Raw genomic sequence first — 111,179 nt, 5'->3', positions numbered from 1 at the left:
TGCCTGTGGCCGATCCTGATCGGGCTTGAGACCTTGCTGCTGCTCGTGGAGAACGAGGCATGGCTCGACCCGGGCAAGGTCTCGAAGATCGATCGCAAGAAGGTCTACCGCATCCTCGGCGGCAGCGCCGTGCTGGTCATGTCGGATGGCTTGCTGCGGCGCTGGGTGGAAGGCGAGATGGCGCGCATCGAGGCAGTGCTGTCGCGATAAGTGCAGCGGATTGCCTTACCGCCGCTGTTCAACTGAATTGGCGCTCACCGCACGGCATCACCGCCGCGCCGGACCGACTCGCGCCGGCCAGCTTCCGTCGGCAATCTGCGCGCTGACGATCTCCCCTAGCAACTCATGCACCGCCGACGCCGCCACTGACAGCGGCATGGTGGCCGAGCGGCACAGGAAGACAGGCCTAGACATGGCGGGCTTGGCGATGCGCGCGGCGGACAGCAGCCCCTTGCGCAGTTCCGCGCAAACCGAAGCATACGAGAGCACTGTGCAGCCGACGCCGGCCGCAGCCAGTGCGATCAGTTCAGGAATGGCATTCACCTCCGCCTGTACGTGCAGGTCGATGTCGTGCGCGCGCAGATGGCTGTCGATCAGCGCACGCAGGCCATGCTCGCCGGCGGGCAAGATCATCGGGTAGCGACTCAGGTCGCGCAGGCGGATGGCGCTTGCGGGCAGAGCGTCGCGCGGCTTCGCGCCACCAAACTTGCCGGGCTCGGCCACGAGCACGAGATCTTCGTCGACCAGATGCTCGAACAGGAGCCCAGGGTCGGCGTTCGCCTGGAAGGTGAGGCCGATATCGATATGGCCGGTCAGCAGATGGTTCGGGATGTATCCCGTGCTCAGCTCGATCACCTGCAGCCGCACCCTGGGCCAGCGCCGGATGGTCTCTCGCACCAGCGGCACGGTCAGGATCTTGGCCATGGACTGCGGCAGGCCAATGGCGACGCGCCCCTCCGGGTCCGTGACGAGGTCTCGCACGTCTTCGCAGGCGAGATCGAGCCGCTTCAGGATGTCCCTGGCGTGCTGTTCCAGGCGTTGTCCCGCGGCGGTGATCGACACGCCCTTGTGGCTGCGCGTGAACAGGGTCACGCCCAGCGTCTCTTCGAGTTGCCGGATCTGCAGACTCAGGGCCGGCTGGGCGATATGTAGCGTTTCAGCCGCGCGCGAGATCGACCCCGCCGCAGCCACGGCAAGAAAGCTGCGCAACCCGCGCACGTCCACAGGTAATCCCATTGCTGCCTCCCCGCCCCAAGTGCCTGGCTCCAATCAGCCATATCGATTCATGATACCTGGCATCGAAAAGATATCTTGGACATATATCCAGACGGCGTTGATAGTGACATCTGCCCCGCGCAATGCACGCGGAATCCGGCATAGACCTTCACTGGAGACAACATGGGAATCGGTCGCCGCAACTTTCTTGCAGGCGCAGGCGCCGCGCTGTTCGCGCGGCCACTGCTGGCAAATCCATGGCCCACGCGGCCGCTCAGGCTGGTCGTACCGTTCGCCGCCGGAGGCCCCGGCGATTTCGTCGCACGGCAGATCGCCGTGCCGTTGTCGCAGAAGCTCGGCCAAACCGTCGTCGTGGAAAACAAGCCCGGCGCCGGCGGCAATCTGGGCACGCAGAGCGTGCTCGATGCCAGCCCCGATGGCTACACCATCCTGCTGAACACAGTCGGCATGCACGCCGTCAACCCGCTGATGTTCCCGGACCTGCGCTTCCAGCCGCAGCGCGACCTGCTGGCGCTGGGCGTGGTAGCGACCGTGCCGAACGTGCTGGTGGTACACCCGACCAAGCTCGGTGTCGGCAGCCTGGCGGACCTGGTCCGGCTTGGCAGGCAGAAGCCCGACAACCTCAGCTACGCCACCTACGGCGCAGGTAGTTCACCGCACATCTATGGCGCGCTGCTGCTCAAGGCCGCGAAGTTTACGGCAGTCACTGTGCCGTACAAGGGTAGCGCGCCCGCCAGCAGCGATGTGATGGCGGGCAACGTCGATTTCCTGTTCGACAGCATGACGACCTGTCTTGGCCAGATTCAGGGTGGCAAGCTCAAGGCGCTGGCCATCACCTCGTCGGCGCGTTCGCCGCTGCTGCCCGACGTGCCGACACTGGCCGAAGCGGGATATCCGGCGGTGAGCCTCAAGTTCTGGCTCTCGCTGCAGGTCTCGGCCCGCACGCCGCCAGCGATTGTCGGATTGCTGCGCGAAGCGGTGGCCGAATCCACTCGCAATGCGACATACGGCAATGCACTGGTCGCGCGCGGGGCGGAGCCCTTCCATCTCGCGCCGGGTGAGGTGCAGGATTTCGTCAACCGCGACGCGGCCCGCTGGACCGCCCTGGCGCGGTCGATCGATATCAGGTCGGAATAGCGCGAGCGGAGGACCGGGCGAGCGGACGAACAAGGCCGCGTGCCGGGTCCGCATATGGATCTCCAACGGACAAATACATGATTGCATTGCAGGGAATTCGGGTGCTAGACCTGAGCAAGGTGCTGGCTGGCCCGCTATGCGGCCAGTATCTGGGCGAGCTTGGCGCCGAGGTCATCAAGGTCGAGCCCGTCGGGCGCGGCGACGACACGCGCGCGTGGTTGCCGCAGGATCGCGGCCAGTCCGCGACCTTCCTGGCGGTCAACCACAACAAGCGAAGTCTCGCTGTCGACCTGAAGACGGCGGAGGGTCGGAAGATCGTGCAGGCGCTGGCGGCCAGGTCCGACATCGTGCTGCAGGGATTTGGCAGCGGCGCCGCAGCACGGCTTGGCGTGGACTACGAAACACTGTCGGCCCTGAATCCGGCGCTGATCTACTGCGAGATCTCCGGCTACGGACGGACCGGCCCGCTCGGACAGGAGCCCGGCTATGACGTCATGCTGCAGGCCTTCAGCGGCATGATCAGCACGATGGGAGAACCCGGCGGCAAGCTGGCCCGCGCAAGCTTCTCCCCTGTGGATCTCGGTACCGGCATGCACGCGTTCAGCGGCATTCTGGCCGCGCTGATCGAACGGCAGAAGACCGGTCGCGGCATGCAGCTGGAAGTCTCGCTGCTGGACACGGCGATGGGTTTCATGGGCTACCTAGCGCAGAACTACTGGTGCAGCGGCAAGTTGCCGCGTCCGATGGGGACCGCGCATCCCGCCATGGCACCGTACCAGGTGTTCGAGGCTGCGGACGGCCCGGTCATGATCGGCATCGGCAATGATTCGCAGTGGCAGCGCTTCTGCCCCGTTGCCGGCCTGCAGGCCTATGTCGATGATCCGCGATTCGCGACCAATGCCGATCGCGTCGCCCACTTCGACGAGACCGTCGCGCTCGTTCAGGCACGCATTGCCGGCCAGCCGGTAGCGTTCTGGCTGGAGGCGCTGCGCAACGCCGGTGTCGCCTGCGCCCCCATTCATACGCTCGATCAGGCACTGGCACATCCGCAGCTGGCGGCGCGCGGGCTGGTCGTCGAGTCGGAGCACCCGCGGCTGGGAAAGGTCCGCAACATGGGCCTGCCCATCCGCTTCCAGGGCGAAAACCGTACCGCGCACCGCGCGCCGCCGCTGCTGGGTGAGCACACCGAGGAAGTGCTGCGCCAGGTCGGCTACGACGCCGATGCCATCGCCGCACTCAAGGCGCGCGGCGTGGTGGCAACTGCCAGCTGCGCGGATTCCCACCCACCGTCGACGCACCACCGCGTCGCGGCATGACACCAGGAACCTACATGTCCGCCGTTACCTATGAAGTCCGCGACCGCGTCGCCGAGATCCTGTTGAAACTCCCCCCGGTCAATGCCCTGAACGAAGACATGATCGACGCGCTGCTGGACGCTCTGCGACGCGCAGCGAACGATGATGGCGTACGTGCCGTCATTCTCGGCAGCGCCGTGCCACGGCGCTTCTGCGCGGGGCTTCAGCTCGATGCGCTGCACGGTGCGACGCCGTCACGCGCGTACCAGCTTGTCGACAAGCTCTACAACGGTCTGTCCGAAGCACAGTTCCAGCTTGGCAAGCCGTCCATTGCCGCCGTAGGCGGAACCGCGCGCGGCGGCGGCATGACGCTGGCCATTCACTGCGACATGATCGTCGCCGCCGACTCCGCGACCTTCGGCTATCCGGAGATCGACGTCGGCGTCACGCCAGCCATCCACTTCACGCACCTGCCGCGCATCATCGGCCGCCACCGAGCCTTCGACCTGTTGTTCACGGGCCGCTCGTTCGGCGCCGCCGAAGCGATGTCGCTCGGACTGGTCAGTCGTGTCGTTCCCGAGGAAGACGTCATGCGCGAAGCGCGTGCCCTGGCGCAAACGCTGTGCGAGAAATCGCCAGTAGTGATGCGGATGGGACGCACGGCGTTCCTGCGCGCGAATGACGGCGACTACCGGCGCGACATCGCCACGGCCGTGGAATCGTTTGGTAATGTCTTTGCAACCGAGGATGCCAGGGAGGGCATTGCCGCGTTCGTGGAGAAGCGCAAGCCGTACTGGCAAGGCTGAGGACGGGTTCAAACAAAACGGGCCACGCTTCGCGCGTGGCCCGTTGCATTCTGGTGCCGGCTGCAGGACTCGAACCCGCCACCTGATGATTACAAATCAACTGCTCTACCTGATGAGCTAAGCCGGCATGTCTGGTGCAGACCGCGATTCTACTGCATCGCGGTCTGCTTTGGTAAGTTACCGGTGACTTACTTCACCACCTTCAGCGACGGCTTCTTGCCGCCAATGCGCGGCACGGGCGGCGGGGTTTCGTCGTCGTCCGGAGCACCCTGTTCGGCGCTCGTGGAAGTCTCGGATTCCACCGGAGCCAGCTTGGGCGGCGGGTTGTTTTCGCGCTCGGTTGCTGCCTGGGTTTCCGGCACGCTGCGCTCGACCGGGAATGCCATGCCCTGGCCGTTTTCCCGCGCGTAGATCGCGAGCACATTTTCCACGGGCACGTCGATCTTGCGCGAGATGCCGCCAAAGCGGGCGCTGAACGTGATCCACTCGTTGCCCATGTCCAGGCCGCTGGTGGCGTCGAAGCTCACGTTGAGCACGATCTCGTTGTTCTTGACGAACTCGCGCGGCACGTTGGTATTCGTGTCGACAAAAACGGCAATGTACGGCGTGAAGCCGTTGTCCGTGCACCATTCGTAGATGGCGCGGATCAGATAGGGCTTGGTGGAGGTTTCAGGCATGGTGCTTCTTCATGGCGCCAGCAATTGACCCGATGCAAGCATCGGGCCTGCCAGGCTTAGCGGCGCATCACCTTTTCCGACGGGGTGAGCGCTTCGATATAGGCCGGACGGCTGAAGATGCGCTCCGCGTACTTGAGCAGCGGCGCGGCGTTCTTCGACAGCTCGATGCCATAGTGGTCCAGGCGCCACAGCAGCGGGGCGATGGCCACGTCGAGCATGGAGAACTCTTCGCCAAGCATGTACTTGTTCTTGACGAAGATCGGCGCGAGCTGGGTCAGGCGATCGCGGATCGCGGCACGGGCGCGCTCGTGGTTCTTTTCCGCAGCCTTGCCCTTCTCGTTCTCCAGCACGTAGACGTGGGTGAACAGTTCCTTTTCGAAGTTGAACAGGAACAGGCGGGCACGGGCACGCTGCACCGGGTCGGCCGGCATCAGCTGCGGGTGCGGGAAGCGCTCGTCGATGTACTCGTTGATGATGTTCGACTCGTACAGGATCAGGTCGCGCTCGACCAGGATAGGCACCTGGCCGTAGGGGTTCATTACCGAAATGTCTTCGGGCTTGTTGAACAGGTCAACGTCGCGGATCTCGAAGTCCATGCCCTTTTCGAACAGGACAAGGCGGCAACGTTGGGAAAACGGGCAAGTCGTACCCGAATACAACACCATCATGGTTGGATTCCTTGGGCTTAGCCGATACTGGGTCGGACGGTAAGGTCAGACATTCTGCCAAAACCGGGCATCGAAAAGCAAATAAGTTAAAAACAAGGCACTTCTATGGTGCCGATCGCGATGATTCCAATAGGAAAGGGGCCAGAGCGGTGCTGCGACGGCAACTTCCGCTCTGGCCCCCTCCTTCATGCCGGGCCGGCCTGGTGCGTTACTTCACGTCCTTCCAGTAGGCGGCGTTCAGGCGCCAGGCAAAGACGGTGAACATGCCCAGGAACAGCAGCACCCACACGCCAAGGCGCTTGCGGTGGTTCTGCGCGGGCTCGGCCATCCAGTCCAGGAAGCCAACGAGGTCGGCAGTGGCCTGGTCGTACTCGACCTTGCTCATCTTGCCCGGGCTAAGTTGCTCGAAGCCGGCGAACTTGTGGACCTTCTCGCCGTGCTCCTCCACCTCGGAGAACTTGGCGGCGCGCTGGCCCTGCAGTTCCCACAGCACGTGCGGCATGCCGACGCTCGGGAATACCAGGTTGTTCCAGCCGGTGGCGCGGCTGTCGTCGCGGTAGAAGGTGCGCAGGTAGGTATAGAGCCAGTCGTCGCCACGGGCGCGGGCAATGACGGACAGGTCGGGCGGCTGCGCGCCGAAGAAGGCCTTGGCCTCCTTCGGTTGCATGGCGATGGTCATCGTCTCGCCGACCTTGTCCGCGGTGAACAGCAGGTTGCCGCGGATCTGGTCGTCGGTCAGACCGATGTCCTTGAGCCGGTTGTAGCGCATCATCGACGCGCCGTGGCAGTTCAGGCAGTAGTTGACGAACAGCTTGGCGCCACGCTGCAGCGACGACAGGTCGGCGGTGTTCACTGGTGCCGGCTCCAGGGGATAGCCCCCTTCGCTGGCCATGACGGGCGCGGCGGCAAAGCAGGCGCCTGCCAGCGCAATGATGGAAAGCAGCTTTTTCATCGTGTGTCCTTGTCCTCTTGTCGGGGTTCGCGCGTTCACTCAGTGCGGATGGAACGTGACGCGCTCCGGTACCGGCTTGAACTCGCCGGCACGGCTCCACAGCGGCATGGTCAGGAAGAAGGCGAAGTACAGCAGCGTGCCGAGTTGCGACACCTTCTCGCCCACCGGCGACGGCGGTTGCACGCCGAGGTAGCCGAGGACCAGGAACACCACCACGAAGACGATCAGGATCATCTTGTGGAAAGCGGGACGATAGCGGATGGACTTGACCGGCGAGCAGTCCAGCCACGGCATGAAGAACAGTACGATCACCGAGCCGCCCATCACCAGCACGCCCCAGAACTTGGCGTCGATGAAGTAGAAGCCGACCGCCAGGATCACGGCGATGGCGACCGATGCGGCCTTGATGCGCGCGTCCTTGCTGCGCACGAACAGCATGCCCAGCACCAGCGCGAAGAACACCCAAAGGATCGGCAGGAAGTTCGACGTGGTCGCACGCAGCATCGAATAGAACGGCGTGAAGTACCAGACCGGCGCGATATGCGGCGGGGTCTTGAGCGGGTCAGCGGGGAAGAAGTTGTTGGCCTCCAGGAAATAGCCGCCCACCTCCGGGAAGAAGAAGATCACGGCGGAGAAGATCACGAGGAAGCCGGCAACGCCCAGCGTGTCGTGCACCGAGTAGTACGGGTGGAACGGGATACCGTCGAGCGGCACGCCGTTTGCGTCCTTCTTGGCCTTGATCTCGACGCCGTCCGGGTTGTTGGACCCCACTTCGTGCAGCGCGATGATGTGCGCGACCACCAGTGCCAGCAGCACCAGCGGCACCGCGATGACGTGGAACGAGAAGAAGCGGTTCAGCGTGGCATCGCTCACCACGTAGTCGCCGCGGATGAACAGCGACAGGTCCTGGCCGATCACGGGGATGGCCGAGAACAGGTTCACGATCACCTGGGCGCCCCAGTACGACATCTGGCCCCACGGCAGCAGGTAGCCCATGAAGGCTTCGGCCATCAGGCACAGGAAAATCAGGCAGCCGAAGATCCAGACCAGCTCACGCGGCTTGCGGTACGAGCCGTACAGCAGCCCGCGGAACATGTGCAGGTACACCACCACGAAGAACGCCGAAGCGCCGGTCGAGTGCATGTAGCGGATCAGCCAGCCCCAGGGCACTTCGCGCATGATGTATTCCACGCTGGCGAAGGCCACGGGAATGCCGGCGGCGTTGAGCGTGCCGTCCGGCTTGTAGTTCATCACCAGGAAGATGCCAGTGACGATCTGGATCACCAGCACCAGCAGCGCGAGCGAACCGAAGAAGTACCAGAAGTTGAAGTTCTTCGGCGCGTAGTACTTGGAGAGATGGTCCTCCCACAATTGCGTGGCGGGGAAGCGGGCGTCGATCCAGCCCAGCAGACCGGTTGTCTTGACTTGCTTTTCGGCCGCCATGATCAAGCTTCTCCTTTTTCATCCTTGCCGATCACGATCTTGGTGTCGGTCAGGAACTGGTATGGGGGGACATCGAGATTCTGCGGAGCCGGTTTGTTCTTGAAGACGCGGCCGGCCAGGTCGAAGGTGGAGCCATGGCAGGGGCAGAGAAAACCGGGATCGGTGCCGAGCTGGGGATTGGCACCGGCGGGGAAGGGGCCCGAAGGCGAGCAACCAAGGTGGGAACAGATGCCCACGACGACCAGGAGGTCCTTGTGATCCGCGCGGGAGCGGGTTTCGTTCTTGCAGTACTCGGGCGTCTGCATCGTGAACGGAACGTCGGAATTGGGATCGGCGACTTCGCTGTCGGTCTTCTTGAGCGACGCCAGCATTTCGTCAGTGCGGCGCAGGATCCAGACCGGCTTGCCGCGCCATTCAACCGTCATCATCTCGCCGGGCTTGAGGGCGCCGATATCGGCTTCCACTGGCGCGCCGGCCGCCTTGGCCTTCTCGGATGGTGCAAAGGTACTGACGAAAGGAACCGCTACCGCTACGCCTCCGACGCCGCCAGCGACGGATGTCGCGATCAACCAATTGCGGCGACCTTTATCCACGCTCTTCACGTCTTGCTGGTCACTCATTCCAAACCCCAGGGGAAGTCAATTTAGATTTTGCGTCAACCGTAAATTGTACATGAGGCACCTCCGCGCGAGATAGGCGAAAAACCCAATGCGCATGTACGATTATCGGTCGAACGCACTGATAGTTGCATGCAAGCTTGATTTCCGCTCACTGATGCGGCAGGCTTCTGGGCTTGAAGGCGTTCATTGCTTGTAACAAGAAGGAGAAAGCCCCATGAGCATGATGTCGGAGTTCAAGACCTTCGCAATGCGCGGCAACGTGATCGACCTTGCGGTCGGCGTAATCATTGGCGCGGCATTCGGGAAAATCGTGGATTCGGTCGTCAATGACCTGATCATGCCGGTGATCGGCCGCATCATTGGCAAGCTGGATTTCTCCAATATGTTCGTCACGCTGGCAGAACCGCCTGCGGGCACGGCGATGACGCTCGATGCGTTGAAAAAAGCCGGCGTGCCGGTGTTTGCTTATGGCAATTTCCTGACTATCGTTGTCAACTTTCTGATTCTTGCCTTCATCATTTTCCTGATGGTGCGGGCATTCAATAAGATGCGGGCGGAAGAACCGGCCACTCCGGCGGAACCGCCGCCGACGCCGGAGGACATCGTCCTGCTGCGCGAAATTCGCGACAGCCTGAAAACACGCCAGTCCTGATCTTGGCGAAAGCAGGATTCTGACAAGACAACGGCCCCGATGGGGGCCGTTTTTCTTGATATGTGTCAAACAGGGTTGGGAATATCGATGAAGGTGTGGTGCAAGCCGAAGCGCTGGGCCACGTGCTCGCCGAGCGAGCGGATGCCGTAGCGCTCCGTCGCATGATGCCCGGCTGCGAGATAAGCCACGCCGCTTTCGCGCGCAAGGTGCGTGGTCTGCTCGGAGACTTCGCCGCTCAGGTAGGCATCGACGCCTGCTGCAACGGCGGCATCGAAATAGCCTTGCGCACCGCCGGTGCACCACCCTACCGTGCGTATCATCTGGTCAGGCTCGCCAATGGCCAGCGGGTCGCGCCCGAGCACACCGCCCACGTGCGCGGCAAGCGCCTGCAGCGGCATCGGCGAAGGCAGCGTGCCGGTCCAGCCGAGCTGGTCATCGCTGAAGCGGCCCGTCGGGGTGAAGCCGAGTTGCAATGCGAGCTGGGCGTTGTTGCCGAATTCCGGGTGGTTGTCGAGCGGCAGGTGATAAGCGAACAGGTTGACATCCGCAGCCAGCAGCCGCTTGAGGCGCGCATGCTTCTGGCCGACCACGCGCGCATCTTCGTTTTTCCAGAAGTAGCCGTGATGCACGAGAATGGCCTGCGCGCCGGCTTCGATGGCCGCCTCGACCAGAGCCAGGCTGGCCGTCACCCCGGTCACGATGTGTGTGATCTCGGCGTTGCCTTGCACTTGCAGGCCATTGGGACAATAGTCCTTGTAGCGGGAAACCTCCAACAGGTCGTTCAAGTACAATTCCAGCTCTTTAGTCTTCATTTTTTGCTCAAACTCCAATATGTTGCGGCGCTTTTGGCTGTTCTTTGCCCAGGCTGTCACCGTCGTGCTGGCAGTCTGGTTCGTTGTGGCCACGCTCAAGCCCGAGTGGCTCCAGAGGGGGCGCGTCGCGGTGCAGTCGGGGTCGCCTATCGTGGCGCTGAAGGAAGTTGTGCCCAACGTGGCCGGCGGCGCCGCGGAAGGGTCTTACAGCGAAGCTGCCCGGCAGGCCATGCCCGCCGTGGTGAATATCTTTACGAGCAAGAACGGCTCCCGGCGCTCGCCCCATCCGCAGGCGGAGGATCCGTGGTTCCGCTTCTTCTTCGGCGATCGCCTGCCCGAACGCCAGGAGCCGGTGTCCAGCCTGGGCTCGGGCGTCATTGTCAGTGCCGAGGGTTACATTCTAACCAACCACCACGTGGTGGATGGGGCCGATGAAATCGAGGTCGCGCTGACCGACGGGCGCAAGGCCAACGCCAAGGTGGTGGGCTCGGACCCGGAGACCGACCTGGCAGTGCTGAAGGTCACACTGAAGGACCTGCCGGCTATCACGCTGGGCAGGCTGGAAAATGTGAAGGTTGGCGACGTGGTGCTGGCAATCGGCAACCCGTTCGGTGTCGGCCAGACCGTGACGATGGGCATTGTCTCGGCGCTGGGCCGCAGCCATCTTGGCATCAACACCTTCGAGAACTTCATCCAGACGGACGCGGCCATCAACCCCGGCAATTCCGGCGGGGCGCTGGTCGATGCGCAGGGCAACCTGCTGGGCATCAACACCGCGATCTATTCACGCTCTGGCGGCTCGCTCGGCATCGGCTTCGCGATTCCGGTATCGACGGCCAAGCAGGTGATGGAATCGATCATCTCGACTGGCAGCGTGACGCGCGGCTGGATCGGTGTGGAGCCACAGGACATGACGCCCGAGATTGCCGAATCGTTTGGTCTCGACGCCAAGGAAGGGGCGCTGATCGCGGCTGTAGTGCAAAGTGGTCCGGCCGACAAGGCGGGCATGAAGCCAGGCGACGTGCTGACGTCGGTCGATGGCCAGCCGATCACCGATACCACGGCGCTTCTGAATGCAATCGCCCAGCTCAAACCTGGCGTGGACATCAAGATGAAGGTAATCCGCCGCGGCAAACCGGCCGAGCTGACCGTGACCATCGGCAAGCGGCCTCCGCCGCCTCGCCGCGCGCTGCCGTTTGATGATGAGGAATAAATAGGGCGATCGCCTCGTCCGTGATTGCGTGACCAGAAACCCCGCCCCGGATGGCGGGGTTTTTTGTTGCCGTGCACTGGATAGGTCTGCCCAAGCGAGTGAACGGCGAGTCTGACGCCAGCGCCAGCAGTACCCGCGGGCACTGTGGCAAGGGCAAGTGCCCGCATGATCGGGCCCGCACGACGGATGGTCAAACACGCACCTTTACTGTCCATGCGCTGCGTGGCAACGGGCGCAAGACTCCAGCCTTCAGCCGCCCTCTTGCGAACGCCCTCCTGTCGCCCGCGATCCTCCCATAGGGCGCCCCCCGGCCGCTACGCGCACACGCAACTCCAGCACACCCGATGCAGTCACTCCCTCAGAGCGGCACCATACAAAGCAGAACGCCGACACCCTTTCGGATGCCGGCGTTCTTCAAGCCAATCTACAGCGGGCTCAGGCCCGCGTCAGATTAGAACTTGTGGCGGATACCAACGGTAGCGCCGAACTGGCTGTCGCCCTTGCCGGTCGCGTCAACGTTGGTCTTGCCGAGGCCTTGAACGCCCAGGTTCGAGTTGTCGCGGTTGTAGGCGTAAGCCAGGCTCAGGTAAGCGTCGGTACGCTTCGACAGGGCGTAGTCGGCCGTAGCCACGAACAGCCACGGATCAGCCTTGGCACCACGGAAGTCCTGGTAGTAAGCCGCGCCGGTCAGCGAGAAGGCCGGCGTGACTTGGTAGCCAGCGCCCAGCCAGTACAGGTTCGACGACGCCTTCGCGCCGCTGATTGCCTGGAGGCTGGTGTTGCCCAGGAACGGAATCGTGCCCATGTCAACGCCCTTGGCCCAACGGTAGCCAGCGAACAGCTTGGCCGGACCGAAGGCGTACGTACCAGCCAGCGAAGCGCGGCGCAGGGTTGCGTCCGGATTGACGTTGTTGGCGAAGCCCTGGTTGGTTTCGTCATACACGGCGCCGACCGCGAACGGGCCAGCAGCGTAGGTCAGGCCCACACTGTACTCACGGCCGATCTTCCAAGTACCCGGAACCTCACCGTTGTTGCCGGCAACCGTGACACCGTTAACCACGACCGGTTGGCCGCCGGTGTTCCAGCCGAAGCTGTACAGGGCATTGACGGTCAGGCCGCCGAACGTACCCATGTACTTGAGCGAGTTGTCAGCACGGCTCTGGAAAGCGCCATCTTGAGCGGTGATCGAGTAGTTCGACGCAATGGCCATCGGGTCGAACTGCAGACCGAAGTCATAGAACGGGGTCTGGTGACGACCCAGGGTCAGCTGGCCGTACTGGCTGCCCAGACCGACGAAAGCCTGACGACCGAACAGACGGCTGTCCTGGCCCATCTTGCCATCGTCAACGGAGAAACCGCTTTCCAGCACGAACAGACCCTTGAGGCCGCCGCCCAGGTCTTCCACGCCACGCAGGCCCCAACGGCTGCCTGACTGGCCGCCCGAGATCAGGCGAGTCACGCTATGACCATTGGAGATGCCTTGCGTCGGAACAGCAGGCTGGTTGTTCTGATATTCGATACCAGCGTCAACCACACCGTACAGGGTTACGCTCGACTGGGCATACGCGCCGCCGGCGGCCAGAGCGGCAACGGCAGCAGCAAACAGTTTCATCTTCATATCGACACTTTCCTTGTCAACTGATTGGGAAATCTTGGTTGCCCAAGTGCTTGGGCGACGCATTTAGCTTCACGTCTGCTGCGTATTATGGGCCAGCGCCCCCGGCCGTCAGAAGGCTTTTTCGGCGTAAACTGCGTATACGGATGCCTTTTGTTGTGACTGAACAACAGAAATGGGGAACGAATTCCCCATTTTGGTGCAAAACAACCACTTCCACTGCCCCACAGATTCAATCAGCCTGCGTTTCTCCTGCAGCATCAGTGCTGGTTTCGGGCTTCCCTACAAAGCGCGCCATGAGCAGCCCGAGTTCGTACAGCGCAATCAGCGGCACGGCGAGAAGCAGCTGGGACAGCACGTCCGGCGGCGTGACAACGGCGGCAATAATGAAGGCCCCGACGATTACATAGGGACGGATCTGCTTGAGCTTCTCAAGCTCCACGACGCCAAAGCGCACCAGGACGATCACAACCACCGGCACTTCGAAGGTGATGCCAAATGCCAGGAACGTGGTCATGGCAAAGCTCAGGTACTTGTCGATATCCGTCGACATGTCCGCGCCGAGTGGCGCGTTGTAGTGCGCCATGAAATGGAACACAGTCGGGAAGACCAGGAAGTACGCGAACGCCACCCCGCACAGGAACAGCACGTAGCTGCTGCTCACGAGCGGCAGGATCAGCCGCTTCTCATGCTGGTACAGGCCCGGCGCGACAAACTGCCAGACCTGGTACAGCACCCACGGCAACGCGATCAGGAAAGCAACCAGCAGCGTGACCTTCATCGGCACGAAGAAGGAGCCGGTCACATCGGTCACGATCATCTTTCCGCCCTTTGGCAGCGATTCCATCAGCGGCCGCGCGAACAGGTTGAAGATGACCGGTGCCCAGTACACCAGGCCCACGAAGACCAGGATGATGCCGGCCACTGCCTTGACCAGCCGCTCGCGCAGCTCGATCAGGTGGGAAATGAAGGTTTCCTGCTGCGATTCGTCTTGGGGATCGTTGGACCGGTTGTCGCTCATGGCGTGGACCGCTCAGCCGCGGCGGCTGGCAATTGGATTTCGGTGGCACCGCTTGCGCGGCAGGCATCGCGACGGCGCGGGCGGCAAGCGTGCTGCTGCCCGGCCAGGCTCATTCGAAGAAGGATCGGGCTCGTCCGGCAGCCGGGCGGTGGCGCTTGACGCGTGCGGCGCCGGACTGCGCCCAGACGCGGACATTGTTCTGGCGCTTGAACCAGAGCGGGCGTGCGCCCTGCTTGACCCGCCAGCTCTTGCGGCCGTTGTGCGACTTGTGAGCCGAGTGCCAGCTCGGCACGATGTCCGAGGCCTCCTCGCCAGACTGGGCAGATCCATCAATGCCGCCCAGCGCCTCGTTCAGCGCCTGCGTCTGCTCGCTGACCTCCTTGTGGATCGTGCGCTCGACGTCGCGTGCAGCGTCCTCGAATTCCGTACGCATCTTGCGCAGTTCCTCGAGTTCGACCTCGCGGCTGACTTCAGCCTTGACGTCATTGATATAGCGCTGCGCGCGCCCGACCAGCGCGCCCACCGTCCGCGCCACGCGGGGCAGGCGCTCGGGGCCGATCACGATCAGCGCCACGGCGCCGATCAGCGCCAGCTTCGAAATGCCAAGGTCGATCATGCGGGCGTCAGGCAGAAAACAGCCGGGGCGGGAATCATCGGGCGTGCAACCACTCGGTGCAGGGACTGGGCGGAAAGTAGAAAAGTCGCAGTGCCAGGCTTATTGCTGGCGGCTCTTTTCCTTGGCGTCCACATCGATCGTGGTGGAATCACGCAGTTCCTTGGCCTGCGCCGGCTTGTCGTCGGTGCCTTCCTTCATGCCGTCCTTGAAGCCCTTCACCGCGCCGCCCAGGTCCTGGCCGATATTGCGCAGCTTCTTGGTGCCGAAGACGAGCATGACGATCACCAGAACGATCAGCCAATGCCAAATGCTAAACGAACCCATTTCTTGCTCCTGATGAAGCCGCGGGCAGTACCAGTTGCCGCCCGGACCCGTTGTTCCGTCCGAAATTGGCCGCGCCGGGCGACGGTTGCCGGCGCAGCGTCCGGCCCGCGCAGGCGGTCCGGCTCCTCATGCCAGTCTGCCCGCTCAGGGCAGAGGCACCTTCCATTGGTTGCGCGGCCCACCCAGCACATGCAGGTGCAGATGGTAGACCTCCTGGCCGCCATCCTGTCCGGTATTGATCACCGTCCGGAAGCCATTGCCACAGCCCGCCGCGCGAGCCAGTTCGGGCACCTTCAACATCATTCTAGCAAGCACCTCTCCTTCGGCTGGACCGCACGCCGCCAGCGAGTCGACATGTGACTTGGGGATCAACAGGAAGTGTACCGGCGCCTTCGGGTGGATATCGTGGAAGGCCATCATGTCGTCGTCTTCATAGACTTTCCGCGACGGGATCTGGCCGGCCACAATCTTGCAGAAGATGCAATTATCCTGGGAATTCATGAAGTTTTCGTTGCGATGTCGGGCGCACACCAACCGCCGCGATGTACCGGGCGCTAGAAGCTCTGTTCCGGGTACATCGGCTTGCTGTCGTTGAGGTAAAGCCAGCCCTTGACGATACGATACAGCATCCAGAGAGACAGGACGCTCCACACCGCGATGGCAAGCGGAATCAGCACCACGCTGACGAAAAACACGCCGCCAAGGATTGCCCAGGCCACCGACCACCAGAATGAGCGGATCTGCCACGCAAAGTGCGACGCGTACAGCGTGCCGCGCGCATCGTCGCGCTTGACGTAGTCGACGATGATGGCGATCAGCGCCGTCACGCCGCCCGTCAGCCAGAAGATGGCATACAGCGCATAAAGGATATGCATCAGCTTGCGCAGGCTGCCCAGCCGTTCGCTGTCGTTGATGGTGACCTGCCCGGTGTAGTCGTTCGCCATGCTCGCCCTCCCGTATCCGTCGCAGCCGCCGTGGGATCGCGCCGTCAGCCCTGGTCTGGGCGGCTGGCCTTTTCCTCAAGGCCGGACAGCCCTTCGCGGCGCGCCAGTTCGTTGACGACATCCGCCGGCGTCAGGCCGAAGTTGGCCAGCAGCACCATGGTATGGAACCACAGGTCCGCCACCTCGTAGACAACCTTGTCCGCTTCCGCACCGGTCTTGCCGGCCGCACGCGCATCCTTGGCGGCCATCACGGTCTCGGTGGCTTCCTCGCCGATCTTCTTGAGGATGGCATCGTCGCCCTTGCGGAACAGGCGGGCCACGTACGATTTCTCGGGGTCGCCGCCGTTTTCCGGCTTGCGCGATTCCAGCACCGCGGCCAGGCGCGCCAGCACGTCGGCGCCGGCGGAGTGGGATTCGGTCATGGTTTTGCCGTGTAGATTTGGGAAGGATCCTTGAGCACCGGCTCGACGGTCTGCCAGTCGCCGTTCTCGGCATCGCCCTCGAACTTCTGGAAGAAGCAGGAATGCCGGCCAGTGTGGCACGCAATGTTGTCGACCTGCGTGACCTTGAGCAGCACCACGTCTTCGTCGCAGTCCAGGCGCATCTCGTGCACCTTCTGCACGTGGCCGGACTCCTCGCCCTTGTGCCACAAGCGCTTGCGCGAACGCGACCAGAACACGGCCTCGCCGAGTTCCGCGGTCTTCTGCAGCGCATCGCGGTTCATGAACGCGAACATCAGCACGTCATTGGTGCCGACTTCCTGGACGATCACCGGCACCAGGCCGTTATCGTCCCATTTGACCTTGTTGAGCCACTTCTTTGCCATGATCAGATCCGCACGGGGATGCCCTCGCGGGCCATGAATGCCTTCGCCTCGCCAACCGTATGCTGGCCATAGTGGAAGATGCTGGCGGCGAGTACCGCGTCGGCATGGCCGAGCCTGATGCCGTCAGCCAGGTCCTGCAGGCCGCCGACGCCGCCCGAGGCAATCACCGGCACCGGCACCGCGTCACTGACGGCACGCGTCAGCTCCAGGTCGAAACCGCTCTTGGTGCCGTCGCGGTCCATGCTGGTCAGCAGGATTTCGCCAGCGCCGCGCGCCGCCATTTCCTTGGCCCACGCCACCGCGTCCAGGCCCGTGGCTTTGCGCCCGCCGTGGGTGAACACCTCCCAGCGCGGCGGCTCGCCCGGCGCCGAGCTCCGCTTGGCGTCGATGGCCACCACGATGCACTGCGAGCCGTACTTGCCGGTGGCGTCCGACACCAGTTGCGGATTGGCGATGGCCGACGAATTGACGCTGATCTTGTCCGCACCGGCGTTGAGCAGGCGCCGCACGTCTTCCACGGCGCGCACGCCGCCGCCCACTGTCAGCGGGATGAAGACCTGCGAAGCCACCGCTTCGATGATATGCAGGATCAGGTCGCGTCCGTCACTGGTCGCGGTGATGTCCAGAAAAGTGATTTCATCGGCGCCTTGTTCGTCATAGCGGCGCGCGATTTCGACCGGATCGCCGGCATCGCGCAGCTCGACAAAGTTGACGCCCTTGACCACCCGCCCGTTCGTCACATCGAGGCAGGGGATGATACGTTTGGCTAGCATGAGATTCCTTGTCCGCCGCGAGCCTGGTTGCGGCCCGGCGGCGGCGGCGCCCCGCAGGGCGCGTTGGCTTATTCCCCGGCGGTCAGCTTGTCCGCGCGCGCCTGCGCGTCGGTGAAATTAAGATCGCCGGAGTAGATGGCACGGCCGCAGATGACGCCTTCAACGCCCTCGTTCTCCACGGCGCAAAGGTTGTCGATATCGGCCAGGTTGGACAGCCCGCCGCTGGCGATGACCGGAATCGACATCGATTGCGCCAGCTTCACGGTGGCATCGATATTGATCCCCTGCAGCATGCCGTCGCGGCCGATATCGGTATAGATAATGGCTTCCACGCCATAGTCTTCGTACTTGCGGGCAAGGTCCGCCACTTCGTGGCCGGTCAGCTTGCTCCAGCCATCGGTCGCGACCTTGCCATCCTTGGCATCCAGGCCGACGATGATATGGCCGCCGAAGGCCGAGCACGCGTCCTTCAGGAAGCCCGGATTCTTGACTGCGGCGGTGCCGATGATGACATAGGACAGCCCGTCATCCAGCCATCGCTCGATGGTATTCAGGTCGCGGATGCCACCGCCCAGCTGCACCGGGATCTCGTCGCCGACTTCGGCGATGATGGCCTTGATGGCAGCTTCATTGCGGGGCTTGCCGACAAATGCGCCGTTCAGGTCCACGAGGTGCAGGCGGCGCGCACCCTGATTGACCCAATGGCGTGCCATGGCGGCGGGATCTTCGGAAAAGACGGTGGCCTGGTCCATGTCGCCTTGTTTGAGGCGTACACACTGACCGTCCTTCAGGTCGATGGCCGGAATGAGCAACATAATCGTGACGAGCGTGGTTGAGTGAGAGAGATTGAGCCAGACCGGCCAACGGCCGGTCAGTCCGGGTCAATAGGCAAGCATTCCTGGATGGCGTTGACTGGCTCGGATCGGATCTTCAGGGATTCCAGTGCACGAAGTTCCGGTAAAGCTGCAGCCCCATGGCTGCACTCTTTTCGGGGTGGAACTGCGTGGCGAAAATATTATCGCGTGCTACCGCGCTGGTAAACACGACCCCATACTCCGTTTCGCCGGCGATATGGGCCGGGTCCTGCGCGTGCACGAAGTAGCTGTGCACGAAATAAAACCAGCTTTCGTCCGGGATGCCATCCCACAACGGATGGGGCCGGGTCTGCTTCACACGGTTCCAGCCCATCTGCGGCACCTTGTAGCGGGAACCGTCCGGCTGGGTCATCCCGTCCAGCTCGAAGCGGACGACTTCGCCTGGCATCAGGCCGAGGCAAGGCGTCCTGTCGGTGCCGGCCCTGGCCTCCCTGCTGTACTCGAACAGCATCTGTTCGCCAACGCACACACCGAACATCGGCTTGCTGGCGGCCGCTTCGAGCACCGCCTCCTGCAGCCCCGAAGCGCCCAGCGCCGACATGCAGTCCGGCATGGCGCCCTGCCCCGGCAACACCACGCGGTCGGCGCTGCGAATGCCTTCCGGGGCATCCACCACGCGCACATCCGCCTCGGGCGCCGCGGCACGCAAGGCCTGCGCCACCGAGCGCAGGTTGCCCATGCCGTAATCCACAATTGCTATGGTAGTCATGATTTCAAAACAGGCAATAATGTCTTCAGCCCGTCCACAATGAATTCAACGGCCAGCGCCGACAGGATCAGGCCCATCAGCCGCGTGCCGATATTGATGCCGGTACGCCCCACCACCCGGGCAATCGGATCCGCCGCGCGGAACACCGCGTACACCACCGCGCCCAGCACCACGCCGATTCCAACCAGAATCAGCAGCTGGTACCAGTGCTGCGTCTTGCCTGCATAAACGATCACCGTACTGATCGAACCGGGGCCGGTCAGCAGCGGCAGCGCCAGCGGCACCACCGCGATGCTGGACCTGACTTCGGCCTCGTCCTCTTCCTCCGGCGTGGCCTTGGTCCGGCTGGTCTGGGCGTTCAGCATGTTCATGGCCATCATGATCATGATGAGCCCGCCGCCCACCTGCAGCGACGCCACCGAGATATTGAAGAACTCGATGATCTGCTGGCCCAGCAAGGCCGACATCGCCACCACGATGGCCACCGAGACCGAGGCGATCTTGATGGTGCGCAGCTTTTCCGCCTCCGACTGCTGGCTGGTCAGGCTGATGAAAAACGGAATGGCGCCGATCGGATTGATCAGCGCCAGCAGCGAAATGAACGACTTGAGCGTATCCATCGGTTGCGGGTGGCCGGTGCCCCGGCCCTGTGTCGCGAAGTTCGGTCAGCGGGCGCCGCAACCAGCCGGCACGCCTTCGGTTCAGCAGCCGGTCAGAGCGTGCCCTTGGTCGATGGAATGGTGTTCGCCGCGCGCGGGTCCAGCTCCACCGCCATGCGCAGTGCCCGGCCGAAGGCCTTGAACACGGTCTCGCACTGATGGTGGGCATTGATGCCGCGCAGGTTGTCGATATGCAAGGTCACGCCGGCATGATTGACGAAACCACGGAAGAACTCGATGGTCAGGTCCACGTCGAAGCTGCCCACGCGCGCACGCGTGAACGGCACATGGAACTCCAGCCCGGGGCGGCCGGAAAAGTCGATCACCACGCGCGACAGGCATTCGTCCAGCGGCACGTAGCTGTGGCCGTAGCGGGTAATGCCCTTCTTGTCGCCGATGGCCTTGGCGACAGCCTGGCCAAGGGTGATGCCGACGTCTTCCACGGTGTGGTGGTCGTCGATATGCGTATCGCCGGTGGCCTCGACTTCCAGGTCGAACATGCCGTGGCGGGCAATCTGGTCGAGCATGTGGTCGAGGAACGGCACGCCGGACGCCAGCTTCTGGCGTCCGGTGCCGTCAAGGTTCAGGGAAACGCGGATTTGCGTTTCCGAAGTATTGCGGGTGACCTCTGCAACACGCATGGTGTTAATCCTGCAGCGACGCTGCGAATGCCTCAAGGAACTGCGCGTTTTCTTCGGGAGTGCTGACCGTGACGCGCAAGCAGTTGGCCAGCAATGGGTGCATTTTACTCACGTTCTTGATCAGCACCTTGCGGGCAAGGAGCCGGTCGAACGCCTGTGCCGCATCCGGCACGCGCGCCAGCAGGAAATTTGCCGCACTCGGGAACACGGTCACGCCGGCGCAGGCGGCCATGCCCTGCGCCACGCGCGTGCGCTCGGCACGCAACTGTGCCGCCTGCTCGTCCAGCACCGCGACATGCTCCAGCGCGAACAGTGCGGTCGCCTCGGTCAGCACATTGACGTTGTAGGGCGGACGCACCTTGTCGAGCTGCGCCAGCCATTGCGGGTCGCCGGCCACATAGCCCAGGCGGATACCGGCCAGGCCGAGCTTGGACACCGTGCGCATCACCAGCAGATTGCCGAACTCCGTCAGGCGCGGCATCCAGCTTTCCTGCGCGAACGGCTGGTAGGCTTCGTCCACCACCACCAGGCTGCGGCACGCCGGCCCCTGTGCGGCGCGGACGATGGCCTCCATGTCGACGGCATCGAACAGGTTGCCGGTCGGGTTGTTGGGATAAGCCAGGTAGACGATGGCGGGCTGGTGTTCGGCCATGGCGGCCAGCATCGCTTCGCGGTCCAGCGTGAAGTCCGCGCGCAGCGGCACGCCCACGAACTGCAGGCCGGCGAACTGCGCCGACATCGCATACATCACGAAGCCGGGCACCGGCGCCATCACCTTCGCACCCGGCCGGGCCGCGGCCAGCGCCAGCATGCTGATGATTTCGTCCGAGCCATTGCCGAGCAGCACTTCCATACCGGCCGGCACCTGCATGACTGCCTTCAGCTTCGCGCGCAGCGCCTCGCTGCTTGGCACGGGGTAGCGGTTCAGCGCCACCTCGCCGAGCCTCGCGGCCAGTTCGGCGCGCAGCTCGGGCGGCAGGCGGTACGGGTTCTCCATGGCATCGAGCTTCACCAGACCATGCGAATCCGGCACGTGGTAGGCGCCCATGGCGCGCACGTCGTCACGGATGATTCGCTCGATCAGGGAAGCGTCTACGGCTGACATGAGATTTCCTCTATAGGAGCTTTCGCTCTGGTGGCAAGACACAAACTACTACCGTCATTCCCGCGAAGGCGGGAATCCAGCGTCTTTCACAGCCCGCCTTCGGGAACAGAAAAGTCACTGGGTCCCCGCCTTCGCGGGGACGACGGGCATACGTTCAACTACGCTTGAAACGATATTCGGCGCTGCGCGCGTGGGCCTGCAGGCCTTCGCCATACGCCAGCTCGGCGGCAATCTGGCCCAGCATCTGCGCCCCGCCCTCGCTCACCTCGATCAGGCTCGAACGCTTCTGGAAGTCATATACGCCCAGCGGCGACGAGAAGCGTGCGGTGCGCGAGGTCGGCAGTACGTGGTTGGGGCCGGCGCAATAGTCGCCGAGCGATTCGCTGGTATAGCGGCCCAGGAAGATAGCGCCGGCGTGGCGGATCTTCTCGCTCCACTGGCGCGGGTTCTCGGCGGAAATCTCCAGGTGCTCGGGCGCGATCGCGTTGGCGATCTCGCAGGCCTCCTCCATGTCGCGCACCTTGATCAGCGCGCCACGGCCCGAGATCGATGCCGCGATCACCTCGCGGCGCGGCATGCTGTCAAGCTGGCGCTGGATGCTGGCTTCCACCTGCGCAATGTAGTCCGCGTCCGGGCACAGCAGGATCGATTGCGCGAGTTCGTCGTGCTCGGCCTGCGAGAACAGGTCCATCGCCACCCAGTCCGGATCGGTCGTGCCGTCGCAGATCACCAGGATTTCCGACGGGCCCGCGATCATGTCGATGCCGACCGTGCCAAACACGCGGCGCTTGGCCGCAGCCACGTAGGCATTGCCGGGGCCGACGATCTTGTCGACCTGCGGCAGCGTGGCCGTGCCGTAGGCCAGCGCACCTACCGCCTGCGCGCCGCCGATGGTGAACACACGGTCCACGCCCGCGATCTGCGCGGCAGCCAGCACCAGTTCATTGCGCACACCGCCGGGCGTCGGCACGACCATGATGATTTCCTTGACGCCGGCCACGCGCGCCGGAATCGCGTTCATCAGCACCGACGACGGATACGCGGCCTTGCCGCCGGGCACGTAGATGCCCACGCGGTCCAGCGGCGTGACCTTCTGGCCCAGCATGGTGCCATCGGCTTCGGTGTATTCCCAGCTATGGCTGCCGCATTCGATCTTCTGCTTCTCGTGGTAGGCACGCACGCGCGCGGCGGCGGCTTCCAGCGCGGCACGGCGCTTGGGCTCCAGGTCTTCGAGCGCAGCTTCGAGTTCGCTTTGCGAAAGTTCCAGCGCGCCCATCGACGCGGCTTCAAGCCGGTCAAACCGCTGCGTGTACTCGAGCACCGCGGCATCGCCGCGATCCTTCACGTCGGCCAGGATCTGCGCCGCGGCGCGGTCGATGGCCTCGTCCTCGCCGGCCTCGAAGGCCAGCACTTCGCGCAGCGCCTGGGCAAAGCCCGGCTCGCTCGAATCGAGCCGGCGGATCGACACGTTTTCCATTTCGGTTGCGTTCATGACTCCATTCCTATCTGGGACGCCGGCCTCAGGCCAGCGCCGCCGATGCCTTCTCGAACGCGTCGAGAATCGGCGTCAGCCTTTCGCGCTTGAGCTTTAGCGCCGCCTGGTTCACCACCAGGCGCGACGAAATCTGCACGATCTCTTCCACTTCCACCAGGTTGTTGGCGCGCAGCGTGCCGCCCGTGCTGACCAGGTCGACGATGGCATCGGACAGGCCAACCAGCGGCCCAAGCTCCATCGAGCCGTACAGCTTGATCAGGTCGACGTGCACGCCCTTCTTGGCAAAGTGCTCGCGCGCAGTCTGCACATACTTGGTGGCTACCGCGAGGCGCGCGCCCTGGCGCACCGCATTCGCGTAGTCAAACCCGGCCGGCACCGCGACCGACATGCGGCAGCGGGCGATGTTCAGGTCGATCGGCGCATACAGGCCGATCATGCCGTGCTCCATCAGCACGTCCTTGCCGGCCACGCCGAAATCGGCGGCGCCATATTGCACGTAGGTCGGCACGTCGGAGGCGCGCACGATGATCACGCGCACGGCCGGATCGGAGGTCGGCAGGATCAGTTTGCGCGAAGTCTCCGGATCCTCGGTAACACGGATACCTGCGGCCTCGAGCAGCGGCAGCGTTTCCTTGAAGATGCGGCCCTTGGAAAGCGCCAGGGTGAGCTGGCTGGGCGAAGCGTTGAAAGCGGGGCTCATCGGGTTCCTCAGGCAATGCGGCGGATCTTGGCGCCAACTGCCGACAGCTTGTCTTCCATGCGGTCGTAACCGCGGTCCAGGTGGTAGATGCGGTCGATCACGGTGTCGCCGTCGGCCACCAGGCCGGCAATGACCAGGCTCGCCGAGGCGCGCAGGTCGGTCGCCATCACGCTCGCACCGGACAGGCGCGGCACGCCCGTCACCACCGCGGTATTGCCCTCGGCGGTGATGTTCGCGCCCAGGCGGTTCAGCTCCTGCACGTGCATGAAGCGGTTTTCGAAGATCGTCTCGGTGATGCGCGCGGTGCCATCGGCCACGGCATTGAGCGCCATGAACTGAGCCTGCATGTCGGTCGGGAAGGCCGGATACTCCGAGGTACGGAAGCTCACGGCCTGCGCGCGGTGCGGCATGCTCAGGCGGATCCAGTCGTCGCCGGTTTCCACGTTGGCACCGGCCTCGCGCAGCTTGATCAGCACGGCGTCGAGGATCAGCGGAGGAATATCGCGCAGGACCAGGTCGCCCAGCGTGGCCGCGGCCGCGCACAGGAAGGTGCCGGCCTCGATGCGGTCGGCAACGACCGAGTGCTGCGCGCCATGCAGCTTGTCGACGCCCTGCACGACCAGCCGGTCGGTACCGATGCCGTCGATCTTCGCGCCCATCTTGACGAGCAGGTTGGCGAGGTCGGTCACCTCGGGTTCGCGCGCGGCGTTTTCCAGCACCGTCTCGCCGTCGGCGAGGGTCGCGGCCATCAGCAGGTTTTCCGTGCCGGTCACGGTGATCATGTCCGTCACCACGCGCGCGCCCTTCAGCCGGCTCGCGCGGGCATGGATGAAACCGTGCTCGATATTGATCTCGGCACCCATGGCCTGCAGGCCCTTGATGTGTTGGTCCACCGGGCGCGCGCCGATGCCGCAGCCGCCGGGCAGCGAAACCCGGGCCTCGCCGAAGCGCGCGACCAGCGGCCCGAGCACCAGGATCGACGCACGCATGGTCTTCACCAGCTCGTACGGCGCTTCGGGCGAACTGATGTCCGTGCCCGTGAGCGTGGCCGTCGCGCCATTGAGTTCGGCGTGCATGCCCATCTGCCGCAGCAGCTTGAGCATGGTGCGCGTGTCCTGCAGGTTCGGCACGTTGTCGATGGTGACGGTGTCGGTCGTCAGCAGGCCGGCACAGAGGATCGGCAGCGCGGCGTTCTTCGCGCCGGAAACACGGATCTCGCCTTTGAGCGGGCCATTGCCCTGGATCTGGAATTTGTCCATGTTCTGTCAGTTGCTGCCGGACGGGTCAGGCACGTCCGGCATCGTTATCGCGGGAGCCGCACGCGCCAGGCACGCGGCTCGGATCTGTGAAGCTGCCGGCCCTTACTTGCCGGCGCCCGCCTGCCACTCGGCCGGCGTCAGCGTCTTCATCGACAGCGCATGGATCTCGGCGCGCATGCGCTCGCCGAGCGCGGCGTACACGCGCTGGTGGCGCTGGATCAGCCGCTTGCCGTCGAACTCGGCGCTGACGATGGTGGCAAAGAAGTGCTGGCCGTCACCCTCGACTTCCAGGTGTTCGCAGGGCAATCCTTGGGCAATGTAATCCCTGACTTGTTCCGGAGTAGGCAGCATGTCTATCTTCTCTTCTGTGTGGATGGCCGCGTTTCAGTTTCAGTGACGCAGCTTGTAACCCGACTTCAACAGGCGCAGCGCCAGCGCCGCGAGCAGCACGAAGGCTGCGCCGACCACCGCCAGGCTGAACATCGGCGACACGTCCGAGACGCCGAAGAAGCCATAGCGGAAGCCGTCGATCATGTAGAAGAACGGGTTGGCATGGGACACCGCCTGCCAGAAGGCGGGCAGCGAATGGATGGAATAGAACACGCCCGACAGGAACGTCGCGGGCATGATCAGGAAGTTCTGGAATGCGGCCAGCTGGTCGAATTTTTCCGCCCAGATGCCGGCGATCAGTCCAAGCGTGCCCAGGATGCCAGCGCCCAGCAGCGCAAACATGAGGATCCAGCCCACGTTGGCGAAATGCAGGTTGGCGAACCATGCGGTCACAAGCAGCACGCCCAGCCCGACGGACAGCCCGCGGATCACCGAGGCCACCACGTAGGCACCGAACATCTCCCAGTGCGACAGCGGCGGCAGCAGCACGAACACCAGGTTGCCGGTGATCTTGGACTGGATCAGCGACGAAGAACTGTTGGCGAAGGCGTTCTGCAGCACGCTCATCATCACCAGCCCTGGCACCAGGAAGGCGGTGTAGCTGATCTGGTCATAGACCTTGACGCGGTCTTCCAGCACGTGGCCGAAGATCAGCAGGTACAGCACGGCCGTGAGCACTGGCGCGGCCACGGTCTGGAAACTGACCTTCCAGAAGCGCAGCACTTCCTTGTAGAGCAGCGTGCGGAAGCCTACCAGCCCACCCACCGCCATCGGCGCGAGCCGCGTGCCGTCGAGCACTTCGATATCGCCTGGCTGCTTCATGCCGCGGCCTCCATGGCCTGGTCGGGCAATGCACCGGGCATGTGGCCCTCGCGGCGCATGATCTGGACGAACACATCCTCGAGATCGGCCTTGTTGATTTCCATGTCTTCGATTTCACAGCCCGCCTCGCGGCAGGCGGCCAGGATGGGTTCCACGGCCGGGTAGCCCGACAGGCGCAAGCGCACCGCGCGCTCGCCCGGATTGGCCGGCATGCGCAGTGGCTCCAGCGCCGCGGGCAACGTGCCGCGCGAGAACGTCAGCACCAGTTGCAGGCCGGCGAACTGCGTCAGCAGGTTGCTGGTGCGGTCCAGTGCCACCACTTCGCCGAATTTCAGCATGGCGATGCGGTCGCACAGCGCTTCGGCCTCTTCCAGGTAATGCGTGGTCAGGATGATCGTGTGCCCTTCCCGGTTCAGCCTCGAGATGAACTTCCACAGCGTCTGGCGCAATTCCACATCGACGCCAGCGGTGGGTTCGTCCAGCACGATCACGGGCGGACGGTGCACCAGCGCCTGTGCCACCAGCACGCGCCGCTTCATGCCTCCGGAAAGCTGGCGCATATTGGCGTCGGCCTTGTTGGTGAGATCGAGGTTGGCCATGATCTCGTCGATCCAGTCGTCGTTGCGCGTCAGGCCGAAGTAGCCGGACTGCAGCCGCAGCGTCTCGCGCACGGTGAAGAAGGGGTCGAACACAAGTTCCTGCGGCACCACGCCGAGCATACGCCGCGCCATGCGGTAGTCGGACACGACATCGTGCCCCAGCACACTGACGCGGCCGGAATCGGCACGGTTCAGGCCCGCCAGGATGGAAATCAGCGTGGTCTTGCCGGCACCGTTGGGGCCGAGCAGACCGAAGAATTCGCCGCGCTCGACGGTGAAGCTGACGCCCTTTAGCGCTTGCAGGTTGCTGTAGCGCTTGCGAACGTCGGTGAGTTCGATGGCTTTCATGGCCAAATGTCTGGGGCTGGCCCGCCTGGGACCGGCCGTCTGGAAATGGGGACCAACTGGTGCCCGGGCTACCCTGACCCGGCCCGAAGTGCTGCGGGGGAATGGGCGAACAACCCGGAATTATAGGGGATGCGGGGAGACTCCCGCTTGGGACGCGGCCACCGCTTCAGGCGGCGGCCGGGGCATCCGGATGACCGCTGTTGAGGCGCGCGGTCAGGGATGCCGGTTCAATGTCGGTGCGAGGCCGCCTGCGGCGCCAGACCCAGCAGGTTGTCGACGCCGTACAGCGAAGCCAGCTCGGCCAACTGCGGCGGCACGCTGCTCAGTGCCAGCTTGCCATGGCGGGCGGCAGCGGTACGCTGCCAGGCCAACAGCACGGCCACGGCGGACGAATCCACCTGCTCCAGCGCGGAGCAGTCCACCTGCGTTTCGCCTTGCGCAACGCGCGACAGTCCATCACGCAGCACGGCGGCGGCGTTCTGGTTGGTCAGCGAGGTGCCAAGCGAGAGCATTGGAGAAGTCGGATCGGGAATGCCAGAGGGGGTCCGGAAACACAAGCTCCCGCCGGAAGGCGGGAGCTTGTGTGCGTACGGCTATTGTAAGGCAGTTTGGCGATGCGTGCTGCAATGCAGCGCCAGCCTGCCCCACGGCATCAGCTCTTGGCGTTCGCCAGTTGTCGATTGCGGTCCTGCAGCGTCTTGATCACGCCATCCACGCCCTGCTGGCCGACGATGGTATTGAAGCTGCCCTTGTAGGCCTCGGTCAGCCAGGCGCCCAGCACATTGATGTCATAGACCTTCCAGCCCTGCGCGGTCTTCTCAAGGCGGTAGTCGAGCTGGATCGGCTCGCCCTTGTTGATCACCTGGGTGCGGATCGTGGCATCGGTGTCGTCAGGCGAACCGCGATACGGCTTGTATTGCACGGTCTGGTCGCGGATCTGCGCAATGGCGCCGGCGTAGGTGCGGATCAGCAGCGTCTTGAACTCGTCGGTGATCACCTTCTGCTGCTCGGGCGTGGCCTTGGACCAGTTGCGGCCCATGGCGATCTGCGTGGTCTTCTGGAAGTTCGCGTTCGGCAGGATCTTCTGCTCGACCAGCGCGGTGATCTTGGCGATATTGCCGGCCTGCATGTCCTTGTCGCTCTTGACGCTGGTCATCACTTCGTTGACCAGGGTCTTGACCAGTGCGTCGGGGCTGGCGGCATCCTGCGCCGAAACCTGCGCATGGGCGGCGCCGGCAAAGGCTGCTACAGCGAGGAAGGGGAGCAACAGTCGCTTGATCATGGGTTTTCCTTCTCAGTCAGATTTATTCGCCGCCCCCGGAGGAACCGGCCGTGGCTTCTGGCTGGCCCGGAATCCCGAGGCGTTTCGCACATTGGAACACAGTCCATGGCGGCAAGTTGCGGGCACCAGCGCATCCGGCGCCACTTCAAAACAATTTGTTTCAGTGCTCACAGCGCATTCACAGCGCCGCGCAGCGGTTCAACGGGGTCAATGAATGGGCTCAACGAATACGCAGACCGCCGCCCGGAACGATGCGTTGTATCGGCGACGTCGGCACGGGCAGGTTCTGGCCTTCGGGCTGCGTCGCCCCTTCGGACGGCGCGGCTGGCGGTTGCGACGCCGGCTGTTGTGGCTGCTGTGGCTGTTGCGGCACACCGTCGCTGTCGGATTCCTCGTTCTCCTGACCCGGAGGATTGCCGTCGTAGATCAGGTACTCGCGCCGTTGCAGGTAGGCATCGCGCATGAACGCGTACTTGTCCAGCGCCGCCTGCTCGAGCAGGTTGGTCGCGCCGAGCAGCTGCGCGCGGCCTGCAACGATGCGCACCCCGACCAGCGAATTGCGCAGCGAGACCGGATAGAAATAGGCCGACGGGTCGATCTGCCGGTCCACCAGCATGCCGGCCGTGTCGCGCACGGTGCTCGGCCCGAACAGCGGCAGCACGAGGTACGGCCCCGACGGCACGCCCCACACGCCGAGGGTCTGGCCGAAATCTTCCTTGTACTTGGGCAGGCCGGCCGGCGTGGCAATGTCGATCAGGCCACCGATGCCCAGCACACTGTTGATGGCCACGCGCATGGTGTCCTCGGCGGCACGGCTGGGCTTGCCCTGCAACAGGTTGTTCACCGCCGAGTAGACATCACTGACGTTGGAAAAGAAATTGTCCACCGCGGTCTGGACCGGCGACGGAATGTAGTCGGCATAAAGCTGGGCAACCGGCTTCAGCACGCCCTTGTCGAAGTCCTCGTTGATGCGCGAGACCTCGCGGTTAAACGGTTCGATCGGGTCCTTCGGGTTGGCGTTCGGGCCGGTCGCGCAACCAGCCAGCACCATCAGCGCACTGGCCGCGAACGCCAGGGCCACGCGCCTGAGTGCCAGCTTGCGGGCAGGACCTGTCATTTGGCGGCTCCGCCCAGCGCTGGCGCACTTGCAGCGCCACCACTACTGCCCCCGCCGGCCCCGGCATCAGCCGCCTTGTTGTAGAGGAACTGGCCGATCAGGTTCTCCAGCACCACGGCCGACTGCGTCATGGTGATGCGCGAACCCTGTGCCAGCATGGCGGTATCACCGCCTGCCTCCAGGCCAATGTACTGCTCGCCAAGCAGCCCGGAGGTCAGGATCTTGGCCGAGGTGTCCTTCGGAAACTGGTACTGCTTTTCCAGGTTCATGACGACCGTCGCCTGGTAGGTCTTGTCGTCGAACCGGATCGCGGCCACACGCCCCACCACCACGCCGGCGCTCTTGACCGGGGCGCGCGGCTTGAGCCCGCCGATATTGTCGAAGCGCGCTTCGACCGCGTAGGTTTCCTGGAATGTGAAGGCGCTCATGTTGCCAGCCTTCAGGGCGAGGAACAGCAGGGCAACGAAGCCTGCCACCACGAACAACCCCACCCAGAAATCGAGTGCACTTTTTTTCATTGGGATCTCTTTCTACCCGTTGTCCTGCCAGTTGTCCCCGGTGCCGTTGCCCATCAGCTGAACATCAGCGCGGTCAGCAGGAAATCCAGCCCCAGCACGGCCAGTGACGCAATCACCACCGTGCGGGTCGTGGCGCGCGATACGCCTTCCGGCGTGGGCTTGGCCTCGAACCCCTGGTACAGCGCAATGAACGTCACGGCGATGCCGAAGATAAAACTCTTGACGACGCCATTGAGCACGTCGTCCCGCACATCCACCCCACCCTGCATCTGCGACCAGAAGGCACCGGCATCCACGCCGATGAGCTGCACGCCCACCAGGTAGCCGCCCAGAACGCCGACGGCGCTGAAAATCGCGGCCAGTACCGGCATGGCCACCACGCCGGCCCAGAACCGCGGCGCAATCACGCGCTGCAACGGGTTGACGGCCATCATCTCCATCGCCGCCAGCTGTTCGCCCGCCTTCATCAGGCCGATCTCCGCGGTCAGCGACGTGCCTGCGCGGCCGGCGAACAGCAGCGCGGTTACCACCGGCCCCAGTTCGCGCACCAGCGACAGCGCCACCAGCAGCCCGAGCGCCTGCTCGGAGCCGTAGCGATTCAGCGTGTAATAGCCCTGCAGGCCGAGCACGAAGCCGACGAACAGGCCGGACACGGCAATGATCACGAGCGACAGGTTGCCGACGAAGAAGATCTGGTCGGATACCAGGCGGAAGCGACGCAGCAGGGCCGGCGACAGGCCCAGCACGGTGAAGAACATGCGGGTCGCGCGGCCCAGGCCGGAAACGCCTTGCCGCACCGTGGCGCCGATGGCGGTCAGAAAGCCCGTCACTGCGCACCTCCACCGGCAAAATCCTCGGCCAGAGACGGGCCCGGGTAGTGGAACGGCACCGGGCCATCCGCCTCGGCATGGACGAACTGATGCACGAACGGATCCGTCGAGGCGCGCAGGGCCTCCGGCTCGCCATGCGCGGCGATGCGGCCGTTGGCAATGAAATACACGTAGTCGGCGATCTGGAAGGTTTCGTGCACGTCGTGCGAAACAATGATGGTGGTCGCGCCCAGCGCATCATTGAGGCTGCGGATCAGCCGCGCGGTCAGCCCCAGGGAAATCGGATCGAGCCCGGCAAAGGGCTCGTCGTACATCAGCAGCGCGGGATCGAGTGCAATGGCGCGCGCGAGCGCCACCCGGCGCGCCATACCGCCGGAGATCTGCGATGGCATCAGGTCGCGCGCGCCGCGCAGGCCCACGGCGTTGAGCTTCATCAGCACCAGGTCGCGGATCATCGATTCGGGCAGGTCCGTGTGCTCGCGCAGCGGAAACGCCACATTATCGAACACCGACAGATCGGTAAACAACGCACCGAACTGGAACAGCATGCCCATCTGGCGCCGCACCCCGTACAGCCCTGTCACATCGAGCGCATGGATATCGGCGCCGCGGAACGTGACCGCGCCAGACTGCGGCCGCACCTGCCCGCCAATCAGGCGCAGCACGGTGGTCTTGCCGCAGCCCGATCCGCCCATCACCGCAATCACCTTGCCACGCGGGAAATGCATGGTCAGGCCGGTCAGGATCGGCTTGGCCTCGGGCGAGTAGGAAAAATCTACCGCGTTGAGTTCGACGAGATTCTGGGCAGGATCAGTCACGTTGGCAGCAGTCTGGGCAGTCGGCCATTATAAGGGCTACTACCTAGACCTGCAGGCGCCCGTGTGCCTGCCGCCACACTGGCGCTAGGGCTCCCCTTGCGCGGCATCGCGCAGGATGACCTGCCACTGGATCGATTCCGAGCGGATCGCGGTCGCGAAGGCCTCGGGCGAATCGCGCAATGGCGTCAGGCCGGCGGCCATCAGGCGCGACCGGACTTCATGCTCGGACATCACCTCGTCCAGTTCGCCCGCCAGCCTGGCGATGATGGCGCGCGGCGTCTTGGCCGGTGCCATGACGCCGAACCAGGCTGCGGCGGCATAGCCTTCCAGACCGGACTCCTGCAGTGTTGGCACCAACGGCGCCAGCGTCGAGCGCGACACGCCGGTCACGCCGATCAGGCGCAGTGAGCCGCTTTTCACATGGCTTTGCACGGCCGCATATGAACAGAAGCAGGCACTGACCCGCCCGGCCAGCATCTCCTGCACGACCGCGCCTTCGCCCTTGGCCATCACCAGCGGTACGCCGTTTCGCACGCCGCGCACCGCGTACTCCGCATACAGGTGGGACGGGCTGCCCGGCTGGCCGTAGCCATAGCTGTAGGAACCAGGGTTCGACTTGACGGCGACAGCCCATTGCTCCGGCGTGCGCATGGGCAGCCGGCCGTCGATGACCAGGAAGAGCGGCGTCGTGGCGACGCGCGCCACCGGCGTGAAGTCACGCACTACGTCATACGGCACTGGCTCCAGCCCCGGCTGGATCAACATATTGGCCTGGTGGAACAGCAGCGTGTGGCCATCCGAGCTGGCCTTGGCTACGACATCGCCGGCCGTGGTGCCGGCCGCGCCGGGCCGGTTGTCGACGTCCACCGGCACCCCCAGGCGCGCCGACAGGCGCTCGGCAAGCAGGCGTGCGATCGCGTCGGCTACGCCGCCAGCAGGAAACGGAACGATCAGCCGCATTGGCCGGGCCGGAAACGACATCGTCCGCGCGACGGCGGGCGGCGCCGACGCGGTGGCCGCCGATACGGCTTGCGCGGCAAAAGGCATCCCCACCGCCGACAAGACGGCCAACACCCCAAACCACGTCACTACGGCATCCCGGATGGCAGCAGGAAGCGTCAACTTCGCTTTACCTCGCCAAAGCCGCGACAAGTTGCGTACTTCGGACATCAATTTTCTCCGGCGCGTCCCGCTTGGCAGGACCGCAACTGGGTCGGCTGAAAAAGGATTCGAGGCAGTTTCCGTTTATTGTTTTTTGAAAATTGTACGAACAACCCCATGCAGGGCACAGGCACGTAAACCATAGCGCGGGAGAACCCTGAAACGCTCCGAAGCGGGCGCGAACGGACCTCATCTTTGCGCAACGAGTTGCAATGTCACCTACAATGGCGCGATGTCCGATTTCCTCGTGCGGCGCATGACGGCCGCTGATCTGCCTGGCGTGCTCAGGATCCAGGCGCAGTGCTATCGCAGTGATCTCATGGAAGGCAGCGAGGCCTTCGCAAGCCGGCTGGCGCTATCGCCGGCCACCTGCTGGGTGGCGACGTCAGGCGACGGGCGCGCGCCGCTGGCCGCCTACCTGTTCACCCATTCCTGGCCCCAAAGCAGCCTGCCGCCGCTGGACGGCGTACTGATGCCATCCACGCACGACGACACTGACGCCACCACCTCTCTCACATGGTTCGTCCATGACATGGCCGTGGCACCGGCCGGGCGTGGCGGCGGCCTTGCACAGCGGTTGTACGAGGCGGCCATGTATGCGGCGCTCGAAGCCGGCCTGCGGCACTCAAGGCTGATCGCCGTGCAATCGGCGGCCGATTGGTGGCGCAGGCTTGGGTACGCGCCGATCGCGGCGCACGCCGCCGCTGTACATGCCGCCAAGCTCGCAGGCTACGGGCACGGTGCGCTGATCATGGAGCGCACGCTGACCGCCTGAACACGGTCACGGGCAAACAAAAAGCCCGCCTGGCTTCCACCGGGCGGGCTTTTTGAACAGAGCCTTTCAGCCGATCAGCGCGGCAGTTCCGAATGCCCCATCAGGAACGCGTCGACCGAACGTGCGGCCTGGCGGCCTTCGCGGATCGCCCACACCACCAGCGACTGCCCGCGGCGCACGTCGCCAGCGGCGAACACCTTCGGCACATTGGTCTGGTAGGCACGCTCGCCTTCGGTAGCGGCCTTGGCGTTCTTGCGCGCATCGGTATCCACGCCGAACGCTTCGAGCATGGAACCCACCGGGTTGGTGAAGCCCATGGCCAGCAGCACCAGATCGGCCGGCAGGATGAACTCGCTGCCCGGCACTTCCTGCATCTTGCCGTCCTTCCACTCGACGCGGCAGGCCTTCAGCGCGGTGACCTTGCCGTTCTCGCCGATGAATTCCTTGGTGGCGACGGACCAGTCGCGCTCGCAGCCTTCATCGTGCGACGACGAGGTGCGCAGCTTGATCGGCCAGTACGGCCACACCAGCGGCTTGTTCTCTTCTTCCGGCGGCTGCGGCAGCAGTTCGAACTGGGTCACCGAGGCGGCGCCATGGCGGTTGGAGGTGCCGACGCAGTCGGAACCCGTATCGCCACCGCCGATCACGATCACGTTCTTGCCTTCGGCGCGGATGTCGTTCTCGCCGTCACCGGCCACTTCCTTGTTCTGCGGGATCAGGAATTCCAGCGCGAAGTGGATGCCATTCAGGTCGCGGCCCGGCACCGGCAGATCGCGCGGCACTTCCGAACCGCCGGCCAGCACGACCGCGTCGAACTGGTCCATCAGGTCCTTGGCCGGAATGGTTTCGCGGGCGTAGTTCTTGATGCCGGCCGGCAGCGCGCCGTCGGTCACCATCACGCCCGGGCGGAAGGTCACGCCTTCGGCCTGCATCTGCTCGATGCGGCGGTCGATCAGCGTCTTCTCCATCTTGAAGTCGGGGATGCCGTAGCGCAGCAGGCCGCCGATGCGGTCGTTCTTCTCGAACACGGTCACGTCATGGCCGGCGCGTGCCAGCTGCTGCGCGGCAGCCAGGCCAGCGGGGCCCGAGCCGACCACGGCCACGGTCTTGCCGGTCTTGTGCTTGGGCGGCTGCGGGGCGACCCAGCCTTCTTCCCAGGCCTTGTCGATGATGGCGTGCTCGATCGACTTGATGCCGACCGGCAGTTCATTGATGCCCAGCGTGCAGGCGGCCTCGCACGGTGCGGGGCAGATGCGGCCGGTGAATTCCGGGAAATTGTTGGTCTGGTGCAGCACCTCGATGGCGCTCTTCCAGTCCTGGCGGTACACCAGGTCGTTGAAGTCCGGAATGATGTTGTTGACCGGGCAGCCGTTGTTGCAGAACGGGATGCCGCAGTCCATGCAGCGCGCACCCTGGATCTTCGCTTCGCTGTCGGACAGCGCGAACACGAATTCCTTGTAGTGCTTCACGCGCTTGACTACCGCTTCGTAGCCTTCGTTCTGGCGCGGAAATTCGAGAAAGCCAGTCGCCTTACCCATGTTGCGTCCTTGGTCTTGCTGGGCAAGACCGGCATGGCCGGCCTTGCTGTGAGGTCAGTATCTTGTCGGGACCGCCGCCGGTGTTGTCTTGGCTGCGGTCCCTGTCTCGTGGTGCCGCGGATCAGGCGGCGATGGCTTCGCGGTCGCTGTCGCGGGCAGCCTGTTCCTTCGCGTACATCTCGCCCAGCGCGCGCTTGTACTCGGTCGGGAAGACCTTGACGAATTTGCGGCGCGCCGTGGTCCAGTCCGCCAGCAGCGCCTTGGCGCGCTCGGAACCGGTGTAGCGGAAGTGCTGCTCGATCAGGTTGCGCAGGATGACTTCATCCAGCACACGCTTGCCGCCGACCTTGTGCCACGAAGCCTGCGGCTGGCCCTTCTCCTGGTCGGCCGAGGCCAGCACCGCTTCCAGTGCCACCATCGAGGTGTTGCAGCGCTTGTCGAACAGGCCGTCCTCGTCATAGACGTAGGCCACGCCGCCCGACATGCCGGCCGCGAAGTTGCGGCCGGTGCCGCCCAGCACCACCACGGTACCGCCGGTCATGTACTCGCAACCGTGGTCGCCGGTGCCTTCCACCACGGCCACCGCGCCCGAGTTGCGCACCGCAAAGCGCTCGCCGGCCACGCCGTTGAAGAACGCTTCACCGGCGATCGCACCGTACAGCACGGTATTGCCGACGATGATGTTGCGGGTCGGGTCGCCGCGGAACTCGTGCGGGGCACGCACGATCACGCGGCCGCCCGACAGGCCCTTGCCGACGTAGTCATTGCCGTCACCAACGAGGTCCAGCGTGATGCCGTGCGCCAGGAACGCGCCGAACGACTGGCCGGCGGTGCCCTGCAGCTGGATGTGGATGGTGTCGTCCGGCAGGCCCTCGTGACCGTACTGCTTGGCCACCACGCCCGACAGCATCGCACCAACCGTGCGGTTCACGTTCTTGACCGGCTGGATGAACGAGACACGCTCGCCCTTCTCGATCGCCGGACGCGCCTTGGCGATCAGCACGTGGTCCAGCGCCTTGCCGGCTTCGGCCGACAGGCCATGGTCCTGCACGTCGGTGTGGTACAGCGGCGTGTCCGCCGGCAGCGCCACCTGGTGGAAGATACGGGTGAAGTCCAGACCGCGTGCCTTCCAGTGTTCGATGCCGGCCTTCGTGTCGAGCAGGTCGGCGCGGCCGATCAGCTCGTCGAAGGTACGGATGCCAAGCTGGGCCATGATCTCGCGGGCCTCTTCAGCGACGAAGAAGAAGAAGTTCACCACGTGTTCCGGCTTGCCCTGGAACTTCTTGCGCAACTGCGGATCCTGCGTGGCCACGCCCACCGGGCAGGTGTTCAGGTGGCACTTGCGCATCATGATGCAGCCCTCGGCAACCAGCGGCGCCGTGGCGAAGCCAAACTCGTCGGCACCCAGCAGCGCGCCGATCACGACGTCGCGGCCGGTCTTCATCTGGCCGTCGGCCTGCACGCGGATGCGGTTGCGCAGGCCGTTCAGCAGCAGGGTCTGCTGCGTTTCGGCCAGGCCCAGCTCCCACGGCGTGCCGGCGTGCTTGATCGACGACCACGGCGAAGCGCCGGTGCCGCCGTCATGGCCGGCGATCACCACGTGGTCGGCCTTGGCCTTGGACACACCGGCAGCCACCGTGCCGACGCCTACCTCGGACACCAGCTTGACCGAGATGTCCGACGACGGGTTGACGTTCTTCAGGTCGTGGATCAGCTGCGCCAGATCCTCGATCGAGTAGATGTCGTGGTGCGGGGGCGGCGAGATCAGGCCGACGCCCGGCACCGAGTAACGCAGCTTGCCGATGTAGTCCGACACCTTGTGGCCCGGCAGCTGGCCGCCTTCGCCCGGCTTGGCGCCCTGCGCCATCTTGATCTGGATCTGGTCAGCCGAAGCCAGGTACTCGGCGGTCACGCCGAAACGGCCCGACGCCACCTGCTTGATCTTGGAACGCAGCGAGTCGCCGTCCTTCAGCTCCAGTTCCGTCTCGATCACGCCGTCGCCCAGCACGCTCTTCAGGGTATCGCCCTGCTTGATGGGGATACCGCGCAGCTCGTTGCGGTAGCGCTTCTCGTCCTCGCCGCCTTCGCCGGTGTTGGACTTGCCGCCGATGCGGTTCATCGCCAGCGCCAGCGTGGTGTGCGCTTCGGTCGAGATCGAGCCAAGCGACATCGCGCCGGTCGCGAAGCGCCGCACGATTTCCTTGGCGGGCTCGACTTCTTCCAGCGGAATCGCCTTGGCCGGGTCGACCTTGAACTCGAACAGGCCGCGCAGCGTCATGTGGCGCTTGCTCTGGTCGTTGATGATGTTGGCGTATTCCTTGTACGTCTGGTAGGCACCCTTGCCGTCGTCCGCGCGCACCGAGTGCTGCAGCTTGGCGATCGAGTCCGGGGTCCACATATGCTCTTCGCCGCGGATGCGGAAGGCGTACTCGCCGCCGGCGTCCAGCATGTTCTCCAGCACCGGGCTCGCGCCGAAGGCGTCCTTGTGCAGGCGTAGCGCTTCCTCGGCCACTTCGAAGATGCCGATGCCCTCGACGTTCGACGGCGTGCCGTGGAAGTACTTCTGCACCAGCTCGCGCGACAGGCCGATGGCTTCGAAGATCTGCGCGCCGGTGTACGACATGTAGGTGGAGATGCCCATCTTGGACATCACCTTGAACAGGCCCTTGCCGATCGCCTTGACGAAGTTCTTGACTGCCTTCTCGGGCGACAGGTCGCCCGACAGGCCGGTGGCCATGTCGGCCAGCGTTTCCATCGCCAGGTACGGGTGCACGGCTTCCGCGCCGTAGCCGGCCAGCAGCGCGAAGTGGTGCACTTCACGCGCGGTACCGGTCTCGACCACCAGGCCGGTGGACGTGCGCAGGCCCTTCTCCACCAGGTGGTGGTGAATCGCGGACGTGGCCAGCAGCGCGGGAATCGCGACATGGTCGGCATCCACGCGGCGATCGGTCACGATCAGGATGTTGTAGCCCGAACGCACCGCATCCACGGCTTCGGCGCACAGCGAGGCCAGGCGCGCTTCGATGCCTTCCTTGCCCCAGGCGGTCGGGTAGCAGATGTTCAGTTCGTACGAACGGAACTTGCCGCCAGTGTAGTGCTCGATGTTGCGGATCTTGGCGATGTCCTTGAAGTCCAGCACCGGCTGGGACACTTCGAGGCGCATCGGCGGGTTGATGTTGTTCAGCTCGAGCAGGTTCGGCTTCGGGCCGATGAACGACACCAGCGACATCACCATGTTCTCGCGGATCGGGTCGATCGGCGGGTTGGTCACCTGGGCGAACAGCTGCTTGAAGTAGTGGTACAGCGTCTTGTTCTTCGACGACAGCACAGCCAGCGGCGAGTCGTTGCCCATCGAGCCGGTGGCTTCCTCGCCCGACAGCGCCATCGGCGCCATCAGGAACTTGACGTCTTCCTGCGTGTAGCCGAACGATTGCTGGCGGTCCAGCAGCTTCGCCACGGGCTTCTTCTCGGCGGCGACGTCTTCCGGCTTGGCTTCGATCTCGTCGAGCTTGATGCGGACGGCATCGATCCAGCTCTTGTACGGCTTGGCGTTGGCCAGGTTGTCCTTCAGTTCCTTGTCGTCGATGATGCGGCCCTGCTCCATGTCGATCAGGAACATCTTGCCCGGCTGCAGGCGCCACTTTTCAACAATGCGCGACTCGGGGAACGGCAGCACGCCGGCTTCCGAGGCCAGTACGACGATGTCGTCCTCGGTCACGTAGAAACGGGCCGGACGCAGGCCGTTGCGGTCCAGCGTCGCGCCGATCTGGCGGCCATCGGTGAAGCAGATCGCGGCCGGGCCGTCCCACGGCTCCATCATGGCGGCGTGGTATTCATAGAAGGCGCGGCGGTTGTCGTCCATCAGCGTGTGCTGTTCCCAGGCTTCCGGGATCATCATCATCATCGCGTGGACGAGCGGGTAGCCCGCCATCGTCAGCAGTTCGAGGCAGTTGTCGAACGATGCCGTATCGGACTGGCCCGGATAGATCAGCGGCCACAGCTTGGGCAGGTCGTCGCCGAGCACCGGCGACGAGATCGCGCCGGTACGCGCGTTGATCCAGTTGACGTTGCCCTTGACCGTGTTGATTTCGCCGTTGTGGGCGACCATGCGGTACGGGTGGGCCAGTTCCCAGGCCGGGAAGGTGTTGGTCGAGAAGCGCTGGTGCACCAGGGCCAGCGCCGAGACGGCGCGCGGGTCCTGCAGGTCCAGGTAGTACTCGCCGACTTGGTTGGCCAGCAGCAGGCCCTTGTACACCACGGTACGGGCCGACATCGACGGCACGAAGTATTCCTTGCCGTGCTTGAGCTTGAGTGCCTGGATGGCGTGGCTGGCGGTCTTGCGGATCACGTAGAGCTTACGTTCCAGCGCGTCCGTGGTCATGATGTCGCGGCCGCGGCCGATGAAGATCTGGCGGATCACCGGCTCAGTCTTGCGGACCGTCGGCGACATCGGCATGGCGGCGTCGACGGGCACGTCGCGCCAGCCCAGCACGACCTGGCCTTCCAGGCGGACCGTGCGCTCGAGTTCCTGTTCGCAGGCGAGGCGCGAGGCGTGTTCCTTCGGCAGGAAGATCATGCCCACGCCGTATTCGCCGGCGGGCGGCAGGCTCACGCCCTGCGCGGCCATTTCTTCGCGGTAGAACTGGTCCGGAATCTGGATCAGGATGCCGGCGCCGTCGCCCATCAGCGCGTCCGCGCCGACGGCACCCCGGTGGTCCAGGTTCTCGAGGATCTTCAGGCCCTGGCTGATGATCTCGTGCGTCTTCTTGCCCTTGATATGCGCGACCATGCCGACGCCGCAGGCATCGTGCTCATTGGTCGGGTCATACAGGCCTTGCGACTGCGGACGCAGAGCGATGTCAGTGGAAGTTGCGCTGGTCTGCGCCTGGGCCAGTTCCTGGGCCGGATGGTTTTGCGATTGGTCCACGGGCTGAATTCCGGTGAAGGCTGCGCGGAATGCCGGGCAAACCGAACGGGACCGTACTGCTGCCTGCGCGCCGGACACAAATCTGCACCGGCTGGGCCGGTTTGGACCGGCTCATCATCTGCTGACAGGAAAACTACGGGGAACCGCAGCGGCGTACACGAGCGTGACGCGCCGCACAATGACTGTGGGTGGAGCAACTATATGGGAATCCCACAAAGCCTGCAAAGTTTTTAAATAGGGTCAGAACACATTTAAATTCGCACCGATTTGGAGATGACGTTAAATGGGGACACATTATTTTGCGAGGGCACCGGCGCGCAATCAACATCTGGCCGCCCCGGTGGGCTGACTACGTCACTGATTCGTCGGATTCATGGGTCTCGGCAAGCGGTTCGCGTCGCGGACGGCCCTTTGGCAGCGGCTGCACGCGCCGTGTGCCCTGACGCTCGAGTTGCGCAAGGAAAGCGTCGTCCCCGAGCGGCCAGCCGCTGTGAGCGTGCTTGCGCAAGGTCGCGAGCGTCCGGCCCGACAGGCCCTCGTTGCTGAGGGACCGGTAGTTTGACTGCCGCTCGAACGGCGTATTGCCCAGCTCCCAATATGCGGAGTGATCGCTCACAAGTGTGCTGGCCTCAATGCCGACGTGGTGGCGGTAGCTGCTCCAGCAGTCCGCCTCCGGTGTCATGACCTCGCCTGCCCGCATGGCGTTGCCTTCGGCATACAGCATCGCCGGCAGCATCCATTCGGCAGGATCGAACACCGCGGACCGGAAGCGTCCTTCCCACAGCGTGCCCGTGCGGCCTGCCGTGCGGTTGAAGTAGCGTGCGTAGCGGCGCCCCACGGCCTGCATGGTCAGGCTCAGCGAATCGGGTCCACGCGGCGTGGCCACCAGGTGAATATGGTTGGGCCGCAAGCCGTAGGCATGAATGGCCAGGTCGTGCTCGCGCGCCGCCATGCGCAGGCAGTCCAGGTAGTGCAGGTAGTCGTCCGGGCCCAGGAACACCGGTTGCCGGTTGTTGCCGCGCTGCAACACAAGGGCCGGCAGGCCGGCCGGGGAAAAACGGGGAAGTCGTGCCATCGGGGAAGCGAAAGGATCAGGACCGGGTTGCCCAGAATGATAGCCTGATCCGTCCCCAATTTCTGCGGGGCACCCGAGGGGGCCCGCCCCGGCTCATCGAGCGCTAGTTGCCTTCGCTCACGGCGAAGATGCGCCGGTGCTCGCGGATCGCATAGCGGTCGGTCATGCCGGCGATGTAGTTGGCGATCAGCCGCGGCTGGTCCCCGCCGTGCACGGCCTGGTACTGGGGCGGCAGCAGGCGCGAATCCGACATGAAGGCCCCGAACAAATCGGAGACGATGCGCTGCGCCTTGGACGACATGCGCATCACCAGATAATGTCGGTACAGGTGCCGGAACAGGAAGCGCTTGAGTGCAGCCGCCTCTTCGTGGATCTGCGGGCTGAACCCGACCAGCGGCCCCGCCGCGCGCACAGCGCCGATGGAGCGCGGGCTCGCGGCGGCAATATTGCGGCTGGTGGTCTCGATCAGGTCCACGATCAGCGTGTTGATCATGCGCCGCACCGTTTCGTTGATGGCGCGCCGGCCATTGATGCCTGGGAAGGCCTCAGCCACCTCGGCACGGTGGCGGCCCCACATCGGTACCTCGTCGAGCTGCTCCAGCGTCAGCAGCCCCGAGCGCAGGCCGTCGTCGATATCGTGATTGTTGTACGCGATCTCGTCGGCAAGGTTCGCCAGCTGGGCTTCCAGCGACGGCTGCGAGCCCTCCAGGAAGCGCCGGCCCAGCTCGCCAAGCGCGGCCGCATTGACGCGCGAACAGTGCTTGAGGATGCCCTCGCGCGTTTCGAACGTCAGGTTCAGGCCATTGAAGCCGCCATAGCGCTCTTCCAGCTCGTCCACCACCAGCAGGCTCTGCAGGTTGTGCTCGAAGCCGCCGTGGTTCTTCATGCAGGCATTGAGGGCGTCCTGGCCGGCGTGGCCGAACGGGGTGTGGCCAAGGTCGTGCGCGAGCGAAATCGCTTCGACGAGATCCTCGTTCAGGCGCAGGTTGCGCGCGATCGAGCGGGCGATCTGCGCGACTTCCAGGCTGTGCGTCAGGCGTGTGCGGAACAGGTCGCCCTCATGGTTGACGAAGACCTGGGTCTTGTACTCCAGCCGCCGGAAGGCCGTACTGTGGATGACGCGGTCACGGTCGCGCTGGAATTCGCTGCGCGACGACGACGCGGGCTCGGCATGAACCCGCCCGCGCGTCTGCGCGGAGCGGGCGGCGTAGGGAGCGAGATGGCTTTCAAGGTCGGTCATGCGGCAATCCGTGGGCTAGGTCAGGGTTGCGAGGCATAACCGATCACTTACGCGACCGTTGCCTCGGTCGGAGGTTTCAAGATTGCCTGCGCCAGCGTCGCGCGCAAGTCAGCATCAGGAACCGTGGTGATGAATGCTTCGCCGAGCTTCTTCAGCAGGATGAACTTGATGTTGCCGGCTTCGGCCTTCTTGTCCACCTTCATCAGTTCGATGTAGCGATCCGAGCCCAGTTCCGGCGCGACCACGGGCAGCATCGCCGCCCGGGTCAGTTCGCGGATGCGCGCACGCGTCTCGGCGTCGATGAAGCCAAGGCGGTGCGACAGGTCGGCTGCCATCACCATGCCGCAGCCGACCGCTTCGCCATGCAGCCATTCGCCGTAGCCCATGCCGGCTTCGATGGCGTGACCGAAGGTATGGCCGAAGTTAAGGATGGCACGCAGCCCGCCTTCGCGCTCGTCCTGGGCCACCACGCCCGCCTTGATCTCGCAGGAGCGTTGCACGGCCAGCGTCATCAGGTCCGGGTCGCAGTTGTTCAGCGCGGCGATATTGCGCTCGATCCAGGCGAAGTACTCCGCATCGGCGATCGCGCCATGCTTGATCACTTCGGCCATGCCCGCGGCCAGCTCGCGCGGCGGCAGCGTGCCCAGCGTGTCGATGTCGGCAATGACCGCGTTGGGCTGATGGAACGCGCCGATCATGTTCTTGCCGAGCGGGTGGTTGATGCCGGTCTTGCCGCCCACCGACGAGTCCACCTGCGACAGCAGCGTGGTCGGCACCTGCACGAACGGCACGCCGCGCATGTAGCAGGCTGCAGCAAACCCGGTCATGTCACCCACCACGCCGCCGCCCAATGCGACCAGCGTGGTCTTGCGATCGGCGCCCGCCGACAGCAGCGCGTCGAAGATCAGGTTGAGCGTTTCCCACTGCTTGAAGGCCTCGCCGTCGGGCAGCGTCACCACCCGCACGGTCTTGCCCAACGCCTTCAGGCTGGCTTCGACGCGTGCCGCATAAAGCGGTCCGACGGTTTCATTGGTGACGATGACGGCGTGCTGGCCGCGCACGTGCGGGCGCAGCAGTTCGGCGTCGCCGAGCAGGCCGGTACCGATATGGATGGGATAGCTGCGCTCTCCCAGGTCAACTTGTAGCGTGATCATGAATGCGTATCGTTAGCCGGCTGGTCCGACGCTGCAGCGGCGGGATCGACGCGGAAACCGGCCATTTCCAGCTGCATCAGCACCATATTAGCAAGCTGTGCCACCGACGGCTTGCCGGTCTCGATGATGAAGTCCGCCACCTCGCGATACAGCGGATCGCGCGCGGCGTAGAGCGCTTCCAGCTTGCCTTTGGGATCCTCGGTCTGCAGCAGCGGGCGGTTGCGGTCGTGGCGGGTGCGCAGCCACAGATCGTGCGGACTCGCGCGTAGGTAGACCACCGTACCGCGGGACTTGAGCAGTTCGCGATTCTCGGCGCGCAGCACGGCGCCGCCGCCAGTGGCCAGCACGATGCCGCTGCGTCCGGTCAGCTCCTGGATCATCGCCGCCTCGCGGTCCCGGAAACCTTCCTCGCCTTCGTGCTCGAAGATCACCGGGATGCGCACGCCGCAGTGCGCCTCGAGCTCATGATCGGAATCGAAAAACGGATAGTGCAGGCGCCGCGCGACCGTACGGCCCACGGTGGTCTTGCCGGCGCCCATCAGGCCGACGAAGAAGAGGTTGGGACGGCCGGTCTCCGTGGCCGTCGGCAAGGCTGTCACTGGATTGTCGCTCGGGAGCGCGGATTCCGGTCCGCCCTCCCCCGTTGGAAACTGCATCATCTTCTTATGTTGGGCCGCAGGCAGCAAGTGGCTGATGCGGCATTGCCGTGCGGACGCCCCCTGCGGACAAAAAAAGGCCGCATCGGTCGATGCGGCCTTGCAGTCTACTGCATCCGGCGTCCCGGGCGCCAATTACGCCTCATTCTCGCCGGGATGCGCGTCACTTCAACGTAACGCTCTCATTCAGGACACGCGGCGTCAGGAACACCAGCAGTTCGGTGCGGTTGCGCACCTTGGCGTTGTTCTTGAACAGGTAGCCCAGCACCGGGATGTCACCCAGCAGCGGCACCTTGTCCACGTCGGTGCTTTCGGTCTGCGTGTAGATACCGCCAATCACCACCGTACCGCCGTTGTCCACCAGCACCTGGGTCTGCACGTGCTTGGTGTCGATGGCAAAGCCCGATGTCGTCTGGATGCCCACGCTGTCCTTGTTCACATCCACGTCGAGCAGCACATTGCCTTCCGGCGTGATCTGCGGCGTCACCTCGAGCTTCAGGTTGGCCTTGCGGAACTGGACCGACGTGGCACCGCTGGATGTAGCCGCCTGGTAAGGCAGTTCCGTGCCCTGCTCGATCAGGGCCTTGATGTTGTTGGCCGTCACCACGCGCGGGCTTGAGATGATCTTGCCCTTGCCGTCCGCCTCGAGCGCGGAGAGTTCGAGCGCCAGGAAGCGGGTAGCCGCGCTGTTGAAGATACTGACCGCGACGTTCGCCGGGTTCGTGCCGTTGATGGCGGCGGCCGGCAGGCTCAGGAACGGGCCGTTGTCGGACGTAGCGCCAGGCAGCACGTTGCCGTAGGTGTTCCCGACCTTGGCATTGTTGTACTGGCCGGCAAAGCCGAGCTTGACACCCAGGTTGCGGCTGAACGTATCGGTCGCCTCGACAATGCGCGCTTCGATGATGACCTGGCGCACCGGGATGTCGATCTTGACCAGGAAGTTCTGCACTTCCTCCAGCTTGCTGGCGATGTCCGACACGAACAACTGATTGGTTCGGGCATCAGCGGTCAGCGAACCTCGCTTGGACAGCATGCGCGACGCCATGCCGGCCGCGCCGCCGACGGTGGGCACCGCCGCGCCCGGTGCGCCGCCCGTTGCCACGCCCAGCAGCATCTTGCGCACGTCTTCGGCGCGCTGGTAGTTCAGCTGGAACACCTGGCTGCGGATAGGCTCCAGGTCGTTGATCTGCTGCTGCGACTCCAGCTCGAGCTTCTCCTTGGTAGCCAGCTCCGCCTTGGGCGCCACCCACAGCACATTGCCGTTGCGGCGCGACGCCAGCCCCTTGGCATCCATCACGATCTGCAGCGCCTGGTCCCACGGCACGTCCTTCAGGCGCAGCGTGATGTTGCCCTGCACGGTGTCGCTGGTGATAATGTTCAGGTTCGTGAAATCGGCAAACACCTGCAGCAGCGAGCGGATGTCGATATTCTGGAAGTTGAGCGACAGGCGCTCGCCACGGTAGCCCGGACCGCTGATCAGCTTGGTCGGGTCTTCCTTGACGGGGCGCACTTCCACCACGAACTGGGTGTCGGTCTGGTAGGAGCTGTACTCCCAATTGCCGCGCGGCTCGATGACCAGGCGGGCATTGCCGCTGGTATCCGTCGCGCGCATACCCTGCACCGGCGTGCCGAAATCGCTCACGTCGAAGCGGCGGCGCAGGTTGTCAGGCAGCGTGGTGCCAAGGAAGTCGACCACCACGTTCTGGCCCTGCTGCGCGATATTGATGCCGGAATCGCGCGAGGACAGGTCCACCACCACGCGCCCTGCCCCATCCGCGCCGCGGCGGAAGTCGATGTTGCGCACGGACGCACGCGCCGCGGCAGCCGCAGTCGGTGCGGAAGGTGCCGCAAAGGTGGGCGCGGCCGCCTTGGCCGCGGGCGCGACATTGTCCAGCAGCACCACGAACTGGTTGCCGCGGACCTCGGTGCGGTAGGTCGCCGTGCGGGTCAGGTCCAGCACGACGCGCGTGCGGTCGCCGATCTGCATGACGCTGGCGCCGCGCAGCAGCTTGCCGCCGTAGTCATACTGGGCACGCCCCGCGGCAAACCCGGTATCGAACAAATCGATTGCGATCCGCGCCGGATTCTGCGTCGTGAAGTCCGCCGGCTTCTGCGCGGGCGGCGACTGCAGGTCGATGGTGAACAGGGTCTGCTCGCCCACCACGTTGGCGTCGACCGACTTCACCTGGTTGCCCTGCGCAAGCGCCGCCGGAGCGGCCAGCGCGAGTGCCATCGTCATTGCGCCCGCAAGCGCTCGGTACCAGCGACCCAGGGTCATGCCGACACCTCCAGCTTCAGGCTGGTCATTTTCTCTTTCCACTCGGATACCCCTTCCCGGACCAATTCGCGCAACACGATCTCCTGATCGGTGATGCGGACCACCCGGCCGTAGCTCTGGCCGAGATACTGACCCACCTTGACATGGTGGATCTTGTTATCAACACGTACGATGCCGAAGGTCTCGCCGTGTTTCTTCATCATGCCGAGCATCTTGAAGTTTTCGAGCGGATAGTCCTCCAGCGGTTCGCGGCGTCGCCCGGCTTCGGGCGACTCCGCCAGCATCTTGTTGAGTTCGCCGATCTTGGCCTGCGCGAACGGCTCCGGCGCGCTGCGCCCAGCGTATTCGCGCGGCACATAGGGCTTGGGTTCGGGCAACGGCGCGGGCGGCTGGGCCTTGGCGTTGCGCGTGGCATCCATCCACTGGCGCAGCACCTGTTCGTCGCTGGAACCGCACGCGCTCAGCAGTCCGGCGGCCAGCGCGGCGGCGAGCAGGCCCGCACGGCGCATGGAAAGGCTCACGGGGCGGCTCATTTAGCACCTCCGGCGGGCTTGGCAGCGTTGGCGGCAGCCTTGCGTTGCGCGGCCTGCTCGTCCGGGTCCAGCGTGCGGTAGGCCATCGCGACCGCCTCCATCGTCAGCGCGCCATCCTTGGTATTCGCAAGCTGCAGGTTTTGCATCGACACGATCCGCGACAGGGCGGCGACATCGGCATTGAACTGCGCGACGTCGTGGTAGCGGCCCGTCACCTTCAGGTTCACTGGGATCTCGGCGAAGTAAGGCTTGAGCACGGCGGCCTGCGGCTTGAACAGTTCGAACTGCAGGCCACGCGCCACGCCAGCGTGGTTGACGTCGGCGAGCAGGGCATCCATTTCCGTCTTGTTCGGAAGCTGGCGCTCAAGTTGCGCGACACGCAGCTCGACCTGCTTTTTCTGCTCGCGCAGCGCTTCCAGGTTGGCGACCTGCGCGACCTTGGACTGGTAGGCCTGCTTGAGGGACTCCTGTTCCGCGCGCTGGCGGTCCAGCTCGTCGGTCTTGCCGCTCCAATAGAACTGCCATCCGAGCAGCAGCACCACCGCCGCCGCCATGATGGCGAACACCGCGCGCGGCGCTGCGGGCCACGTCTCCGGCTCGTTCATGTTGAGCCCGCGGAACTGGCCCGTCAGGTCCGCCAGGTTGATTTCGGTATTGAGCCCCATGATCAGGCCTTTCCATTAGCGGCCGGCGCCTGGGCCGGGCGTACCGGACCATTCTTCTTGTCGGCCGGCGTTTCGGGAGCGCGGTAGGCGAAGCGCATGGAGAAATCGAACAGGCGGCGCTGCTCACGCAAGTTGTTGGTCATCGTCACGGCCTTGGACTCGACCAGTTCGGCCTTGTCGAGCCAGGGCACGGCGCCTATGTTGCGCAACAGCTCCGAAATGCGCTCGTTGGACTGCGCCACGCCGGCGATCGTGAACGCCTCTCCCGTCTGCTTGAGGCTGGTCAGGTAGACCCCTTCCGGCACCTGGCGCACCAGTTCCTCCAGCAGCTGCACCGGCCGGTTGCGCTCAGTCTGCAGGCTTTCCACGGCCTGCTGGCGCTGCAGCAGGGCCTCGATGTCCTTCTTGAGTGTGTTGACCTCGCGGATCTGGCTGTCCAGCCGCGCATTCTCGGCGGTCAGCACCTGGTTCAGCCCGACAACCGATTCGATCTGGTGATCGATATAAAGTCCGCCCAGCAGCACCACCAGCGCACCACCTGCCGCCGCGCCGCCAAGGATCCCGTAGACGCGTTTGCGCCGGGCAGCCTTGCGGGCTTCGTGGTAGGGCAGCAGGTTGACCGACGGGAGCGTGTTCGTTGACATTCGGATTCCCCCGGGGTGCGTTATTGCAGGCCGCGCAATGCCAGTCCGGCGCTGACGATGTACGCCGGCAGGTCACGCTGCAGATAGCGCTCGTTGACCTTGCCGTTGGTCACCATGTTGGCGAACGGATTCGCCAGCGTGGTGGTGATCTGGGTCTGCTGCTGGATGGCCGCCTGCACGCCAAGCAGCGACGCATGCCCGCCCGACAGCAGGATCTCGTCGACCCGCCCCAGGCTGGAGCTGGCGATGAAATTGCCCACTGCGGCCTGTACTTCCATGGCCAGCGCTTCGAGCGATGGCTTGAGCAGCTGGGCGCGCCAGGCTTCCGGCAGCGTGTTCTTGCGTTTCTTGATCTCGGCCTTGAGCGCGTCGAGCGTGAACATGCGCGCCGCGCTCTGCGTGAGCTGGTCGCCGTAGCTGTTCAGGGGCTGCTCGTACAGCTCTTTCCAGCCCTGGTAGAAGATGGCCTTGGAACGGCTGCCGCCGAGGTGAATGACGGCCACCACCGGCAACGCACGTGCGTCGGCTTCCGACATATCGCGCGGCACACCGAGCATCTGCACGATGGTCCGCTGCACCGCGTATTCCTCGACGTCCATGACTTGCGGGCGCAGGCCCGCCATCTCGGCAGCGGTGACGCGCTCCTGCACGCGGTCGCTGTTGGCCGCGGTCACGCGCACGCCGATGCCGCCCTCGGTCTCGCTCGGGCCGATCACGGCGAAGTCGAAATTGACCGCCTGCGACGGCGGATAGAGCCGGTGCGCCTCGGATTCGACCTGGGAATAAAGCTCGTCTTCGGACAGGTTGTCCGGCAGGCTGACGGTCTGAGACTCCGTCAGCATCGAGGGCACGCCAAGCACCACATCCTTGGTGCGGATGCCGGCCTTGCCGAGCGCACGCTTCAGCGCGATGCCGACAGCCTCGATATTGATGACGTTGCCATCGGCAACGGCATTGCGATCCAGCAGTTCGCTGGCACATTTTTCCAGCCGGTAGTCATGCTTGCTGCCCCCCACGGACAGCTCGACTACCTTGACACTGGACGACCCGATATCTACGCCGACCGTAGTCCGGCGCAGAAGCCCCGACAAAATGCCCCGTCGCAAGGTGACCCCCTGACATTTGAACTCGCCCCTGGCTTGACTGCTCTAATCGGGCGAGCCCTGTTTCTTGGATGAAACGTTTTGCTCTTTTATGTTGGTGGATTCTCACAAAAACCAGCAGTGCTGGCAATGTGCCGGTTTGACCACGCTTTTATTTTTCCGGAGGCATCGCCAAAGCGTTGCCAAAACCCCACGGTCGTCGGGTTCCCTTCCCCGCCTTTTTTCTGCTCTCACATCCGCGCAATCTGCCGCGATCCGGGACATTACATCTTGTAACAGCGCAGTAGCGTCGCAGGCGCCACTGCGCAGGAAGTTGCCGCCATCTCGGAAGATATAATCCCCCGCACTCCTGACTAGGTATTTCCCTTATGGCCACAGCACAACAGAAGCCGTCCCTCCCTGCTCGCCGCTCGCTCTGGGCGCGGATCACGTTCTGGGTGGTCGGGCTGATCGTCGCCGGCATCGTGGCGGTCGCGCTGCTGCTGGGCTATGCGCTGCTGGTGGCCGCGCCCAACCTGCCGTCGCTGGACACCATCACAGACTATCGCCCGAAGATTCCGCTGCGCATCTTCACTGCGGACAACGTCCTGATCGGCGAGTTCGGCGAAGAGCGCCGCAACTTCGTGCCCATCGCCGAAATCCCCGATGTGATGAAGAAGGCCGTGCTCGCGATCGAGGACGACCGTTTCTACGAGCACGGCGGCGTGGACTTCGTCGGCGTGATGCGCGCCGGCCTGGCGAACCTGCGCGGCGGGCTGTCGCAGGGCGCTTCCACCATCACCATGCAGGTCGCGCGCAACTTCTTCCTGTCCAGCGAGAAGACCTACACGCGCAAGATCTACGAAATGATGCTCGCGTACAAGATCGAGGCGAACCTGACCAAGGACCAGATCCTCGAGCTGTACATGAACCAGATCTACCTGGGCCAGCGCGCCTATGGCTTCGACAGCGCGGCGCGCGTCTACTTCGGCAAGTCGGTGCGCGATGTGACGCCGGCCGAGGCCGCCATGCTCGCCGGCCTGCCCAAGGCGCCGTCGGCCTACAACCCGGTCGTCAACCCCAAGCGCGCGAAGGTACGCCAGGAGTACATCCTGCAGCGCATGCGCGATCTGCGTTACATCACGCCTGAGCAGTACGACGAAGCCTTGCGCGAATCCCCGAAGGTCCGCACCGAAGGCAACGAATTCTCGACGCATGCCGAATACGTGGCCGAGATCGTGCGCCAGCTGATGTACGCGCAATACCGCGAGGAAACCTACACGCGCGGCCTGACGGTCTACACCACGCTGACCAAGCCCGACCAGGATGCCGCCTACGAGGCCGTGCGCTCGGGCATCATGAACTACGAACGCAAGCACGGTTACCGCGGACCGGAAGCCTTCATCGACCTGCCGTCCGATCAGGCAGAACGCGAGCAGGCGATCGACGATGCCCTGGTCGAACACCCCGGCAGCGACGACCTGCGCTCGGCCGTCGTGACCAGCGTGTCGCCGCGCCAGGTGAAGGCGACGTTGCTGTCGGGCGAAGTAGCCACCATCGAGGGCTCCGCGCTGCGCTTCATCGCGCCGTCGCTGTCGGCTAGCGCGCAGCCCAAGACCAGGATCCGCCCGGGCGCCATCATCCGCGTGACGCAGGATGAAAAAGGTCAGTGGTCGGTCACGCAGCTCCCGGAAGTGTCGGCGGCTTTTGTCTCGATCAACCCGCAGGACGGCGAGATCCGCTCGATGGTTGGCGGCTTCGACTTCAACCGCAACAAGTTCAACCATGTGACGCAAGCCTGGCGCCAGCCCGGCTCCAGCTTCAAGCCGTTCATCTACTCGGCCGCGCTGGAGAAGGGTTTCTCGCCTGCGACCGTCATCAATGACGCTCCGCTGACAATCGGTCCGGACACCGGCGGCCAGGTGTGGGAGCCGAAGAACTATGACGGCAAGTTCGAAGGCCCGATGACCATGCGCCGGGCACTGGCCAAGTCGAAGAACCTGGTTTCCGTGCGCATCCTGCGGGCAATCGGCACGCAATATGCCCAGGACTTCATCACCCGCTTCGGCTTCGAAGCCGACAAGCACCCGGCCTACCTGCCGATGGCACTGGGCGCGGGCAGCGTGACGCCGCTGCAGATGGCGGGCGCGTACTCCGTGTTCGCCAACGGCGGCTATCGCATCAATCCGTACCTGATCCAGAAGGTGGTCGATTCGCGCGGCAAGGTCCTCTCCGAAACGCAGCCGCAGCGCGCCGGCACCGACGCCGTGCGCGTGCTCGACGCACGCACCGCGTTCATCGCCGACAGCATGCTGCGCGACGTGGTGCGCATGGGCACGGCCAATGCCGCCAAGCAGCGTCTGGGCCGCAACGACCTCGCCGGCAAGACCGGTACCACCAACGACGCCGTGGACGCCTGGTTTGCCGGCTACACGCCCAACCTGGTGGCCATTGCCTGGATGGGCTACGACCAGCCCAAGAGCCTGGGCGTGCGCGAGACCGGCGGCGGCCTGGCCCTGCCGATCTGGGTCGGCTACATGGGCAAGATGCTCAAGGGTGTACCGGAAGCCCCCGAACGCCCGGCGCCGGAAGGCGTGGTCATGGCTGGCGGCGACTGGACCTTCGAGGAGAACGCCAGCGGCGCCGGCGTGGCTTCGGTGGGCCTGGGCGACCCGTGGCCGGGCAAGCCCGAGGAAAGCACGCGCTCGCCCGCCGATGTCGAGGCGGAGAAGAAGAAGATCCTGGAGATGTTCGGCGGCGCCTGAGCGCAACTGCCTCCAGGCAAGAAGAAGCCGGCCACGCAGGGCCGGCTTTTTTCATTGGATAACGTGTAACGCAGCGCGTCAGCTCAGCTTGAGCGCCACTTCCGCCTGCTGGCTCACGTAGCCGGACAGTGCTGCGTACAACTCGTCGCCGCTGCGCGTATCGACCCAGCGCTCGCCGTCGCGGCGGAAATGGAACCCGCCCGAACGCGCCGCCACCCACAACTCCTGCATTGGCGCCTGGCTGTTGATGATGATCTTGGAGCCATTCTCGAATTCCAGTTCCATCACGTTGCCGGTACGGCTGATTTCGATGTCGGCGTCGGCCGCGTCAGCAGCGGCTTCCACCGCGGCTTCGATACGGTCCAGCTCCTTGCCCGCCAGGGTCAGGAACTCGCTTTCACTCAAGGGGGGCATGCTAAACTCCAAGACCGCCGGCGCCAGCCCTGCCCGCCTTGCTGTTCCGCATGGGATACCGCATGGGGCACTTGCAGCGGCCGGCTTTGTTTGTTGAGGATTCCCGGATTCCGGCCATGCCCTGGAACTCTGGCGGCGGCCGCGGACGACACGCCGGCTGCCGGTCCGACAGCTTTCCCAACCGCTTTCAAGGACGACCCGATGCTCCGTCGTGTTGCGATTGTATCGGCGTTTGCCGCCGGCCTTGCGATGCCCCTGCTGGGCGGATGCGGCATTCGCGGGCCGCTGACCATGCCCAAGCGCCCGCCCGAGCCGACGGCGCCGTCCATGCCCGATCCGGGTCTGAGCCGCCCCGAGGCGGCACCGGCGGCACCAGCGGTGCCGGCAGAACCCACCACGTCTCCGGCCTCCTCCGACGCCCCCACCACCAGGTAACCATGACCGCATTTTTCCATCGCCAGGACGGCGCCCTTGTGGCCGAACAGGTGCCGCTGGCGCAGATTGCCGCCGAATTCGGCACGCCGACCTACGTGTACTCGCGCGCGGCGCTGACGGCCGCCTACCAGGGCTACGCCGCCGCCTGCCAGGGCCGCAAGGCGCAGGTGCAGTACGCCATGAAGGCCAACTCGAACCTGGCGGTGCTGCAGGTGTTCGCCCGGCTGGGCGCGGGCTTCGACATCGTCTCGGGCGGCGAGCTCAAGCGCGTGCTGGCGGCCGGCGGCGATCCGCGCAAGGTGGTGTTCTCGGGCGTGGGCAAGAACGCGGCGGAAATGGAGTTCGCGCTGGCACATGACGTGCGCTGCTTCAACGTCGAATCGATTCCCGAACTGGACCGCCTCAATGCCGTGGCCGGCCAGGTGGGCAAGCGCGCGCGCGTGTCGCTGCGCATCAACCCCGACGTGGACGCCAAGACCCACCCGTACATTTCCACGGGCCTGAAGGGCAACAAGTTCGGCATCGCCTTCGAGGACGTGCTGCCCACGTACCGGGCCGCCGCAGCGTTGCCGCATATCGAGATCACCGGCATCGACTGCCACATCGGATCGCAGATCACCGAAGTGGCGCCGTACCTGGAGGCGCTCGACAAGGTGCTCGACGTGGTCGAAGCCCTGGAACGCGAAGGCATCGTGCTGGAACACATCGACGTCGGCGGCGGCCTGGGCATCACCTACGCCGACGAGACCCCGCCGGACATCACAGGCTTTGCCACCACGCTGCTCGACCGCGTGGCCGCACGCGGCCATGGCCACCGCGAGGTGCTGTTCGAGCCGGGCCGCTCGCTCGTAGGCAATGCCGGCGTGCTGCTGACCCAGGTCGAATTCCTCAAGCCCGGCGCGGCCAAGAACTTCTGCATCGTCGACGCCGCCATGAACGACCTGGCGCGCCCCGCCATGTATGAGGCCTACCACCGCATCGAGCCAGTCCAGGCAAACAGCGCGTCGCCGGTCACTTACGACATCGTCGGCCCCGTGTGCGAATCGGGCGACTGGCTCGGCCGCGACCGCTCGCTGGCCATCCAGCCAGGCGACCTGCTGGCGGTGATGTCGGCGGGTGCCTACGGCTTCGTGATGAGCTCCAACTACAACACCCGTCCGCGCGCCGCCGAAGTCATGGTCGACGGCGACAAGGCCCACCTGGTGCGCGAGCGCGAACTGGTCGAAGACCTGTTCCGCGACGAGCGCCTGCTGCAGGACTGATCCGCCTTCCGGCCCGGCCTGCCCGCCTCAGCTGGCGGCCGGCCGCCAACGCCACCAAAGGCGCAGCCCCAGCAGCACGAACACCACCGCGGCGTAGATCGACACCTCGCTGAAGTCGTTCTTGCCGGCCTTGTGCCACCAGTAGTGCAGGATGGCCAGCACCGCGATCGCATAGACGGACTTGTGCAGCGCCTGCCAGCGCTTGCCACCGAGGCGCCGCACCATGCCGTTGGTAGACGTCAGCGCCAGCGGGATCATCAGCACAAAGGCCGTGAAGCCGACCGTGATGAACGGCCGCTTGGCGACGTCCTTCAGCATGTAGGCAAGATCGAAGCCGCGGTCGACGCCGATCCACAGCAGGAAGTGCTGCAGGCCATAGAAGAACGCGAACAGCCCCAGCATGCGCCGCATCCGCACCAGCCAGTTCCAGCCCGTGAGGCGGCGCAGCGGCGTGACAGCCAGCGTCGCGCACAGCATGACCAGCGTCCACGTGCCGGTGGAGCGCGTGACGAACTCCAGCGGGTTGGCGCCGAACTGGCTGGTGGCACCCAGGTACAGCAGGCGCACGAACGGCAGCATCGCCAGCAGCCAGATGGCCACCTTGAGAATGCGCACCTGCGACTGCGGCAACGCCGCCAGCCCGCTGGCTTTGCCGCCCCGCGCCGCGCCTGCCGCACGTGTGGAGGCCGGTTGCGAGATCGTCATGTCAGCCCTGCCCATCAGAAGAACTTCCTCAGGTCCATGCCCTGGTACAGCGACGCCACCTGCTGGCCGTAGCCGTTGAACGGGAGCGTCTTGCGCTTGGGCGCGAACAGCGCGGCAAAGCCGCCGCCGCCGCTATCCTCGCCGATGCGCCGTTCCGTGGCCTGGCTCCAGCGCGGATGGTCCACGTCCGGGTTCACGTTCGAGTAGAAACCGTACTCCTGCGGCGCCGCCAGGTTCCAGCTCGTCGGCGGCTGCCTGTCGACGAAGCGGATCTTCACGATGGACTTGGCGCTCTTGAAGCCGTACTTCCACGGCAGCACCACGCGCACCGGCGCGCCGTTCTGGTTCGGCAGCACTTCGCCATAGAGGCCGAAGGTCAGCAGCGCCAGCGGATGCATCGCCTCATCCATGCGCAGGCCCTCGCTGTAGGGCCAGTCCAGCACCGAACTGCTGATGCCGGGCATCTGCTTCTTGTCGGCGAGGGTGATGAACTGCACGTACTTCGCGCCCGGCTGCGGCTCCACGCGGCGGATCAACTCGGACAGCGGATAGCCGAGCCACGGAATCACCATCGACCAGCCTTCCACGCAGCGCAGGCGGTACACGCGCTCCTCCATCGGCGCGAGCTTGACCAGTTCATCGAGGTCATAGACCTTGGGCTTCTTCACCAGCCCTTCGACCGCCACCTGCCACGGCCGCGGCCGCAGCGTGCCGGCATTGCGCGCCGGATCGGACTTGTCGGTGCCGAATTCGTAGAAGTTGTTGTAGGTGGTCACGTCCTCGTAGGGCGTGCGCTTTTCCGTCACCACGTAGGCATTGTTGGGCGTAGCCGCCAGCTTTGGCCCGTGCCGGCCCTGCTGGGCGCGGGCTTCACGCGTGAGCCAGGGGCTCAGCGCGGCACCAGCGGTACCGGCAGCGGCAAGCGCGAGCAGGCGACGGCGTGCGGCGAACACGTGGCGCGGCGTGATCTCGGAGGCGGCGATATCGTCACCGCGCAGCCACTTCGGAGAGGGGATCAGCATGGTTGTTCCTTGATGCTTCGAACGGCCCGGGGATTGGACTTTCCCTTGGTCGGATAGTGCTGGCCATTCCTGACAGTCTTTTTCCTTGCTGCCGGATCGTGGCCGGTGCGCCTACCCGCCCTGGCCCTGGTATTGCTGGTACACCGACTGCGCCAGCGTCAGCAGCCGTGCGCGATCCACCTGCCCGGCCAGCGCGAAGCCGAGGCTGCGGTCGATCCAGTAGAACGCCATGGCGCCTGCCCCCCTGCCAGGGGCGGCCTGCGGCATCCGCTCGAGCCGGAAACCGGTATCGGGCGTGCCTTGCGCCATACGGCGCAGTTGCAGCGACAGGCGCGTTCCGTCGTCGGCTTCGTACATGAGGATCGCGGACGGCCCGCCTTCGGCCACGCCCAGGCGGCCGCCGATCAGGTGAAAGCCCTGCGGGCGCAGGTCCGGCACTTGCAGTGGCGCCCCCAGCCGCTTGGACAGCCACGCGATCAGGTGAGCCTCGTCGCTGGCTGGCACCTCCACCGGGTGGCGCACTTCAGGCGCATAGACCACGTGCGAGACCAACGCATCGCGCGCAAAGCGCTCGCCCGGGGCCATGGCAAGGGCGACACCGTCGGCCATGCGGTCGCGAGCAAGCCAGCCAATCGTTCCGCCCACTGCCAGCGAGGCGACCGAAGCACACACCGCAATCCATCCGGTGCGCCAACGGCTGGCCACACCGTCGCGCCGCGGAGTGCCGCCACGCAGCGGCTCTGGCAGGGCCACGAGCGGCACGGGCTCGTTGAGCACGCCATCGAGCGCGCCGTGTAACGCCTCAGCCTGACGGCGCCACGCGGCCACGCGCGCCGCGATGTCGGGCCGCTCGGCGAGGTATGCCTCCACGGCCGCGCGGCGGCGGCCGCTCAACTGGCCGTCGGCGTAGGCATGCAGGTCGGCTTCGTGGATCGGGGACATCATTTCACTCGCTGCAGCGTCGTACCGGCCTCCGCGACCGGGGCCGGCTGACGCGTGCCGTCCAGCAAGGCGCGCATGTGTTCGCGCGCCCGCGCCAGGCGGGACATCACGGTGCCAACCGGAACGTTCAGCACCTGGGCCGCTTCGGCATAGGTGAACTGCTCCAGGCTGACCAGCAGCAGCACCGCGCGCTGGGCCTCGGGCAGTTCCGCGAGCGCCTGCAGCAGGTCGCGCCGAAGCCCAGGGTCGGTGGCCGGGCCACTGACGTCCGGCAGGGTTTCGGTGGTCACCACAAGCTCCTTCCTGCGCACGGCATTCAGCCGGAGGCGGTGCATCAACGTGAGCAGCCACGGCAGCAGGCCATCGGCACCATCGCCCCACCACGCTCCCGGGCGAAGGCGAAAGCGCCAGCGATAACGCAACGCGCGCTCCAGCGTGTCCTGCACGAGGTCGTCGGCCTGCGCCACATCCCTGGTCAGGCCACGCGCGTGGCGCCGCAGGCGCGGCGCCAGCGCCACCAGCTGGCCCTCAAACCCGTCCATGCCTTGCCGGACTCAATCCGTCGCTGGCCGGTCAGGGCTTGGCGACGTGCCAGACATTGTTGATGTTGTCGCCGGCCCGATCGCCCGCCTTGGCATCCTTGGCGAAGCGATACAGCGGCATGCCGCGGTAGGCCCATTGCTTGCTGCCATCGTCACGGGTGACGATGGTGTAGCTGCCCGAGGCGCTGGTGCCCGGTGCTGCCATCAACGGCGGCCAGTTGGCCGCGCATTGGCCATTGCAGGCGCTCTTGCCGCTGTCCTTGGTGTCGCGGTCGAACGTGTACAGCGTCAGCCCTTGCGGGTCGGTCAGCACGCCGTTCGTCACCTTGACGGTGGGCGGCATGCTGCCGGCGCCACCCATGCCGCCCATGCCACCCATGCCCGAACAGGCGGCGAGCAGGACGGAGGCGCAGCCAAGGGCTAGTGCAGCGGGACGAAACAGCGATACAGCGGTAGGACGACGCAGACGTGCCATGATGTTCTTCTCCATGCAAGCCGGTGCCGCCAGCCGGCACCGTTCCTCCAGTAAACACCGGATGTGACGCCTTTATTCCCTGCGGGCGAAAAAAAACCTGCCCATCGGGCAGGTTCTCTTCGCTACGCGAGCAACGCAAGCATCACAATTCGCCGTAGCTGTGCAGGCCGGACAGGAACATATTGACCCCCAGGAAGGCGAACGTCGTGACCAGCAGGCCCATCAGCGCCCACCAGGCCGCAACCGTGCCGCGCAGTCCCTTCATCAGCCGCATGTGCAGCCACGCCGCATAATTCAGCCAGACGATCAGCGCCCAGGTCTCCTTTGGGTCCCAGCTCCAGTAGCCGCCCCAGGCCTCGGCAGCCCACAGCGCACCGAGGATAGTGGCAATGGTGAAGAAGGCAAAGCCGATCGCGATGGCCTTGTACATCACATCATCCAGCACCTCCAGCGACGGCAGCCGTTCGGCCAGAATGCCGCGCTGCTTGAGCAGGTACGCCAACGACACCATCGCGGCCAGCGCGAACGTGCCGTAACCAATGAAATTGGCCGGTACGTGGATCTTCATCCACCAGCTCTGCAGGGCCGGCACCAGCGGCTGGATCTCCTGCGCATTGCGGCTGACCGTGTACCACAGCAAGAAACCCACCGCAGCCGACACCACCAGCATCACGAAGGGCCCGAGCGCACGCGTGGCGTAGCGCCCTTCGTAGTAGAGGTAGAACAGCGACGTGATCAGCGTGAACAGCACGAACACTTCATAAAGGTTCGAGATGGGAATATGCCCGATGTCCGTGCCGACCAGGTACGACTCGTACCAGCGCACCAGGAGGCCCGTGAAGCCGAGCACCACAGCGGCCCAGCACAGCTTGCTGCCGATGCTGTATCCGGTTGCCGAGCGCGTGACCAGGCCCACCCAGTAGAACAGCGTGGACAGGAACACCAGCGCGCTCATCCAGAGGATGGCCGACTGGCTCGACAGGAAATATTTCAGGAAAAAAGCCTGGTCGGCGCGCGCGAGCTGCCCCTGGTAGAGCTGCACGGCGAACAGCGACAGCACGGCCAGCCCGGGCATCAGCGCGCGCACCGGCTTCCAATGCCAGCCGAGCAACGCGAAGGTCGGCACCGCAGCGATCAGCACGGCCTTGTCGTAGCCGTTCATCCACTGGCCATAGCGAGATAGCGCCACGCCCGCGCCTACGGCCAGCAACAGCGCGAAAGCCCAGTCCAGCCACGTAAGCCGGTGCAGGAAGGAAGGCTCAAGATAGGACTCGTCCAATGCGCCGGAATCGGCAGGAGTTACCGGCCGCATGGCCGGCCGGGCGGCCTGGTTCACGTTAGAAGACATAGCGTTACCTGCGATCTGCGCACAGCGCGTGGCCGTGCAACGAAGACCGGGAGGCGACCGGCGAGGATCGCCACTGCCCGGCCCGACGGGTTCAATGCTGCGCCTGCGTCGGGGCGTCCTTGTCGGCCCCGGCCGCGCGCCCGATGTCGTCGCGCAACGCGACGAATTCCTTCTCGAAATCCAGCGTGCGGCGCTGGGTCGACATGGCCATCAGCACATGGCTGCCCGGCGCTGCCGCTTCGGTCGGCACGGCCGATGCGGCGGAGTCCGCATGATGTCCCGGATCCTTGATCCAGACCCAGACGCGGCGCTCGCGGATATAGAACATCGCGAACACGCCCAGCACCAGCAGCAGACAGCCAAGATACACGATGTTCTTGCCCGGCGCACGGGTCATCTGGAACACGCTGGCCTTGATCTCCTTGAAGTCGTCGAGCTGCAGGAAGACCGGCGCGCCATAGAAGAAGCTGTCCGACAGCGCGTTGATCGATTGCTGCAGGAACGCGCTGCTCTGCGCACTGTTCGGCACCACCGGCTGCTTGTCTTGCGCACGCGCGATTTGCCACAGCTCCCACATCGACCCGTTGAGGATCTTCAGCAGCACATCGGCAGCCTTCTGCTGCTCCGTCGCGGGCACCGACTTCTCCAGGAAAGCCGCGATCGCCGTGAAGCCGCCCGGCGGAGAGTCAGCATTGGGGCGGGTGGCGCCAGCAAACAGATCCAGTGCACGCAGTGCGCTTTCGGCCAGCTGGCCGCGCAACTCGGCCTTGTCCGCGCCCGGCATCGACGCCAGCGCAAAGCGGCGCGCCGCCTCGCCGCGCATGCCGCGATCCTGCAGCGCGGCGCGCAGGCGCATCCAGTCGACCACGCTGCCCTGGTCATCCGCCGGAATGCGCAGGTAGCGGAACGGCTCGTTGGGCGACTCGCGCATGCCGGCCAGGAACACCGACTGGCCGTCGAGCTGTACCGGCACCATGTAGTTGTTGAACTCGCGCGCCTGGCCGTTGCGGTCGCGCAGCTTGTACTGCACCGACGGGCCGACATTGCGCAGCGTCTTTTCCTTTTGCGCACTGGCGGCTGCACCCAGGTGCGATTCGATGGTTTCGTTGAACGACTTGCGCGCCACGCCACGCGCGTCAGGCTTGCCCGAGGCATCGGTGACGTTCTCGATGTTCATCAGGCGGAAGTCGCTGAACTCGACCGTCAGGCCTTCCGCGTCGGCGGCCATGCCGGTGCCGGTCAGCGGCGCGTTGCCACCGACGGTTCCGGCGAACGGGAAGGTGCCGTGTCCGCTGCCCTGCATCGGGTAGCCGACGAACTTCAGCTGCGAACCGCCGTCCTCGAAGCTCGACTGGTAGATGGCAATGCCATCGACGATCAGCGGTTCGTTGACCTTCACCGTGGCGTGCGTCTGCTTGCCGGTGGCACGGTCGGTCACAACCACGTCCGACGCGAACAGCTTGGGCATGCCGGTCGGGTAGAAGTCGATCGTGAACTTCTTGAGCGTGAGGTTGAACGGCAGGTCCTGCACCAGTGCGCCGTCGGCAATGTTCAGGATCGCCGTGGACACCGTCGAGCCTTCGGGCACGAAGGCATTGCCGCGGAAGCCCGGATTGCTGGCCGACAGGCGATGCTGCGTCGGGATCTCGCTGATGACGGCATTGCCGCTGATCGGGGTCTTGCCGCCGAACCACATCTGGGCGCGGATCAGCATGTCGCCATCGAGCAAGCCACCGATGCAGATCACCACGATCGCGGTGTGCGCCAGGATGTAGCCGAGCTTGTTGGCCGCGCCGGCCTTCGCCGCCAGCAGCGTGGCGCCTTCGTGCTCGACCTGCCGGATGCGGTAGCCGCGGTTGCGCAGCAGTGCACCGACGCGCGCCACGGCCTCCGCACGTGGCCGCGCGGCTTCGAACTCGCCGCGGTGGTGGAAGGCGCGCAGGCTGCGTTCGCGCACATGGTCCTTCCACGAGCGCATGTCGACGATCATCTTGGGCGCGTTGCGCACGAGGCACAGCGACGTGGACACCACCAGGAACGCCAGGATCAGCAGGAACCACCACGAGCCATAGACCTTTTGCAGCGAAAGCGCGTGGAAAACATCAGCCCAGAACGGCCCGAACTGGTTCACGTAGTTCGGGTATGGCTCGTTCTGCTTGAGCACGGTACCCACCACACTGGCAATGGCGATCACCGTCAGCAAGGCAATCGCAAAGCGCATCGAGGACAACAATTCGACCGCGTCGCGCAACACGCGGTGAGGGGTCTTCAGGTGCAGGCCTGAAGTGGAAGCGGTCGACATGTGCAGTGCTACAGTAGGCTTTGAAATAAAAAAGGGTGGACATGCTTGGCAAGCAGGCCACCCTTTTCGATTGTTGCCGACGCCATCGGTTGCATCCTGCTTCGTGCCCCGCATTCGCGGAGCGGCAGGCCAACCGCCGGGTCGGCGCGGAACGACTTAGCGAACGCCGGCGACGTAGTCCGCCACGGCCTTGATCTCGGCGTCCGACATCTTGGCGGCGATGGTGGTCATCACCGGGTTGTTCTTGCGGGTGCCCTGGCGGAATGCCACGAGCTGGGCCTCGGTGTAGTCCGACCACTGGCCGCCGATACGCGGGTACTGGGCAGGAATGCCGGCGCCGGTCGGGCCATGGCAGGCAGCGCAGGCCGGTACGCCCTTGGCCGCGATGCCCGCACGGTAGATCTTCTGGCCGGCTTCGATGGTGTCCTTGTTCTTGGCGGTGGCCGGCTTGATCTGCTGCTTGGCGAGATAAGCACCGATGTCCTTCATTTCCTGGTCGTTCAGCGCGCCGGCCAGCGGCGACATGATCGCATTGTTGCGCGACTTGTCCTTGAAGTTGGCCAGTTGCTTGTGGACGTATTCGGGATGCTGGGCGGCCAGCTTCGGGTTGGCGGCAGCGCCGCTGTTGCCGTTGGCGCCGTGACAGCTCAGGCAGGCGGGGACATTGCGATCGGGCGCGCCCTGCGTATAAAGCGTTTCGCCCTTTGCCGGATCTGCCTTTGCGGCGGCCTGCTCTGCGGCAGAAGCCAGACCGGTCATGGCGGTTGCAGGCAGGGCCAGCACCAGGACACCCAGAAGCTTCGCAATGCGGTTCATTCGCACACCTTGTCTGAATTGTTTTGAATACCGTAGTGCATGCCGGCCGGCACTTTGCGGGCGGTGAGGACGCACCCTTGCAAGGCCTTGGCATCGTAGTCGTGGCAACCCGGGATTCCGGGCCGGACCGCGCACCAGGCAGCAGACCCCGCCTCCCTGGCGCCGCCCACGATGGAACGGCAAACACGGCCAATCCCGTCCGGATGGAACGGGTCACCGGCAACGCGGCCATGGATGCCCTGCGTCACCCAGTCAGGAGACCGTAAACCGGCGTATTGTACAATAAATAATGTGCCGGATTGATGCCATGGCGCCCCTGTGCCTGTGCTGGATCAAATCCGGTGGCCTGGCCGATCCCGTGCCGCCAGCCTTACCACCTCGGCGTGACCGTGGTTGCACTCCTGCGCAATTCGCGCCCGCCGCAACCAGCCCGCCCCACCCGCTTCAGCGCATGTCCCTCCTACACCAGGCCCGCTTCTTCACGACCGTCAACCACCTGCGCGACCTGCCCGCCACGGCTGTGCCGGAAGTCGCGTTTGCCGGACGCTCCAACGCCGGCAAGTCCACGGCCATCAACATCCTGTGCAACCAGAAGCGCCTGGCTTTCTCGTCGCGCACGCCGGGCCGCACGCAGCACATCAACTACTTCACGGTCGCCCCGGTCAAGGCGCCGGAGCCGCTGGCCTTCCTGGTCGACCTGCCCGGCTATGGCTACGCAGAGGTTTCGGGCTCGGCCAAGTATCACTGGCAGGGACTGCTCAGCGATTACGTCCAGAGCCGGCCCCAGTTATCCGGCCTGATCCTGATGATGGACGCCCGCCGCCCTTTCACCGATCTCGATTGCCAGATGGTGGAGTGGTTCCTGCCCACCGGAAAGCCTATCCATGTGCTGCTGACCAAGGCCGACAAGCTCACCAACAGCGAAAACGCCAAGGCCCTGCGCGAGACAAAGCAGATGCTGGCCGGCTATGCAGAGCAGTTGCAAACGCCGGTGCCGCTCACCGCGCAGCTGTTCTCCAGCCTCAAGCGCCGCGGTATCGAAGAAGCGCAGCGGGTCATCGCCGGCTGGCTGGCGTTGCCTGAGGCGCAGTCCGCCGCGCCGGTTCAGCAACCTGCGGAACCGGGCGCGTCCGAGTGACGTGGGCATTGCGAGCGCGCAAAAAAAGCCCCGTTGCAAGCAACGGGGACGAACTTTCCCGCCGGTTCAGGGCGGGTACCCGCTCAGGGAGGAGTAGCGGGGGACACCGCGCCGCGCCGGGCGCAACGCAAGGTGTCCGCGAGTATGATAGCGGGCACGCACAAAAGTTTAGTTTTTCTGCATAACGCGGTCCGGCACGTCCGCCGCCTGCCGGCGACGGGCCGCTTTCCGCATATATCCTCCCTGAACTCCCCCTTCAAGCTGCCATGTCTGCCTTTCCCGAGTACCGTCCCCGCCGCATGCGTCGCGATGACTTCTCGCGGCGCCTGATGCGCGAGCACCGGCTATCGCCGGACAACCTGATCTACCCCGTTTTCATCCTGGACGGGCAGAACCAGCGCCAGTCCGTGGCGTCCATGCCGGGAGTGGAGCGCGTCTCGATCGACCTGCTCCTGCCGGTGGCAGAGGACTGCGTGAAGCTGGGCATCCCGGTGATCGCGCTGTTCCCTGTGATCGACCCGTCGCTGAAGACCCCCGACGGCATCGAAGCCACCAACGCCGACGGCCTGGTGCCGCGCGCCGTCCGAGCCCTGAAGGACCGCTTTCCCGAACTCGGCGTACTCACCGACGTGGCGCTCGACCCGTACACCAGCCACGGCCAGGACGGCGTGCTCGACGAAAACGGCTACGTGATCAACGAGCAGACCGTCGAGATCCTGGTGAGGCAGGCGCTGGTCCAGGCCGACGCCGGCGTGGACATCGTGGCCCCGTCGGACATGATGGACGGCCGCATCGGCGCCGTGCGCATGGCGCTGGAAGATGCCGGCCACATCCACACGCGCATCATGGCCTATTCGGCCAAGTACGCTTCGGCGTTCTACGGCCCGTTCCGCGATGCCGTGGGCTCGGCCGCCAACCTGGGCAAGGGCAACAAGATGACCTACCAGATGGACCCGGCCAACACCGACGAGGCGCTGCGTGAAGTCGCCCAGGACATCATGGAAGGCGCCGACATGGTCATGGTCAAGCCCGGCATGCCCTACCTGGACATCGTGCGCCGCGTGAAGGACGAGTTCCGCTTCCCGACCTACGTCTACCAGGTCAGCGGCGAGTACGCGATGCTCAAGGCCGCCGCGCAGAACGGCTGGCTGGACCACGACAAGGTCATGATGGAATCGCTGCTGGCCTTCCGCCGCGCCGGTGCCGACGGCATCCTGACCTATTTCGCGCGCGATGCCGCGCGCCTGCTTGCCGGCTGAGGCCACGCCGCGCGCATGGAGCTGCTAGGCTTCTCGGCCAGCCAGGTTCACCCGCTCGCCTCGCTGGCCGAGGCGGGCGCGTTCCTGGCCGGCAACGCGGCGGCCCGCTTTGTCTGGGCCGATTTTTCCATCGAAGAAGTCTCGGCGGCACCGGACAGCTGGCGCGAGAACGTGCAGCAGCTCAGCGGCGCGCCTATCCTCGACCTGCATCTGGTCGATGCCACCAACACGGCGCATCCATCGTACTTCGACACGACGCACGCGTACGACATGGTGATCTTCCGCAAGCTGACCTTCGAGACCAGCCGCGCCATTGCCGAAGCGGCCGGTTCGACGGCACCCGCGGCGGAGGCCACACCGAAGACACGGCGCCATCCTCCAGGCTTCCTGCCAGCGCTGGCCCGTATCGATACCCAGCCGGTCACCTTCTTCGTGTTCGACAACGTACTGGTCACCGTACGGCCCGGCCCTTCGCGCACCATCGACCAGGTCCGCCAGCGGCTGCTGGAGTTCTGCCAGGGGCCACGACCACAAACCGCGCCGCGGGCGAACGGGCAAGCCCCGCTGCTGCACGGGCTGCGGCCGCCAAGCCGGCCCGAGGACCTGATGCTGCGCCTGCTCAACGCCATGGTCGACCGCTACCTCGAACTACGCGCGCCGCTCACACGCCAGTTGGACCGCTGGCAGCGCGCGCTGCTCAACTCGCGGCGCAGCTTTTCAAGCTGGGAAGGGCTGCTGGACGCGCGCATCCAGCTGCGCAGGCTGGAACACCTGAGCGAGGAACAACGCGACGCGCTGCAAGAATTCCGCGACAGCGTGCTGGACAACCGCTACAGCGCCGATCCGAGCGAGCCTGCGGACAAGGCGCCGGGGCGCGACGAAATGCTGCTGGTGCGCATCAACGACCTGATGGAGCACATCCAGCGCGTGCTCGCGCATGCGCGGCGGCTGGAAGACTCCATCGAATCCGCCGTCCAGATCCATTTCTCGGCGGTGGCGCACCGGACCAACCAAACCATGCGCACGCTGACGCTGATCACGGCGCTGTTCATGCCGCTCACGCTGATCACCGGCATCTTCGGCATGAACTTCGAACGCATGCCGTGGCTGCGCGAACCCGACGGGTTCTGGTGGTCACTCGGCCTGATGGGCGCGGTGGTGGTGGTCCTGGGCGCGATCTGGGCCCTCGGACGGCAACTGGAACGCTAGCGCTCAGGTGCTGGGGCGCTTGCCGAACGCGCGCTCCAAGCTGTCCAGGAACCGGCCGGCGGACTGGTAGCCGATCACGCGCACGGGCCGTTCGCGGCCGTCGGCGCCGAACAGGATGATGCCCGGCGGCCCGAACAGGCCAAAGCGCTTGAGCAGCGCCTTGTCATCCGCATTGTTGGCCGTGACGTCGGCCTGCAGCAGCACAATCTCCGACATGCGGGTCCGCACCCTGGCGTCCGTGAAGGTCAGGCGTTCCATCTCCTTGCAGCTCACGCACCAGTCGGCATAGAAATCGAGCAGCACCGGCTTACCGGCTGCGGCGGCCTGCGCTACGCGTGCATCCAGTTCGGCCACGCTGCGGACGCGCTCGAAGCGCACGGCCTGCGGGCCGGCCGCGGTTTCCGCGGCACCGCCAGTGACGCGGGCCAGGCTCAGGTGCGCCAACGGCTGCAATGGATCCCGCCCGCCTGATGCCAGGCCGAGCAACAGGATGGCGCCGGCCAGCGCGGCCAGGACGCCAAGCCCCTTGCCGAGCCGTGCCACGCCGCGCGCTTCGGCACCCAGCGCATCAAAGGCGCCGAGGAACACCGCCGCCACGAGCAGCAGCGCCGCCCACAGCGCCATGATGAGCCACGCCGGCAGCACCGGCGTCACCATCCAGATCGCCACGCCCAGCAACAGGAAACCGAAGAAGCGCTTGGTGGCCTCCATCCAGCGCCCCGCGCGCGGCAGCAGGTTGCCCGCTCCCACGCCGACGAGCACCAGCGGAACCCCCATGCCCAGCGCCATGGCCAGCAGCGCACTGCCGCCGGTCACCGCATCGCGCGTCTGCGCGATGTACGCGAGCGCGCCAGCCAGCGGCGCCGTCACGCACGGGCCAACGATCAACGCGGAAATCGCGCCCATGGCCGCCGCGCCGATCACTTGCCCGCCCTGGCGGCGGTTGGACGTCGCCGTCAGCCGGGTCTGCCAATGCTGCGGCAGCTGAAGCTCATAAACGCCGAACATCGACAGCGACAGCGCCACCATCAGCGCCGCAAACGCGGCCAGCACCGCCGGAGTCTGCAGGGCCGCGGCCAGGCCTTCCCCGAGGAGTCCCGCGGCCACGCCGATCATCGTGTACACCACGGCCATGCCAAGCACATAGGCCAGCGACACCACCAGCGCACGGCTACGGGTGGCGTGCTCGCCAACGACGATCGACGACAAGATTGGCACCATCGGCAGGACACACGGCGTGAAAGTCAGCAGCAGGCCCAGACCGAAAAAGAGCGCCGCCACGATGCCAAGGTTGCGGCTGGCCAGTGCGCCGGCGATGCGGTCGTTCTCGTCGAAGCGTGCGGCGGGCGCGACGGCTTCCGTACCGGGGCCGGCCGACGCCATCGGCGGCACCGGTGTTTCGCTGCGCGGGCTGCCGCCGAACAGGCTGCCAAGCGTGCTGGTCCCGACCTTGTAGACGCTCTCCATCGGCGGATAGCACAGCCCCTTGTCGGCACAGCCCTGCGACGTCACTACCAGCGACCATTTGCCGTCGGCCGGGGCCAACTGCACCGGCACGCGGATCACCACGGCATCGCGGTAGGTCTCCATCTCCTTGCCAAAGGTCTCGTCGAACTTCACCTTGCCAGCGGGAAACTCGGGCTGGCCCAGGCGCACCGTACCGGGCTGGACGGCAAAAGCAAAGCGTTCGCGATACAGGTAGTAGCCGCTGGCTACATCGAAGCGCACTTCAATGGTCTGCGGGTCGAGCTGCCGCGCGGCGAAGCGGAAGGCCTGCTCGGGTGGCAGGAAATCGTCTTCCGTGGCCGCGCTGGCGCCTGCAGCCAGGCACAACCAGGCCACCATCGCCGCCAGCACTGCGGCAATATGCCGCGCCCACCCCAACCGGCGTAACCGCGCCGAAAGTGCAAAACCCGTGCTCATAAACCGTCCTGAATCCTTTCTGTCGCTTCCGTGACCCCGAGGCGCCGCCGTCAAGCCGCACCATGCGCGGCGGGATCCACTTCGTCCAGCACCCATGCGAGGTAGGGGCCGAAACCCTGGCTCACAGGCCAGGCGATGATCTCCGGCACATCATAGGGATGATTTGCACGGATGACCGCCTCCAGCGCTGCATAGCGCGCACGCGTGGTCTTGGCCAGCAGCGGCCATTCCGTGGCCTGTTCCAGCTTTCCCTGCCACCAGTACTCGGATTCCACCGGCGCGAGACGGTTCACGCACGCACACACCCGCGCCTCCAGCAGCACCCGGGAAAGCCGTGACGCGGCCTCCGCATCCGGCAGGTTGGTCAGTACGACGATGACTGCCGTTTCGTCGCCGTCGCCGGCGTGCTGGGAACTGTTGCTGGCTTGCATCCGGCCCCTCCGAGTCCTGGCGCACAAAACAAAAGAGCCAGGCAAATTGCCTGGCTCGATTGTAAGCGGTGTGTCCGAACCCGTCGGGAGACGGGCTGGAATCTAACCTTACTCGGCAGCTTCTTCAGCTGGAGCTTCGGTGATTTCCGGACGGTCCACCAGCTCGACCAGCGCCATCGGCGCATTGTCGCCCTGACGGAAGCCGAACTTCAGGATGCGGGTGTAGCCGCCCGGACGAGCGTTGTAGCGCGGGCCCAGTTCGGTGAACAGCTTGGTGACCATGTCGCGGTCGCGCAGACGGGCGAAAGCCAGACGGCGGTTGGCAACGGTGTCCTTCTTGGCCAGCGTGATGAGCGGCTCGACAACCTTGCGCAGTTCCTTGGCCTTGGGCAGGGTAGTCTTGATCAGCTCGTGCTGGAACAGCGAGTTGGACATGTTGCGCAGCATCGCGAGACGGTGCGACGAGGTGCGGTTCAGTTTCCGCAGACCATGACGGTGACGCATGATGATTCCTTTCAGATTGAGTGTTTGACCAGCTCTTCTATCGCCCCGGAAGCAAGCTCCCGAGACGCGGGCCGGTAGTCATACATGCCCCGGCCGGAACCGGGGCGGTTACCGCAACGCGAGGCCAACGGCCCCGCGCCACAATTACTTGTCCAAACCTGCGGGCGGCCAGTTCTCGAGCTTCATGCCGAGGGTCAGGCCACGCGAAGCGAGGACTTCCTTGATCTCGTTGAGCGACTTGCGGCCCAGGTTCGGGGTCTTCAGCAGCTCGTTCTCGGTACGCTGGATCAGGTCGCCGATGTAGTAGATGTTCTCGGCCTTCAGGCAGTTGGCCGAACGCACGGTCAGCTCCAGGTCGTCGACCGGGCGCAGCAGGATCGGGTCGATCTGCGGTGCGCGGCTCGAAGCGGCCTCGGCGGCGGACTCGGTGCCTTCCAGCGCGGCGAACACCGACAGCTGGTCAACCAGAATGCGGGCTGACTGGCGAATCGCTTCCTCGGGCGAGATCACGCCGTCGGTTTCGATGTTCATCACCAGCTTGTCCAGGTCGGTGCGTTGCTCAACGCGAGCGGACTCGACGGCGTACGACACGCGGCGCACCGGCGAGAACGAGGCGTCCAGCACGATGCGGCCGATCACCTTGCTCGACTCGTCGCCGAACTTGCGCACGTTGCCCGGCACGTAGCCACGGCCCTGCTCGACCTTGATCTGCATGTCCAGCTTGCCGCCGGCCGACAGGTGGGCGATGACGTGGTTCGGATTGATGATCTCGACATCATGCGGCAGCTCGATATCGGCCGCCGTCACAATGCCTTCACCATCCTTGCGCAGCGAAACCGTGACTTCGTCGCGGTTGTGCAGCTTGAACACGACACCCTTCAGGTTGAGCAGCAGGTTGACAACGTCTTCCTGCACGCCGTCGATGGTGGAATACTCATGGACCACCCCAGCGATCGTCACTTCGGTCGGCGCATAGCCGACCATCGACGACAGCAGCACGCGACGCAGGGCGTTACCGAGCGTATGGCCGTAGCCGCGCTCGAACGGCTCCATCACGACTTTGGCGTGATGGTCGCCCAGAGGCTCGACGGCGATGATTTTTGGCTTGAGGAGTGCTGTTTGCATTAGGTTGTCCTTTTCAATACCCTCGGCTCGTTACACCGATAAGGCTGACGTTTGGAACCTTGAAATCCCATCGCGCGATGGGCAATAAGCCCGACCGCGCGTAACGCGCGTCGGGCTGAAAGAGAGGCTTTGCGGCGAACGCAAGCGCTGAGTCGTTTTGCCCGCGGATTAACGCGAGTACAGTTCGACGATCAGGCTTTCGTTGATGTCGCCTGAGATGTCAGCGCGGTCCGGAGCCTGCTTGAAGGTGCCTTCGAACTTCTTGGCATCGACGGCAACCCAGGTCGGGAAGCCCGACTGCTCGGCCAGCGACAGCGCTTCGGCGATACGGACTTGCTTCTTCGACTGTTCGCGGATGGCGATGATGTCGCCAGCCTTGATCTGGGCCGACGGCACGTTCAGGGCCTGACCATTCACCAGGATCGCCTTGTGCGACACCAGCTGACGCGCTTCAGCGCGGGTCGAGCCGAAGCCCATGCGGTACACCACGTTGTCCAGGCGCGATTCCAGCAGTTGCAGCAGGTTTTCACCGGTGTTGCCCTTGCGGCGGTCGGCTTCGGCGAAGTAGCGGCGGAACTGGCGCTCGAGCACACCATAGATGCGCTTGACCTTCTGCTTTTCACGCAGCTGGTTGCCATAGTCGGAGGTGCGGGCACCCGACGTGCGGCCATGCTGGCCCGGCTTGCTGTCCAGCTTGCACTTGTCGGCGAGCGAGCGACGGGCGCTCTTCACGAACAGATCGGTACCTTCACGGCGGGAGAGTTTGGCCTTCGGGCCGGTATAACGTGCCACGTTGTCTTCCTTTGTTCGATCGCGACGCCTGTGTTGACGCGCCGCGAGTCCGCCAGCGCTGTCCACCGGGAATTGCCGGCGACCGTGACGGACGGTGGGCTTATGAAGCGCGCCCCGTTACCGGGTACGACGCTGAAAGCATTTACCAATGCTCAACTGAAATGTGCTTTATGCGACATTTTCGTCAAGCAAAACGAAAACCTGCCGCATCAAATGCAGCAGGTCAACGCGCGATACTACCATATCCCAAACCGGCAGGTAAACCCGCCGGCCCGGACAGGCCGTCGCTTAGATGCGGCGGCGCTTCGGCGGACGGCAGCCGTTGTGCGGAATCGGCGTGACGTCTTCGATGATCGCGATCTTGATGCCCAGCGCGTTCAGCGCGCGGACAGCCGACTCACGACCCGGGCCCGGACCCTTGATGCGCACTTCCAGGTTCTTGATGCCCTGGTCTTGCGCCACACGGCCGGCGTTCTCGGCAGCAACCTGGGCAGCGAACGGGGTCGACTTGCGCGAACCCTTGAAGCCCTGGCCACCGGCGGTCGCCCACGACAGGGCGTTACCCTGGCGGTCGGTGATCGTGATGATGGTGTTGTTGAACGAGGCGTGGACGTGCGCAATGCCGTCGGCAACGTTCTTCTTGACCTTTTTACGCGCGCGAGCGGCGTTATTCGGACCTTTTGCCATTAGTTTCTTCCTCTGCCTTCGGCTTTACTTCTTCAGAGCCACGCCGGCCTTACGCGGACCCTTGCGGGTGCGGGCGTTCGTGCGGGTGCGCTGGCCGCGCAGCGGCAAGCCCTTGCGGTGACGCATGCCACGATAGCAACCAAGGTCCATCAGACGCTTGATGTTCATCGTGGTCTCACGACGCAGGTCACCCTCGACCGTGACCTTGCCCACTTCGTCACGAAGCTTTTCCAGGTCGGCGTCGGTCAGATCCTTGACCTTCTTGTCAAACGGAACGCCGGTGGCCTCGCAGATCTTGCGGGCGCGCGAGCGGCCGATACCGTAAATAGCCGTCAGGCCGATTTCGGTATGCTTGTGGTTCGGGATGTTAACCCCTGCGATACGTGCCATTCGTCAATCCTCTTTCCGATTAGCCTTGGCGTTGCTTGTGGCGGGGATCCGACGAGCAGATCACGCGCACGACACCGTTGCGCTTGATGATTTTGCAGTTGCGGCAAATGCGCTTAACAGAAGCCAGCACTTTCATAATTTTCCTCTTCCTTCAATTCCTGTTCGCTCACTTCGTCCGGAAGACGATCCGTGCGCGTGACAGATCATATGGGGTCAGCTCGACCGTCACCTTGTCACCCGGAAGAATCCGGATGTAATGCATTCGCATCTTGCCGGAGATATGGCCAAGTACTACGTGGCCGTTCTCCAGTTTGACGCGGAACGTCGCGTTCGGGAGGTTCTCCAGGACCTCCCCCTGCATCTGGATGACGTCGTCTTTAGCCATACCTAGTCTGTACCGATCTGAATCAGCGCAGGGTCAGGTTGCCCTTGAAGTTCGCTTTCTTCAGCAACGATTCATACTGCTGCGACATGACGTAGGACTGAACCTGTGCCATGAAGTCCATCGTGACGACCACGATGATCAGCAGCGAGGTCCCGCCAAAATAGAACGGAACGTTCCAGCGCAGCACCAGGAATTCCGGCAACAGGCAGACCAGTGTGATGTAGATCGCACCAGCCAGCGTCAGGCGCACCAGAATCTTGTCGATGTAGCGCGTCGTCTGCTCGCCCGGACGAATGCCCGGAATGAAGGCACCGCTTTTCTTCAGGTTGTCCGCCACTTCCCGGCTGTTGTAAACCAGAGCCGTATAGAAGAAGCAGAAAAATACAATCGCAGCCGCATACAGCAGGATATACACCGGCTGTCCCGGCGACAGCGTGGCAGCCAGGTCCTTGATGAACCGGCCGACCGCACCAGTCGACTGAGACGTGAACCAGCCCGCAATCGTCGCCGGGAACAGGATGATCGACGATGCGAAGATCGGCGGAATCACCCCTGCCATGTTCAGCTTCAGCGGCAGGTGCGACGACTGGCCGCCGTACACCTTGTTGCCGACCTGACGCTTGGCATAGTTCACCAGGATCTTGCGCTGGCCGCGCTCGACAAACACCACGGCGAAGGTCACACCGATCACGATCGCCACGATGAAGATCGCCGCGATGATGCTCATGGAACCCGTGCGGACCAGTTCGAACAGTCCACCGATCGCGTTGGGCAAGCCCGCCGCGATACCGCCGAAAATGATGATCGAGATGCCGTTGCCCAGACCACGCTCGGTGATCTGCTCACCCAGCCACATCAGGAACATCGTGCCAGTCACCAGCGTGATCACCGCCGTGGCCCGGAACATCAGGCCCGGATCGATCACCAGCCCCGGCTGCGATTCCAGCGCGACCGCGATCGACAGCGCCTGGAACGTGGCCAGAACCACGGTGCCGTAGCGCGTGTACTGCGTGATCTTGCGCTGGCCTGCCTGCCCTTCCTTCTTCAGCGACTCCAGCTGCGGCAGTACGATCGTCAGCAATTGCATGATGATCGACGCCGAGATGTACGGCATGATGCCGAGCGCGAAGACGGTAAAGCGCGACAGCGCCCCGCCCGAGAACAGGTTGAACATCCCGAGGATGCCACCCGACTGACTCTGGAAAAGCTTCGCAAGCTGATCCGGATCGATGCCCGGCACCGGGATATGTGCGCCGATGCGGTAAACGATCAGGGCCAGCACCAGGAACACCAGCCGGCGCTTGAGGTCGCCGTACTTAGCCGTGTTCCTGGCTTGCGCGCTTGCATTGGGTTTCGCCGTGGCCAAACGATGCTCCGACTGTGACTGCCTATGCTGCGATGACTGCTGCCGAATTACTCTGCGATCTGGCCGCCGGCGGCTTCGATCGCGGCCTTGGCGCCAGCGGTGGCGCCCAGACCCTTGATCGTCACCTTGCGGGTCAGCTCGCCAGCCTTGATGACCTTGGCGCTCTTCACCAGGTCGCTCACCAGGCCAGCTTGCTTCAGGACCAGCAGATCGACTTCGGCTGCTTCCAGGCGCTCGATGTCACGCAGCGTGACTTCGGCCGTGAAGGCCTTGGTCAGCGACGTGAAGCCGCGCTTCGGCAGGCGACGATACAGCGGCATTTGACCGCCTTCGAAACCCACCTTGTGGAAGCCGCCCGAACGCGACTTCTGACCCTTGTGACCGCGACCAGCGGTCTTGCCCAGGCCGGAGCCGATACCGCGGCCGACGCGACGCTTGGCGTGCTTCGAACCGGCAGCCGGTTTCAGGTTGTTCAGTTGCATCTTGCTCTCCGAAGTCCCGGTATCAGGCCAGAACCTTGACCAGGTACGAGACCTTGTTGATCATGCCGCGCACGGCGGGCGTGTCCTGCAGCTCCGACACCGAGTTCAGGCGGCGCAGGCCCAGACCACGCACGGTGGCGCGATGATCCTCGCGCGTGCCGATCAGGCTGCGCACGAGTTGCACTTTTACGGTTTTCTGCGACATTGCGTTCACCTTAACCCAGGATGTCTTCGACCGACTTGCCACGCTTGGCGGCGATTTCGCCCGGCGTGCTCATCTTCTGAAGGCCGTCCAGCGTGGCGCGAACCATGTTGTACGGGTTGGTGGAGCCGTGCGACTTGGTCACCACGTTGGTGACACCCATCACTTCGAAGATCGCGCGCATCGGGCCGCCGGCGATCACGCCGGTACCTTCCTTGGCGGGCATCATCAGCACCTTGGCGGCGCCGTGCTTGCCAACGACTTCGTGTTGCAGCGTGCCGTTCTTCAGCGAAACCTTGACCATCTTGCGACGGGCTTCGTCCATTGCCTTCTGAACTGCCACCGGCACTTCCTTGGCCTTGCCCTTGCCCATGCCGATACGGCCATCGCCGTCACCCACCACGGTCAGCGCAGCGAAACCGAGAATCCGGCCACCCTTCACCACCTTGGTGACACGGTTGACCGAGATCATCTTCTCGCGGAGGCCGTCGTCGCGTTCGTCCTGCTGGACTTTTGCTTGCATCTTTGCCATGACGTATCTCTCTCTTGCGCTTAGAACTTGAGGCCAGCTTCGCGGGCAGCGTCAGCCAGGGCCTTCACGCGGCCGTGGAAACGGAAACCAGCGCGGTCGAAGGCGACGGTTTCCACGCCGGCAGCCTTCGCCTTCTCGGCGATACGCTTGCCCACGACGGTAGCGGCAGCGGCGGTAGCGCCCTTGCCATCCAGTTCCTTGCGCACTTCTGCCTCGACGGTCGAAGCCGATGCCAGCACCTTGGTGCCGCACTCGGAGAAGACCTGGGCGTAAATGTTCGAATTCGTACGGAACACGGTCAGACGATTGACTTTCAGCTCCGCGATCTTGGCGCGGGTCTGACGTGCACGGCGCAAACGAGCGTCTTTCTTGTTCATCATTGCACCCCTTACTTCTTCTTGGTTTCCTTCAGGATGACGCGCTCGTCGCTGTAACGCACACCCTTGCCCTTGTAGGGCTCGGGCGGACGGTACGCGCGGACTTCCGCGGCAACCTGACCGACTTTCTGCTTGTCCGCACCCTTGATGATGATCTCGGTCTGCGTCGGCGTTTCCGCCTTCACGCCTTCCGGCATCTCATGGATCACGTCGTGCGAGAAACCAAGCTGGAGCTTCAGCGCAGCGCCTTGCAGCTGGGCACGATAGCCCACGCCGACGAGGTTCAGCTTGCGCTCGAAACCGGTGGTCACGCCCTTGACCATGTTCGCCGCCAGGGCGCGCATGGTGCCTTGCAGGGCGTTTGCTTCACGCGACTCGTCTGCCGGCGAGAAGGTCAGCGTGTCGTTTTCGACATTGACCTTGACCAGGCTGTGAATCGGTTGCGACAGCGTACCCAGCGGACCCTTCACGGAGAGCACGCCAGCTGCCACATTCACTTCCGCGCCCTTGGGCAGCGCGATGGGAGCCTTACCTACACGGGACATGTTCTCTCCTTAAGCGACGTAGCAGAGAACTTCGCCGCCCACGCCGGTGGCGCGAGCCTTGCGGTCGGTCATCAGACCCTGCGGGGTCGAGATGATCGCCACACCCAGGCCGTTCATCACTTGCGGGATGTCGCTGCGGCCCTTGTACACGCGCAGGCCGGGCTTCGAGACGCGCTCGATGCGCTCGATCACCGGGCGGCCGGCGTAGTACTTCAGGCCGATGCTCAGTTGTGCCTTGCCGCCATCTTCCTGGACGGCGTAGTCATCGATGTAGCCTTCGTCCTTCAGGACCTTGGCGATTGCCACTTTCAGCTTCGACGACGGCATGACAACCGACGCTTTCTGCACGCCCTGGGCGTTGCGGATGCGCGTCAGCATATCGGCGATAGGATCGCTCATGCTCATACTGTTTCTCCTGTAGCCTGTGCGTAATTACCAGCTGGCTTTCGTCAGACCCGGGATTTCGCCCTTGAAGGCGATTTCGCGGATCTTGTTACGCGCCAGGCCAAACTTGCGGAAGGTACCGCGGGGACGACCGGTGATCGCGCAGCGGTTGCGCTGGCGGGTCGGGTTCGCGTTGCGCGGGAGCTGTTGCAGCTCGAGACGCGCGCTGTAACGCTCTTCTTCCGACTTCTCTTGGTCGTCAATAATGGCCTTGAGGTTGGCGCGCTTGGCAGCATACTTCGCCACCAGCTTGGCGCGCTTCTTCTCACGTTCAATCAGAGCCAGTTTAGCCACGGTTACCCCTTAATTGCGGAACGGGAACTTGAACGCACCGAGGAGTGCCTTGGCTTCCTCGTCGTTCTTTGCCGTCGTCGTGATGCTGATGTTCAGACCACGCAGTGCGTCGATCTTGTCGTACTCGATTTCGGGGAAAATGATCTGCTCTTTCACACCGATGTTGTAGTTGCCGCGACCGTCAAACGAACGGCCCGACACACCACGGAAGTCACGCACGCGCGGCAGGGCCACGGTGACGAAACGATCGAGGAATTCGAACATGCGCTCGCCACGCAGGGTCACCATCGCACCGATGGGGTAGCCCTGGCGGATCTTGAAGCCGGCGATGGCCTTCTTGGCCTTCGTCACCACGGGCTTCTGGCCAGCGATCTTGGTCAGGTCGCCGACAGCGTTTTCAATGATCTTCTTGTCATTGATCGCTTCGCCAAGACCCATGTTCAGGGTGATCTTGGTAATGCGCGGCACTTCCATGACCGACTTGTAGCCGAACTGCTCGATCAGCTTCGGCACAACCTTTTCTTTGTAGAACTCTTGCAGACGTGCTGCCATGCTCAACTCCTAAACGTGCCCAGAATCAAGCTGCCACGACGGCGCCGGTGGTCTTCAGCACGCGCACGCGCTTGCCGTCTTCCACCTTGATGCCGACGCGCGACGGCTTGCCATTGGCATCCACGAGCGCAACGTTGGAAATATGCAGCGGCATGACCTTGTCGACCACACCACCAGTGGTGCCCAGCATCGGGTTCGGGCGAGCGTGCTTCTTGGCAACGTTCACGCCTTCCACTGCAACCTTGTCGCCGAGCACGGCTTGCACGGTACCGCGCTTGCCCTTGTCTTTGCCGGTCAGGACGATGACTTCGTCGCCTTTGCGAATCTTGTTCATGGCGGCTCCTTACAGCACTTCCGGAGCGAGCGACACGATCTTCATGAAGCGCTCGGTACGGAGTTCACGAGTCACCGGCCCGAAGATACGGGTGCCGATCGGCTCGAGCTTGTTGTTCAGCAGGACGGCGGCATTGCCGTCGAACTTGACGAGCGAACCGTCCGCACGGCGCACGCCCTTGGCGGTACGCACAACCACGGCGTTGTAGATGTCGCCCTTCTTCACGCGACCGCGAGGCGCTGCGTCCTTGACGGTCACCTTGATGATGTCGCCTACGCTCGCGTAGCGGCGCTTGGACCCACCCAGCACTTTGATGCACAGCACTTCGCGCGCACCAGTGTTATCGGCCACTTCGAGCCGGCTTTCTGTCTGAATCATGGTGTTTGTCTTCCCAACTTAATCCGTCAGGCGCAAAAAATGCCCGTCGGTCAGTCTTGGTCCCGTAGGCCCCGGCTTTGCGCCAGTTCCGTATGGGTTGATCAACTTTGAGTCGGTAGGAACCCGGCATCCCCGACAGACGTCGGAACAACCTGGCCCTGGCTCGCTCAACAGGCCCGCCCGGGTGGTACAACTAAGGCGAACGCAATAAAGCGGAAGTCCAGGATTATAGCTACATAATCCTGGACTTGCAAGTCAAGCTAAGAACGTGTTGTTCTTAGATGACGCGTGCAGCCTCTACCAGCCGGGAAACCACCCAGGACTTGGTCCGCGACAGCGGACGGCCTTCCTGGATTTCGACCTTGTCGCCTTCCTTGTACTGGTTGGCTTCGTCGTGTGCGTGGTACTTCTTGGAACGCAGCACGTACTTGCCGTACAGGGGATGCTTAACGCGGTTTTCAACCAAGACCGTCACGGTCTTGTCCATCTTGTCGCTTACCACACGACCGACGAGGGTGCGGCGAAGCGACGTTTCCGTTTTTGCAGCTTCAGTCATTTCGCGTTCGCCTTCTCAGTCAGCACGGTTTGCACTCGCGCGATGTCCTTGCGAACCTTCTTCAGCTGGCTGGTGTTCTGCAGCTGTTGGGTCGCCTTTTGCATGCGCAGGCTAAATTGGGCCTTCAGCAGCTCGGAGAGCTCCTGGTTCAGGCCTGCGGCGTCCTTGCCGCGAAGTTCGGATGCTTTCATCCCTGCTCTCCTTACGTCCCGACCTGGCGCACCACGAAATTGGTGGCGATCGGCAGCTTGGCAGCCGCGAGGCGGAACGCCTCACGCGCCAGATCTTCGCTCACACCATCCATCTCGTAGAGCATCTTGCCCGGCTGGATTTCAGCCACGTAGTACTCCGGATTGCCCTTGCCGTTACCCATACGGACTTCAGCGGGCTTCTTCGAGATCGGCTTGTCCGGGAAGATCCGGATCCAGATGCGGCCGCCACGCTTGATGTGGCGGGTCATCGCACGACGTGCCGACTCGATCTGACGAGCCGTCAGGCGGCCACGGCCCATTGCCTTCAGGCCGAATTCGCCGAAAGACACGGCGTTGCCACGGGTAGCCTTACCCGTGTTGCGGCCTTTCTGCTCCTTGCGGTACTTTCTGCGCTTAGGTTGCAGCATCGTTATTCTCCACTCTTCCCATCTGCGCCAGGCGCAGCGCGGCGACCGGCACCGGCACCGCCGCGGCGGTTGCCACCCGGACGGCCTTCGCCTTCACGGCGGCGGCCTTCCGGACGACCCGGACGACGACGACGGTCGTCTTGCGGCTCTTCCACCACCGGCGCTTCGTTGCGGCCGAGGTGATCACCCTTGTAGACCCACACCTTGACACCGATGATGCCGTAGGTGGTTTCTGCTTCGGAGAAGCCGTAGTCGATGTCGGCGCGCAGGGTGTGCAGGGGCACACGGCCTTCGCGGTACCACTCGGTACGTGCAATTTCGATACCGTTCAGACGGCCCGAGCTCATGATCTTGATGCCCTGTGCACCCAGGCGCATCGCGTTCTGCATCGCGCGCTTCATGGCGCGGCGGAACATGATGCGGCGCTCGAGCTGCTGGGTGATCGAATCGGCGATCAGCTGAGCATCGGTTTCCGGCTTGCGGATTTCCTCGATGTTCACGTGCACGGGCACGCCCATGCGACGCTGCAGCTCAGCCTTCAGCAGTTCGATGTCCTCACCCTTCTTGCCGATCACCACGCCCGGACGCGAGCTGTAAATGGTGATACGGGCATTGCGGGCGGGACGCTCGATGACCACGCGGCCAACCGATGCGTTCTTCAGCTTCTTCTTCAGGAAGTCCCGAACTTCGATGTCTTCCTTCAGCATGCCGGCAAACTTCGTGTTGTTGGCGTACCAACGCGAAGCCCAGTTACGGCTGACGGCCAGACGGAAGCCAGTCGGATGAATCTTCTGTCCCATCGTGACTCCTTAGTTGCCGAGCGTCACAGTGATGTGACAAGTTTGTTTCTCGATGCGGTTGCCGCGGCCCTTCGCCCGTGCGGTGAAGCGCTTGAGCGAGGTCGCCTTGTCGACGTAGATCGATTTGACCTTCAGTTCGTCGATATCGGCGCCTTCGTTGTGCTCGGCGTTGGCGATGGCCGATTCGACCACCTTCTTCACGATCCCGGCAGCCTTTTTCGGGCTGAACGCCAGGACATTGAGCGCGCGCTCGATCGGCAGACCACGGATCTGGTCAGCGACCAGGCGCGTCTTCTGGGCGGAGATGCGGGCACCGCGATGAATCGCTTTCACTTCCATGATGGCACCTTACCTCTTCGCTTTCTTGTCAGCCGCGTGGCCCTTGAACGTGCGGGTGAGCGCAAATTCGCCGAGCTTGTGGCCAACCATGTTTTCCGTGACATACACCGGCACGTGTTGACGGCCGTTGTGCACGGCGATCGTCAGGCCGATGAATTCCGGCATGATGGTCGAGCGGCGCGACCACGTCTTGATGGGCTTCTTGTCCTTGCCGCCTACGGCCGCTTCCACCTTCTTCAGCAGGTGGGCGTCGCAGAACGGACCCTTTTTTGCGGAACGAGTCATATCTTTAGCTCCTACCTACCGATTAACGCTTGTGGCGCTTCTGGACGATCATGCTGTCCGTGCGCTTGTTGCTGCGGGTGCGGTAGCCCTTCGTCGGGGTACCCCACGGCGACACCGGATCGCGGCCAGCAGCGGTCTTGCCCTCACCACCACCGTGCGGGTGGTCGACCGGGTTCATGACGACACCACGGACGGTCGGGCGGATACCGCGCCAGCGGGTTGCACCGGCCTTGCCAATCACGCGCAGGCTATGCTCTTCGTTGCCCACTTCACCGACGGTGGCGCGGCACTCGATGTGCACGCGGCGCACTTCGCCGGAACGCAGACGAACCTGAGCGTACAGGCCTTCACGAGCCAGCAGCACGGCGGAACCGCCAGCGGCACGAGCGATCTGGGCACCCTTGCCCGGCAGGATTTCCACGTTGTTGATCGTGGTACCAACCGGAATGTTGCGGATCGGCAGGTTGTTGCCAGCCTTGATCGGGGCTTCAGCACCGTTCAGCAACGCCTGGCCAGCAACCATGCCCTTGGTGGCGATGATGTAGCGGCGCTCGCCGTCGGCGAACAGCACCAGCGCGATGTTCGCGCTGCGGTTCGGATCGTATTCCAGGCGCTCGACCTTGGCGGCGATGCCGTCCTTGTCGTTGCGCTTGAAGTCGATCACGCGGTAGTGGTGCTTATGACCACCGCCCTTGTGGCGGGTGGTGATATGACCGTTGTTGTTACGGCCCGACTTCTGGAATTGCTTTTCCAGCAGCGGAGCGTGGGGAGCGCCCTTGTGAAGGTCCTTGTTGACCACCTTCACCATCGAGCGACGACCCGGGGAAGTCGGCTTGGTCTTGACGAGTGCCATGATTACTTGGCCTCCGCTTCAAAATTGATTTCCTGACCCGGCTTCAGCGAAACGTAGGCCTTCTTCACGTGGTTGCGACGCCCCATGAAACGGCCAAAGCGCTTTTGCTTGCCCTTCTGGTTCAGGATCTGAACGGACTGCACCTCGACCTTGAACAGCAGTTCGACGGCGGCCTTCACTTCTGCCTTGTTGGCATCGCGAGCCACTTCGAACACGACCTGTTCATTCTTGTCGGCGACCAGGGTTGCCTTTTCGGAAACCACCGGCGCGAGCAGCACCTGCATCAAACGATGATCGTTCTTGGCTACTTGCGTCATTTCAGCAACTCCTCGATCTGCGCGACGGCCGCCTTGGTCACCAGCACCTTCTTGTAGTGCACGAGCGACAGCGGGTCAGCCTGGCGCGGCTCGACAACTGCCACGTGGGGCAGGTTGCGCGAAGCCAGGTAGAGGTTTTCGTCGAGGCTGTCGGTGATGATCAGCACCGAGTCCAGGCCCATGGCCTTGAACTTGTCGGCCAAGAGCTTGGTCTTGGGCGCGTCGACGGTGAAACCGTCCACCACATTGATACGGCCTTCACGTGCGAGCTGCGAGTAAATCGAGCGCATGCCGGCACGGAACATCTTCTTGTTGACCTTCTGGGTGAAGTTCTCTTCCGGCGAATTCGGGAAGATACGGCCGCCCCCGCGCCACAGCGGCGAGGAAGACATACCGGCACGAGCACGGCCCGTACCCTTCTGGCGCCACGGCTTCTTGGTCGTGTGCTTGACCTCTTCACGATCCTTCTGCTTACGGTTACCGCTGCGAGCGTTCGCCTGGTAAGCGACGACGATCTGGTGAACGAGGGCCTCGTTGTAGTCACGGCCGAACACTTCGGGCGAAGCAGCTACGCCTGCACCGATCTGGCCATTGTCCTGGAGGAGCTTGAGTTCCATTGCTTCCGCTCCTTAAGCTTTGGCTTTGGCCTTGACGGCCGGGGTAACGATGACCTTGCCGCCCTTGGAGCCGGGGATCGCACCCTTGACCAGCAGCAGCTTGCGCTCTGCGTCGATCTTGGCGATTTCCAGGTTCTGCACGGTGCGGGTGACATCGCCCAGGTGACCGGTCATGCGCTTACCCGGGAACACGCGGCCCGGATCCTGCGCCATACCGATCGAGCCCGGCACGTTGTGCGAGCGCGAGTTACCGTGGGTGGCACGGCCGGAGGCGAAGTGATAGCGCTTGATGGTACCGGCGTAGCCCTTACCGATGGTCACGCCCTGCACGTCGATCTTCTGACCGACTTCGAACAGGTCGACCGATAGCGAACCGCCAGCTTGCAGTTCAGCAGCCTTGGCTGCATCGATACGGAATTCGCGGATGATTTCGCCGGCTTCCACGCCGGCTTTGGCGAGGTGACCCGCCAGCGGCTTGGTGACGCGGCTTGCGCGTCGGGCGCCGAAGGTGACTTGAACCGCGGTGTAACCGTCGGTCTCGTCCGTCTTGATTTGCGTCACGCGGTTGTCGCCGACCTCGACCACGGTAACGGGAATCGAATCACCGTCGTCCGTGAAAATACGGGTCATGCCAACCTTGCGACCTACAAGGCCAAGGCTCATGGTTTGCTCCATTCCCAGCTGCGATTGGCCGGGGCTGATTGATACACGAAAACTGTGTTTGCGCTGATGCGCGGTTTGCGTTTGCACGCGATTGGGCGCGCTGAAGAGGACTGCGCATGGCCAAAACGGCCAACCCATCTACCCGGATACACGGGTAGCCTTACACTATAACGCAGCCCTTTTGGAAGGGCAAGCTGAATTGCCGAATTCCGCGGGGGATCGCGCGGGCGGCAATGGAATTCGGCGAAATTGCGGCGAAAAGCCGACTTGCGGCGGCGCGATGGCCGCCGAAGTACCCGGATCATGCCGCAACGCGGACGAAATCACCGCCGTAGAACACCAGCGGCTCACCGTCGGACGCGGCAAGATCTTCGACGGCCCCAACGATCAGCAAATGATCGCCGGCCGGATCGGCGCGTTCGACACGGCACGAGAGCCGGGCCAAGGCCTCATCAAGATAAGGCACCCCATGCGGGCAGCGCCAATGCGGTACGCCCGCGAACTTGTCAGCCTGCGGCGTGGCGAAGCGGCGCGCCAGTTCACCCTGGCCGGCGCGCAGGATGTTCACGCCGAACGGAGCGCCCGGCGTGAACAGCGCGGCATTGGGAGAATGCCGGGCCAGGCTCCACACGATCAGCGGCGGCTCCAGCGACAGCGACGCGAAGGAGTTCACGGTCAGGCCAACCGCCCTGCCCTGCGGCGCGCACGCGCCGATCACCGCCACGCCGGTCGCGAAGCGCCCGCACACCCGGCGCAGGCTGCGCGGGTCGGCCACGCCGGGCGGCGGCTTCATGGTTTCCATGCCGGCCCCCATGTCACGCTGCCTTGGCCAGTTGCTGGTCGATCAGCTGCTGGCACGCTGCCGGGTCGATCCACCAGGGAAAGAAGTCGGGCGGATTGTCGAATCCGTTGGCAATGCGGCTGGCCAGCGCCGGTGACTGGCCCGCGGCGCCGAGCAGCCCAAGGATATGGGGCGGCGGTGGCGTCAGCAGCGAATTGGTCCAGGTCACCACATTGCTCGCATACTGCCAGTACCGCTCGAACGTGGCCGTCATCCACGCCGCATCGAACGGAGGGTCGCCATGCGCGAGGATCGCGTCGAGATAGACCTTGCAGCACTTGGCCGCGTTATTCGAACCTTGTCCTGTGATGGGGTCGTTGACGACCACGGCGTCCGCCATGCCGAATACCTGCCGGCCGGACGGCAGCGTCAGCACCGGCTTGCGCACCGTGGGCGCGAAGCGGCCCGACAGGATGCTGTTGGCGTCCGTCAGCGCCACGCTATCGCAGCGCGCCGCTTCCCACGGCAGGTAGGTACGCAGGATCCGCAGGCTTTCCTCGAGGTGCGCTTCCGGCGTGCGCGCGTCGGACCAGCGATCCATGGGACCGCCGGGAATACCCTCGAACACCATGATCTCGCACGGGCCGGACAGCGTAAGCGCAGGGAACACGAAGTACTCGCCCACGCCCGGGATCAGGTTGAAGCAGACCCGCGAGAACGGCGTGCGCGGCACCATGCCGGTCACGTAGGTCAGCGCCAGCGCGCGCTGCGGCGCGCTGAACGGACTGCGCGCGGCATCCCGCTCGAAGCGGCTGACGATCTCGCCCTTGCCCGCCGCAAGCAGCACGAGGTCGTGCTCCTGTGTCAGCGCCTCGAGCTCATCCACGCCGACATCGACAATGCGCAGGTCGCCGCCGCGGTCGGCGAATGCTTCCATCCATGCCGGCATCTTCAGGCGCTGGTCGACTGCCTGCGCAGGACGATCCAGCCGCGCGGCCCAGTCGATCACCTTTGCGCCCGCCTGTTCGGGATGTGGTACGGCCAGGCCGATGCCTTCCACCGGCGGGCACGCGTCCTCCCACCAGTTGAGATCGAGATCGCGCTCGGTCTGCAGCGCGCGGTCGAACATGCACTGGCTGGACATCACCTTGCCCGCGCGGATCTGGTTCGGGGTGCGGTTGGACAGCAACGTCACACGATAGCCCCTGGCCTGCAGGCCCAGGGCCATCTGCAAACCCGACTGGCCGGCACCGACGATGGCAATGCGTTGGCTCATGGTTGTCTCCGTGGTCTGTGTTCGGTATGGCGGCTCAGCCCTCGAGCTTGCCGATGGCGGGTACGTTCTGTTCGGGGCCCATCGCGGAGTAGCCGCCGTCGACGGCATAGTCCGCGCCGGTAACGAAGCTGGCGTGGTCCGAGCACAGGAACAGCACGACCTGCGCGACCTCGTCCGGCTCGCCGACGCGGCCGAGCAGGTGGAACGGCGCCGCCACGGCATCGGTGCGGGCGCGATTGCCGCCGCTGACCTCGTCCATCAGCCGGCACCAGGTCCAGCCCGGCGACACAGCGTTGACGCGGATGCGGTCCGGCGCAAGATCCATCGCCATGCTGCGCGTGAGCTGCGCCATGGCGGCCTTCGAGACCGGGTAGAGCCATCGCCCCGTCTGCGCGACCCTCGCCGAGATGCTGGTGAAATTGACAATGGCCCCGCCGCCGCGCGCACGCATATGCGGGTGCACGGCCTGCGCGAGCATCACACCCGAGACCACGTTCACGTCGAGCGCCGCGAGCCAGTCGGCACGCGTGGAACGGAAGCCGTCATCGAGGTAGGTGCAGGCCAGGTTCACAAGGAAATCCACACCGCCGAAGTGGCTGGCCACCTGTGTCACAGCATCGCGGATCTGTTCATCCTGCGTAATGTCCGCGGGAACGAACATGGCCATCGGCCCCAGCGCCGCCGCGACGCGCTCACCGCCGGCGGCATCGATATCGAGGATCGCCACGCGCGTACCCGCCTCGGCGAACGCGCGGGCGACGCCGGCGCCGATCAGCGTGGCGCCACCCGTGATGATTGCAACTTTGCCCTGCAAGCCTTTCATGATGGTGTCTCCTCTCGTGAAATGCCGGGTGGCCTCTGCGGGCCACCCCGGCTTCCGGCCGCCGCAGGCGGCAAGCCGTCATTTGCCTTCGCTCTCGCTCCAGCGCGCCATCAGCGTGTTCGAGGGCTGCGTTTCATCGAGCAGCTTGCGCGCCGTCTCCACACCCGCCACCGGCAAACCCTTCGGATCGAGCTTGCCGATCTGCACCAGCACGCTGGCCTGGTCCCAGTAGATATGCTCGTGGTAGAGCTTGTCGCCTCGGAACTTGACGATGGCAATCAGCGGGATCTCCACGCGCTTGCCGGTCGGCGGCACGCCGGGCAGCATCCAGTCGATTTCGCAGGTGTGGGTAAAGCAGAACAGCATCTCGTCGACCACCTGGCTCGCACCGATGGTGCGCGAGAGCGGAATCAGCGTCGTGTCCGGCGGATTGCTGTGGACGAAGTGGTGCTGGTAGAAGCGCTTGAGCTGTCGATACCCGACGCCGCCGGTCATGGTCGGGATGTGGTTCACATAGGGCTCGGCCACCATCGTGGCCATGGTGGCATCGACATCGCGCGTGGCGAATTCGTACTCGCAGTGCTTGTCCCACAGCGCGGAGAAGTCATAGTGCGGGCCCATTTCGCAGCGATACGCCGCGATGGACCGCTGGTGTGCCATCAGCGCCGAAGCCTTGTCGAAGTGCTCGCCGCCAACGCGCGCGAACGCGTGGTCCATGCCCGGATACACGTAGAGCTCGATGCCCGGCCGTCCGCCCAGCGATTCAAGGATCTGCGCCTGTGCCTCGGGCGGGCAGAAGCCATCGCACTCGGCGATATGCAACGCCAGCCGGCCGCGGATATTGGCCGCCTCGGCAAGGGCATGTTCGATCCCTACGCCGTAGTACCCCACGGCACAAGCCACGTCCGGCAGCCGGCACGCTGCCAGGTAGGCCAGCTTTCCGCCCAGGCAGAAGCCCAGCACGCCGGTCTGCCCCACGCATTCTGGCCGTTGACGGAGCGCGGCGAGGGCTGCGCCCACGTCCTGCACCCCCTTGTCTTCATCGAACTGCTGGTACAGCCCGAGCGCGCGCTGGAAGTCCTCGCCGCGGTCGGTCAGCTCGATCCCGGGCGCGATGCGCCAGAACAGGTCCGGCACCAGCACGGTATAGCCTTCCTCGGCGTAATAGTCGGCCACCTGCTTCATGGTGGCGTTGACCCCGAAGATTTCCTGGCACAACACGATGCCGGGGCCCTTGCCTGCCGCCGGGGTGGCGAGATAGCCGCTGAAACTGCCGTCCTGAGTCTGGATCTGGATGGTCTGGCCCATGCCTTCTGCTCCTGTAGGTTCTGTGGGTACGGCCGCCGTGCGCGCCTCCGCCCTTGCCTTCATGATGGGAGACCCGCACTGCAGCAAACTAGCCGCCTGACGCAGCGACTATCCGATTAGTGCAGGAAAGTGCGTCCCTGTTCAAGCCACATGCAGGCTGCCGGAGCAAATCCGCTATAGTGGTGCGCAGCGAGTCCGCCGCCACGCACCGTGCCAGCATGCGGACAGTCGCCGGAATCAGGCGGCGCGCACGTTGAGCCGTGGCGGTTCCCCGGCAAGCGGCAGCGTCCCGGCCGGCCCGCCAGGAGCGAGACATGCTGCAGATGCCCCCCACTGCCCCGGCCATGGCGCCGCTGGCAGGCGCCCTGCTTCACGACACGGCACGGCAGGTGTTCGATTCCGACGACCTCGATGCCACGCGCGCGGCGGTCGGCGCCGTGTTCAAGCCTCACCGACTCACGCTGCATGGCAACACGCTGCATGCACGCATGCATCACGCTCCGCTGGGTGCGGTTTCGTTCAACCGGCTCGCCTACGGCGGCGACGTGACCATCGACCCCGGCCCCCTCGGCGACTTCCTGCTGGTGCAGATGCCGGTGGCAGGACAGGCTGACATTCACTGCGGCGGGCAGCACATCCTCTCGGACCCTGAACTCGCCTCGGTCCTGACGCCGAGCGAAGGGCTACGCATGCGCTGGAGCGCGGACTGCGACCAGCTTATCGTCCGCATCGAACGCAGTGCACTGGAACGCGTGTGCGCAGCGTATCTGGGACGCAGACCGAACCAGCCGCTGCGGTTCCAGCTCGGCATGGCATGGCGCCGCGCCGGATGGCAATCACTCGTGCAGTACCTGGCCGACATGCTCGACCATGCGCCGGAGGCCGCGAGCCATCCCATGACGTTGTGCCAGCTTGAACAGCTTGTGATTGGAACGCTGCTGACCTTCCAGCCGCACAGCCTGACCGACGCGCTGCGGCAGCACGGCAAGCCACTGGCGCCACGCCATGTGAAAGTCGTGGAGGAGTACATCCATGCGCATGCAGAAGCGGCGTTGACTCCCGCATTGCTGGCGGAAGTGGCAGGCGTCAGCCTGCGCAGCCTGTATGCAGGATTCCGCGAACATCGCGGCTTGAGTCCGATGGCCTACCTGCGTACCGTGCGACTCGAACGCGTGCGGCATGACCTGCTCAATGACTGGAGGCTGTCGTCGGTCACCGAAGCCGCGCTGCGCTGGGGCTTTGCGCATCTGGGGCGATTCAGCGCGGAGTATCGGCGTGCGTTCGGGGAATGCCCTGCGCAGACGTTGCGGCGGCGCGGGCAAGGCTGATCGGCGCAAGTCCGCCCCTCAGCCACAAAACAAAAACGGCGAACCGAAGTTCGCCGTTTTTGCTGCAGCAGGCCGCTGGCGCGGCCCGAAGCATGATTACACCTTGATCTCGACGTCCACGCCTGCCGGCAGGTCGAGCTTCATCAGCGCGTCGACGGTCTTGTCGGTAGGGTCGACGATGTCCATCAGGCGCTGGTGGGTGCGGATCTCGAACTGATCGCGGCTGGTCTTGTTGACGTGCGGCGAACGCAGGATGTCGAAGCGCTGGATGCGGGTCGGCAGGGGCACCGGACCCTTGACGATCGCGCCGGTACGCTTGGCGGTATCCACGATTTCGGCGGCCGACTGGTCGATCAGGCGGTAGTCGAAAGCCTTCAGGCGGATACGGATCTTCTGGTTCTGCATGATATTTCCTTAAAAGAGCGATGGGCAATGTGCCCGGATCAAAGGGGACATGCCCGCGGGCATGTCCCAGGAAGTTGCTTAGTCGAGGATCTTTGCCACGACGCCGGCGCCGACGGTACGACCGCCTTCACGGATGGCGAAGCGCAGACCTTCTTCCATGGCGATCGGGGCGATCAGCTTGACGGTGATCGACACGTTGTCACCCGGCATCACCATTTCCTTGTCCGCCGGCAGCTCGATCGAGCCAGTCACGTCGGTCGTACGGAAGTAGAACTGCGGGCGGTAGTTGTTGAAGAACGGGGTGTGGCGGCCGCCTTCGTCCTTCGACAGGATGTACACCTCGCCGGTGAAGTGGGTGTGCGGCTTGATCGAACCCGGCTTGCACAGCACCTGGCCGCGCTCGACGTCTTCACGCTTGGTGCCGCGCAGCAGCAGACCGACGTTGTCGCCAGCCTGGCCCTGGTCCAGCAGCTTGCGGAACATTTCCACGCCGGTGCAGGTGGTCTTCACGGTCGGGCGAATACCGACGATTTCGATTTCCTCGCCGACCTTGATCACGCCGCGCTCGATACGGCCGGTCACCACGGTGCCGCGACCCGAGATCGAGAACACGTCTTCCACCGGCATCAGGAAGGTACCGTCAACGGCACGCTCCGGCGTCGGGATGTAGGTGTCCAGCGCGTCGGCCAGGTTCATGATGGCCACTTCGCCCAGTTCGCCCTTGTCGCCTTCCAGCGCCAGCTTGGCCGAACCCTTGATGATCGGGGTGTCGTCGCCGGGGAACTCGTACTTGCTCAGCAGTTCGCGCACTTCCATCTCGACCAGCTCGAGCAGTTCCGCGTCGTCCACCATGTCGCACTTGTTCAGGAACACGATGATGTACGGCACGCCAACCTGACGGGCCAGCAGGATGTGCTCGCGCGTTTGCGGCATCGGGCCGTCAGCGGCCGAGCACACCAGGATCGCGCCGTCCATCTGGGCAGCCCCCGTGATCATGTTCTTCACGTAGTCGGCGTGGCCCGGGCAGTCAACGTGCGCGTAGTGGCGGTTGGCCGTTTCGTACTCGACGTGGGCGGTGTTGATGGTAATACCGCGTGCCTTCTCTTCCGGCGCTGCGTCGATTTCGTCGTACTTCTTGGCGGCACCGCCGAACTTCGCTGCCAGCACCGTGGCGATCGCTGCGGTCAGCGTGGTCTTGCCGTGGTCAACGTGACCAATCGTACCAACGTTCACGTGCGGCTTGGTCCGCTCGAACTTTTCCTTTGCCATTTTTTAGCTCCTGATAGGAATGCAGTCTTGTTGTTTCATCGCGCCGCCGCACCGGCAGGCGCGGCGGCAAACTTCCAATTACTTGCCCTTGGCCGTCATCACGGCTTCGGCGATGTTCTTCGGTGCCTCAGCGTAGTGCTTGAATTCCATGGTGTACGTGGCGCGGCCTTGCGTGGCCGAGCGCAGCGCCGTGGAATAACCGAACATTTCCGACAGCGGGACTTCGGCCTTGATGATCTTGCCGCCGCCCACCATGTCGTCCATGCCCTGCACGATGCCGCGGCGGGACGACAAGTCGCCCATCACGGTACCCGTGTAGTCTTCCGGCGTTTCCACTTCCACGGCCATCATCGGCTCGAGCAGAACCGGGCTGGCCTTGCGCATGGCTTCCTTGAAAGCCATCGAGCCGGCCATGCGGAACGCGTTTTCGTTCGAGTCCACGTCGTGGTACGAACCGAACGTCAGCGTGACCTTCACGTCCACCACCGGGAAGCCGGCCAGAATACCGTTCGGCAGCGTGTCGACGATACCCTTTTCGACGGCCGGGATGTATTCGCGAGGAATCACACCGCCCTTGATGGCGTCGATGAACTCGAAGCCCTTGCCCGGCTCCTGCGGTTCCAGCGTAATCACGGCGTGACCGTACTGGCCGCGGCCGCCCGACTGCTTGACGAACTTGCCTTCGACGCCTTCGGCCGTCTTGCGAATGGTTTCGCGGTAGGCCACCTGCGGCGCGCCGATGTTGGCTTCCACGCCGAATTCGCGCTTCATGCGGTCGACCAGAATTTCGAGGTGGAGCTCGCCCATGCCCGAAATGATGGTCTGGCCCGATTCTTCATCGGTACGCACGCGGAACGACGGATCTTCAGCGGCCAGGCGGTTCAGGGCGATGCCCATCTTTTCCTGGTCAGCCTTGGTCTTCGGCTCGACAGCCTGCGAGATCACCGGCTCCGGGAACACCATGCGCTCGAGCACGATCGGGGCAGCCGGATCGCACAGCGTGTCGCCCGTGGTGGCGTCCTTCAGGCCCACAGCCGCGGCGATGTCGCCGGCCAGCACTTCCTTGATTTCTTCGCGCTGGTTGGCGTGCATCTGCAGAATACGGCCCAGGCGTTCCTTCTTGCCCTTGACCGGGTTGTAGACGGTGTCGCCCGAGTTGATCTTGCCCGAGTAGACGCGGAAGAAGATCAGCTGACCCACGAACGGGTCGGTCATGATCTTGAACGCCAGTGCCGAGAACTTTTCGGTGTCGTCAGCCTTGCGCTCGAGCTTCTTCTCGCTGTCGTCCTCATCCGTGCCCGTAACCGGCGGAATGTCGACCGGCGACGGCAGGAAGTCGATCACGGCGTCGAGCATACGCTGCACGCCCTTGTTCTTGAACGCGGTGCCGCACAGCATCGGCTGGATTTCGCAGGCGATGGTACGGTCACGCAGCGCCTTGACGATCTCGGCGCGGGTCAGCTCTTCGCCGCCCAGGTACTTTTCCATCAGCTCTTCGCTGGCTTCGGCGGCGGACTCGACCATCTTCTCGCGCCATTCGTCAGCGGTGGCTTGCAGTTCGGCCGGGATGTCCTGGTATTCGAACTTCACGCCCTGGCTGGCTTCGTCCCAAACGATCGCCTTCATTTCCAGCAGATCGACGACGCCCTGGAAGCCGTCTTCCGCGCCGATCGGCACCACGACTGGCACCGGGTTGGCCTTCAGGCGGGTCTTCAGCTGGTCGTAGACCTTGAAGAAGTTCGCGCCGGTACGGTCCATCTTGTTGACGAACGCCAGACGCGGCACCTTGTACTTGTTGGCCTGACGCCAGACGGTTTCCGACTGCGGCTGCACGCCACCCACTGCGCAGTACACCATGCACGCGCCGTCCAGCACGCGCATGGAACGCTCCACCTCGATGGTGAAGTCCACGTGGCCCGGGGTGTCGATGATGTTGAAGCGGTGCTCGGGGTAGTTGCCGCCCATGCCCTTCCAGAAGGCGGTGGTCGCAGCAGACGTGATGGTGATGCCGCGCTCCTGCTCCTGCTCCATCCAGTCCATGGTGGCCGCGCCATCATGCACTTCACCGATCTTGTGGTTCACACCGGTGTAGAACAGGATCCGCTCGGTCGTGGTGGTTTTACCCGCGTCAATGTGAGCCGAAATACCGATGTTACGGTAGCGCTCAATAGGAGTCTTACGAGCCACTTTAATCCTCTATTCGTCCATGAGGCGCAGAAATCTCATGACCTGCGCCCTTAACACAAACGGGCGAGATGTGTGAAAACACAGCCCGCCCGGCAACCAACAGTGTTTTCGCGCGCTTTAGAAGCGGAAGTGCGAGAACGCCTTGTTGGCTTCGGCCATGCGGTGCACTTCGTCACGCTTCTTCATCGCGCCGCCACGACCTTCCGATGCTTCCAGCAGCTCACCTGCCAGGCGCAGCGCCATCGACTTCTCGCTGCGTTTCTTCGCGGCCTCGCGCAGCCAGCGCATCGCCAATGCCAAACGACGCGACGGACGGACTTCGACCGGAACCTGATAGTTGGCGCCGCCCACGCGACGGCTCTTCACTTCCACCACCGGCTTCACGTTGTTGATCGCAACGGAGAACACTTCGATGGGGGCCTTGCCTGCCTTCTTCTCGATCTGGTCGAATGCGCCGTACACGATGCGTTCGGCAACCGACTTCTTGCCGTCCAGCATCAGCACGTTCATGAACTTGGCAACTTCAACATTGCCGAACTTCGGATCAGGCAGAACGTCCCGCTTCGGGACTTCACGACGACGTGGCATCTTCTTTCCTTTAGATTCAGTTGAGAGCGCGGTTTGTTGTCTCCGCTCTCCGGCCACCAACTAGCTTGCATGCATGAACAGCAAATTCGCCGGGTGACCACTTACTCGACGGCACGGCGCACAAAAACGCTCCGTTGTACCGCCGCCTGTTGACAGCTGCATGACGGTAATCGCCAGCGGCTATCGCTTGTTGCTTGCTCTGAAAGCTTAGGCAGCCTTCGGACGCTTTGCACCGTACTTCGAACGGGCCTGCTTGCGGTCCTTCACGCCTTGCAGGTCCAGCGAGCCACGGACGATGTGGTAACGCACCCCCGGCAGATCCTTCACACGGCCGCCGCGGATCAGCACGACCGAGTGTTCCTGCAGGTTGTGGCCTTCACCGCCGATGTACGAAATGACTTCGAAGCCGTTGGTCAGGCGCACCTTGGCGACCTTACGCAGTGCCGAGTTCGGCTTCTTCGGCGTCGTGGTGTACACGCGGGTGCACACGCCGCGACGCTGCGGGCAGTTCTCAAGTGCCGGGCTCTTGCTCTTGATGACTTCAGAGACGCGCGGCTTGCGAACCAGTTGGTTGATAGTTGGCATTGTTCAATCCAGCTTGGTTTTTACGAAAAACACCCCTCGCACCGGTATGCACCAGGATGGAGAGGCAACTACGGGTTTTGGGCGGGAGAGGTGAGCGGGCGCTCAAGGGAGGGGACTGTGCGGTAACAGCATTCCAAAGAGCGCGAGCCGGCACCCGGATCCCGCGTCTGCCACCACCGGACTGCAAAAAGTCATCCGGAAGGCTTGCCGGGAGCGAACCGAAGTCCACATATCCGACGGGCGAGCGAAATCCAAAGCCAAAAACTCGAATCTGGCATCGTAGCAGGGGAATCGTATACGGTCAAGCCGTATACCCAATTGCCTCTGAGGCTGCCTAGACCCTGCTCAGGGTGTCGACGATAGCCTGCCCGTAGCGCTCGAGCTTGGATGCACCAATTCCGGGAATACCCTCCATGGCCGACAGTGAATCCGGTGCGGTCCGGGCCAGCTCGGCCAGCGTGGCGTCGTGGAAGATCACGTAGGCCGGCACGCCATGCTCGCGTGCGGCCTCGGTGCGCCAGCGGCGCAGCGCCTCCCAGTTGGCCAGCGTGTCGGCGTCCATGTCTGCGGTGTGGTCGGTGCGGGTACCGCGCGCGGCGCGCTCGCCGGACTTGCCGGGCTTGGTGGTCTGCCGGCGCAGGATGATCTGCCGCTCGCCCCGGAGCACTTCGCGCGCGCCCTCTCCCAGCAGCAGTGCACCGTGGCCGCCGTGATCGATCATCAGCAAACCCTGCGCGATCAGCTGGCGAAAAACGGTGTGCCATTCATGGACCGAGCGGTCCTTGCCGATGCCGAAGGTCGAGACCTTGTCATGGCCCCATTGCCTGATCTTTTCCGAGGCATTGCCACGCAGCACATCGATCAGGTGGGTGGCACCGAAGTGCAGGCGGCTGGCCTGCGCCGTCCGGTACACGCACGACAGCGCCATCTGCGCCTCGCGCGTGCCATCCCAGGTGGCAGGCGGCTCCAGGCAGGTATCGCAGTTGCCGCAGGGCTCGCTGGCCTCGTCGAAGTAGGCCAGGATGCGCACGCGCCGGCAGCCGGCGGTCTCGCACAGTCCCAGCAGCGCATCAAGCTTCGACGATGACACGCGCTTGAAGGCGTCGTCGGCTTCCGACTCGTCGATCATGCGCTTCTGCTGCACGACGTCGCCGAGGCCATAAGCCATCCATGCGTTCGCGGGCAGCCCGTCGCGACCGGCGCGGCCCGTCTCCTGGTAGTAGCCTTCCATGCTCTTGGGCAGGTCGAGGTGCGCGACGAAACGCACGTCCGGCTTGTCGATGCCCATGCCGAAAGCGATCGTGGCCACCATCACCACGCCCTCCTCTTCGCGGAATCGGGCCTGGTGGCGCTGGCGCGTGGCCGGGTCCATGCCGGCGTGGTACGGCAGCGCATTGAGGCCATGGCCCCGTAGCCACTCGGCCGTGTCCTCGACCTTCTTGCGCGACAGGCAATAGACGATGCCGCTGTCATGGCTGCCGTCGGCCGCCGTGTGCTCGGCCTTGATGAAAGCGAGCAGCTGCTGGCGGGCATTGTCCTTCTCGACAATCCGATAGCGGATATTGGGACGGTCGAAGCTGGAGACGAAGACGCGCGCGTCGTCGAGCGCCAGGCGTTCGATGATCTCGTCGCGCGTGAGCGCGTCGGCCGTGGCGGTCAGGGCGATGCGCGGCACGTGCGGGAAGCGCTCGTGCAGCACCGACAGCTGGATGTATTCGGGCCGGAAATCATGGCCCCACTGCGACACGCAGTGCGCCTCGTCGATCGCGAACAGACCGACGCGCGTGCGCTCGAGCAGGTCGAGGAAGCGCGGCGTCATCAGCCGTTCCGGCGCGACATAGAGAACCTCGAGCCGGCCGGCCAGCAGGTCGCGCTCGACTGCGGAGGCCTCGGACCCGGTCAGCGTGGAATTGAGCACCGCGGCGCGCACGCCGGCTTCGGTCAGCGCCGCGACCTGGTCCTGCATCAGTGCGATCAGCGGCGACACCACGATGCCGACGCCTTCGCCAGCACGCTGGCGCAGCAGCGCCGGAATCTGGTAGCACAGCGACTTGCCGCCGCCGGTCGGCATCAGGACCAGGCAATCGCCGCCCGTCGCGACATGGTCGATGATTTCGCCCTGACGGCCCCGGAAGGCGTGGTAGCCGAAGACATCCTTGAGGATCGCCAGTGCTTGCGACATGGACAACGGAATTGCTGAAGCCGGAAAAGCCGTAACCATACCACTAAGAAGGCCGCTGACCGTCCTCGTCGGCCAAACAGTCCGATGTTTCTCACCACATGCGGCCGAGTCCCAAGATAAAGCGGCCGGCAAGAGCCGGCCGCCTGATCCCTCGGGGCATCAGCCGCCCTACATCATCCGGTGCGCGAAATGCCCGCGCCGTGCTTCCGCCATCAGCGCCATGAACTGCTCGGTGCTCATGTGGACCAGTTCCTGGTGGTCGCCCGCCTCGAAATAGATATCCGAATGCGTGAGCAGGCTGTCGTCGAGCCAGGTCTGCGTGCCATACGCCATCGCAACCGGTGGGATCGCACCAACGTCGCAGTCCCGGAACACTTCACGGACGCCATCTTCGTGCGCCAGCGACAGCTTGCGGCCGGTCTGCTCGCAGATCTCCGACAGCTTCAAGTGGTGGGTGGAAGGGATCACCGCAGCGACGTAACCCTTTTCGTCTTCCAGCAGGACGGTCTTGGCCAGACGGTCACCGGGAATATGCGCGGCATGCGCAGTGGCCATGCTGCTGAGGCTATAGGGATGACGAACGGTGTCGAACTGGGTCTGCTTCTTGTCCAGGCAGCTCGCCAGCGTGGTAGCCATGGTCATGATTGCAACCTCCGACGCGATCATCGCGACAGTTATCCGGGGTGCTAAAACTATAGGTCACGGGGCGTCCGGCAGATGGCCGGTACCCGCCTCTGCACCGGTTTCTTTATGTCGCACTGCAACGGTGGACGCCTTCCGCAGCCCTGTTATCAGACGGTCACACCGGATCGCGGACAAAAAAAAAAGCCCGGCTGGATCAGCCGGGCTTCTTGTCCGCGTTGGCGGCGGGGAGCTACTGCATGGATCAGGCGTTGTCGCCTTCACCCTCGGTCGTCTGCACCACCGGCGGCGGCTCGATGAAGAGCGATTGCTCTTCTTCGGAGATCGCCTGGGCGCGTTCGCGCTCTGCCGCCTCGCGCGCCTTGCGGGCGCGGTGGTAGGCCAGGCCGGTACCGGCCGGGATCAGACGGCCCACGATCACGTTTTCCTTCAGACCACGCAGGTCGTCGGTCTTGCCCATGATCGCGGCTTCGGTCAGCACGCGCGTGGTTTCCTGGAACGATGCCGCCGAGATGAAGCTGTCGGTCGACAGCGACGCCTTGGTAATACCGAGCAGCAGGTTCTCATACGTAGCCGGACGCTTGCCTTCGGCGATCACGCGGTCGTTCTCGTCGAGCAGTTCCGAACGCTCCACCTGTTCACCCGGGATGAACTTGGTGTCGCCCACGTCGGCGATCTGAACGCGGCGCAGCATCTGGCGAACGATCACCTCGATGTGCTTGTCGTTGATCTTCACGCCCTGCAGACGGTACACGTCCTGCACTTCGTCCACGATGTAGTGCGCCAGCTCTTCGATGCCCTTCAGGCGCAGGATGTCGTGCGGGTCCGCCGGACCTTCCACGATCATTTCGCCCTTGTTCACCACCTGGCCGTCGTGCACCAGCACCTGCTTTTCCTTCGCGATCAGGAACTCGTGGGCGTTGCCGTCCAGGTCGGTGATGACCAGGCGCTGCTTGCCCTTCGTGTCCTTGCCGAACGACGTCGTGCCGGTGACTTCCGCCAGCACGGCGGCATCCTTCGGCGAACGCGCTTCGAACAGCTCGGCCACACGCGGCAGACCACCGGTAATGTCGCGGGTCTTCTGCGATTCGGTCGGGATACGTGCAAGCACTTCACCCACGTGCACCTGCTGGCCGTCCTTCACGGTAATCAGCGCGCCGACCTGGAAGCCGATGGTCACGGAATGGTCCGTGCCCGGGATCTTCACTTCCTGGCCGTTGGCGTCGAGCAGCTTCACCTGCGGGCGGATGCCCTTGGTGGCGGCCGTGCGGCGCTTGGCGTCGATCACCACGAGGGTCGACAGGCCGGTGACTTCGTCCATCTGCTTGGCGACGGTCACGCCTTCTTCGACGTTCTCGAACTTGGTCGTACCGGTGTATTCCGAGACGATCGGGCGGGTCAGCGCGTCCCACGTGGCCAGCTGCGTGCCAGCCTTGATAGCCTGGCCGTCCTGCACCAGCAGCGTGGCGCCGTACGGGATCTTGTGGCGCTCGCGCTCGCGGCCGTGGTCGTCGGTGATCAGCGCCTCGCCCGAACGCGAGATGACGATCAGCTCGCCCTTCGCATTGGTCACGTAGCGCATGGTCGCCGTGAAACGCACGGTACCGGTTGCCTTCGCTTCCACGCTCGATGCCACTGCTGCACGCGATGCCGCACCACCGATGTGGAAGGTACGCATGGTCAGCTGGGTACCCGGCTCACCGATCGACTGGGCAGCAATCACGCCCACCGCTTCGCCCGAGTTCACCATCACGCCGCGGCCGAGGTCGCGGCCGTAGCACTTGGCGCACAGGCCGTAGCGCGTGTCGCACGACAGCGGGGTGCGGACCTTGACTTCGTCCACGCCGATGCTGTCGATCAGGTCGACCAGGTCTTCGTCCAGCAGCGTGCCGGTCTCGATCGCGGTTTCCTGGGTTTCCGGGTTCACCACGTCGGCCACCGTCACACGGCCCAGGATACGGTCGCGCAGGGCTTCGATCACTTCACCGCCTTCGACCAGGGCCTTCATGGCCACGCCGTTGGAGGTGCCGCAATCGTCTTCCACCACGACCAGATCCTGCGTCACGTCGACCAGACGACGGGTCAGGTAACCCGAGTTCGCGGTCTTCAGTGCCGTATCGGCCAGACCCTTACGGGCGCCGTGGGTCGAGATGAAGTACTGCAGAACGTTCAGGCCTTCACGGAAGTTCGCCGTAATCGGCGTTTCAATGATCGAGCCATCCGGCTTGGCCATCAGGCCACGCATACCGGCCAGCTGGCGGATCTGCGCGGCGGAACCCCGTGCGCCCGAGTCGGCCATCATGTAGATGGAGTTGAACGACTCTTGCTTGACGGTGTTGCCGTTGCGGTCGACCACGTCTTCGTGCTGGAGCTGTTCCATCATCGCCTTGCCCACCTGGTCGCCGGCGGCGCCCCAGATGTCCACGACGTTGTTGTAACGCTCCTGGTCCGTCACCAGACCCGACATGTACTGCTTGTCGTATTCCTTCACCTTGGCCGATGCCTCGGAGATGATCTTCTCCTTGGCGGGCGGCACCAGCATGTCGTCGATCGCGATCGAGATACCGGCGCGCGTCGCCAGGCGGAAGCCCGACTGCAGCAGCTTGTCGGCGAAGATCACGGTTTCGCGCAGACCGCACTTGCGGAAAGCAGTGTTGATCAGGCGCGAGATTTCCTTCTTCTTGAGCGGCTTGTTCAGCACCGAGAACGGCAGGCCCTTCGGCAGGATCTCGGACAGGATCGCGCGGCCGACCGTGGTGGCCTGCAGCGTGATCTTCGGTGCGAAACGCGCATCGCCGTCGGCATCCTTGTCGACCAGCTCATACTCGGTGATACGCACGTTCACGCGGGAAGCCAGTTCGACTTCCTTGTTCTCGTAGGCGCGGATCACTTCGCTGATGTCGGCGAAGGTCATGCCCTCGCCCTTGCCGTTGATCTTGTCGCGGGTCGTGTAGTACAGACCCAGCACCACGTCTTGCGACGGCACGATCGACGGGTCGCCGTTGGCCGGGAACAGCACGTTGTTGGAGGCCAGCATCAGGGTGCGGGCTTCCATCTGTGCTTCCAGCGACAGCGGGACGTGAACAGCCATCTGGTCACCGTCGAAGTCAGCGTTGAACGCCGCGCAGACCAGCGGGTGCAGCTGGATGGCCTTGCCTTCGATCAGCACCGGTTCGAACGCCTGGATACCCAGGCGGTGCAGCGTCGGCGCACGGTTCAGCATCACCGGATGCTCGCGGATCACCTCTTCGAGGATGTCCCACACCACCGGTGTCTGGCTTTCGACTTCCTTCTTCGCCGCCTTGATCGTGGTGGCGATGCCCATCGTTTCCAGCTTGTGGAAGATGAACGGCTTGAACAGCTCGAGCGCCATCAGCTTCGGCAGGCCGCACTGGTGCAGCTTGAGCGTCGGGCCCACCACGATGACCGAACGGCCCGAGTAGTCGACGCGCTTGCCCAGCAGGTTCTGACGGAAACGGCCACCCTTGCCCTTGATCATTTCGGCCAGGGACTTCAGCGGACGCTTGTTGGCACCGGTCATCGCCTTGCCGCGACGGCCGTTGTCCAGCAGCGAATCAACCGCTTCCTGCAGCATGCGCTTTTCGTTGCGCACGATGATCTCGGGCGCCTTCAGCTCCAGCAGGCGCTTCAGGCGGTTGTTACGGTTGATGACGCGGCGATACAGGTCGTTCAGGTCCGAGGTCGCAAAGCGGCCACCGTCCAGCGGCACCAGCGGGCGCAGCTCGGGCGGCAGCACCGGCAACACTTCGAGGATCATCCACTCGGGCTTGATGCCCGAACGCTGGAAGGCCTCGAGCACCTTCAGGCGCTTGGCGAACTTCTTGATCTTGGCCTCGGAACCGGTGGCCTGCAGCTCGGCGCGGATCTGTTCGATCTGCTTCTCGATGTCGATGCCGCGCAGCAGTTCACGGATGCCCTCGGCACCCATCATGGCGACGAACTCGCCCTCGCCGTACTCGTCGCACTTCGCCAGGTAGTCGTCTTCCGACATGATCTGGCTCTTCTTGAGCGGAGTCATGCCGGGCTCGAGCACCACGAATGCTTCGAAGTACAGCACGCGCTCGATGTCGCGCAGCGTCATGTCGAGCACCATGCCCAGACGCGACGGCAGCGACTTCAGGAACCAGATGTGCGCGGTCGGCGCGGCCAGTTCGATGTGGCCCATGCGCTCGCGGCGCACCTTGGCCAGCGTCACTTCAACGCCGCACTTCTCGCAGATCACGCCACGGTGCTTCAGGCGCTTGTACTTGCCGCACAGGCACTCGTAGTCCTTGATCGGGCCAAAGATCTTGGCGCAGAACAGGCCGTCGCGTTCCGGCTTGAACGTACGATAGTTGATCGTTTCCGGCTTCTTCACTTCGCCGTACGACCACGAACGGATCTTCTCGGGCGAGGCCAGGCCGATCTTGATCGCGTCGAACTGCTCTTCCTGCTGTACCTGCTTAAAGAGATCGAGCAATGCTTTCATTGCAACTCCTTGTTTCGCCACCGTCCCGGAGTCTGTCCGGGTCGATGGCATTCATCCTGTGGGAAATCCTGCGCTGGTGGGTGCCCGCCGCAGCCGGCACCCGCATCGTCTCGATCAGTAGCGATCGAGGTCGATGTCGATACCCAGCGAGCGGATTTCCTTCACCAGCACGTTGAACGATTCCGGCATGCCGGCATCGATCGAGTGCTCGCCCTTGACGATGTTCTCGTACACCTTGGTACGGCCGTTCACGTCATCGGACTTGACCGTCAGCATTTCCTGCAGCACGTACGACGCGCCGTAGGCTTCCAGTGCCCACACTTCCATCTCACCGAAACGCTGGCCACCGAACTGTGCCTTACCGCCCAGCGGCTGCTGCGTCACCAGCGAGTACGGGCCGGTCGAACGGGCGTGCATCTTGTCGTCGACCAGGTGGTGCAGCTTCAGCATGTGCATCACACCCAGCGTGACCGGACGCTCGAACGCCTCGCCGGTGCGGCCGTCGAACAGCGTGACCTGCTGTTTCGAAGCGGTCAGGCCCTTCTCCTTCGCGATCTCTTCCGGATAAGCGAGGTCCAGCATGCGGCGGATTTCGTCCTCATGCGCACCATCGAACACCGGCGTCGCGAAGGGCACGCCCTTCTTCAGGTTCTCGGCCAGTTCCAGGACTTCCGAATCCGACAGGCTGTCGAGGTCTTCGACCTTGCCGCTCTCGTTGTAGATCTGCGTGAGCAGCTTGCGCAATTCGGCTGCCTTGGCTTGCGCCTTCAGCATGTTGCCGATGCGCTCGCCCAGACCGCGTGCGGCCCAGCCCAGGTGCGTCTCGAGAATCTGGCCCACGTTCATCCGCGAAGGCACGCCCAGCGGGTTCAGCACGATGTCGGCAGGCGTACCGTCGGCCATGTAGGGCATGTCTTCGATCGGCGTGATCTTGGACACGACCCCCTTGTTACCGTGACGGCCTGCCATCTTGTCGCCAGGCTGCAGGCGGCGCTTGACGGCCAGGTACACCTTGACCATCTTGATCACGCCCGGCGGCAGTTCGTCGCCCTGCGTGAGCTTCTTGCGCTTCTCTTCGAAGGCCAGGTCGAACTCGTGGCGCTTCTGCTCGATGGCTTCCTTGACGGCTTCCAGCTGGGCAGCCACTTCCTCGTCGGCCGGACGGATGTCGAACCAGTGGTACTTGTCGATTTCCGCCAGGTACTCCTTGGTCAGCTTTGCGCCCTTTGCCAGCTTCTTCGGACCGCCGTTGACGGTCTTGTCGATCAGCAGGCGCTCCAGACGCTGGAACGCATCACCTTCCACGATACGCAGCTGGTCATTCAGGTCCAGGCGGTAGCGCTTCAGTTCGTCGTCGATGATCGACTGGGCACGCTTGTCGCGCGTCACGCCTTCGCGGGTAAAGACCTGGACGTCGATCACGATGCCGCTCATGCCCGACGGCACGCGCAGCGAGGTGTCCTTCACGTCCGAAGCCTTCTCGCCGAAGATCGCGCGCAGCAGCTTCTCTTCCGGGGTCAGCTGGGTCTCGCCCTTCGGCGTGACCTTGCCCACCAGCACGTCGCCGGCTTCGACTTCGGCGCCGATGTAGGTGATGCCCGACTCGTCCAGGCGAGCCAGCTGGGCTTCGGCCAGATTCGAGATGTCGCGCGTGATTTCCTCAGGTCCCAGCTTGGTGTCGCGGGCGACGACCGACAGTTCCTCGATGTGGATCGAGGTGTAGCGGTCTTCGGCGACCACACGCTCCGAGATCAGGATCGAATCCTCGAAGTTGTAGCCGTTCCACGGCATGAACGCGACCAGCATGTTCTGGCCGAGCGCGAGCTCGCCCAGGTCGGTCGAGGCGCCATCGGCGACCACGTCACCGCGGGCCACGTGGTCGCCCACCTTGACCATCGGACGCTGGTTGATGTTCGTGTTCTGGTTCGAACGCGTGTACTTGATCAGGTTGTAGATGTCCACGCCGACTTCACCGGCCACGGCTTCGTCGTCGTTCACGCGGATCACGATACGCATCGCGTCGACGTAGTCGACCACGCCGCCACGCATCGCCTGCACGGCAGTACCCGAGTCGACCGCAACGGTGCGCTCGATGCCGGTGCCGACCAGCGGCTTGTCCGGACGCAGGCAAGGCACGGCCTGACGCTGCATGTTCGCGCCCATCAGTGCACGGTTCGCGTCATCGTGTTCCAGGAACGGCACCAGCGAGGCAGCGGCCGACACGATCTGCGACGGCGCCACGTCGATGTACTGCACGCGGTCCGGCGTGACCATACGGGTTTCACGTTCGGAACCTTCACGCGCGGACACCAGTTCGTCGGTCAGGTTGCCCTCGGCGTCGACCGTCGCGTTGGCCTGCGCCACCACGTACTTGCCTTCCTCGATCGCGGACAGGTAGTCGACCTGGTCGGTCAGCTTGCTGTTCTCGACCTTGCGGTACGGCGTTTCCAGGAAGCCGTACTCGTTCAGGCGCGCATACAGTGCCAACGAGTTGATCAGACCAATGTTCGGACCTTCCGGCGTTTCAATCGGGCACACGCGGCCATAGTGGGTCGGGTGCACGTCGCGGACTTCAAAGCCTGCGCGCTCGCGCGTCAGACCGCCCGGGCCAAGGGCCGAAACACGGCGCTTGTGGGTGATTTCCGACAGCGGGTTGGTCTGGTCCATGAACTGCGACAGCTGCGACGAACCGAAGAACTCGCGGATCGCCGACGAAATCGGCTTCGAGTTGATCAGGTCGTGCGGCATCAGGTTCTCGGTCTCGGCCTGGCCCAGACGTTCCTTGACGGCGCGCTCCACGCGCGACAGGCCGGCGCGGAACTGGTTTTCGGCCAGTTCACCGACACAACGCACGCGACGGTTGCCCAGGTGATCGATATCGTCGACTTCGCCCTTGCCGTTGCGCAGGTTCACCAGGATCTTGATGGTCTCGAGGATGTCCTCGTCCTGCAGCACCATGCTGCCCTCGCCGCTCGGGCGCGACAGGCGGCTGTTGACCTTCATGCGGCCAACGCGCGACAGGTCGTACGACTCTTCGCTGTAGAACAGGCGCTGGAACAGCGCTTCCACGGCTTCCTCGGTCGGCGGCTCGCCCGGGCGCATCATGCGGTAGATCGCGATACGCGCCGCGGTCTGGTCGGCGGTCTCGTCCACGCGCAGGGTCTGCGACATGTACGGGCCCTGGTCCAGATCGTTGGTGTACAGGGTCTGGATCTGCTTGACGCCGGCTTCGCGCAGATTCTCGAGAACGGTCTCGGTCAGCTCGTCGTTGGCGTTGGCGATCACCTCGCCGGTATCCGGGTCGATGATGTTCTTGGCCAGCACACGGCCTAGCAGATAGTCTTCCGGCACGCTGATCAGCTTGGTGCCAGCCGAATCCAGATCGCGGATGTGCTTGGCGTTGATCCGCTTGTCCTTCTCGACCACCACGCGGCCGTTCTTGTCGACGATGTCGAAGCGTGCGACTTCACCGCGCAGGCGCTCGGGCACGAACTCCAGCTGCGCGCCTTCGGCCTGCAGCGTGAAGTTGTCGAACACGAAGAAGTGCGCGAGGATCTGCTCCGGCGTCAGCCCGATCGACTTCAGCAGGATCGTCACCGGCATCTTGCGGCGGCGGTCGACGCGGAAGTACAGGATGTCCTTCGGGTCGAATTCGAAGTCGAGCCACGAGCCGCGGTAGGGAATGATACGTGCCGAAAACAGCAGCTTGCCCGAGCTGTGGGTCTTGCCCTTGTCGTGTTCGAAGAACACGCCCGGCGAGCGGTGCAGCTGCGAGACGATGACACGCTCGGTGCCGTTGATCACGAAGGAACCCGTGGAAGTCATGAGCGGGATCTCGCCCATGTACACTTCCTGCTCCTTCACTTCCTTCACCTTGCCGGGGTTCTCGCGATCGTTGATGATCAGGCGAACCTTGGCGCGCAGCGCCGAATGGAACGTCAGACCACGCTGCTGGCATTCCTTGACGTCGAACGGCGGGTTGGACAGGTGATACGAGACAAACTCCATACGGGCGAGCCCGTTATGGGAGGCAATCGGGAAAATCGCGTTGAAAGCGGCCTGCAGGCCTTCGGTCTTGCGACGCGCGGTCGGCGTTTCCGCTTGCAAGAACTGGGTGTAGGATTCAATCTGGGTAGCAAGCAGGAATGGAACCTGATGTACCGTCGCGCGCTTCGCAAAGGATTTGCGAATGCGCTTCTTTTCGGTGAAGCTGTACGCCATGGGATCTCCGAATCATCGCAGGGCGGCTGGACCTGGCCACGCCTGAGGTGTTCAGCGACTGGGAGGGGATTTGGCGGTTGGCCGCTACCAACCTCTGGCTGACGGTGTCCGCACGCTGCGGGCGGTGTGGTCAATGCATCGGCGCAAAGCCTGCACTCGCCCGGGGGACACCCGACCAAACTTGTCTTCTGCAGTCGGTTCAGAAGACAAACATCAGCAGCAACAAGATAGTTTGCCACTGATGTTTGGCGTCTGCTGGGACATCGGGCATTTATCCCGATTAAAACAACCCATACATCACTTTTGCGTTGTGGCGAGTGTCCAATAAAACACACTCGCACAAGCGCAAAAAGGCTGGCGCCGGGAATTTCCCTTTGCCAGCCCCATTTGCGTGCCGGAATGGCACGCATGCATTGCTTACTTGACTTCGACCTTCGCGCCGGCGTCTTCCAGCTTCTTCTTGGCTTCGTCGGCAGCAGCCTTGTCCACGCCTTCCTTGACGGGCTTCGGTGCGCCATCGACCAGGTCCTTGGCTTCCTTCAGGCCCAGACCGGTGATTTCGCGAACGGCCTTGATCACGCCAACCTTGTTGGCGCCGACTTCGGCCAGGATCACGTTGAACTCGGTCTTTTCTTCAGCAGCAGCAGCACCGCCAGCGCCCGGGGCAGCAGCCACGGCCATGGCAGCGGCGGACACGCCAAACTTCTCTTCGAACGCCTTGACCAGGTCGTTCAGTTCCATCACGGACATCGCGCCAACGGCTTCCAGGATGTCGTCTTTGGTGATTGCCATTTGGATTACTCCTAAATTTGATTCGGTATCGGTATTGCGATCGGCTTGAGCGATCTGTAAGCAGCCTTAAGCAGCCGGGGCTTCCGCTTCCGCGGGAGCGCCTTCGCTCTTCTTGGCAGCCAGTGCAGCCAGCAGGCGGGCGAAGCCCGACACCGGTGCCTGCATGACGCCCAGCAGCTGAGCAATCAGTTCGTCGCGGCTCGGGATCGATGCCAGCGCCTTCACGGCGGCAGCGTCGAGAACCCGGCCGTCATACGACCCTGCGCGCAGGACCAACTTGTCGTTGGTCTTGGCAAAGTCGTTGAGAACCTTGGCCGAGGCCACTGCATCTTCGGAAATACCGTAGATCAGCGGGCCGGTCATTTGCTCTGCGAGGCCTGCAAACGGGGTACCTTCCACAGCGCGGCGGGCCAGCGTGTTCTTCAGAACGCGCAGGTAGACGCCTTGCTGGCGGGCGGTAGCACGCAGCTTGGTCAGATCGCCAACCGTAATGCCGCGATATTCGGCGACGACGATGGTCTGGGCCTTGGCGACTTGCGCCGAAACCTCAGCAACGACGGCCTTCTTATCTTCAATATTGAGTGGCACGGTTTAGCTCCAAAACGATGCTTGTCTTGCGACGCGCATCAGTCCATACGAACGGCGACCGATTGGCCCGAATCACCCGGGTCTGGCCCGGCTTCATCAATCCCTTCGGGTGCGCCATCTGCGCTGGCGGGCCGGAGACCGTCGCGGCGGGTTACCCCGTTGCGTACGTACCGTCCGATTAAGCCCACGCTCCCTGACAGCAGCGGCGTGGACACCAGCGGTCTTTGATAACCAGCAATGCCTGCCGAGGCTTGCACCTCCGGCGGGCACCACTGCCCAAAGCCTTGCTCCTTTCCTTGCGGTCCGGAGACAGTTCCCGCCAATGGCGAGAACCTGCAATTCTTGCTGCTGACCGACGTTATCGGGTTCCGGTCAGCCGAGTGCCGTCAGCTCAGGCCGACAGCGAAGCCTGCTCGACGCGCACGCCAACACCCATGGTCGACGATACGGCGATCTTGCGCAGGTACACGCCCTTGCTCGAAGCCGGCTTGGCCTTGACCAGCGCGTCCAGCAGCGCAGCCAGGTTGCTCTTCAGCGCGGTGTCTTCGAACGAGCGGCGGCCGATGGTGGCGTGGATGATACCGGCCTTGTCGACACGGAACTGGACCTGACCAGCCTTGGCGTTCTTCACGGCCTGGGCCACGTCGGGGGTCACGGTGCCAACCTTCGGGTTCGGCATCAGGCCGCGCGGGCCCAGGATCTGACCCAGCGTACCGACGACACGCATCGTGTCCGGCGAAGCGATCACGACGTCGAAATTCAGGTTGCCGGCCTTGACTTGCTCAGCCAGATCTTCCATGCCGACGATGTCGGCACCAGCGGCCTTGGCAGCCTCGGCCTTGTCGCCCTGGGCGAACACGGCCACGCGCACCGACTTGCCGGTACCGGCGGGCAGCACCACGGAGCCACGGACAACCTGGTCCGACTTCTTGGCATCGATACCCAGTTGCACGGCCACGTCGATCGACTCGTCGAACTTCGCCGAAGCGCAGCTCTTCACCAGGCCCAGGGCCTCGTCGATCGGGTAGAACTTGGTACGCTCGATCTTTGCCTTGTTGGCAGCGACGCGCTTGGAAACCTTAGCCATTTACAGACCCTCCACGGTGATGCCCATCGAACGAGCCGAACCGGCGATGGTACGCACCGCGGCGTCCAGATCGGCGGCGGTCAGGTCAGCGTTCTTGGCCTTGGCGATTTCTTCAGCCTGGGCGCGGGTGATCTTGCCGACCTTGTCGGTGTGCGGCTTCGGCGAACCCTTGGTCACGCCGGCTGCCTTCTTGATCAGCACGGTCGCCGGGGGCGACTTCATCACGAAGGTGAAGCTCTTGTCGGCGAAGGCGGTAATCACCACCGGCACCGGCAGACCGGGTTCCATACCCTGGGTCTGGGCGTTGAACGCCTTGCAGAACTCCATGATGTTCAGACCACGCTGACCCAGTGCGGGACCAACGGGCGGGGAGGGATTTGCCTTACCAGCCGGAATCTGCAGCTTGATAAAGCCAATGATCTTCTTGGCCATCTTTACTCCAATCCAGATCACTCCGTTTCACGGAGATGATCCTGTTGAGTCGTAACGCGCTGTCGCCGTACTGTCTGCACGGCCTCACGCTCCTCTTGGCACAGCCTGTCTGCTGCGCCCTTTGCCTGCTGCCGGCCTTTCGGCCAGGCAACCGGCAAATTCCTTACACCTTCTCGACCTGGCCGAACTCGAGCTCGACCGGCGTGGCACGCCCGAAGATCGTGACCGAGACGCGCAGGCGCGATTTCTCGTAGTTCACTTCTTCCACGTTGCCATTGAAGTCGGTGAACGGGCCGTCCTTGACGCGCACCATTTCGCCCACTTCGAACAGCGTCTTGGGACGCGGCTTCTCGACCCCTTCCTGCATCTGGGTCATGATCTTGTCGACTTCGCGTTGCGAAATCGGGCTTGGACGATTGCGGGCACCGCCCACGAAACCAGTCACCTTGCTGGTGTTCTTCACCAGGTGCCAGGTTTCGTCGGTCATTTCCATCTCGACCAGGACATAGCCCGGGAAGAAACGACGCTCGGTGACCGACTTGTGGCCACCCTTGATTTCCACGACTTCTTCCGAGGGCACCAGGATGCGGCCGAACTTGTCCTGCATTTCGGCGCGCTCGATGCGCTCCTGCAGCGCGCGCTGCACGCTCTTCTCCATGCCGGAGTAGGCGTGCACGACATACCAGCGCTTCTTCGACGAAGGCGATTCCGCGGCGGTGTTTTCCTGCTGGGCGTTATCCGTCATGCGCTACCTCTTATTTCCAGCCCAGTACGAGCGAAAAGATGACCCACTCGATGAGCTTGTCTGCCGACCACAGGAACAGGGCCATGATCACGACGAAGGCGAATACCAGGCCGGTCATCTGCCCGGCTTCCTTGCGCGTCGGCCAGACGACCTTGCGAACTTCCCGGTACGATTCCTTGGCGAATCCAATGAAGTCCTTGCCCGGTGCGGACACCAGCGCAACAACCACACCCAGCGCGATACCCGCAAACAGCGCGGCGCCACGTACATAAGACGGTTGCTGTGCCAGTGCATAGAAACCGATGACGCCGGCAACCACAAGCAGCACCGCGACGCCAAGCAACCACTTGCCGCTGTTGGCGTTTACGGTTTCGACATTGGGATTGGCCATGTTTCGCAAACGAGACTAAGCCGCGTCACGATGGTTCCTCGCGACGCGGCTGATTGATTTGGCAGGGGCAGAGGGAATCGAACCCCCAACCTTCGGTTTTGGAGACCGACGCTCTGCCAGTTGAGCTATACCCCTAAAACTACTGCGGGGCCAGCAATGCTGCCAACCCCTCTGGCAACGAACGCGACCGGTTGGTGTCGCGTTCGCCTTGTACGGCTTTGCTTAGTCGAGGATCTTTGCCACGACGCCGGCGCCGACGGTACGACCGCCTTCACGGATGGCGAAGCGCAGACCTTCTTCCATGGCGATCGGGGCGATCAGCTTGACGGTGATCGACACGTTGTCACCCGGCATCACCATTTCCTTGTCCGCCGGCAGCTCGATCGAGCCAGTCACGTCGGTCGTACGGAAGTAGAACTGCGGGCGGTAGTTGTTGAAGAACGGGGTGTGGCGGCCGCCTTCGTCCTTCGACAGGATGTACACCTCGCCGGTGAAGTGGGTGTGCGGCTTGATCGAACCCGGCTTGCACAGCACCTGGCCGCGCTCGACGTCTTCACGCTTGGTGCCGCGCAGCAGCAGACCGACGTTGTCGCCAGCCTGGCCCTGGTCCAGCAGCTTGCGGAACATTTCCACGCCGGTGCAGGTGGTCTTCACGGTCGGGCGAATACCGACGATTTCGATTTCCTCGCCGACCTTGATCACGCCGCGCTCGATACGGCCGGTCACCACGGTGCCGCGACCCGAGATCGAGAACACGTCTTCCACCGGCATCAGGAAGGTACCGTCAACGGCACGCTCCGGCGTCGGGATGTAGGTGTCCAGCGCGTCGGCCAGGTTCATGATGGCCACTTCGCCCAGTTCGCCCTTGTCGCCTTCCAGCGCCAGCTTGGCCGAACCCTTGATGATCGGGGTGTCGTCGCCGGGGAACTCGTACTTGCTCAGCAGTTCGCGCACTTCCATCTCGACCAGCTCGAGCAGTTCCGCGTCGTCCACCATGTCGCACTTGTTCAGGAACACGATGATGTACGGCACGCCAACCTGACGGGCCAGCAGGATGTGCTCGCGCGTTTGCGGCATCGGGCCGTCAGCGGCCGAGCACACCAGGATCGCGCCGTCCATCTGGGCAGCCCCCGTGATCATGTTCTTCACGTAGTCGGCGTGGCCCGGGCAGTCAACGTGCGCGTAGTGGCGGTTGGCCGTTTCGTACTCGACGTGGGCGGTGTTGATGGTAATACCGCGTGCCTTCTCTTCCGGCGCTGCGTCGATTTCGTCGTACTTCTTGGCGGCACCGCCGAACTTCGCTGCCAGCACCGTGGCGATCGCTGCGGTCAGCGTGGTCTTGCCGTGGTCAACGTGACCAATCGTACCAACGTTCACGTGCGGCTTGGTCCGCTCGAACTTTTCCTTTGCCATTTCGCGACTCCTGTCTCGGTAGCGATATTGCCAGTGCGGTATTTGTGGTGCCCATGGGCAGGATCGAACTGCCGACCTCTCCCTTACCAAGGGAGTGCTCTACCACTGAGCCACATGGGCAAAACTAGACGTATTACTTGTCGACAGCAACCGCGTAATTTGGAGCGGGTGAAGGGAATCGAACCCTCGTCATAAGCTTGGAAGGCTTCTGCTCTACCATTGAGCTACACCCGCCCGGTTCTTTCTGCTTCACCGGCCTGATAGCCAGTCACTGTCTTGCATTCTGGTGGAGAGGGCTGGATTCGAACCAGCGTAGGCGTAAGCCAACAGATTTACAGTCTGCCCCCTTTAGCCACTCGGGCACCTCTCCGCAGAGAACTATCGATTATGGTACCTCTCGCCTCGCCTGTCAAGCACTTTCCGTTGCGGAGTACTTGGACTGGACCATCGAGCTGGCCACTGCCAGGCGATCTGACGCTGGCTATGGCAACCCACAAACACAGTTTGAATTTCTGCGTTCTCACCCTATAGGGAGGTTGGGAACAGGCTCAGGAAGCGGCGGAAAACGCCTGTCGAGGCCTTCATGCTGAGCAGCGCCCCAAAGACAAAACCCCTCGCAGCGAACGCTGTCGAGGGGTTTTGAGGGGTAAGAGCCTGGCGATGACCTACTTTCACACGGGTAGTCCGCACTATCAT

Annotated in this window: 117 protein-coding genes and 5 tRNA genes (1 of these 122 running past the window's edge); 13 read left to right on the top strand and 109 right to left on the bottom strand. The window is 64.0% G+C overall.

The features are described 5' to 3' along the window. Window positions 1-210, top strand: the final stretch of a protein-coding gene (locus LDO29_RS19755; RefSeq protein ID WP_224081461.1) for a phytoene/squalene synthase family protein. Its footprint begins 843 nt before the window's first position; the window shows 210 of its 1,053 coding nt (coding positions 844-1,053); its start codon lies off the left edge, out of view; it ends in the stop codon at window positions 208-210. A gap of 57 nt (window positions 211-267) precedes the next feature. On the opposite strand, the gene LDO29_RS19750 is transcribed toward LDO29_RS19755, so the two are convergent. Next, window positions 268-1,236, bottom strand: a complete 969-nt coding sequence (locus LDO29_RS19750; RefSeq protein ID WP_224081460.1) for a LysR family transcriptional regulator — start codon at window positions 1,234-1,236, stop codon at window positions 268-270. A gap of 162 nt (window positions 1,237-1,398) precedes the next feature. Here LDO29_RS19750 and LDO29_RS19745 point away from each other — a divergent pair, with 162 nt between their 5' ends. The 3 genes from LDO29_RS19745 to LDO29_RS19735 all read left to right on the top strand — a co-directional run bounded on the left by LDO29_RS19745 (window position 1,399) and on the right by LDO29_RS19735 (window position 4,474). After that, on the top strand, window positions 1,399-2,373 hold the full coding sequence (locus tag LDO29_RS19745) for a Bug family tripartite tricarboxylate transporter substrate binding protein (RefSeq protein WP_224081459.1): 975 nt from the start codon (window positions 1,399-1,401) through the stop codon (window positions 2,371-2,373). Between the two features lie 77 nt (window positions 2,374-2,450). Then, window positions 2,451-3,689: a CaiB/BaiF CoA transferase family protein gene (locus LDO29_RS19740; protein WP_224081458.1), complete on the top strand. Its 1,239-nt coding sequence runs from the start codon at window positions 2,451-2,453 to the stop codon at window positions 3,687-3,689. A gap of 14 nt (window positions 3,690-3,703) precedes the next feature. After that, complete coding sequence (locus LDO29_RS19735; protein WP_224081457.1) at window positions 3,704-4,474, top strand: enoyl-CoA hydratase/isomerase family protein; 771 nt, start codon at window positions 3,704-3,706, stop codon at window positions 4,472-4,474. A gap of 51 nt (window positions 4,475-4,525) precedes the next feature. Here LDO29_RS19735 and LDO29_RS19730 read toward each other — a convergent pair. The 6 genes from LDO29_RS19730 to petA form a co-directional block, all read right to left on the bottom strand. Continuing rightward, window positions 4,526-4,601: transfer RNA gene (locus LDO29_RS19730), tRNA-Thr, on the bottom strand. Between the two features lie 61 nt (window positions 4,602-4,662). Then, complete coding sequence (locus LDO29_RS19725) at window positions 4,663-5,151, bottom strand: ClpXP protease specificity-enhancing factor (protein WP_224081456.1); 489 nt, start codon at window positions 5,149-5,151, stop codon at window positions 4,663-4,665. A gap of 56 nt (window positions 5,152-5,207) precedes the next feature. Further along, window positions 5,208-5,819, bottom strand: coding sequence for a glutathione S-transferase N-terminal domain-containing protein (locus LDO29_RS19720; protein WP_008643086.1), 612 nt, complete (start codon window positions 5,817-5,819; stop codon window positions 5,208-5,210). A 208-nt stretch (window positions 5,820-6,027) separates the two neighbouring features. Next, window positions 6,028-6,771 carry a cytochrome c1 gene (locus LDO29_RS19715; protein ID WP_224081455.1) on the bottom strand — a complete coding sequence of 248 codons (744 nt, stop codon included), beginning with the start codon at window positions 6,769-6,771 and terminating at the stop codon, window positions 6,028-6,030. Window positions 6,772-6,810: 39 nt separating this feature from the next. Continuing rightward, complete coding sequence (locus tag LDO29_RS19710) at window positions 6,811-8,214, bottom strand: cytochrome b (protein ID WP_224081454.1); 1,404 nt, start codon at window positions 8,212-8,214, stop codon at window positions 6,811-6,813. A 2-nt stretch (window positions 8,215-8,216) separates the two neighbouring features. Continuing rightward, window positions 8,217-8,834 carry a ubiquinol-cytochrome c reductase iron-sulfur subunit gene (gene petA, locus LDO29_RS19705; RefSeq protein WP_224081453.1) on the bottom strand — a complete coding sequence of 206 codons (618 nt, stop codon included), beginning with the start codon at window positions 8,832-8,834 and terminating at the stop codon, window positions 8,217-8,219. Between the two features lie 214 nt (window positions 8,835-9,048). Here petA and mscL point away from each other — a divergent pair, with 214 nt between their 5' ends. Further along, window positions 9,049-9,486: a large conductance mechanosensitive channel protein MscL gene (gene mscL, locus LDO29_RS19700; RefSeq protein ID WP_290369607.1), complete on the top strand. Its 438-nt coding sequence runs from the start codon at window positions 9,049-9,051 to the stop codon at window positions 9,484-9,486. 65 nt (window positions 9,487-9,551) lie between these two features. Here mscL and LDO29_RS19695 read toward each other — a convergent pair whose 3' ends face one another. Continuing rightward, the gene (locus tag LDO29_RS19695) at window positions 9,552-10,298 is read right to left on the bottom strand and encodes a Nif3-like dinuclear metal center hexameric protein (RefSeq protein ID WP_224081452.1); all 747 of its coding nucleotides are present in this window, start codon (window positions 10,296-10,298) and stop codon (window positions 9,552-9,554) included. 19 nt (window positions 10,299-10,317) lie between these two features. Between LDO29_RS19695 and LDO29_RS19690 the strand changes: the two genes are divergently transcribed. Beyond that, complete coding sequence (locus LDO29_RS19690) at window positions 10,318-11,511, top strand: Do family serine endopeptidase (protein ID WP_224081451.1); 1,194 nt, start codon at window positions 10,318-10,320, stop codon at window positions 11,509-11,511. Window positions 11,512-11,962: 451 nt separating this feature from the next. On the opposite strand, the gene LDO29_RS19685 is transcribed toward LDO29_RS19690, so the two are convergent. The 27 genes from LDO29_RS19685 to LDO29_RS19555 form a co-directional block, all read right to left on the bottom strand. Then, window positions 11,963-13,129 (bottom strand): porin, encoded by a 1,167-nt coding sequence (locus LDO29_RS19685; RefSeq protein WP_224081450.1) that lies wholly within the window; start codon window positions 13,127-13,129, stop codon window positions 11,963-11,965. 229 nt (window positions 13,130-13,358) lie between these two features. Then, entirely contained in the window at window positions 13,359-14,147 is a 789-nt protein-coding gene (tatC, locus tag LDO29_RS19680) for a twin-arginine translocase subunit TatC (RefSeq protein ID WP_224081449.1), read from the bottom strand. Between the two features lie 109 nt (window positions 14,148-14,256). Then, the gene (tatB, locus tag LDO29_RS19675) at window positions 14,257-14,763 is read right to left on the bottom strand and encodes a Sec-independent protein translocase protein TatB (RefSeq protein WP_224081448.1); all 507 of its coding nucleotides are present in this window, start codon (window positions 14,761-14,763) and stop codon (window positions 14,257-14,259) included. Window positions 14,764-14,862: 99 nt separating this feature from the next. Next, complete coding sequence (gene tatA / locus LDO29_RS19670) at window positions 14,863-15,087, bottom strand: Sec-independent protein translocase subunit TatA (protein ID WP_224081447.1); 225 nt, start codon at window positions 15,085-15,087, stop codon at window positions 14,863-14,865. Window positions 15,088-15,231: 144 nt separating this feature from the next. Next, window positions 15,232-15,588, bottom strand: a complete 357-nt coding sequence (locus LDO29_RS19665; RefSeq protein WP_224081446.1) for a histidine triad nucleotide-binding protein — start codon at window positions 15,586-15,588, stop codon at window positions 15,232-15,234. A 53-nt stretch (window positions 15,589-15,641) separates the two neighbouring features. Continuing rightward, entirely contained in the window at window positions 15,642-16,031 is a 390-nt protein-coding gene (locus LDO29_RS19660) for a DUF4870 family protein (RefSeq protein WP_224081445.1), read from the bottom strand. Between the two features lie 44 nt (window positions 16,032-16,075). Next, entirely contained in the window at window positions 16,076-16,453 is a 378-nt protein-coding gene (locus tag LDO29_RS19655; protein ID WP_224081444.1) for a phosphoribosyl-ATP diphosphatase, read from the bottom strand. Continuing rightward, window positions 16,450-16,857 carry a phosphoribosyl-AMP cyclohydrolase gene (gene hisI / locus LDO29_RS19650; protein ID WP_224081443.1) on the bottom strand — a complete coding sequence of 136 codons (408 nt, stop codon included), beginning with the start codon at window positions 16,855-16,857 and terminating at the stop codon, window positions 16,450-16,452. Before hisI ends, LDO29_RS19655 begins: the two co-directional genes overlap by 4 nt. A gap of 2 nt (window positions 16,858-16,859) precedes the next feature. Then, on the bottom strand, window positions 16,860-17,630 hold the full coding sequence (gene hisF, locus LDO29_RS19645) for an imidazole glycerol phosphate synthase subunit HisF (RefSeq protein ID WP_211949893.1): 771 nt from the start codon (window positions 17,628-17,630) through the stop codon (window positions 16,860-16,862). A gap of 68 nt (window positions 17,631-17,698) precedes the next feature. Further along, a complete protein-coding gene (gene hisA, locus LDO29_RS19640) occupies window positions 17,699-18,445 on the bottom strand; it encodes a 1-(5-phosphoribosyl)-5-[(5-phosphoribosylamino)methylideneamino]imidazole-4-carboxamide isomerase (protein WP_224081442.1) in 747 nt (248 codons plus the stop codon). A 115-nt stretch (window positions 18,446-18,560) separates the two neighbouring features. Then, window positions 18,561-19,214, bottom strand: coding sequence for an imidazole glycerol phosphate synthase subunit HisH (gene hisH / locus LDO29_RS19635; protein WP_224081441.1), 654 nt, complete (start codon window positions 19,212-19,214; stop codon window positions 18,561-18,563). Beyond that, the gene (locus tag LDO29_RS19630) at window positions 19,211-19,834 is read right to left on the bottom strand and encodes a YchE family NAAT transporter (RefSeq protein WP_224081440.1); all 624 of its coding nucleotides are present in this window, start codon (window positions 19,832-19,834) and stop codon (window positions 19,211-19,213) included. The genes hisH and LDO29_RS19630 overlap by 4 nt, the downstream gene beginning before the upstream one ends. 92 nt (window positions 19,835-19,926) lie before the next feature. Beyond that, complete coding sequence (gene hisB, locus LDO29_RS19625) at window positions 19,927-20,514, bottom strand: imidazoleglycerol-phosphate dehydratase HisB (protein ID WP_011299252.1); 588 nt, start codon at window positions 20,512-20,514, stop codon at window positions 19,927-19,929. Between the two features lie 4 nt (window positions 20,515-20,518). Further along, window positions 20,519-21,619 carry a histidinol-phosphate transaminase gene (hisC, locus tag LDO29_RS19620; RefSeq protein ID WP_224081439.1) on the bottom strand — a complete coding sequence of 367 codons (1,101 nt, stop codon included), beginning with the start codon at window positions 21,617-21,619 and terminating at the stop codon, window positions 20,519-20,521. A gap of 154 nt (window positions 21,620-21,773) precedes the next feature. Beyond that, window positions 21,774-23,111, bottom strand: a complete 1,338-nt coding sequence (hisD, locus tag LDO29_RS19615; protein WP_224081438.1) for a histidinol dehydrogenase — start codon at window positions 23,109-23,111, stop codon at window positions 21,774-21,776. A 28-nt stretch (window positions 23,112-23,139) separates the two neighbouring features. Continuing rightward, window positions 23,140-23,814 carry an ATP phosphoribosyltransferase gene (gene hisG, locus LDO29_RS19610; RefSeq protein ID WP_224081437.1) on the bottom strand — a complete coding sequence of 225 codons (675 nt, stop codon included), beginning with the start codon at window positions 23,812-23,814 and terminating at the stop codon, window positions 23,140-23,142. An 8-nt stretch (window positions 23,815-23,822) separates the two neighbouring features. Beyond that, entirely contained in the window at window positions 23,823-25,073 is a 1,251-nt protein-coding gene (gene murA / locus LDO29_RS19605) for a UDP-N-acetylglucosamine 1-carboxyvinyltransferase (RefSeq protein ID WP_224081436.1), read from the bottom strand. A gap of 102 nt (window positions 25,074-25,175) precedes the next feature. Next, complete coding sequence (locus tag LDO29_RS19600) at window positions 25,176-25,424, bottom strand: BolA family protein (protein WP_224081435.1); 249 nt, start codon at window positions 25,422-25,424, stop codon at window positions 25,176-25,178. Between the two features lie 39 nt (window positions 25,425-25,463). Next, complete coding sequence (locus LDO29_RS19595; RefSeq protein ID WP_224081434.1) at window positions 25,464-26,285, bottom strand: ABC transporter permease; 822 nt, start codon at window positions 26,283-26,285, stop codon at window positions 25,464-25,466. After that, entirely contained in the window at window positions 26,282-27,232 is a 951-nt protein-coding gene (locus LDO29_RS19590) for an ABC transporter ATP-binding protein (RefSeq protein ID WP_224081433.1), read from the bottom strand. Before LDO29_RS19590 ends, LDO29_RS19595 begins: the two co-directional genes overlap by 4 nt. Before the next feature lie 227 nt (window positions 27,233-27,459). After that, window positions 27,460-27,744, bottom strand: a complete 285-nt coding sequence (locus LDO29_RS19585; RefSeq protein WP_224081432.1) for an STAS domain-containing protein — start codon at window positions 27,742-27,744, stop codon at window positions 27,460-27,462. A gap of 140 nt (window positions 27,745-27,884) precedes the next feature. Next, window positions 27,885-28,514, bottom strand: a complete 630-nt coding sequence (locus tag LDO29_RS19580; protein ID WP_224081431.1) for an MlaC/ttg2D family ABC transporter substrate-binding protein — start codon at window positions 28,512-28,514, stop codon at window positions 27,885-27,887. 220 nt (window positions 28,515-28,734) lie between these two features. Beyond that, a complete protein-coding gene (locus LDO29_RS19575; RefSeq protein ID WP_224081430.1) occupies window positions 28,735-29,631 on the bottom strand; it encodes an MlaA family lipoprotein in 897 nt (298 codons plus the stop codon). After that, window positions 29,628-30,149 (bottom strand): outer membrane lipid asymmetry maintenance protein MlaD, encoded by a 522-nt coding sequence (gene mlaD / locus LDO29_RS19570; protein WP_224081429.1) that lies wholly within the window; start codon window positions 30,147-30,149, stop codon window positions 29,628-29,630. The genes LDO29_RS19575 and mlaD overlap by 4 nt, the downstream gene beginning before the upstream one ends. 53 nt (window positions 30,150-30,202) lie before the next feature. After that, window positions 30,203-30,979, bottom strand: coding sequence for a lipid asymmetry maintenance ABC transporter permease subunit MlaE (mlaE, locus tag LDO29_RS19565; protein ID WP_224081428.1), 777 nt, complete (start codon window positions 30,977-30,979; stop codon window positions 30,203-30,205). Then, the gene (locus tag LDO29_RS19560) at window positions 30,976-31,797 is read right to left on the bottom strand and encodes an ABC transporter ATP-binding protein (RefSeq protein ID WP_224081427.1); all 822 of its coding nucleotides are present in this window, start codon (window positions 31,795-31,797) and stop codon (window positions 30,976-30,978) included. Before LDO29_RS19560 ends, mlaE begins: the two co-directional genes overlap by 4 nt. A gap of 84 nt (window positions 31,798-31,881) precedes the next feature. Continuing rightward, window positions 31,882-32,844 (bottom strand): Bug family tripartite tricarboxylate transporter substrate binding protein, encoded by a 963-nt coding sequence (locus LDO29_RS19555; protein WP_396022697.1) that lies wholly within the window; start codon window positions 32,842-32,844, stop codon window positions 31,882-31,884. A gap of 346 nt (window positions 32,845-33,190) precedes the next feature. Between LDO29_RS19555 and LDO29_RS19550 the strand changes: the two genes are divergently transcribed. Next, window positions 33,191-33,733 (top strand): GNAT family N-acetyltransferase, encoded by a 543-nt coding sequence (locus LDO29_RS19550; protein WP_224081425.1) that lies wholly within the window; start codon window positions 33,191-33,193, stop codon window positions 33,731-33,733. 74 nt (window positions 33,734-33,807) lie between these two features. Here the strand turns inward: LDO29_RS19550 and LDO29_RS19545 are convergent, their stop codons facing one another. From LDO29_RS19545 to pilM, 11 genes are all read right to left on the bottom strand, one after another. Next, window positions 33,808-35,271: a glutamate synthase subunit beta gene (locus LDO29_RS19545; protein ID WP_224081424.1), complete on the bottom strand. Its 1,464-nt coding sequence runs from the start codon at window positions 35,269-35,271 to the stop codon at window positions 33,808-33,810. A gap of 121 nt (window positions 35,272-35,392) precedes the next feature. Beyond that, window positions 35,393-40,198: a glutamate synthase-related protein gene (locus tag LDO29_RS19540; RefSeq protein WP_396022696.1), complete on the bottom strand. Its 4,806-nt coding sequence runs from the start codon at window positions 40,196-40,198 to the stop codon at window positions 35,393-35,395. A 349-nt stretch (window positions 40,199-40,547) separates the two neighbouring features. Beyond that, the gene (locus LDO29_RS19535) at window positions 40,548-41,273 is read right to left on the bottom strand and encodes a transposase (protein ID WP_224081423.1); all 726 of its coding nucleotides are present in this window, start codon (window positions 41,271-41,273) and stop codon (window positions 40,548-40,550) included. Window positions 41,274-41,376: 103 nt separating this feature from the next. Then, complete coding sequence (locus LDO29_RS19530) at window positions 41,377-42,513, bottom strand: deoxyguanosinetriphosphate triphosphohydrolase (RefSeq protein WP_224081422.1); 1,137 nt, start codon at window positions 42,511-42,513, stop codon at window positions 41,377-41,379. Window positions 42,514-42,560: 47 nt separating this feature from the next. Further along, window positions 42,561-43,667 carry a 3-dehydroquinate synthase gene (aroB, locus tag LDO29_RS19525; RefSeq protein WP_224081421.1) on the bottom strand — a complete coding sequence of 369 codons (1,107 nt, stop codon included), beginning with the start codon at window positions 43,665-43,667 and terminating at the stop codon, window positions 42,561-42,563. Further along, window positions 43,664-44,206, bottom strand: coding sequence for a shikimate kinase (locus tag LDO29_RS19520; RefSeq protein WP_224081520.1), 543 nt, complete (start codon window positions 44,204-44,206; stop codon window positions 43,664-43,666). Before LDO29_RS19520 ends, aroB begins: the two co-directional genes overlap by 4 nt. A gap of 280 nt (window positions 44,207-44,486) precedes the next feature. Further along, on the bottom strand, window positions 44,487-46,601 hold the full coding sequence (pilQ, locus tag LDO29_RS19515) for a type IV pilus secretin PilQ (protein WP_224081420.1): 2,115 nt from the start codon (window positions 46,599-46,601) through the stop codon (window positions 44,487-44,489). After that, window positions 46,598-47,134 (bottom strand): pilus assembly protein PilP, encoded by a 537-nt coding sequence (locus LDO29_RS19510; RefSeq protein WP_396022695.1) that lies wholly within the window; start codon window positions 47,132-47,134, stop codon window positions 46,598-46,600. The genes pilQ and LDO29_RS19510 overlap by 4 nt, the downstream gene beginning before the upstream one ends. Further along, a complete protein-coding gene (gene pilO / locus LDO29_RS19505; RefSeq protein WP_224081418.1) occupies window positions 47,131-47,799 on the bottom strand; it encodes a type IV pilus inner membrane component PilO in 669 nt (222 codons plus the stop codon). Before pilO ends, LDO29_RS19510 begins: the two co-directional genes overlap by 4 nt. 2 nt (window positions 47,800-47,801) lie before the next feature. Further along, the gene (locus LDO29_RS19500) at window positions 47,802-48,443 is read right to left on the bottom strand and encodes a PilN domain-containing protein (RefSeq protein ID WP_224081417.1); all 642 of its coding nucleotides are present in this window, start codon (window positions 48,441-48,443) and stop codon (window positions 47,802-47,804) included. 20 nt (window positions 48,444-48,463) lie between these two features. Next, window positions 48,464-49,534, bottom strand: a complete 1,071-nt coding sequence (gene pilM / locus LDO29_RS19495; RefSeq protein WP_224081519.1) for a type IV pilus assembly protein PilM — start codon at window positions 49,532-49,534, stop codon at window positions 48,464-48,466. Between the two features lie 380 nt (window positions 49,535-49,914). Between pilM and LDO29_RS19490 the strand changes: the two genes are divergently transcribed. Further along, window positions 49,915-52,290 (top strand): penicillin-binding protein 1A, encoded by a 2,376-nt coding sequence (locus LDO29_RS19490; protein WP_224081416.1) that lies wholly within the window; start codon window positions 49,915-49,917, stop codon window positions 52,288-52,290. Window positions 52,291-52,368: 78 nt separating this feature from the next. Here the strand turns inward: LDO29_RS19490 and cyaY are convergent, their stop codons facing one another. Continuing rightward, on the bottom strand, window positions 52,369-52,704 hold the full coding sequence (gene cyaY, locus LDO29_RS19485) for an iron donor protein CyaY (RefSeq protein WP_224081415.1): 336 nt from the start codon (window positions 52,702-52,704) through the stop codon (window positions 52,369-52,371). 437 nt (window positions 52,705-53,141) lie between these two features. Between cyaY and lysA the strand changes: the two genes are divergently transcribed. Beyond that, on the top strand, window positions 53,142-54,401 hold the full coding sequence (gene lysA / locus LDO29_RS19475; protein ID WP_224081413.1) for a diaminopimelate decarboxylase: 1,260 nt from the start codon (window positions 53,142-53,144) through the stop codon (window positions 54,399-54,401). A 27-nt stretch (window positions 54,402-54,428) separates the two neighbouring features. Here lysA and msrQ read toward each other — a convergent pair whose 3' ends face one another. From msrQ to LDO29_RS19435, 8 genes are all read right to left on the bottom strand, one after another. Next, window positions 54,429-55,106, bottom strand: coding sequence for a protein-methionine-sulfoxide reductase heme-binding subunit MsrQ (gene msrQ / locus LDO29_RS19470; protein ID WP_224081412.1), 678 nt, complete (start codon window positions 55,104-55,106; stop codon window positions 54,429-54,431). 14 nt (window positions 55,107-55,120) lie between these two features. Next, the gene (msrP, locus tag LDO29_RS19465) at window positions 55,121-56,128 is read right to left on the bottom strand and encodes a protein-methionine-sulfoxide reductase catalytic subunit MsrP (RefSeq protein WP_224081411.1); all 1,008 of its coding nucleotides are present in this window, start codon (window positions 56,126-56,128) and stop codon (window positions 55,121-55,123) included. 111 nt (window positions 56,129-56,239) lie between these two features. After that, window positions 56,240-57,073 carry an anti-sigma factor family protein gene (locus tag LDO29_RS19460; RefSeq protein WP_224081410.1) on the bottom strand — a complete coding sequence of 278 codons (834 nt, stop codon included), beginning with the start codon at window positions 57,071-57,073 and terminating at the stop codon, window positions 56,240-56,242. Next, complete coding sequence (locus tag LDO29_RS19455; protein ID WP_224081409.1) at window positions 57,070-57,612, bottom strand: RNA polymerase sigma factor; 543 nt, start codon at window positions 57,610-57,612, stop codon at window positions 57,070-57,072. The genes LDO29_RS19460 and LDO29_RS19455 overlap by 4 nt, the downstream gene beginning before the upstream one ends. 31 nt (window positions 57,613-57,643) lie before the next feature. Beyond that, a complete protein-coding gene (locus tag LDO29_RS19450; protein ID WP_224081408.1) occupies window positions 57,644-58,087 on the bottom strand; it encodes a COG4315 family predicted lipoprotein in 444 nt (147 codons plus the stop codon). A gap of 142 nt (window positions 58,088-58,229) precedes the next feature. Further along, the gene (gene ccsB / locus LDO29_RS19445) at window positions 58,230-59,399 is read right to left on the bottom strand and encodes a c-type cytochrome biogenesis protein CcsB (RefSeq protein WP_224081518.1); all 1,170 of its coding nucleotides are present in this window, start codon (window positions 59,397-59,399) and stop codon (window positions 58,230-58,232) included. A 127-nt stretch (window positions 59,400-59,526) separates the two neighbouring features. Beyond that, on the bottom strand, window positions 59,527-61,737 hold the full coding sequence (locus tag LDO29_RS19440; RefSeq protein WP_224081407.1) for a cytochrome c biogenesis protein ResB: 2,211 nt from the start codon (window positions 61,735-61,737) through the stop codon (window positions 59,527-59,529). A 156-nt stretch (window positions 61,738-61,893) separates the two neighbouring features. Continuing rightward, complete coding sequence (locus tag LDO29_RS19435) at window positions 61,894-62,553, bottom strand: c-type cytochrome (RefSeq protein ID WP_224081406.1); 660 nt, start codon at window positions 62,551-62,553, stop codon at window positions 61,894-61,896. Between the two features lie 451 nt (window positions 62,554-63,004). Here LDO29_RS19435 and yihA point away from each other — a divergent pair, with 451 nt between their 5' ends. From yihA to LDO29_RS19420, 3 genes are all read left to right on the top strand, one after another. Next, window positions 63,005-63,691, top strand: a complete 687-nt coding sequence (yihA, locus tag LDO29_RS19430; RefSeq protein ID WP_224081405.1) for a ribosome biogenesis GTP-binding protein YihA/YsxC — start codon at window positions 63,005-63,007, stop codon at window positions 63,689-63,691. 266 nt (window positions 63,692-63,957) lie between these two features. Then, window positions 63,958-64,950 (top strand): porphobilinogen synthase, encoded by a 993-nt coding sequence (hemB, locus tag LDO29_RS19425; protein WP_224081404.1) that lies wholly within the window; start codon window positions 63,958-63,960, stop codon window positions 64,948-64,950. Window positions 64,951-64,965: 15 nt separating this feature from the next. Further along, the gene (locus tag LDO29_RS19420; protein WP_224081403.1) at window positions 64,966-66,159 is read left to right on the top strand and encodes a magnesium transporter CorA family protein; all 1,194 of its coding nucleotides are present in this window, start codon (window positions 64,966-64,968) and stop codon (window positions 66,157-66,159) included. A 3-nt stretch (window positions 66,160-66,162) separates the two neighbouring features. Here the strand turns inward: LDO29_RS19420 and dsbD are convergent, their stop codons facing one another. The 34 genes from dsbD to LDO29_RS19250 all read right to left on the bottom strand — a co-directional run bounded on the left by dsbD (window position 66,163) and on the right by LDO29_RS19250 (window position 87,139). After that, window positions 66,163-68,082, bottom strand: coding sequence for a protein-disulfide reductase DsbD (gene dsbD / locus LDO29_RS19415; RefSeq protein ID WP_224081402.1), 1,920 nt, complete (start codon window positions 68,080-68,082; stop codon window positions 66,163-66,165). 50 nt (window positions 68,083-68,132) lie between these two features. Beyond that, complete coding sequence (cutA, locus tag LDO29_RS19410) at window positions 68,133-68,513, bottom strand: divalent-cation tolerance protein CutA (RefSeq protein WP_224081401.1); 381 nt, start codon at window positions 68,511-68,513, stop codon at window positions 68,133-68,135. Between the two features lie 108 nt (window positions 68,514-68,621). Further along, a complete protein-coding gene (gene rplQ / locus LDO29_RS19405) occupies window positions 68,622-69,017 on the bottom strand; it encodes a 50S ribosomal protein L17 (protein ID WP_011299296.1) in 396 nt (131 codons plus the stop codon). A gap of 144 nt (window positions 69,018-69,161) precedes the next feature. Further along, window positions 69,162-70,142 carry a DNA-directed RNA polymerase subunit alpha gene (locus tag LDO29_RS19400; protein ID WP_011299297.1) on the bottom strand — a complete coding sequence of 327 codons (981 nt, stop codon included), beginning with the start codon at window positions 70,140-70,142 and terminating at the stop codon, window positions 69,162-69,164. Window positions 70,143-70,310: 168 nt separating this feature from the next. After that, window positions 70,311-70,934: a 30S ribosomal protein S4 gene (gene rpsD, locus LDO29_RS19395; protein ID WP_224081400.1), complete on the bottom strand. Its 624-nt coding sequence runs from the start codon at window positions 70,932-70,934 to the stop codon at window positions 70,311-70,313. Between the two features lie 288 nt (window positions 70,935-71,222). Beyond that, a complete protein-coding gene (gene rpsK / locus LDO29_RS19390) occupies window positions 71,223-71,621 on the bottom strand; it encodes a 30S ribosomal protein S11 (protein ID WP_010812376.1) in 399 nt (132 codons plus the stop codon). A 24-nt stretch (window positions 71,622-71,645) separates the two neighbouring features. Beyond that, window positions 71,646-72,011 carry a 30S ribosomal protein S13 gene (gene rpsM / locus LDO29_RS19385; RefSeq protein ID WP_071010110.1) on the bottom strand — a complete coding sequence of 122 codons (366 nt, stop codon included), beginning with the start codon at window positions 72,009-72,011 and terminating at the stop codon, window positions 71,646-71,648. Between the two features lie 19 nt (window positions 72,012-72,030). After that, a complete protein-coding gene (gene rpmJ / locus LDO29_RS19380) occupies window positions 72,031-72,147 on the bottom strand; it encodes a 50S ribosomal protein L36 (protein WP_008642959.1) in 117 nt (38 codons plus the stop codon). A gap of 30 nt (window positions 72,148-72,177) precedes the next feature. After that, window positions 72,178-72,396: a translation initiation factor IF-1 gene (gene infA, locus LDO29_RS19375; RefSeq protein ID WP_029047590.1), complete on the bottom strand. Its 219-nt coding sequence runs from the start codon at window positions 72,394-72,396 to the stop codon at window positions 72,178-72,180. Window positions 72,397-72,418: 22 nt separating this feature from the next. Further along, on the bottom strand, window positions 72,419-73,762 hold the full coding sequence (secY, locus tag LDO29_RS19370; protein ID WP_224081399.1) for a preprotein translocase subunit SecY: 1,344 nt from the start codon (window positions 73,760-73,762) through the stop codon (window positions 72,419-72,421). Between the two features lie 47 nt (window positions 73,763-73,809). Then, a complete protein-coding gene (gene rplO, locus LDO29_RS19365; RefSeq protein ID WP_224081398.1) occupies window positions 73,810-74,244 on the bottom strand; it encodes a 50S ribosomal protein L15 in 435 nt (144 codons plus the stop codon). Window positions 74,245-74,266: 22 nt separating this feature from the next. After that, window positions 74,267-74,449, bottom strand: coding sequence for a 50S ribosomal protein L30 (rpmD, locus tag LDO29_RS19360; protein WP_008642953.1), 183 nt, complete (start codon window positions 74,447-74,449; stop codon window positions 74,267-74,269). 10 nt (window positions 74,450-74,459) lie between these two features. Further along, window positions 74,460-74,978, bottom strand: coding sequence for a 30S ribosomal protein S5 (rpsE, locus tag LDO29_RS19355; RefSeq protein ID WP_006160449.1), 519 nt, complete (start codon window positions 74,976-74,978; stop codon window positions 74,460-74,462). 20 nt (window positions 74,979-74,998) lie between these two features. After that, window positions 74,999-75,355 (bottom strand): 50S ribosomal protein L18, encoded by a 357-nt coding sequence (rplR, locus tag LDO29_RS19350; RefSeq protein ID WP_224081517.1) that lies wholly within the window; start codon window positions 75,353-75,355, stop codon window positions 74,999-75,001. Between the two features lie 11 nt (window positions 75,356-75,366). Next, on the bottom strand, window positions 75,367-75,900 hold the full coding sequence (rplF, locus tag LDO29_RS19345; RefSeq protein ID WP_133093429.1) for a 50S ribosomal protein L6: 534 nt from the start codon (window positions 75,898-75,900) through the stop codon (window positions 75,367-75,369). 9 nt (window positions 75,901-75,909) lie between these two features. Beyond that, complete coding sequence (gene rpsH, locus LDO29_RS19340; protein WP_010812384.1) at window positions 75,910-76,305, bottom strand: 30S ribosomal protein S8; 396 nt, start codon at window positions 76,303-76,305, stop codon at window positions 75,910-75,912. Window positions 76,306-76,332: 27 nt separating this feature from the next. Beyond that, entirely contained in the window at window positions 76,333-76,638 is a 306-nt protein-coding gene (gene rpsN / locus LDO29_RS19335) for a 30S ribosomal protein S14 (protein WP_010812385.1), read from the bottom strand. A 9-nt stretch (window positions 76,639-76,647) separates the two neighbouring features. Continuing rightward, the gene (gene rplE, locus LDO29_RS19330; protein ID WP_011299305.1) at window positions 76,648-77,190 is read right to left on the bottom strand and encodes a 50S ribosomal protein L5; all 543 of its coding nucleotides are present in this window, start codon (window positions 77,188-77,190) and stop codon (window positions 76,648-76,650) included. A gap of 25 nt (window positions 77,191-77,215) precedes the next feature. Continuing rightward, window positions 77,216-77,524 (bottom strand): 50S ribosomal protein L24, encoded by a 309-nt coding sequence (rplX, locus tag LDO29_RS19325; protein WP_011299306.1) that lies wholly within the window; start codon window positions 77,522-77,524, stop codon window positions 77,216-77,218. Window positions 77,525-77,533: 9 nt separating this feature from the next. After that, on the bottom strand, window positions 77,534-77,902 hold the full coding sequence (gene rplN, locus LDO29_RS19320) for a 50S ribosomal protein L14 (RefSeq protein WP_006576237.1): 369 nt from the start codon (window positions 77,900-77,902) through the stop codon (window positions 77,534-77,536). Window positions 77,903-78,179: 277 nt separating this feature from the next. Beyond that, window positions 78,180-78,458, bottom strand: a complete 279-nt coding sequence (rpsQ, locus tag LDO29_RS19315) for a 30S ribosomal protein S17 (protein ID WP_011299307.1) — start codon at window positions 78,456-78,458, stop codon at window positions 78,180-78,182. Then, the gene (rpmC, locus tag LDO29_RS19310; protein ID WP_008642937.1) at window positions 78,455-78,649 is read right to left on the bottom strand and encodes a 50S ribosomal protein L29; all 195 of its coding nucleotides are present in this window, start codon (window positions 78,647-78,649) and stop codon (window positions 78,455-78,457) included. Before rpmC ends, rpsQ begins: the two co-directional genes overlap by 4 nt. Window positions 78,650-78,660: 11 nt before the next feature. Then, entirely contained in the window at window positions 78,661-79,077 is a 417-nt protein-coding gene (rplP, locus tag LDO29_RS19305; RefSeq protein WP_010812391.1) for a 50S ribosomal protein L16, read from the bottom strand. A gap of 2 nt (window positions 79,078-79,079) precedes the next feature. Continuing rightward, on the bottom strand, window positions 79,080-79,877 hold the full coding sequence (gene rpsC, locus LDO29_RS19300; RefSeq protein ID WP_224081397.1) for a 30S ribosomal protein S3: 798 nt from the start codon (window positions 79,875-79,877) through the stop codon (window positions 79,080-79,082). 9 nt (window positions 79,878-79,886) lie between these two features. Continuing rightward, window positions 79,887-80,216, bottom strand: coding sequence for a 50S ribosomal protein L22 (gene rplV, locus LDO29_RS19295; protein WP_224081396.1), 330 nt, complete (start codon window positions 80,214-80,216; stop codon window positions 79,887-79,889). Between the two features lie 9 nt (window positions 80,217-80,225). Then, window positions 80,226-80,501: a 30S ribosomal protein S19 gene (rpsS, locus tag LDO29_RS19290; protein WP_011299309.1), complete on the bottom strand. Its 276-nt coding sequence runs from the start codon at window positions 80,499-80,501 to the stop codon at window positions 80,226-80,228. 22 nt (window positions 80,502-80,523) lie between these two features. After that, complete coding sequence (gene rplB / locus LDO29_RS19285) at window positions 80,524-81,354, bottom strand: 50S ribosomal protein L2 (protein WP_224081395.1); 831 nt, start codon at window positions 81,352-81,354, stop codon at window positions 80,524-80,526. A 2-nt stretch (window positions 81,355-81,356) separates the two neighbouring features. Beyond that, a complete protein-coding gene (rplW, locus tag LDO29_RS19280; RefSeq protein ID WP_006576245.1) occupies window positions 81,357-81,671 on the bottom strand; it encodes a 50S ribosomal protein L23 in 315 nt (104 codons plus the stop codon). Then, on the bottom strand, window positions 81,668-82,288 hold the full coding sequence (gene rplD, locus LDO29_RS19275; RefSeq protein WP_092299449.1) for a 50S ribosomal protein L4: 621 nt from the start codon (window positions 82,286-82,288) through the stop codon (window positions 81,668-81,670). Before rplD ends, rplW begins: the two co-directional genes overlap by 4 nt. 12 nt (window positions 82,289-82,300) lie before the next feature. Then, window positions 82,301-82,951: a 50S ribosomal protein L3 gene (gene rplC, locus LDO29_RS19270; RefSeq protein ID WP_224081394.1), complete on the bottom strand. Its 651-nt coding sequence runs from the start codon at window positions 82,949-82,951 to the stop codon at window positions 82,301-82,303. A gap of 301 nt (window positions 82,952-83,252) precedes the next feature. After that, on the bottom strand, window positions 83,253-83,753 hold the full coding sequence (locus LDO29_RS19265; RefSeq protein WP_224081393.1) for a flavin reductase family protein: 501 nt from the start codon (window positions 83,751-83,753) through the stop codon (window positions 83,253-83,255). A gap of 13 nt (window positions 83,754-83,766) precedes the next feature. Further along, window positions 83,767-85,008, bottom strand: coding sequence for a styrene monooxygenase/indole monooxygenase family protein (locus tag LDO29_RS19260; protein ID WP_224081392.1), 1,242 nt, complete (start codon window positions 85,006-85,008; stop codon window positions 83,767-83,769). Between the two features lie 34 nt (window positions 85,009-85,042). Continuing rightward, a complete protein-coding gene (locus LDO29_RS19255) occupies window positions 85,043-85,831 on the bottom strand; it encodes an SDR family oxidoreductase (protein WP_224081391.1) in 789 nt (262 codons plus the stop codon). 78 nt (window positions 85,832-85,909) lie between these two features. After that, entirely contained in the window at window positions 85,910-87,139 is a 1,230-nt protein-coding gene (locus LDO29_RS19250) for a dienelactone hydrolase family protein (protein WP_224081390.1), read from the bottom strand. A gap of 314 nt (window positions 87,140-87,453) precedes the next feature. Here LDO29_RS19250 and LDO29_RS19245 point away from each other — a divergent pair, with 314 nt between their 5' ends. Then, window positions 87,454-88,467, top strand: a complete 1,014-nt coding sequence (locus LDO29_RS19245; RefSeq protein ID WP_224081389.1) for an AraC family transcriptional regulator — start codon at window positions 87,454-87,456, stop codon at window positions 88,465-88,467. A 96-nt stretch (window positions 88,468-88,563) separates the two neighbouring features. On the opposite strand, the gene rpsJ is transcribed toward LDO29_RS19245, so the two are convergent. From rpsJ to LDO29_RS19145, 20 genes are all read right to left on the bottom strand, one after another. Next, the gene (gene rpsJ, locus LDO29_RS19240) at window positions 88,564-88,872 is read right to left on the bottom strand and encodes a 30S ribosomal protein S10 (protein WP_006160488.1); all 309 of its coding nucleotides are present in this window, start codon (window positions 88,870-88,872) and stop codon (window positions 88,564-88,566) included. Window positions 88,873-88,950: 78 nt separating this feature from the next. Then, window positions 88,951-90,141, bottom strand: coding sequence for an elongation factor Tu (gene tuf, locus LDO29_RS19235; RefSeq protein ID WP_011299314.1), 1,191 nt, complete (start codon window positions 90,139-90,141; stop codon window positions 88,951-88,953). Window positions 90,142-90,219: 78 nt separating this feature from the next. Then, the gene (fusA, locus tag LDO29_RS19230; RefSeq protein ID WP_224081388.1) at window positions 90,220-92,328 is read right to left on the bottom strand and encodes an elongation factor G; all 2,109 of its coding nucleotides are present in this window, start codon (window positions 92,326-92,328) and stop codon (window positions 90,220-90,222) included. A 117-nt stretch (window positions 92,329-92,445) separates the two neighbouring features. Then, a complete protein-coding gene (rpsG, locus tag LDO29_RS19225; RefSeq protein WP_010810459.1) occupies window positions 92,446-92,916 on the bottom strand; it encodes a 30S ribosomal protein S7 in 471 nt (156 codons plus the stop codon). 207 nt (window positions 92,917-93,123) lie between these two features. Next, on the bottom strand, window positions 93,124-93,501 hold the full coding sequence (gene rpsL, locus LDO29_RS19220) for a 30S ribosomal protein S12 (protein WP_006576501.1): 378 nt from the start codon (window positions 93,499-93,501) through the stop codon (window positions 93,124-93,126). A gap of 334 nt (window positions 93,502-93,835) precedes the next feature. Next, the gene (recQ, locus tag LDO29_RS19215; RefSeq protein WP_224081387.1) at window positions 93,836-95,683 is read right to left on the bottom strand and encodes a DNA helicase RecQ; all 1,848 of its coding nucleotides are present in this window, start codon (window positions 95,681-95,683) and stop codon (window positions 93,836-93,838) included. A gap of 168 nt (window positions 95,684-95,851) precedes the next feature. Then, window positions 95,852-96,325, bottom strand: coding sequence for an aminoacyl-tRNA deacylase (locus tag LDO29_RS19210; protein WP_224081386.1), 474 nt, complete (start codon window positions 96,323-96,325; stop codon window positions 95,852-95,854). Between the two features lie 244 nt (window positions 96,326-96,569). Next, window positions 96,570-100,814, bottom strand: coding sequence for a DNA-directed RNA polymerase subunit beta' (gene rpoC / locus LDO29_RS19205; protein WP_224081385.1), 4,245 nt, complete (start codon window positions 100,812-100,814; stop codon window positions 96,570-96,572). 114 nt (window positions 100,815-100,928) lie between these two features. Then, window positions 100,929-105,035 carry a DNA-directed RNA polymerase subunit beta gene (gene rpoB, locus LDO29_RS19200; RefSeq protein ID WP_224081384.1) on the bottom strand — a complete coding sequence of 1,369 codons (4,107 nt, stop codon included), beginning with the start codon at window positions 105,033-105,035 and terminating at the stop codon, window positions 100,929-100,931. 417 nt (window positions 105,036-105,452) lie between these two features. Next, complete coding sequence (gene rplL / locus LDO29_RS19195; RefSeq protein WP_224081383.1) at window positions 105,453-105,827, bottom strand: 50S ribosomal protein L7/L12; 375 nt, start codon at window positions 105,825-105,827, stop codon at window positions 105,453-105,455. 66 nt (window positions 105,828-105,893) lie between these two features. Then, on the bottom strand, window positions 105,894-106,415 hold the full coding sequence (gene rplJ / locus LDO29_RS19190) for a 50S ribosomal protein L10 (RefSeq protein WP_224081382.1): 522 nt from the start codon (window positions 106,413-106,415) through the stop codon (window positions 105,894-105,896). Window positions 106,416-106,806: 391 nt separating this feature from the next. Further along, the gene (gene rplA, locus LDO29_RS19185) at window positions 106,807-107,502 is read right to left on the bottom strand and encodes a 50S ribosomal protein L1 (RefSeq protein ID WP_224081381.1); all 696 of its coding nucleotides are present in this window, start codon (window positions 107,500-107,502) and stop codon (window positions 106,807-106,809) included. Further along, window positions 107,503-107,934: a 50S ribosomal protein L11 gene (gene rplK, locus LDO29_RS19180; protein ID WP_011299323.1), complete on the bottom strand. Its 432-nt coding sequence runs from the start codon at window positions 107,932-107,934 to the stop codon at window positions 107,503-107,505. Between the two features lie 163 nt (window positions 107,935-108,097). Next, on the bottom strand, window positions 108,098-108,679 hold the full coding sequence (nusG, locus tag LDO29_RS19175; RefSeq protein WP_011299324.1) for a transcription termination/antitermination protein NusG: 582 nt from the start codon (window positions 108,677-108,679) through the stop codon (window positions 108,098-108,100). A 10-nt stretch (window positions 108,680-108,689) separates the two neighbouring features. Next, on the bottom strand, window positions 108,690-109,070 hold the full coding sequence (gene secE, locus LDO29_RS19170) for a preprotein translocase subunit SecE (RefSeq protein ID WP_011299325.1): 381 nt from the start codon (window positions 109,068-109,070) through the stop codon (window positions 108,690-108,692). A gap of 59 nt (window positions 109,071-109,129) precedes the next feature. After that, a tRNA-Trp gene (locus LDO29_RS19165) sits at window positions 109,130-109,205 on the bottom strand. An 87-nt stretch (window positions 109,206-109,292) separates the two neighbouring features. Next, on the bottom strand, window positions 109,293-110,483 hold the full coding sequence (tuf, locus tag LDO29_RS19160) for an elongation factor Tu (protein WP_011299314.1): 1,191 nt from the start codon (window positions 110,481-110,483) through the stop codon (window positions 109,293-109,295). 45 nt (window positions 110,484-110,528) lie between these two features. Beyond that, window positions 110,529-110,603, bottom strand: a tRNA-Thr gene (locus tag LDO29_RS19155). A gap of 40 nt (window positions 110,604-110,643) precedes the next feature. Beyond that, window positions 110,644-110,717 (bottom strand) — tRNA-Gly (locus LDO29_RS19150). A gap of 50 nt (window positions 110,718-110,767) precedes the next feature. After that, window positions 110,768-110,853: transfer RNA gene (locus LDO29_RS19145), tRNA-Tyr, on the bottom strand. Window positions 110,854-111,179 lie beyond the last annotated feature (326 nt).

The sequence above is a fragment of the Cupriavidus laharis genome, assembly GCF_914271435.1.
Lineage (GTDB): Bacteria > Pseudomonadota > Gammaproteobacteria > Burkholderiales > Burkholderiaceae > Cupriavidus > Cupriavidus laharis.
Note: the sequence above shows the minus strand (reverse complement) of the source record. Positions and strands in the feature narration are given on the sequence as shown.

Excerpts from the sequence above, each read along its gene's own strand:
- rplP (WP_010812391.1), bottom strand. The coding sequence starts at position 79,077 with ATGCTGCAACCTAAGCGCAGAAAGTACCGCAAGGAGCAGAAAGGCCGC.
- tatB (WP_224081448.1), bottom strand. The coding sequence starts at position 14,763 with ATGATCGACCTTGGCATTTCGAAGCTGGCGCTGATCGGCGCCGTGGCG.
- rplQ (WP_011299296.1), bottom strand. The coding sequence starts at position 69,017 with ATGCGTCACCGTCATGGTCTGCGGAAACTGAACCGCACCTCGTCGCAC.
- LDO29_RS19440 (WP_224081407.1), bottom strand. The coding sequence starts at position 61,737 with ATGTCGACCGCTTCCACTTCAGGCCTGCACCTGAAGACCCCTCACCGC.
- LDO29_RS19450 (WP_224081408.1), bottom strand. The coding sequence starts at position 58,087 with ATGGCACGTCTGCGTCGTCCTACCGCTGTATCGCTGTTTCGTCCCGCT.
- LDO29_RS19500 (WP_224081417.1), bottom strand. The coding sequence starts at position 48,443 with ATGTCAACGAACACGCTCCCGTCGGTCAACCTGCTGCCCTACCACGAA.
- rplB (WP_224081395.1), bottom strand. The coding sequence starts at position 81,354 with ATGGCACTCGTCAAGACCAAGCCGACTTCCCCGGGTCGTCGCTCGATG.
- tatA (WP_224081447.1), bottom strand. The coding sequence starts at position 15,087 with ATGGGTTCGTTTAGCATTTGGCATTGGCTGATCGTTCTGGTGATCGTC.
- LDO29_RS19245 (WP_224081389.1), top strand. The coding sequence starts at position 87,454 with ATGCTGCAGATGCCCCCCACTGCCCCGGCCATGGCGCCGCTGGCAGGC.
- pilQ (WP_224081420.1), bottom strand. The coding sequence starts at position 46,601 with ATGACCCTGGGTCGCTGGTACCGAGCGCTTGCGGGCGCAATGACGATG.
- rpoC (WP_224081385.1), bottom strand. The coding sequence starts at position 100,814 with ATGAAAGCATTGCTCGATCTCTTTAAGCAGGTACAGCAGGAAGAGCAG.
- LDO29_RS19580 (WP_224081431.1), bottom strand. The coding sequence starts at position 28,514 with ATGATCAAGCGACTGTTGCTCCCCTTCCTCGCTGTAGCAGCCTTTGCC.
- LDO29_RS19520 (WP_224081520.1), bottom strand. The coding sequence starts at position 44,206 with ATGGGCGCCGGCAAGACCACCGTGGGCCGTACGGTCGCGCGGCGCCTG.
- hisH (WP_224081441.1), bottom strand. The coding sequence starts at position 19,214 with ATGACTACCATAGCAATTGTGGATTACGGCATGGGCAACCTGCGCTCG.
- dsbD (WP_224081402.1), bottom strand. The coding sequence starts at position 68,082 with ATGAGCACGGGTTTTGCACTTTCGGCGCGGTTACGCCGGTTGGGGTGG.
- rplN (WP_006576237.1), bottom strand. The coding sequence starts at position 77,902 with ATGATTCAGACAGAAAGCCGGCTCGAAGTGGCCGATAACACTGGTGCG.
- LDO29_RS19250 (WP_224081390.1), bottom strand. The coding sequence starts at position 87,139 with ATGGGCCAGACCATCCAGATCCAGACTCAGGACGGCAGTTTCAGCGGC.
- hisD (WP_224081438.1), bottom strand. The coding sequence starts at position 23,111 with ATGAACGCAACCGAAATGGAAAACGTGTCGATCCGCCGGCTCGATTCG.
- LDO29_RS19530 (WP_224081422.1), bottom strand. The coding sequence starts at position 42,513 with ATGACCGACCTTGAAAGCCATCTCGCTCCCTACGCCGCCCGCTCCGCG.
- LDO29_RS19710 (WP_224081454.1), bottom strand. The coding sequence starts at position 8,214 with ATGGCGGCCGAAAAGCAAGTCAAGACAACCGGTCTGCTGGGCTGGATC.
- LDO29_RS19535 (WP_224081423.1), bottom strand. The coding sequence starts at position 41,273 with ATGGCACGACTTCCCCGTTTTTCCCCGGCCGGCCTGCCGGCCCTTGTG.
- LDO29_RS19715 (WP_224081455.1), bottom strand. The coding sequence starts at position 6,771 with ATGAAAAAGCTGCTTTCCATCATTGCGCTGGCAGGCGCCTGCTTTGCC.
- rplE (WP_011299305.1), bottom strand. The coding sequence starts at position 77,190 with ATGGCAGCACGTCTGCAAGAGTTCTACAAAGAAAAGGTTGTGCCGAAG.
- rpoB (WP_224081384.1), bottom strand. The coding sequence starts at position 105,035 with ATGGCGTACAGCTTCACCGAAAAGAAGCGCATTCGCAAATCCTTTGCG.
- LDO29_RS19665 (WP_224081446.1), bottom strand. The coding sequence starts at position 15,588 with ATGAATTCCCAGGATAATTGCATCTTCTGCAAGATTGTGGCCGGCCAG.
- cyaY (WP_224081415.1), bottom strand. The coding sequence starts at position 52,704 with ATGCCCCCCTTGAGTGAAAGCGAGTTCCTGACCCTGGCGGGCAAGGAG.
- rplR (WP_224081517.1), bottom strand. The coding sequence starts at position 75,355 with ATGAACAAGAAAGACGCTCGTTTGCGCCGTGCACGTCAGACCCGCGCC.
- LDO29_RS19695 (WP_224081452.1), bottom strand. The coding sequence starts at position 10,298 with ATGAAGACTAAAGAGCTGGAATTGTACTTGAACGACCTGTTGGAGGTT.
- LDO29_RS19725 (WP_224081456.1), bottom strand. The coding sequence starts at position 5,151 with ATGCCTGAAACCTCCACCAAGCCCTATCTGATCCGCGCCATCTACGAA.
- rplO (WP_224081398.1), bottom strand. The coding sequence starts at position 74,244 with ATGCAACTGAACAACCTGAAACCGGCTGCCGGTTCGAAGCACGCCAAG.
- LDO29_RS19660 (WP_224081445.1), bottom strand. The coding sequence starts at position 16,031 with ATGGCGAACGACTACACCGGGCAGGTCACCATCAACGACAGCGAACGG.
- LDO29_RS19420 (WP_224081403.1), top strand. The coding sequence starts at position 64,966 with ATGGAGCTGCTAGGCTTCTCGGCCAGCCAGGTTCACCCGCTCGCCTCG.
- LDO29_RS19600 (WP_224081435.1), bottom strand. The coding sequence starts at position 25,424 with ATGCTGCCTACTCCGGAACAAGTCAGGGATTACATTGCCCAAGGATTG.
- tuf (WP_011299314.1), bottom strand. The coding sequence starts at position 110,483 with ATGGCAAAGGAAAAGTTCGAGCGGACCAAGCCGCACGTGAACGTTGGT.
- hisA (WP_224081442.1), bottom strand. The coding sequence starts at position 18,445 with ATGTTGCTCATTCCGGCCATCGACCTGAAGGACGGTCAGTGTGTACGC.
- LDO29_RS19595 (WP_224081434.1), bottom strand. The coding sequence starts at position 26,285 with ATGAAGCAGCCAGGCGATATCGAAGTGCTCGACGGCACGCGGCTCGCG.
- LDO29_RS19460 (WP_224081410.1), bottom strand. The coding sequence starts at position 57,073 with ATGATGTCCCCGATCCACGAAGCCGACCTGCATGCCTACGCCGACGGC.
- LDO29_RS19265 (WP_224081393.1), bottom strand. The coding sequence starts at position 83,753 with ATGGAAACCATGAAGCCGCCGCCCGGCGTGGCCGACCCGCGCAGCCTG.
- LDO29_RS19655 (WP_224081444.1), bottom strand. The coding sequence starts at position 16,453 with ATGACCGAATCCCACTCCGCCGGCGCCGACGTGCTGGCGCGCCTGGCC.
- tatC (WP_224081449.1), bottom strand. The coding sequence starts at position 14,147 with ATGAGCGACAACCGGTCCAACGATCCCCAAGACGAATCGCAGCAGGAA.
- rpsJ (WP_006160488.1), bottom strand. The coding sequence starts at position 88,872 with ATGCAGAACCAGAAGATCCGTATCCGCCTGAAGGCTTTCGACTACCGC.
- secE (WP_011299325.1), bottom strand. The coding sequence starts at position 109,070 with ATGGCCAATCCCAATGTCGAAACCGTAAACGCCAACAGCGGCAAGTGG.
- LDO29_RS19455 (WP_224081409.1), bottom strand. The coding sequence starts at position 57,612 with ATGGACGGGTTTGAGGGCCAGCTGGTGGCGCTGGCGCCGCGCCTGCGG.
- LDO29_RS19685 (WP_224081450.1), bottom strand. The coding sequence starts at position 13,129 with ATGAAGATGAAACTGTTTGCTGCTGCCGTTGCCGCTCTGGCCGCCGGC.
- hisG (WP_224081437.1), bottom strand. The coding sequence starts at position 23,814 with ATGAGCCCCGCTTTCAACGCTTCGCCCAGCCAGCTCACCCTGGCGCTT.
- rplL (WP_224081383.1), bottom strand. The coding sequence starts at position 105,827 with ATGGCAATCACCAAAGACGACATCCTGGAAGCCGTTGGCGCGATGTCC.
- LDO29_RS19690 (WP_224081451.1), top strand. The coding sequence starts at position 10,318 with ATGTTGCGGCGCTTTTGGCTGTTCTTTGCCCAGGCTGTCACCGTCGTG.
- rpsH (WP_010812384.1), bottom strand. The coding sequence starts at position 76,305 with ATGAGCATGAGCGATCCTATCGCCGATATGCTGACGCGCATCCGCAAC.
- LDO29_RS19490 (WP_224081416.1), top strand. The coding sequence starts at position 49,915 with ATGGCCACAGCACAACAGAAGCCGTCCCTCCCTGCTCGCCGCTCGCTC.
- aroB (WP_224081421.1), bottom strand. The coding sequence starts at position 43,667 with ATGATCACGCTACAAGTTGACCTGGGAGAGCGCAGCTATCCCATCCAT.
- rpsE (WP_006160449.1), bottom strand. The coding sequence starts at position 74,978 with ATGGCAAAGATGCAAGCAAAAGTCCAGCAGGACGAACGCGACGACGGC.
- rpmD (WP_008642953.1), bottom strand. The coding sequence starts at position 74,449 with ATGTCGCAGAAAACCGTAAAAGTGCAACTCGTGCGCAGCCTGATCGGC.
- msrQ (WP_224081412.1), bottom strand. The coding sequence starts at position 55,106 with ATGACGATCTCGCAACCGGCCTCCACACGTGCGGCAGGCGCGGCGCGG.
- LDO29_RS19720 (WP_008643086.1), bottom strand. The coding sequence starts at position 5,819 with ATGATGGTGTTGTATTCGGGTACGACTTGCCCGTTTTCCCAACGTTGC.
- cutA (WP_224081401.1), bottom strand. The coding sequence starts at position 68,513 with ATGCAAGCCAGCAACAGTTCCCAGCACGCCGGCGACGGCGACGAAACG.
- ccsB (WP_224081518.1), bottom strand. The coding sequence starts at position 59,399 with ATGCGGCCGGTAACTCCTGCCGATTCCGGCGCATTGGACGAGTCCTAT.
- rpsC (WP_224081397.1), bottom strand. The coding sequence starts at position 79,877 with ATGGGACAGAAGATTCATCCGACTGGCTTCCGTCTGGCCGTCAGCCGT.
- hisB (WP_011299252.1), bottom strand. The coding sequence starts at position 20,514 with ATGCGTGTTGCAGAGGTCACCCGCAATACTTCGGAAACGCAAATCCGC.
- LDO29_RS19545 (WP_224081424.1), bottom strand. The coding sequence starts at position 35,271 with ATGGGTAAGGCGACTGGCTTTCTCGAATTTCCGCGCCAGAACGAAGGC.
- LDO29_RS19590 (WP_224081433.1), bottom strand. The coding sequence starts at position 27,232 with ATGAAAGCCATCGAACTCACCGACGTTCGCAAGCGCTACAGCAACCTG.
- LDO29_RS19260 (WP_224081392.1), bottom strand. The coding sequence starts at position 85,008 with ATGAGCCAACGCATTGCCATCGTCGGTGCCGGCCAGTCGGGTTTGCAG.
- LDO29_RS19750 (WP_224081460.1), bottom strand. The coding sequence starts at position 1,236 with ATGGGATTACCTGTGGACGTGCGCGGGTTGCGCAGCTTTCTTGCCGTG.
- rplA (WP_224081381.1), bottom strand. The coding sequence starts at position 107,502 with ATGGCTAAGGTTTCCAAGCGCGTCGCTGCCAACAAGGCAAAGATCGAG.
- recQ (WP_224081387.1), bottom strand. The coding sequence starts at position 95,683 with ATGTCGCAAGCACTGGCGATCCTCAAGGATGTCTTCGGCTACCACGCC.
- rpsS (WP_011299309.1), bottom strand. The coding sequence starts at position 80,501 with ATGACTCGTTCCGCAAAAAAGGGTCCGTTCTGCGACGCCCACCTGCTG.
- LDO29_RS19630 (WP_224081440.1), bottom strand. The coding sequence starts at position 19,834 with ATGGATACGCTCAAGTCGTTCATTTCGCTGCTGGCGCTGATCAATCCG.
- tuf (WP_011299314.1), bottom strand. The coding sequence starts at position 90,141 with ATGGCAAAGGAAAAGTTCGAGCGGACCAAGCCGCACGTGAACGTTGGT.
- pilO (WP_224081418.1), bottom strand. The coding sequence starts at position 47,799 with ATGGGGCTCAATACCGAAATCAACCTGGCGGACCTGACGGGCCAGTTC.
- LDO29_RS19550 (WP_224081425.1), top strand. The coding sequence starts at position 33,191 with ATGTCCGATTTCCTCGTGCGGCGCATGACGGCCGCTGATCTGCCTGGC.
- rplD (WP_092299449.1), bottom strand. The coding sequence starts at position 82,288 with ATGGAACTCAAGCTCCTCCAGGACAATGGCCAGATCGGTGCAGGCGTA.
- rplK (WP_011299323.1), bottom strand. The coding sequence starts at position 107,934 with ATGGCCAAGAAGATCATTGGCTTTATCAAGCTGCAGATTCCGGCTGGT.
- petA (WP_224081453.1), bottom strand. The coding sequence starts at position 8,834 with ATGAGTGACCAGCAAGACGTGAAGAGCGTGGATAAAGGTCGCCGCAAT.
- rpmJ (WP_008642959.1), bottom strand. The coding sequence starts at position 72,147 with ATGAAAGTGCTGGCTTCTGTTAAGCGCATTTGCCGCAACTGCAAAATC.
- rplW (WP_006576245.1), bottom strand. The coding sequence starts at position 81,671 with ATGACGCAAGTAGCCAAGAACGATCATCGTTTGATGCAGGTGCTGCTC.
- LDO29_RS19210 (WP_224081386.1), bottom strand. The coding sequence starts at position 96,325 with ATGACCATGGCTACCACGCTGGCGAGCTGCCTGGACAAGAAGCAGACC.
- LDO29_RS19555 (WP_396022697.1), bottom strand. The coding sequence starts at position 32,844 with ATGCCTTTTGCCGCGCAAGCCGTATCGGCGGCCACCGCGTCGGCGCCG.
- msrP (WP_224081411.1), bottom strand. The coding sequence starts at position 56,128 with ATGCTGATCCCCTCTCCGAAGTGGCTGCGCGGTGACGATATCGCCGCC.
- LDO29_RS19745 (WP_224081459.1), top strand. The coding sequence starts at position 1,399 with ATGGGAATCGGTCGCCGCAACTTTCTTGCAGGCGCAGGCGCCGCGCTG.
- rpmC (WP_008642937.1), bottom strand. The coding sequence starts at position 78,649 with ATGAAAGCATCCGAACTTCGCGGCAAGGACGCCGCAGGCCTGAACCAG.
- hisI (WP_224081443.1), bottom strand. The coding sequence starts at position 16,857 with ATGGCAAAGAAGTGGCTCAACAAGGTCAAATGGGACGATAACGGCCTG.
- LDO29_RS19575 (WP_224081430.1), bottom strand. The coding sequence starts at position 29,631 with ATGACAGGTCCTGCCCGCAAGCTGGCACTCAGGCGCGTGGCCCTGGCG.
- hemB (WP_224081404.1), top strand. The coding sequence starts at position 63,958 with ATGTCTGCCTTTCCCGAGTACCGTCCCCGCCGCATGCGTCGCGATGAC.
- LDO29_RS19735 (WP_224081457.1), top strand. The coding sequence starts at position 3,704 with ATGTCCGCCGTTACCTATGAAGTCCGCGACCGCGTCGCCGAGATCCTG.
- hisC (WP_224081439.1), bottom strand. The coding sequence starts at position 21,619 with ATGTCAGCCGTAGACGCTTCCCTGATCGAGCGAATCATCCGTGACGAC.
- LDO29_RS19435 (WP_224081406.1), bottom strand. The coding sequence starts at position 62,553 with ATGAACCGCATTGCGAAGCTTCTGGGTGTCCTGGTGCTGGCCCTGCCT.
- infA (WP_029047590.1), bottom strand. The coding sequence starts at position 72,396 with ATGGCTAAAGACGACGTCATCCAGATGCAGGGGGAGGTCCTGGAGAAC.
- LDO29_RS19740 (WP_224081458.1), top strand. The coding sequence starts at position 2,451 with ATGATTGCATTGCAGGGAATTCGGGTGCTAGACCTGAGCAAGGTGCTG.
- lysA (WP_224081413.1), top strand. The coding sequence starts at position 53,142 with ATGACCGCATTTTTCCATCGCCAGGACGGCGCCCTTGTGGCCGAACAG.
- LDO29_RS19400 (WP_011299297.1), bottom strand. The coding sequence starts at position 70,142 with ATGCAAACAGCACTCCTCAAGCCAAAAATCATCGCCGTCGAGCCTCTG.
- murA (WP_224081436.1), bottom strand. The coding sequence starts at position 25,073 with ATGGACAAATTCCAGATCCAGGGCAATGGCCCGCTCAAAGGCGAGATC.
- LDO29_RS19585 (WP_224081432.1), bottom strand. The coding sequence starts at position 27,744 with ATGCTCTCGCTTGGCACCTCGCTGACCAACCAGAACGCCGCCGCCGTG.
- mlaD (WP_224081429.1), bottom strand. The coding sequence starts at position 30,149 with ATGAAAAAAAGTGCACTCGATTTCTGGGTGGGGTTGTTCGTGGTGGCA.
- rplV (WP_224081396.1), bottom strand. The coding sequence starts at position 80,216 with ATGGAAGTGAAAGCGATTCATCGCGGTGCCCGCATCTCCGCCCAGAAG.
- rpsL (WP_006576501.1), bottom strand. The coding sequence starts at position 93,501 with ATGCCAACTATCAACCAACTGGTTCGCAAGCCGCGCGTCTCTGAAGTC.
- rpsK (WP_010812376.1), bottom strand. The coding sequence starts at position 71,621 with ATGGCAAAAGGTCCGAATAACGCCGCTCGCGCGCGTAAAAAGGTCAAG.
- rpsQ (WP_011299307.1), bottom strand. The coding sequence starts at position 78,458 with ATGACTGAAGCTGCAAAAACGGAAACGTCGCTTCGCCGCACCCTCGTC.
- rplF (WP_133093429.1), bottom strand. The coding sequence starts at position 75,900 with ATGTCCCGTGTAGGTAAGGCTCCCATCGCGCTGCCCAAGGGCGCGGAA.
- mscL (WP_290369607.1), top strand. The coding sequence starts at position 9,049 with ATGAGCATGATGTCGGAGTTCAAGACCTTCGCAATGCGCGGCAACGTG.
- rplX (WP_011299306.1), bottom strand. The coding sequence starts at position 77,524 with ATGAACAAGATTCGCAAAGGCGACGAAGTCATCGTCCTGACCGGCAAA.
- rpsG (WP_010810459.1), bottom strand. The coding sequence starts at position 92,916 with ATGCCACGTCGTCGTGAAGTCCCGAAGCGGGACGTTCTGCCTGATCCG.
- hisF (WP_211949893.1), bottom strand. The coding sequence starts at position 17,630 with ATGCTAGCCAAACGTATCATCCCCTGCCTCGATGTGACGAACGGGCGG.
- yihA (WP_224081405.1), top strand. The coding sequence starts at position 63,005 with ATGTCCCTCCTACACCAGGCCCGCTTCTTCACGACCGTCAACCACCTG.
- LDO29_RS19255 (WP_224081391.1), bottom strand. The coding sequence starts at position 85,831 with ATGAAAGGCTTGCAGGGCAAAGTTGCAATCATCACGGGTGGCGCCACG.
- rpsM (WP_071010110.1), bottom strand. The coding sequence starts at position 72,011 with ATGGCACGTATCGCAGGGGTTAACATCCCGAACCACAAGCATACCGAA.
- rplC (WP_224081394.1), bottom strand. The coding sequence starts at position 82,951 with ATGAGCCTTGGCCTTGTAGGTCGCAAGGTTGGCATGACCCGTATTTTC.
- LDO29_RS19510 (WP_396022695.1), bottom strand. The coding sequence starts at position 47,134 with ATGAGCCGCCCCGTGAGCCTTTCCATGCGCCGTGCGGGCCTGCTCGCC.
- nusG (WP_011299324.1), bottom strand. The coding sequence starts at position 108,679 with ATGACGGATAACGCCCAGCAGGAAAACACCGCCGCGGAATCGCCTTCG.